Annotated in this window: 103 protein-coding genes, 1 tRNA gene and 1 riboswitch (1 of these 105 running past the window's edge); of the genes, 53 read left to right on the top strand and 51 right to left on the bottom strand. The window is 66.4% G+C overall.

Annotated features, from left to right (window positions below; translation table 11 throughout):
* Positions 1–71: 71 nt before the first annotated feature.
* The 4 genes from OHZ10_RS14900 to OHZ10_RS14915 are packed head-to-tail and all read left to right on the top strand — an operon-like array spanning position 72 to position 4787.
* On the top strand, positions 72–872 hold the full coding sequence (locus tag OHZ10_RS14900; RefSeq protein ID WP_174993193.1) for a (Fe-S)-binding protein: 801 nt from the start codon (positions 72–74) through the stop codon (positions 870–872).
* The gene (locus OHZ10_RS14905; protein ID WP_174993194.1) at positions 869–1594 is read left to right on the top strand and encodes a LutC/YkgG family protein; all 726 of its coding nucleotides are present in this window, start codon (positions 869–871) and stop codon (positions 1592–1594) included. The genes OHZ10_RS14900 and OHZ10_RS14905 overlap by 4 nt, the downstream gene beginning before the upstream one ends.
* Positions 1591–3036 carry a LutB/LldF family L-lactate oxidation iron-sulfur protein gene (locus tag OHZ10_RS14910; protein WP_342702890.1) on the top strand — a complete coding sequence of 482 codons (1446 nt, stop codon included), beginning with the start codon at positions 1591–1593 and terminating at the stop codon, positions 3034–3036. The genes OHZ10_RS14905 and OHZ10_RS14910 overlap by 4 nt, the downstream gene beginning before the upstream one ends.
* Before the next feature lie 50 nt (positions 3037–3086).
* Positions 3087–4787 (top strand): lactate permease LctP family transporter, encoded by a 1701-nt coding sequence (locus OHZ10_RS14915; protein WP_342702891.1) that lies wholly within the window; start codon positions 3087–3089, stop codon positions 4785–4787.
* Positions 4788–4902: 115 nt separating this feature from the next.
* Here the strand turns inward: OHZ10_RS14915 and OHZ10_RS14920 are convergent, their stop codons facing one another.
* The 5 genes from OHZ10_RS14920 to OHZ10_RS14940 form a co-directional block, all read right to left on the bottom strand.
* Positions 4903–5664, bottom strand: coding sequence for a M48 family metalloprotease (locus OHZ10_RS14920; RefSeq protein ID WP_059233202.1), 762 nt, complete (start codon positions 5662–5664; stop codon positions 4903–4905).
* A gap of 202 nt (positions 5665–5866) precedes the next feature.
* Entirely contained in the window at positions 5867–6649 is a 783-nt protein-coding gene (locus OHZ10_RS14925; protein WP_059233201.1) for a glycosyltransferase family 2 protein, read from the bottom strand.
* A gap of 125 nt (positions 6650–6774) precedes the next feature.
* On the bottom strand, positions 6775–7977 hold the full coding sequence (locus OHZ10_RS14930; RefSeq protein WP_342702892.1) for an endoribonuclease L-PSP: 1203 nt from the start codon (positions 7975–7977) through the stop codon (positions 6775–6777).
* A 64-nt stretch (positions 7978–8041) separates the two neighbouring features.
* Positions 8042–8758 carry a 3-oxoacyl-ACP reductase FabG gene (fabG, locus tag OHZ10_RS14935; protein ID WP_342702894.1) on the bottom strand — a complete coding sequence of 239 codons (717 nt, stop codon included), beginning with the start codon at positions 8756–8758 and terminating at the stop codon, positions 8042–8044.
* A gap of 94 nt (positions 8759–8852) precedes the next feature.
* Positions 8853–9137 (bottom strand): phosphopantetheine-binding protein, encoded by a 285-nt coding sequence (locus OHZ10_RS14940; protein ID WP_342702895.1) that lies wholly within the window; start codon positions 9135–9137, stop codon positions 8853–8855.
* Between the two features lie 547 nt (positions 9138–9684).
* On the opposite strand from OHZ10_RS14940, the gene OHZ10_RS14945 reads away from it, so the two are divergent.
* From OHZ10_RS14945 to OHZ10_RS14990, 10 genes are all read left to right on the top strand, one after another.
* Positions 9685–10326, top strand: a complete 642-nt coding sequence (locus tag OHZ10_RS14945) for a hypothetical protein (protein ID WP_174993197.1) — start codon at positions 9685–9687, stop codon at positions 10324–10326.
* Between the two features lie 59 nt (positions 10327–10385).
* Positions 10386–12128, top strand: coding sequence for an AMP-binding protein (locus OHZ10_RS14950; RefSeq protein ID WP_342702896.1), 1743 nt, complete (start codon positions 10386–10388; stop codon positions 12126–12128).
* Positions 12125–13102, top strand: coding sequence for an acyl-CoA synthetase (locus OHZ10_RS14955; protein ID WP_342702898.1), 978 nt, complete (start codon positions 12125–12127; stop codon positions 13100–13102). Before OHZ10_RS14950 ends, OHZ10_RS14955 begins: the two co-directional genes overlap by 4 nt.
* Positions 13099–13731 (top strand): outer membrane lipoprotein carrier protein LolA, encoded by a 633-nt coding sequence (locus OHZ10_RS14960; protein WP_059233197.1) that lies wholly within the window; start codon positions 13099–13101, stop codon positions 13729–13731. The genes OHZ10_RS14955 and OHZ10_RS14960 overlap by 4 nt, the downstream gene beginning before the upstream one ends.
* Positions 13731–16196 (top strand): MMPL family transporter, encoded by a 2466-nt coding sequence (locus tag OHZ10_RS14965; protein ID WP_342702899.1) that lies wholly within the window; start codon positions 13731–13733, stop codon positions 16194–16196. The genes OHZ10_RS14960 and OHZ10_RS14965 overlap by 1 nt, the downstream gene beginning before the upstream one ends.
* Positions 16193–17077, top strand: a complete 885-nt coding sequence (locus OHZ10_RS14970) for a polysaccharide deacetylase family protein (protein WP_342702900.1) — start codon at positions 16193–16195, stop codon at positions 17075–17077. The genes OHZ10_RS14965 and OHZ10_RS14970 overlap by 4 nt, the downstream gene beginning before the upstream one ends.
* A gap of 63 nt (positions 17078–17140) precedes the next feature.
* Positions 17141–18352, top strand: coding sequence for a beta-ketoacyl-[acyl-carrier-protein] synthase family protein (locus OHZ10_RS14975; RefSeq protein ID WP_342702901.1), 1212 nt, complete (start codon positions 17141–17143; stop codon positions 18350–18352).
* A gap of 8 nt (positions 18353–18360) precedes the next feature.
* A complete protein-coding gene (locus OHZ10_RS14980; RefSeq protein WP_059233193.1) occupies positions 18361–19176 on the top strand; it encodes a beta-ketoacyl synthase chain length factor in 816 nt (271 codons plus the stop codon).
* Positions 19176–19679, top strand: a complete 504-nt coding sequence (locus tag OHZ10_RS14985) for a hotdog family protein (RefSeq protein WP_059233192.1) — start codon at positions 19176–19178, stop codon at positions 19677–19679. Before OHZ10_RS14980 ends, OHZ10_RS14985 begins: the two co-directional genes overlap by 1 nt.
* Positions 19680–19706: 27 nt before the next feature.
* Complete coding sequence (locus tag OHZ10_RS14990) at positions 19707–19997, top strand: hypothetical protein (protein ID WP_124453500.1); 291 nt, start codon at positions 19707–19709, stop codon at positions 19995–19997.
* 79 nt (positions 19998–20076) lie between these two features.
* Here the strand turns inward: OHZ10_RS14990 and OHZ10_RS14995 are convergent, their stop codons facing one another.
* The 11 genes from OHZ10_RS14995 to OHZ10_RS15045 all read right to left on the bottom strand — a co-directional run bounded on the left by OHZ10_RS14995 (position 20077) and on the right by OHZ10_RS15045 (position 29367).
* Entirely contained in the window at positions 20077–20283 is a 207-nt protein-coding gene (locus tag OHZ10_RS14995) for a hypothetical protein (RefSeq protein WP_059233190.1), read from the bottom strand.
* 109 nt (positions 20284–20392) lie between these two features.
* The gene (phbB, locus tag OHZ10_RS15000; RefSeq protein WP_059233189.1) at positions 20393–21136 is read right to left on the bottom strand and encodes an acetoacetyl-CoA reductase; all 744 of its coding nucleotides are present in this window, start codon (positions 21134–21136) and stop codon (positions 20393–20395) included.
* A gap of 215 nt (positions 21137–21351) precedes the next feature.
* A complete protein-coding gene (locus tag OHZ10_RS15005; protein ID WP_059236605.1) occupies positions 21352–22533 on the bottom strand; it encodes an acetyl-CoA C-acetyltransferase in 1182 nt (393 codons plus the stop codon).
* Between the two features lie 298 nt (positions 22534–22831).
* Complete coding sequence (phaP, locus tag OHZ10_RS15010) at positions 22832–23416, bottom strand: TIGR01841 family phasin (RefSeq protein WP_059233188.1); 585 nt, start codon at positions 23414–23416, stop codon at positions 22832–22834.
* 503 nt (positions 23417–23919) lie between these two features.
* Entirely contained in the window at positions 23920–24684 is a 765-nt protein-coding gene (locus tag OHZ10_RS15015) for a ParA family protein (protein WP_059233187.1), read from the bottom strand.
* A gap of 101 nt (positions 24685–24785) precedes the next feature.
* A complete protein-coding gene (locus OHZ10_RS15020; protein WP_059233186.1) occupies positions 24786–25409 on the bottom strand; it encodes a DNA-3-methyladenine glycosylase in 624 nt (207 codons plus the stop codon).
* Positions 25396–25926, bottom strand: a complete 531-nt coding sequence (gene mug, locus OHZ10_RS15025) for a G/U mismatch-specific DNA glycosylase (RefSeq protein ID WP_342702902.1) — start codon at positions 25924–25926, stop codon at positions 25396–25398. The genes OHZ10_RS15020 and mug overlap by 14 nt, the downstream gene beginning before the upstream one ends.
* 466 nt (positions 25927–26392) lie before the next feature.
* On the bottom strand, positions 26393–26578 hold the full coding sequence (locus OHZ10_RS15030) for a DUF1289 domain-containing protein (protein WP_342702903.1): 186 nt from the start codon (positions 26576–26578) through the stop codon (positions 26393–26395).
* Between the two features lie 2 nt (positions 26579–26580).
* Positions 26581–27870 carry a CDF family Co(II)/Ni(II) efflux transporter DmeF gene (gene dmeF / locus OHZ10_RS15035; protein WP_342702905.1) on the bottom strand — a complete coding sequence of 430 codons (1290 nt, stop codon included), beginning with the start codon at positions 27868–27870 and terminating at the stop codon, positions 26581–26583.
* Between the two features lie 12 nt (positions 27871–27882).
* The gene (locus OHZ10_RS15040; RefSeq protein ID WP_342702907.1) at positions 27883–28155 is read right to left on the bottom strand and encodes a metal/formaldehyde-sensitive transcriptional repressor; all 273 of its coding nucleotides are present in this window, start codon (positions 28153–28155) and stop codon (positions 27883–27885) included.
* A 213-nt stretch (positions 28156–28368) separates the two neighbouring features.
* Entirely contained in the window at positions 28369–29367 is a 999-nt protein-coding gene (locus OHZ10_RS15045; RefSeq protein ID WP_342702908.1) for a sodium:calcium antiporter, read from the bottom strand.
* 57 nt (positions 29368–29424) lie between these two features.
* Positions 29425–29599, bottom strand: a riboswitch (yybP-ykoY riboswitch).
* A 237-nt stretch (positions 29600–29836) separates the two neighbouring features.
* Here OHZ10_RS15045 and OHZ10_RS15050 point away from each other — a divergent pair.
* The 4 genes from OHZ10_RS15050 (at position 29837) to mauJ (ending at position 34227) form a co-directional block, all read left to right on the top strand.
* A complete protein-coding gene (locus OHZ10_RS15050) occupies positions 29837–30253 on the top strand; it encodes a plastocyanin/azurin family copper-binding protein (protein ID WP_342702909.1) in 417 nt (138 codons plus the stop codon).
* Between the two features lie 310 nt (positions 30254–30563).
* The gene (locus tag OHZ10_RS15055) at positions 30564–31541 is read left to right on the top strand and encodes a chromate resistance protein ChrB domain-containing protein (RefSeq protein WP_342702910.1); all 978 of its coding nucleotides are present in this window, start codon (positions 30564–30566) and stop codon (positions 31539–31541) included.
* Positions 31538–32716 carry a chromate transporter gene (locus OHZ10_RS15060; protein ID WP_342702911.1) on the top strand — a complete coding sequence of 393 codons (1179 nt, stop codon included), beginning with the start codon at positions 31538–31540 and terminating at the stop codon, positions 32714–32716. The genes OHZ10_RS15055 and OHZ10_RS15060 overlap by 4 nt, the downstream gene beginning before the upstream one ends.
* Positions 32717–32904: 188 nt before the next feature.
* On the top strand, positions 32905–34227 hold the full coding sequence (mauJ, locus tag OHZ10_RS15065; RefSeq protein ID WP_342702912.1) for a methylamine utilization protein MauJ: 1323 nt from the start codon (positions 32905–32907) through the stop codon (positions 34225–34227).
* A gap of 41 nt (positions 34228–34268) precedes the next feature.
* Here mauJ and OHZ10_RS15070 read toward each other — a convergent pair whose 3' ends face one another.
* Both OHZ10_RS15070 and OHZ10_RS15075 read right to left on the bottom strand, forming a co-directional pair.
* Entirely contained in the window at positions 34269–35255 is a 987-nt protein-coding gene (locus tag OHZ10_RS15070) for a reverse transcriptase family protein (protein ID WP_342702914.1), read from the bottom strand.
* A complete protein-coding gene (locus OHZ10_RS15075; RefSeq protein WP_229275766.1) occupies positions 35236–35499 on the bottom strand; it encodes a helix-turn-helix domain-containing protein in 264 nt (87 codons plus the stop codon). Before OHZ10_RS15075 ends, OHZ10_RS15070 begins: the two co-directional genes overlap by 20 nt.
* A gap of 1369 nt (positions 35500–36868) precedes the next feature.
* Here OHZ10_RS15075 and OHZ10_RS15080 point away from each other — a divergent pair.
* The gene (locus OHZ10_RS15080; protein WP_342704410.1) at positions 36869–37123 is read left to right on the top strand and encodes a helix-turn-helix transcriptional regulator; all 255 of its coding nucleotides are present in this window, start codon (positions 36869–36871) and stop codon (positions 37121–37123) included.
* Positions 37124–37190: 67 nt separating this feature from the next.
* Here the strand turns inward: OHZ10_RS15080 and OHZ10_RS15085 are convergent, their stop codons facing one another.
* The 6 genes from OHZ10_RS15085 to OHZ10_RS15110 form a co-directional block, all read right to left on the bottom strand.
* Positions 37191–37631, bottom strand: a complete 441-nt coding sequence (locus tag OHZ10_RS15085) for a hypothetical protein (protein WP_342702916.1) — start codon at positions 37629–37631, stop codon at positions 37191–37193.
* A complete protein-coding gene (locus OHZ10_RS15090; RefSeq protein WP_342702917.1) occupies positions 37609–39600 on the bottom strand; it encodes an integrase in 1992 nt (663 codons plus the stop codon). The genes OHZ10_RS15085 and OHZ10_RS15090 overlap by 23 nt, the downstream gene beginning before the upstream one ends.
* Positions 39601–39604: 4 nt before the next feature.
* Complete coding sequence (locus tag OHZ10_RS15095) at positions 39605–41233, bottom strand: site-specific integrase (RefSeq protein ID WP_342702919.1); 1629 nt, start codon at positions 41231–41233, stop codon at positions 39605–39607.
* A complete protein-coding gene (locus tag OHZ10_RS15100) occupies positions 41230–42429 on the bottom strand; it encodes a site-specific integrase (RefSeq protein WP_342702920.1) in 1200 nt (399 codons plus the stop codon). The genes OHZ10_RS15095 and OHZ10_RS15100 overlap by 4 nt, the downstream gene beginning before the upstream one ends.
* A 257-nt stretch (positions 42430–42686) precedes the next feature.
* Positions 42687–43244, bottom strand: coding sequence for a single-stranded DNA-binding protein (locus OHZ10_RS15105; protein ID WP_059233184.1), 558 nt, complete (start codon positions 43242–43244; stop codon positions 42687–42689).
* Between the two features lie 100 nt (positions 43245–43344).
* A complete protein-coding gene (locus tag OHZ10_RS15110) occupies positions 43345–44532 on the bottom strand; it encodes an MFS transporter (RefSeq protein WP_174994106.1) in 1188 nt (395 codons plus the stop codon).
* Between the two features lie 265 nt (positions 44533–44797).
* On the opposite strand from OHZ10_RS15110, the gene uvrA reads away from it, so the two are divergent.
* Together uvrA and OHZ10_RS15120 are read left to right on the top strand one after the other, a co-directional pair.
* Positions 44798–47683, top strand: coding sequence for an excinuclease ABC subunit UvrA (gene uvrA / locus OHZ10_RS15115; protein WP_256085281.1), 2886 nt, complete (start codon positions 44798–44800; stop codon positions 47681–47683).
* Positions 47684–47927: 244 nt separating this feature from the next.
* Positions 47928–49013: an AI-2E family transporter gene (locus OHZ10_RS15120; RefSeq protein ID WP_059233181.1), complete on the top strand. Its 1086-nt coding sequence runs from the start codon at positions 47928–47930 to the stop codon at positions 49011–49013.
* Between the two features lie 99 nt (positions 49014–49112).
* Here the strand turns inward: OHZ10_RS15120 and purU are convergent, their stop codons facing one another.
* The 5 genes from purU to OHZ10_RS15145 all read right to left on the bottom strand — a co-directional run bounded on the left by purU (position 49113) and on the right by OHZ10_RS15145 (position 54276).
* Positions 49113–49997 carry a formyltetrahydrofolate deformylase gene (gene purU, locus OHZ10_RS15125; RefSeq protein WP_059233180.1) on the bottom strand — a complete coding sequence of 295 codons (885 nt, stop codon included), beginning with the start codon at positions 49995–49997 and terminating at the stop codon, positions 49113–49115.
* A gap of 74 nt (positions 49998–50071) precedes the next feature.
* On the bottom strand, positions 50072–50938 hold the full coding sequence (locus OHZ10_RS15130) for an NUDIX hydrolase (RefSeq protein ID WP_059233179.1): 867 nt from the start codon (positions 50936–50938) through the stop codon (positions 50072–50074).
* 5 nt (positions 50939–50943) lie between these two features.
* Positions 50944–51558: a LysE family translocator gene (locus tag OHZ10_RS15135; protein ID WP_059233178.1), complete on the bottom strand. Its 615-nt coding sequence runs from the start codon at positions 51556–51558 to the stop codon at positions 50944–50946.
* Between the two features lie 67 nt (positions 51559–51625).
* A complete protein-coding gene (locus OHZ10_RS15140; protein WP_059233177.1) occupies positions 51626–52192 on the bottom strand; it encodes an adenine phosphoribosyltransferase in 567 nt (188 codons plus the stop codon).
* Between the two features lie 77 nt (positions 52193–52269).
* The gene (locus OHZ10_RS15145) at positions 52270–54276 is read right to left on the bottom strand and encodes a cation:proton antiporter (RefSeq protein WP_342702922.1); all 2007 of its coding nucleotides are present in this window, start codon (positions 54274–54276) and stop codon (positions 52270–52272) included.
* Positions 54277–54401: 125 nt separating this feature from the next.
* Here OHZ10_RS15145 and kdsD point away from each other — a divergent pair, with 125 nt between their 5' ends.
* From kdsD to OHZ10_RS15200, 11 genes are all read left to right on the top strand, one after another.
* A complete protein-coding gene (gene kdsD, locus OHZ10_RS15150; RefSeq protein ID WP_059233175.1) occupies positions 54402–55385 on the top strand; it encodes an arabinose 5-phosphate isomerase KdsD in 984 nt (327 codons plus the stop codon).
* Positions 55385–55921, top strand: a complete 537-nt coding sequence (locus tag OHZ10_RS15155; RefSeq protein ID WP_174994104.1) for a KdsC family phosphatase — start codon at positions 55385–55387, stop codon at positions 55919–55921. Before kdsD ends, OHZ10_RS15155 begins: the two co-directional genes overlap by 1 nt.
* Before the next feature lie 3 nt (positions 55922–55924).
* Positions 55925–56539 carry an LPS export ABC transporter periplasmic protein LptC gene (gene lptC, locus OHZ10_RS15160; protein WP_059233174.1) on the top strand — a complete coding sequence of 205 codons (615 nt, stop codon included), beginning with the start codon at positions 55925–55927 and terminating at the stop codon, positions 56537–56539.
* A 20-nt stretch (positions 56540–56559) separates the two neighbouring features.
* A complete protein-coding gene (gene lptA / locus OHZ10_RS15165; protein ID WP_059233173.1) occupies positions 56560–57225 on the top strand; it encodes a lipopolysaccharide transport periplasmic protein LptA in 666 nt (221 codons plus the stop codon).
* Positions 57222–57998, top strand: a complete 777-nt coding sequence (lptB, locus tag OHZ10_RS15170) for an LPS export ABC transporter ATP-binding protein (protein ID WP_059233172.1) — start codon at positions 57222–57224, stop codon at positions 57996–57998. The genes lptA and lptB overlap by 4 nt, the downstream gene beginning before the upstream one ends.
* Before the next feature lie 159 nt (positions 57999–58157).
* A complete protein-coding gene (locus OHZ10_RS15175; protein ID WP_059233171.1) occupies positions 58158–59663 on the top strand; it encodes an RNA polymerase factor sigma-54 in 1506 nt (501 codons plus the stop codon).
* Positions 59664–59820: 157 nt separating this feature from the next.
* On the top strand, positions 59821–60180 hold the full coding sequence (gene hpf / locus OHZ10_RS15180; protein ID WP_006477786.1) for a ribosome hibernation-promoting factor, HPF/YfiA family: 360 nt from the start codon (positions 59821–59823) through the stop codon (positions 60178–60180).
* Positions 60181–60375: 195 nt separating this feature from the next.
* Positions 60376–60888, top strand: coding sequence for a PTS sugar transporter subunit IIA (locus tag OHZ10_RS15185; protein ID WP_034195643.1), 513 nt, complete (start codon positions 60376–60378; stop codon positions 60886–60888).
* 117 nt (positions 60889–61005) lie between these two features.
* Positions 61006–61974: an HPr(Ser) kinase/phosphatase gene (gene hprK / locus OHZ10_RS15190; protein ID WP_011353227.1), complete on the top strand. Its 969-nt coding sequence runs from the start codon at positions 61006–61008 to the stop codon at positions 61972–61974.
* 75 nt (positions 61975–62049) lie between these two features.
* Positions 62050–62958 (top strand): RNase adapter RapZ, encoded by a 909-nt coding sequence (gene rapZ / locus OHZ10_RS15195; protein WP_059233170.1) that lies wholly within the window; start codon positions 62050–62052, stop codon positions 62956–62958.
* Between the two features lie 27 nt (positions 62959–62985).
* On the top strand, positions 62986–63621 hold the full coding sequence (locus OHZ10_RS15200; protein ID WP_340624486.1) for an LON peptidase substrate-binding domain-containing protein: 636 nt from the start codon (positions 62986–62988) through the stop codon (positions 63619–63621).
* 118 nt (positions 63622–63739) lie between these two features.
* Here the strand turns inward: OHZ10_RS15200 and mutY are convergent, their stop codons facing one another.
* Together mutY and mutM are read right to left on the bottom strand one after the other, a co-directional pair.
* Positions 63740–64846 carry an A/G-specific adenine glycosylase gene (mutY, locus tag OHZ10_RS15205; protein ID WP_342702925.1) on the bottom strand — a complete coding sequence of 369 codons (1107 nt, stop codon included), beginning with the start codon at positions 64844–64846 and terminating at the stop codon, positions 63740–63742.
* A 24-nt stretch (positions 64847–64870) separates the two neighbouring features.
* A complete protein-coding gene (gene mutM / locus OHZ10_RS15210; RefSeq protein ID WP_048246970.1) occupies positions 64871–65698 on the bottom strand; it encodes a bifunctional DNA-formamidopyrimidine glycosylase/DNA-(apurinic or apyrimidinic site) lyase in 828 nt (275 codons plus the stop codon).
* A gap of 371 nt (positions 65699–66069) precedes the next feature.
* Between mutM and OHZ10_RS15215 the strand changes: the two genes are divergently transcribed.
* The 8 genes from OHZ10_RS15215 to hisC all read left to right on the top strand — a co-directional run bounded on the left by OHZ10_RS15215 (position 66070) and on the right by hisC (position 73235).
* On the top strand, positions 66070–67893 hold the full coding sequence (locus OHZ10_RS15215; RefSeq protein ID WP_342702926.1) for a tetratricopeptide repeat protein: 1824 nt from the start codon (positions 66070–66072) through the stop codon (positions 67891–67893).
* Positions 67893–68516, top strand: coding sequence for a lipoprotein insertase outer membrane protein LolB (lolB, locus tag OHZ10_RS15220; RefSeq protein WP_059233166.1), 624 nt, complete (start codon positions 67893–67895; stop codon positions 68514–68516). Before OHZ10_RS15215 ends, lolB begins: the two co-directional genes overlap by 1 nt.
* A gap of 25 nt (positions 68517–68541) precedes the next feature.
* Positions 68542–69423: a 4-(cytidine 5'-diphospho)-2-C-methyl-D-erythritol kinase gene (ispE, locus tag OHZ10_RS15225; protein ID WP_174994101.1), complete on the top strand. Its 882-nt coding sequence runs from the start codon at positions 68542–68544 to the stop codon at positions 69421–69423.
* A 55-nt stretch (positions 69424–69478) separates the two neighbouring features.
* Positions 69479–69555: transfer RNA gene (locus tag OHZ10_RS15230), tRNA-Gln, on the top strand.
* A 44-nt stretch (positions 69556–69599) separates the two neighbouring features.
* A complete protein-coding gene (locus OHZ10_RS15235) occupies positions 69600–70562 on the top strand; it encodes a ribose-phosphate pyrophosphokinase (protein ID WP_059233164.1) in 963 nt (320 codons plus the stop codon).
* A gap of 161 nt (positions 70563–70723) precedes the next feature.
* Positions 70724–71329: a 50S ribosomal protein L25/general stress protein Ctc gene (locus OHZ10_RS15240; protein WP_059233163.1), complete on the top strand. Its 606-nt coding sequence runs from the start codon at positions 70724–70726 to the stop codon at positions 71327–71329.
* Positions 71330–71449: 120 nt separating this feature from the next.
* Positions 71450–72049 (top strand): aminoacyl-tRNA hydrolase, encoded by a 600-nt coding sequence (pth, locus tag OHZ10_RS15245; RefSeq protein ID WP_021163050.1) that lies wholly within the window; start codon positions 71450–71452, stop codon positions 72047–72049.
* A 118-nt stretch (positions 72050–72167) separates the two neighbouring features.
* Positions 72168–73235, top strand: coding sequence for a histidinol-phosphate transaminase (gene hisC / locus OHZ10_RS15250; protein WP_342702930.1), 1068 nt, complete (start codon positions 72168–72170; stop codon positions 73233–73235).
* Between the two features lie 82 nt (positions 73236–73317).
* On the opposite strand, the gene OHZ10_RS15255 is transcribed toward hisC, so the two are convergent.
* The 3 genes from OHZ10_RS15255 to rsmD all read right to left on the bottom strand — a co-directional run bounded on the left by OHZ10_RS15255 (position 73318) and on the right by rsmD (position 74867).
* Positions 73318–73584, bottom strand: a complete 267-nt coding sequence (locus OHZ10_RS15255; RefSeq protein WP_006477774.1) for a YfhL family 4Fe-4S dicluster ferredoxin — start codon at positions 73582–73584, stop codon at positions 73318–73320.
* 59 nt (positions 73585–73643) lie between these two features.
* Positions 73644–74141, bottom strand: coding sequence for a pantetheine-phosphate adenylyltransferase (gene coaD / locus OHZ10_RS15260; RefSeq protein ID WP_021163047.1), 498 nt, complete (start codon positions 74139–74141; stop codon positions 73644–73646).
* Between the two features lie 111 nt (positions 74142–74252).
* Positions 74253–74867 carry a 16S rRNA (guanine(966)-N(2))-methyltransferase RsmD gene (gene rsmD, locus OHZ10_RS15265; protein WP_059233161.1) on the bottom strand — a complete coding sequence of 205 codons (615 nt, stop codon included), beginning with the start codon at positions 74865–74867 and terminating at the stop codon, positions 74253–74255.
* Between the two features lie 217 nt (positions 74868–75084).
* On the opposite strand from rsmD, the gene ftsY reads away from it, so the two are divergent.
* Positions 75085–76242 (top strand): signal recognition particle-docking protein FtsY, encoded by a 1158-nt coding sequence (ftsY, locus tag OHZ10_RS15270; protein ID WP_174994100.1) that lies wholly within the window; start codon positions 75085–75087, stop codon positions 76240–76242.
* Between the two features lie 85 nt (positions 76243–76327).
* Here ftsY and maiA read toward each other — a convergent pair whose 3' ends face one another.
* Positions 76328–76972, bottom strand: coding sequence for a maleylacetoacetate isomerase (gene maiA / locus OHZ10_RS15275; protein WP_059236603.1), 645 nt, complete (start codon positions 76970–76972; stop codon positions 76328–76330).
* 179 nt (positions 76973–77151) lie between these two features.
* Here maiA and ybiB point away from each other — a divergent pair, with 179 nt between their 5' ends.
* Entirely contained in the window at positions 77152–78126 is a 975-nt protein-coding gene (ybiB, locus tag OHZ10_RS15280) for a DNA-binding protein YbiB (protein ID WP_342702934.1), read from the top strand.
* 380 nt (positions 78127–78506) lie between these two features.
* Entirely contained in the window at positions 78507–80156 is a 1650-nt protein-coding gene (leuA, locus tag OHZ10_RS15285) for a 2-isopropylmalate synthase (protein WP_059233158.1), read from the top strand.
* A 143-nt stretch (positions 80157–80299) separates the two neighbouring features.
* Here the strand turns inward: leuA and OHZ10_RS15290 are convergent, their stop codons facing one another.
* Both OHZ10_RS15290 and OHZ10_RS15295 read right to left on the bottom strand, forming a co-directional pair.
* Positions 80300–80683: a nuclear transport factor 2 family protein gene (locus OHZ10_RS15290; protein WP_059233157.1), complete on the bottom strand. Its 384-nt coding sequence runs from the start codon at positions 80681–80683 to the stop codon at positions 80300–80302.
* Positions 80684–80728: 45 nt separating this feature from the next.
* Positions 80729–81298, bottom strand: a complete 570-nt coding sequence (locus OHZ10_RS15295; protein ID WP_342702937.1) for an acyloxyacyl hydrolase — start codon at positions 81296–81298, stop codon at positions 80729–80731.
* Between the two features lie 361 nt (positions 81299–81659).
* Between OHZ10_RS15295 and rpoH the strand changes: the two genes are divergently transcribed.
* The 6 genes from rpoH to OHZ10_RS15325 all read left to right on the top strand — a co-directional run bounded on the left by rpoH (position 81660) and on the right by OHZ10_RS15325 (position 89273).
* Positions 81660–82595: an RNA polymerase sigma factor RpoH gene (gene rpoH, locus OHZ10_RS15300; protein WP_059233155.1), complete on the top strand. Its 936-nt coding sequence runs from the start codon at positions 81660–81662 to the stop codon at positions 82593–82595.
* Between the two features lie 429 nt (positions 82596–83024).
* The gene (gene cydP, locus OHZ10_RS15305) at positions 83025–83306 is read left to right on the top strand and encodes a cytochrome oxidase putative small subunit CydP (protein WP_425394774.1); all 282 of its coding nucleotides are present in this window, start codon (positions 83025–83027) and stop codon (positions 83304–83306) included.
* Complete coding sequence (locus tag OHZ10_RS15310) at positions 83296–84876, top strand: cytochrome ubiquinol oxidase subunit I (protein WP_174994097.1); 1581 nt, start codon at positions 83296–83298, stop codon at positions 84874–84876. Before cydP ends, OHZ10_RS15310 begins: the two co-directional genes overlap by 11 nt.
* A gap of 31 nt (positions 84877–84907) precedes the next feature.
* Positions 84908–86044, top strand: coding sequence for a cytochrome d ubiquinol oxidase subunit II (gene cydB, locus OHZ10_RS15315; RefSeq protein ID WP_059233152.1), 1137 nt, complete (start codon positions 84908–84910; stop codon positions 86042–86044).
* Between the two features lie 60 nt (positions 86045–86104).
* The gene (cydX, locus tag OHZ10_RS15320) at positions 86105–86227 is read left to right on the top strand and encodes a cytochrome bd-I oxidase subunit CydX (protein WP_059233151.1); all 123 of its coding nucleotides are present in this window, start codon (positions 86105–86107) and stop codon (positions 86225–86227) included.
* Positions 86228–86789: 562 nt separating this feature from the next.
* Positions 86790–89273: a family 20 glycosylhydrolase gene (locus OHZ10_RS15325; RefSeq protein ID WP_174994096.1), complete on the top strand. Its 2484-nt coding sequence runs from the start codon at positions 86790–86792 to the stop codon at positions 89271–89273.
* Between the two features lie 149 nt (positions 89274–89422).
* Here OHZ10_RS15325 and nagE read toward each other — a convergent pair whose 3' ends face one another.
* From nagE to OHZ10_RS15355, 6 genes are all read right to left on the bottom strand, one after another.
* Positions 89423–91192 (bottom strand): N-acetylglucosamine-specific PTS transporter subunit IIBC, encoded by a 1770-nt coding sequence (gene nagE / locus OHZ10_RS15330; RefSeq protein WP_059233149.1) that lies wholly within the window; start codon positions 91190–91192, stop codon positions 89423–89425.
* 87 nt (positions 91193–91279) lie between these two features.
* Positions 91280–93862 (bottom strand): phosphoenolpyruvate--protein phosphotransferase, encoded by a 2583-nt coding sequence (gene ptsP / locus OHZ10_RS15335; protein ID WP_059233148.1) that lies wholly within the window; start codon positions 93860–93862, stop codon positions 91280–91282.
* Positions 93863–93877: 15 nt separating this feature from the next.
* Positions 93878–94885, bottom strand: a complete 1008-nt coding sequence (locus OHZ10_RS15340) for an SIS domain-containing protein (RefSeq protein WP_059233147.1) — start codon at positions 94883–94885, stop codon at positions 93878–93880.
* Positions 94878–95981: an N-acetylglucosamine-6-phosphate deacetylase gene (nagA, locus tag OHZ10_RS15345; RefSeq protein WP_059233146.1), complete on the bottom strand. Its 1104-nt coding sequence runs from the start codon at positions 95979–95981 to the stop codon at positions 94878–94880. The genes OHZ10_RS15340 and nagA overlap by 8 nt, the downstream gene beginning before the upstream one ends.
* Before the next feature lie 96 nt (positions 95982–96077).
* The gene (locus OHZ10_RS15350) at positions 96078–96812 is read right to left on the bottom strand and encodes a GntR family transcriptional regulator (RefSeq protein ID WP_059233145.1); all 735 of its coding nucleotides are present in this window, start codon (positions 96810–96812) and stop codon (positions 96078–96080) included.
* A 460-nt stretch (positions 96813–97272) separates the two neighbouring features.
* On the bottom strand, positions 97273–98184 hold the full coding sequence (locus OHZ10_RS15355) for a LysR family transcriptional regulator (protein WP_059233144.1): 912 nt from the start codon (positions 98182–98184) through the stop codon (positions 97273–97275).
* A 183-nt stretch (positions 98185–98367) separates the two neighbouring features.
* Here OHZ10_RS15355 and OHZ10_RS15360 point away from each other — a divergent pair, with 183 nt between their 5' ends.
* Genes OHZ10_RS15360 through OHZ10_RS15370 form a run of 3 tightly spaced genes read left to right on the top strand, consistent with a single transcriptional unit; the run spans position 98368 to position 104251 of the window.
* Positions 98368–101814 carry a molybdopterin-dependent oxidoreductase gene (locus OHZ10_RS15360; RefSeq protein WP_342702944.1) on the top strand — a complete coding sequence of 1149 codons (3447 nt, stop codon included), beginning with the start codon at positions 98368–98370 and terminating at the stop codon, positions 101812–101814.
* Positions 101815–101838: 24 nt separating this feature from the next.
* Positions 101839–102774 carry an ornithine cyclodeaminase family protein gene (locus OHZ10_RS15365; protein WP_174994092.1) on the top strand — a complete coding sequence of 312 codons (936 nt, stop codon included), beginning with the start codon at positions 101839–101841 and terminating at the stop codon, positions 102772–102774.
* Positions 102775–102799: 25 nt separating this feature from the next.
* Positions 102800–104251, top strand: coding sequence for a short-chain fatty acid transporter (locus OHZ10_RS15370; RefSeq protein WP_342702947.1), 1452 nt, complete (start codon positions 102800–102802; stop codon positions 104249–104251).
* An 86-nt stretch (positions 104252–104337) separates the two neighbouring features.
* On the opposite strand, the gene OHZ10_RS15375 is transcribed toward OHZ10_RS15370, so the two are convergent.
* The 6 genes from OHZ10_RS15375 to OHZ10_RS15400 form a co-directional block, all read right to left on the bottom strand.
* Positions 104338–107541: an error-prone DNA polymerase gene (locus tag OHZ10_RS15375; RefSeq protein ID WP_342702948.1), complete on the bottom strand. Its 3204-nt coding sequence runs from the start codon at positions 107539–107541 to the stop codon at positions 104338–104340.
* A gap of 6 nt (positions 107542–107547) precedes the next feature.
* Positions 107548–109035: a Y-family DNA polymerase gene (locus tag OHZ10_RS15380; RefSeq protein WP_174994089.1), complete on the bottom strand. Its 1488-nt coding sequence runs from the start codon at positions 109033–109035 to the stop codon at positions 107548–107550.
* Entirely contained in the window at positions 108968–109675 is a 708-nt protein-coding gene (gene imuA / locus OHZ10_RS15385; protein ID WP_059233139.1) for a translesion DNA synthesis-associated protein ImuA, read from the bottom strand. Before imuA ends, OHZ10_RS15380 begins: the two co-directional genes overlap by 68 nt.
* Positions 109676–109914: 239 nt before the next feature.
* Positions 109915–110709 carry an ABC transporter ATP-binding protein gene (locus OHZ10_RS15390; protein ID WP_059233138.1) on the bottom strand — a complete coding sequence of 265 codons (795 nt, stop codon included), beginning with the start codon at positions 110707–110709 and terminating at the stop codon, positions 109915–109917.
* Position 110710: 1 nt separating this feature from the next.
* Entirely contained in the window at positions 110711–111607 is an 897-nt protein-coding gene (locus tag OHZ10_RS15395) for an ABC transporter permease (protein WP_059233137.1), read from the bottom strand.
* A 136-nt stretch (positions 111608–111743) separates the two neighbouring features.
* Positions 111744–112709 carry an ABC transporter substrate-binding protein gene (locus tag OHZ10_RS15400; protein WP_059233136.1) on the bottom strand — a complete coding sequence of 322 codons (966 nt, stop codon included), beginning with the start codon at positions 112707–112709 and terminating at the stop codon, positions 111744–111746.
* A gap of 334 nt (positions 112710–113043) precedes the next feature.
* Here OHZ10_RS15400 and OHZ10_RS15405 point away from each other — a divergent pair, with 334 nt between their 5' ends.
* Positions 113044–113352, top strand: a complete 309-nt coding sequence (locus tag OHZ10_RS15405; RefSeq protein ID WP_059233135.1) for a VF_A0006 family four-cysteine protein — start codon at positions 113044–113046, stop codon at positions 113350–113352.
* 89 nt (positions 113353–113441) lie between these two features.
* Here OHZ10_RS15405 and OHZ10_RS15410 read toward each other — a convergent pair whose 3' ends face one another.
* Positions 113442–114257: a MetQ/NlpA family ABC transporter substrate-binding protein gene (locus OHZ10_RS15410; protein WP_059233134.1), complete on the bottom strand. Its 816-nt coding sequence runs from the start codon at positions 114255–114257 to the stop codon at positions 113442–113444.
* A 205-nt stretch (positions 114258–114462) separates the two neighbouring features.
* A protein-coding gene (locus OHZ10_RS15415) for a methyl-accepting chemotaxis protein (RefSeq protein ID WP_059233133.1) crosses the window boundary here: on the bottom strand, positions 114463–115343 show its 3' portion. It continues 757 nt past the right edge of the window; the window shows 881 of its 1638 coding nt (coding positions 758–1638); its start codon lies beyond the right edge, outside the window; it ends in the stop codon at positions 114463–114465.

Genomic DNA, 115343 nt, shown 5'->3' on the forward strand with positions numbered 1-115343 from the left:
CGGCGCCGTCGCGGGAATTATGCAGCGAAATCGTCGACCCGCACGCCGGGCCGTCGCCTCTGGAGCGAGACATGAACGAAAGGCAGTACCCCGCCGCCATCCCCGCACACGCCTACCTGTTCGCGACCTGCCTGGTCGACCTGTTCGTCCCCGAAGCGGGGCTCGACGCGGTCCGCCTGCTGGAGCGCGAAGGCCTGACCGTCCACTATCCGCGCGGCCAGAGCTGCTGCGGGCAGCCGGCCTACAGCAGCGGCAATCCCGACGAAGCGCGCCGCGTCGCGGCCGCGCAACTGGACCTGTTCGCACAACCGTGGCCCGTGATCGTGCCGTCCGGCTCGTGCGCAGGCATGATCCGGCACCATTGGCCGGCGCTGTTCGCCGACGATCCCGTCAACGGCCCGAAGGCGCGTGCGATCGCCGGCCGCACCTACGAACTCGCGGAATTCCTCGTCCATGTGCTCGACGTGCAGCTCGACGCGGCCACGGCCGGCGCCGCGCCCGACGAGCGCGTCGTGCTGCACACGTCGTGCGCGGCACGCCGCGAGATGGGCACGCGCGTGCATGGTGTCGCGCTCGTCGACGCACTGCCCGGCGTGACGCGCATCGAACACGAACGCGAATCCGAGTGCTGCGGCTTCGGCGGCACGTTCTCGCTGAAACATCCGGACATCTCCGGCGCGATGGTGCGCGACAAGGTCGCGTCGGCCTGCGCGACCGGCTGCGACCGGCTCGTGTCCGCGGACTGCGGCTGCCTGCTGAACATCGGCCACGCTGCGACCAAGGCCGATGCGCCGCTGCCGGTCGAGCATCTCGCGAGCTTCCTGTGGCGCCGGACGTCCGGCGCCGCATCGTTGCGCGGAGACCGGCAATGAGCGCGCGCGCCGCCATTCTCGCGCGCCTGCGCGCCGCCGCGCCGGGTGTCGCCGCGACGGCCGCCCCCGTACTCGATGCGCGCATCGACATGCATTACGACATGCGCCGCGCGTCGACGGAACGCGACCCGCACGCGCTCGCACCGGCAATGCAGGCCGCACTGGCCGCGTCGCACGCTGACGTCTGGTGCGCGAGCGCGGACGCATGGCCTGCGCAGCTTGCCGCGCGCCTCGCCGACGCCGGCGTGCGCCGCCTGCTGCTCGACCCGGCCCGCGCCGAATCCGCGGCGCTCGCCCGCGCATTGCCCGATACCGTCGCACCGGTACCGTTCGACCGGCCGATCGACGCATGGAAAGCCGAGCTGTTCGACACGATCGATGCAGGCTTCACTGTCGCGCGTTCGGGCATCGCGGCCACCGGCACCGTCGTGCTCGCCCCCGACGCCGGCTCGCCGCGCACGGTGTCGCTGGTGCCGCCGCTGCATGTCGCGCTCGTCCATGCGAACACGCTGCATGCCGACCTGCACGCGGCCGTGCATGCGGAGCGCTGGCAAGCCGGCACGCCCACCAACCTCGTGCTGGTATCGGGCCCGTCGAAGACCTCCGACATCCAGCAGACGCTCGCTTACGGCGCACACGGCCCGCGCCGCCTGTGGGTCGTGATCGTCACCGATTCCACCGCCCCGTCGGCCGCACCCGCTTGCGAGGATCTGCCGCAATGAGCGACCACACGCTGCAATTCGTCGCCCCCGGCGACTTCAAGGCCCGCGCGCGAGCCGCACTCGACGATCCCGCGTTGCGCCAGAGCTTTCGCGGCGCGATGGACTTCCTGCAGGGCAAGCGCGCGACGCAATTCCCCGACGACACCGAACTGCAGCAACTGCGCGATCTCGGCGAAGCCGTGCGCCAGCACGCGCTCGCGCAACTGCCCGCGCTGCTCGAACGGCTGGAGACGAAGCTCGCCGAAGCCGGCGTGCACGTGCATTGGGCCGAGACGGCCGCCGACGCGAATGCGATCGTGCTCGGCATCGCGCAGGCGAAGAAGGCGCGCCGCGTGATCAAGGGCAAGTCGATGGCGAGCGAGGAAATCGAGCTGAACCATTACCTCGCCGAACACGGCGTCGACTGCATCGAATCCGACATGGGCGAATTCATCGTGCAGCTCGCCGGCGAAAAGCCGTCGCACATCGTGATGCCGGCGATCCACAAGACGCGCGGCGACATCGCCGAGCTGTTCGAAGCACACATCCCCGGCACACGCTATACGGAAGACGTCGACGAACTGATCCAGACCGGCCGGCGCGCCCTGCGCCGCGCGTTCGCCGAAGCGGACGTCGGCCTGTCGGGCGTCAATTTCGCGGCGGCCGACACGGGTACGTTGTGGCTCGTCGAGAACGAAGGCAACGGCCGCCTGTCGACCACGGTGCCCGACACGCACATCGCGATCATGGGCATCGAGAAGGTCGTCGAGAAGCTCGAGCACATCGTGCCGCTGTCGAGCCTGCTCACGCGCTCGGCCACCGGCCAGGCGATCACGACCTATTTCAACCTGATCTCGGGCCCGCGCCGCGACGGCGAACGCGACGGCCCGCGCGAACTGCATCTCGTACTGCTCGACAACGGCCGCACGCAGGCATACGCGGACGAACAGCTGCGCGCGACGCTGCAGTGCATCCGCTGCGGCGCGTGCATGAACCACTGCCCCGTCTACACGCGCATCGGCGGCCACGCGTACGGCACGACCTACCCGGGCCCGATCGGCAAGATCATCTCGCCGCACCTGCTCGGCCTCGACGCGACGGCCGACCTGCCGACCGCGTCGACGCTGTGCGGCGCGTGCGGCGAGGTGTGCCCGGTGCGGATCCCGATCCCGCAGTTGCTCGTGCGGCTGCGCACCGAGGCGAACCGCAAGCCCGACGAACCCGTCGCCCATCCGCTGCGCGGCCAGGGCGCGAACTACACCCGCGCGGAAGACCTCGTGTGGCGCTTCTGGTCCGGCGCGTTCGCGCATCCGCGCGCGTACCGCGCATTCCGCTGGGCCGCCACGCGCCTGCATGCGCTGACGCCCGCGAAACAGATGGGCTGGACGCAGCACCGCACGCCGCTGGAACCGGCGCCGCGCAGCCTGTCCGACCTGCTGCGCGCACGCGGGCAGCCCGAATAGCGCATCCGCTTTCAAACCCGTACCCCTAAAAATCCATGGAGGAGACACCCATGCAGGTTTGGCATCAGATTTACTCGCCGCTCGGCAGCCTCGGGCTGTCGGCGTTCGTCGCCGCGATTCCGATCATCTTCTTTTTCATCGCGCTGGCCGCGCTGCGGATGAAAGGCCATGTCGCGGCCGCGATCACGCTGCTGCTGTCGCTCGGCGTCGCGATCCTCGCGTACGGGATGCCCGTGCCGCAGGCGCTTGCCGCAGCCGGCTTCGGCTTCGCCTACGGCCTGTGGCCGATCGCGTGGATCATCGTCGCGGCCGTGTTCCTGTACAAGATCGTCGTGAAGACCGGCCAGTTCGACATCATCCGCGCGTCCGTGCTGTCGATTACCGACGACCAGCGCCTGCAGATGCTGCTGATCGGTTTCTCGTTCGGCGCATTCCTCGAAGGCGCGGCCGGCTTCGGCGCCCCCGTCGCGATCACGGCCGCGCTGCTCGTCGGCCTCGGCTTCAAGCCGCTGCACGCGGCCGGGCTGTGCCTGATCGCGAACACCGCGCCGGTCGCGTTCGGCGCGATGGGCATTCCGATCATCGTCGCCGGGCAGGTGACGGGCATCGATCCGTTCCACATCGGCGCGATGGCCGGCCGCCAGTTGCCGCTGCTGTCGCTCGCGGTGCCGTTCTGGCTCGTGTTCATGATGGACGGGCTGCGCGGCGTACGGCAGACCTGGCCGGCTGCACTCGTCGCGGGCGGCAGCTTCGCGGTCACGCAATACTTCACGTCGAACCACATCGGGCCCGAGCTGCCTGACATCACGTCGTCGCTCGTCAGCCTCGTCGCGCTCGCGACGTTCCTGAAGGTGTGGCAGCCGCGCACCGCGAAGCAGCCGGCCGGCGGCCTCGTCGCCTCCGGCGGCGGCGCGGCGCTGGCCGGGTTCGGCGCTGGCGGCAACGGCTTCGGCGCGAGCCGCCACGCGTCGCCGTACACGCTCGTGCAAACGGTGCGCGCATGGTCGCCGTTCCTGATCCTGACGGCCGTCGTCACGGTCTGGAGCATCGCACCGTTCAAGGCGCTGTTCGCCGTGCACGGCGCACTCGCGTCGACCGTGCTGAAGTTCCATGTGGCCGGGCTCGACCAGCTCGTCGTGAAGACCGCGCCGATCGCCGCGACGCCGAAAGCGCTCGACGCGGTGCTGAAGATCGACCTGATTTCGGCGGTCGGCAGCGCGATCCTTGTGACCGCGCTGATCTCGATGGCGCTGCTGCGGATGAAGCCGCGCGACGCGCTCGTCACGTTCGGCGAAACGCTGAAGGAACTGACGCGCCCGATCCTGTCGATCGGCCTCGTGCTCGCGTTTGCGTTCGTCGCGAACTACTCGGGGATGTCGTCGACGCTCGCGCTGATGTTGGCCGCGACCGGCGCCGCCTTCCCGTTCTTCTCGCCGTTCCTCGGCTGGCTCGGCGTGTTCCTGACGGGCTCCGATACGTCGTCGAACGCGCTGTTCTGCTCGCTGCAGCAGGCCACCGCGCATCAGCTCGGCGTGCCCGAAACGCTCGCGGTCGCGGCGAACACGACGGGCGGCGTAACCGCGAAGATGATCTCGCCGCAGTCGATCGCGGTTGCGTGCGCGGCAACGGGTCTCGTCGGCAAGGAGTCCGAGCTGTTCCGCTTCACGGTGCGGCACAGCCTGCTGTTCGCGGTGATCGTCGGGCTGATCACGCTCGTGCAGGCGTACGTGCTGCCGGGGATGGTGCCGTAAGCGACCCGCCGGCAGGCCCCAAAAACAAAACCCCACGCCCGGACGGGCGTGGGGTTGTTCTTTTCGCGTACCGGTCGCCGGCGCGGGCCGGCGATTCGCGATGCGCGTGGCGCGATCAGCTGCCCTTCGCGATGCGATCCTGGATGTGCTGTGCACGGCTCGCCGACGACGGGTGCGAGCTCATCATCGAGCTCTGGCCGCCGTCCATCTGCGCGAGCTTCTGGAAGCCCGTGACGAGGCCCTTCTGGCTCATGCCCTTCTGCTTCATCAGGTCGAACGAGTAGTCGTCCGCTGCGCTTTCCTGCGTCTGCGAGAACTGCGCGTTGATGAACTTCTCGGTGATGTCGCCGAGCTGCGAGCTCGACAGTGCCGCCACGCCCGGCGATGCTGCGCCGGCCGCGCTGCGCGCCGCGCTCACCGCGTACGCGGTCTGCATCGCCTTCTTCGAGTGACCCAGTGCAACGTGGCCCATTTCATGACCGATCACGCCGCGCAGCTCGTCGTCGTTCATCATGTCCATCAGGCCGCTGTACACGCGCACGCAGCCGTTGCCCATCGCCCACGCGTTGACGTCCTTGGTCACGTACACCTTGTAGTTGATCTTCTGGCCGTTCAGCGTCATGTCGCCGAAGCCCTTCATGACCTTCGTCAGGCGCTTCGCGTACGCGCTGTTCGCCGGCGCGATCTTCGATTCGGCGTCGCTGGACTTGCACGATTCGTTCGACAGTGCGGCGATGTCGCTGTCCGACAGCGTTGCCGCCTTGTACAGGTTCGTCCCCGCCGACGTCAGGCTGTTCGCGTCAAGGCTCTGTACCCCGCCGCATGCGCTCAACAGAAACGCCACGCCACACGCCGCCACCGCTTTCTTGAGTTGCATCCCGGAATCCCTCGATAGTTGTATTTGGGAGCGGCGATTTTGCATAATCCGGCAGAAAATTACCAGATGTTTACATCCGATGACACGTTCATTACTCAGCAGATTGAAATGAAGCGGCGATCCGACGCCGGATTGTCGACGAAAAGCAGCGGAATCGCCGTGTCCGGACGAAGATCGGGAGGGAAACCGGGCCGGCCGCCGCTCAGGCGGTCTGGTCGCGGCGCCGCGTCAGCCGCCGCGCGACCAGCATCGGCAGCCGCACCGCGAAGCCGGTGAACAGGCGCAGGTGCATCCACGCGAGCAGCGCGTTGTCGCGACCGTAGTGGAAGTGCGAGACGCCGCCCTCGTGCCGGCCGAAATAGCGCACCGGCGCGTCGATGCGGATCGGGTGCACACCGGCCCAGCACAGCCGCACGGCCGCTTCGGGATCGAAGTCGAAACCGCGCATCCACGGCTGGCGCCGCATGATCGCCGCGAGCGGCGCGACCGGATACACGCGAAACCCGTACAGCGAATCGCCGATGCCGGCCCACAGCGTCTCGAGGTCGGCCCAGGCGTTCGACAGGCGGCGGCCCTGCACGCGCAACTGCGGCGCGCTCGCGTCGAACTTCGGCACGCCGAGCACCATCGCATCGGTGTCGGCCTGCGATGCGGCCATGAAGGCCGGAATCAGGTCGGCCGGATGCTGGCCGTCGGAATCCATCGTCAGCACGTGCGTGAAGCCGCTCGCGGCCGCCGCGTCGAGCCCCGCGAGCACCGCGGCGCCCTTGCCGCGATTCTCCGGCAGCACGATCACGCGCAATCCGGGATCGCGCTCGGCCATCGCCTGCAGCCGTTCGGTACTGCCGTCGGTGCTGCCATCGACGACGACCCACACCGGATTCCACTGCGCGCGCGCATTGCGCACGGTCGTGTCGACCTTGCCCCCCGGGTTGTAGCTCGGGATCAGCACGAGATGAGTGGACGAGGCGTGAAGCTTGGACATGGAAACAGCCGCTTGCGAAGACAGGGATCCTGACAAAAGTTTATGACTTGCCGGCGAACGCCGGCAGGCTTCGTCGACACCGGCCGCATGCGCGACCGGTTGCGGGATCGTGAGGCTCTCGCGCTTCATGACAGCCACTCCATTGCATGACCCGCGCTGGCCTCGATCTCGACCAGCAGGTCGTCGCGGCACACGTCCGCGTGGACGAACAACGGCCGCACGTGAGGGCCAGCCGCATCGCGCAGCACACGCCCGATCCCGGCAATCGCCGCGGCATCGCCGGCGTCGCGCACGTAGACGCGATAGCTCAGGTCGGCGAGCGAGAACGGGCCATGCCCCTGCCGCGCGGCCTGCTCGAGCACGGCCGCGAGGTTCGCGACCGTCTCGCGCGTCTGCGCGACGACGTCGCCGCGATGCACGGTGCGGTGCCCGACGATGCTCGCCGTGCCCGACACGAACAGCACCGGCGCGGCATCGTCATCGGCCCATGCGGCGGCGCGCGCGAACGTCGGCGCACGCGGGCCGTACTGCGCCGGATAGTGATACGCACTGACCTGCCGCGGATTCTCGACCGGATCGGCCGGCGTGCGGCTCGCGAGGAAATGGATCGCCAGCGGCGCGGCCGGCGGCGCATCGCCCGCGACCGGCACGACCGAGCCGAGCGCGCACGCGGCCGGCACGCCGCCCGTCAGCGCACGGCGGCACGCGTCGAACGCATGCTGACGGCCAATATTGAACTGACGATAGCGCTCGATCCCGAACTGCACCGCGTTGATCGCCGGCACGGTGTTCCAGATGCGCAGCGGATGCGGCATGCCGAGCGTATCGAGCAGGTCGAACAGCACGCGGTAGGCGTCGAACGTCGCACGCTCGAGCGGCGTGCTGCCATCGTGCTGCGCATCCGTTTCGTGCACGACGATGCTGCCGAACACGAGCCCCGCCGCTTCGCTGTAGCGATAGTGCAGCGCACCGTGCCGTTCGCTGCGCAGGTCGTGCGCATCGCATTGCCAGATTTCGCAGACGGCATCGTCGGGGGCGGCATCCGCGCCGAGCAGCGCCATCTGCACCGGCGCGACCGGCAGGTCGGGCGCGGTATCGGCGAGCATCCGCTCTGCCGCATCGGCATGCGAGCCGGCCGCGCCGATGCACACCGCCCCCAGCGCGCCCGGCAACACGTGGTCGATACGCGCATCGTGCAGCAACGCGACGAGCCGTGCATGGCTCATCTGGACGAGCCGCAATGCGTGGTCGCCGCCGTGCGCGAACGGCGCGGTGGCGGACGACAACGAATGCGGGCGCCGTTCGGCGTCGACTGGATGCACGGACACTTCGATTTCCTCACTATGCGGCGCAGGGCCGCGTTGCGTTACCCGGCGGACGCTGCGCGCTTCGTCACGCGAGCCCGCCGTTGACGGACAACACCTGCCCCGTCACATAGGCCGCGGCGTCGGACACCAGGTACGCGACCATCGCCGCGACTTCGTCGGGCCGGCCCGCGCGCTGCGCGGGCACGAGCTGCTTGATGCGTTCGGCGGGAAACGCCTGTTCGGCCATCGGCGATTCGATGATGCCGGGCGCCACCGCGTTCACGGTGATGCCGCGCGACGCAAGCTCCAGCGACAGCGACTTCGTCGCGCCGATCAGCCCAGCCTTCGCGGCCGCGTAATTGACCTGCCCGCGATTGCCGGTCACGCCGGCCACCGACGCGATGTTGACGATCCGTCCGCGCCGCGTGCGGATCATCGGCAACAGCAGCGGCTGCGTGACGTTGAAGAAACCGTTGAGCGTCACGTCGATCACGCTGTGCCACTGCCGGCGCGACATGCCGGCCATCGGCGCGTCGTCGTGAATGCCCGCGTTGTTGACGAGGATCTGCACCGGCGACGCGTCGATGAAGGGCTTCAGCGCCGCGAGCGTCGCCTCCGCGTCGGTCACGTCGAACGCGATCGCGTACGCGGTGCCGCCGGCGGCGACGATCTGCTGCGCGACCGCCTCCGCCTGCGCGAGATGGCGATTCGCATGCACCCATACTTCATGGCCGGCCTGCGCGAGCGCCGTGCAGATCGCCTGCCCGAGTGCGCCGCTGCCGCCCGTTACGAGCGCCCGCATCGAATTGCTCCGTTCATCGCGTTTCACCTCGACCGACGCGCGGCAAATCGTGTTCCGATCGCCGTCGCGCACCGTCATTCACTGCGCGCCACCGTCACTTCGTCCGATGCGTGGCGACGTATGCAGCCAGCGCGCCGAGCGTCGCAAAGATCTTCTGGTTGTCCGGATTGTCCGAGCGCAGTTCGAAACCGTACTTCTTCGAAATCAGCAGCGCGATTTCCAGGATGTCGATGGAGTCGAGCCCGAAACCTTCGCCGTACAGCGGGGTGTCGGCCGTCACTGTATCGAGCGGGACGTCTTCGAGATTCAGTTCGCCGATGATCAGCGTGGCGAGCTCTTGTTCCAGTGCGTTCATCATGCGTGCGGGCAGGCGGCCCATGGCAGCGGGAGGCGCCCGGAAACGGCAACTGTCACGCACGCCCGGCGCGTGCAAATCTCCGTCCCTCCGGCGTCTGCCGGCTTCCCCGCCTGCGTTATTTGGGGATCGTTTGTAAAAGTTACGCGGATTCTAGATGAAGGCCATCAGGGCGTATACCGTGAATGGTTACAGACTGGCGAGCCTGCGCCGCGGCCCGTTTCGGCACGCGAATGCACGAGACGCTTGAGCCGCTTTGGATGGAAATGGACCGACCCCGCGAAACCGTTCGTCCGGTGCCATACAATCGGTTACAAAACCCGGTCGCGCCCACCCCGAACAGTCGGTGCCGCGGCCCTAAAATGAGCGTGCCCGACCACCGGCCCGGACCCGCGTCCCGGCCGCCATTCATATGATGTTTGACGGCCCGACCACCGCGTCCGGCCACGATCCGCCCGATGTCTCCAGTCATGCCGCATCCGCCCTTGCGCTCCGTTCCGGTTCGCCCGCCTGTCCGCTGTTGCCGCACGGCCGCCGTCAGGTGCGCGCGCCGCGCGCCCGGAGGCCGCCGATGAGCAGGCTGCTGCCTGTCGCGCGTGGCGTCGTGGCGGTCGGCGCCGTGGCGGCCTACCAGGCCGGCGCGCATTACGCGACCGCGACGCCGGGCGCACACGGCTTCGGCCTCGCGATGGCGCTCGTGCCGCCGCTGCTGCTCGCGCTGGGCGCGGCGCTACGCTCGCCGCATCGCGCATGGTTCGTACCGGCATGGCTGCTCGCCGCCGCCGCGCTGTGGGTGGCACGCACGCCGCTCGCGCAGCACTTCGAATGGGGCCTGTATCTGGAACACGCGAGCTTCAACCTCGCGATGGCGCTGCTGTTCGGCCGCACGCTCGTGGCCGGCGAAGTGCCGTTGTGCACGCGCTTCGCGGCGATGATCCACGGCACGGTCACGCCGGCCGTCGCGCGCTACACGCGGCAGATCACGCTCGCGTGGACGCTGTTCTTCGTCGCGACCGCCGCCGTGTCGACGCTGCTGTTCGCCACCGCGCCGATCGTCACGTGGTCGACGTTCGCGAACTACCTGTCGCTGCCGCTCGTCGCCGTGATGTTCGCCGCCGAGCATGCGTGCCGGCGCTTCGCACTGCCGCACGAACCGCGGCCGCGGATGGTCGACGCGGTGCGCGCGTATCGCGCGTCGCAGGCGTCACGATGAATTCATGACCGGCGCGGCGCCGCAGCCGCGCCGGCCTTCGCTCCCGTTTTGACCGATTTATGCCGACTCACCCGCTGGTATTCCATTCCTCGCCGGACCAGACGATCGCCTGGCGCGACGGTGCGCCCGTCACCGTGCGCGCATTCGTCGCCGACGTCGCGCGCGTGGCCGCCGCGCTGCCGGCCGGCGGCCACGTGTTCAACGTGTGCCGCGACCGCTACCGCTTCGCGGTCAGCCTGTGCGCGGCGCTCGTCGCCGGCAAGATCAGCCTGCTGCCGTCGACGCACACGCCGGAAATGGTCCGCCAGCTCGCGACGTTCGCGCCCGACGCGTTCTGCCTGCACGATGCGCCCGACTGCGCGATCGACCTGCCGCGCTTCGCGTATCCCGATGCCGCGCCCGGCGAGCGGGCAGACGATAGGCCGTTCGCCGTCCCGCAGATCGATGCGGCGCGGATCATGGCCTACGTGTTCACGTCCGGCTCGACCGGCGCGCCGGTACCGCACCGCAAGACGTGGGGCTTCCTGGTCGGCTGCGTGCGTGCGGCGGCCGATCGCCTCGGGCTGCTCGACGGCCGCGCGGCCACGCTGATCGGCACGGTGCCCGCGCAGCACATGTACGGCTTCGAGTCGACGGTGCTGCTCGCGCTGATCGGCGGCCTCGCATTCAGCAACCGTCAGCCGTTCTACCCGGTCGACATCCGCGACGAACTCGACGCGATCCCGCAGCCGCGCGTGCTCGTCACGTCGCCGATCCACCTGCGTGCGCTGCTGTCCGCCGGCCATGCGCTGCCGCAAGCGGCGCTCGTGCTGTCGGCCACCGCGCCGCTGTCGGAGAAGCTCGCATGCGAAGCCGAGGTCGCGCTCGACGCGCCGCTCGTCGAAATCTACGGCAGCACCGAGACCGGCCAGATCGCGACCCGGCGCACGTCGCAAGGCGCGACATGGGAACTGTTCCCGGACATCCGCCTCGACGCGCGCGACGAACCGGACCGCGACGACAGCGGGCCGACCGTGTGGGTGTCGGGCGGGCATGTGGAGGTGCCCGTGCCGATGGGCGATGCGCTCGAGCTGCTCGGCGACGGCCGGTTCCTGCTGCACGGCCGCAAGGCCGATCTCGTCAACATCGCCGGCAAGCGCACGTCGCTCGCGTACCTGAACCATCAACTCAACGCGATTCCGCAGGTGGTCGACGGCGTGTTCTTCATGCCCGACGAAGCCGCACCGGCCCATGACGACACCAGCCTCGAACCGGTCACGCGCCTTGTCGCGCTCGTCGTCGCGCCGGCGCTCGCAGCCACCGATCTGCAGCGCGCGCTGCGCGAGCGGATCGATCCCGCGTTCATGCCGCGCCCGCTCGTGTTCGTCGACGCGCTGCCGCGCAACGAAACGGGCAAGCTGCCGCGCGACGTGCTGGCCGCGCTCGTCGCCCAGCACGCGCGCGCCACGGCCACGGCCGCGCCTGAACGCGACACGGCCGCCGCACCTGCACTCGCCTTCACGATTCCCGTCGACCATCCGGCGCTGCCCGGCCATTTCCCCGGCCATCCGGTCGTACCGGGCGTCGTGCTGCTCGATCACGCGATCCACACGATCGGCGCGGCGCTCAACCGTCCGCTGGATACGTGGCGGCTCGGCTCCGCGAAGTTCCTGAGCCCGGTCGCACCGGGTGAACCGCTCGATCTCGCGTACGACGCCGCGGCCAGCGGCGCGATCCGCTTCACGCTGCGCGCCGGGTCGCGCGAGGTCGCGACCGGCGTGCTGTCCGCGCCGCCGGCCGTGCAGGATGGCGCGCAGCCATGAAGCGCACCGCGTGGGCCGAACGCCAGGAGCGCAGCAACGCCGGCTTGCTGCGCACGATGACGTGGATCTCGCTGCACTTCGGCCGGCAGCGCGCGCGCCTCGTGCTGCACCTGATCGCGACGTACTTCGTGCTGTTCTCGCCGGTCGCGTGCGCCGCGTCGCGCGACTACCTGCGCCGCGCGCTCGGCCGGCCCGCGCGCTGGCGCGACGTGTACCGGCACGTGTTCACGTTCGCGGCGACGATCCACGACCGCGTCTACCTGATGAACGGGCGCTTCGACCTGTTCGACATCCGGCTGCACGGCGAGACGCTCGTCGACGATGCGCTCGCGGGCGGGCGCGGCGCGTTCCTGATGGGCGCGCACCTCGGCAGCTTCGAGGTCGTGCGCGCGATCGGCCGCACGCATCCGGACCTGCGCGTCGTCGTCACGATGTACGAGAAGAATGCGCGCAAGATCAACGCGACACTCGCCGCGGTGAACCCGGCCGCGAAACCGGAAGTGATTCCGCTCGGGCAGGTCGACTCGATGCTGAAGGTGCGCGAGCGCCTCGACGCGAACTGCATGGTCGGCATGCTCGCCGACCGCACGCTGCTCGACGACGCGGCCGCATCGTTGCGGCGGCTGCCGCTGCTCGGCACGCCGGCCGCGTTCCCGCTCGGGCCGCTGTACATGGCCGCGATGCTGAAGCGCCCGGTGATCTTCATGACGGGCCTCTATCGCGACGGCAACCGCTACGATGTGCACTTCGAGACGCTCGCCGATTTCTCCGACGTGCGGCGCGATGCACGTGCGGCGGCGGTCGACGCGGCACTCGCGCGCTATGTCGCGCTGCTCGACAAGTACTGCCGCGCGGCGCCGTACAACTGGTTCAATTACTTCGATTTCTGGCAAGGCGGCGATGCCGCGGCTACGCGCCGCGACGCGACGCACGCCGGTGCCGACCTGCCCGCCACAAGGGATTCCGACGCATGACCGCCGTTCACCGCCTGTTCCCGCTCTCGCTGCACCGCGCCGCCCGCCTGCTCGCCGCCACCGCCGCCGCGCTCGCGCTGGCCGTGCCCGCGCATGCAGCCGACACGGCGCCGGCATGGAGCCTCGACCGGCTGATGTCGACGCTTGCGCAGCACAAGTCGGGACACGCCACCTTCACCGAGACGAAGTACCTGTCGATCGCCACCCAGCCGGTCGAATCGTCGGGCGAACTCGTGTTCGTCGCGCCCGATCATCTGGAAAAGCACACGCTGAGCCCGAAGCCGGAACACCTCGTCGTCGACGGCGACATGCTCACGGTCGAACGCAACAACCGCAAGTTCACACTCGCGCTGGCGCGCTATCCGGAACTCGGCGCGTTCATCGACAGCATCCGCGCGACGCTCGCCGGCAACCGCTTCGCGCTCGAACAGGTGTACAAGGTCGCCCTTTCCGGGCGCGGCGACGACTGGACGCTGACGCTCACGCCGCTCGACTCGCGGATGCTGAAGGTCGTCAGCACGATCACGCTCGACGGCACGCGCGACGTATTGCGCAGCGTCGCGATCCGGCAGGCCGACGGCGATCATTCGGTGATGCGCCTGCAACCCGTTGCGGCGACCGCGAACTGATGGACGAGCGCGCGCGCCCCTCCCCCGTCGCCCGCCGCCTGCACGCGTGGCGGCAGCGCGCGGTGCTCGTGTGGCTGCTCGCGCTCGCCGCCTGTGGCGTCGCGATCGGGCGCGCGCACTTCACGGCCGACCTGTCCGCGTTCCTGCCGAGCTCGCCGAGCGCCGGGCAGCGCGTGCTCGTCGACCAGTTGCGCGACGGCATCGTGTCGCGGCTGATCCTCGTCGCGATCGACGGCGGCGATGCCGTCACGCGCGCCGCACTGTCACGGCGCGTCGCCGGCGCACTGCGCACCGACCCGCAATTTGCGGCCGTGCACAACGGCGAAGCCGCGAACGACGCACGCGACCGGCAGTTCGTCTTCGATCACCGCTACCTGCTGAGCCCGGCCGTCACGCCGCAGCGCTTCAGCGCCGACGGCCTGCACCAGGCGCTCGGCGACAGCCTCGACCTGCTGAGCTCGTCAGCCGGCCTCGTCGCCAAGGCGATGCTGCCGCGCGACCCGACCGGCGAAGTCACCGCGCTCGTCGACCAGCTCGACAGCGCGGCCGAACCCGCGAGCCGCGACGGCGTGTGGGCGTCGCGCGACGGCACGCGCGCGGTGCTCGTCGTGCAGACGGCCGCCGCCGGCTCCGATACCGACGCGCAGGCGCGCGCGATCGACACGGTGCGCCGCGCATTCGCCACGGCGAAGCAGGCCGTGCCGAATGCGGCCGCGACCACGCTCGCGATGACGGGCCCCGGCGTGTTCTCGGTCGACACGCGAGACACGATCCGGCATGACGTCGAGCGCCTGTCGACGGCGAGCGTCGTGCTGATCGTCGCGCTGCTGCTCACGCTGTACCGTTCGCCGCGCACGCTCGCGCTCGGGCTGTTGCCGGTGCTGACGGGCGTCGCAGCCGGGATCGCGGCGGTCAGCGTCGCGTTCGGCACGGTCCACGGGCTGACGCTCGGTTTCGGCACGACGCTGATCGGTGAAGCCGTCGACTATTCGATCTACCTGTTCGTGCAATCGGCGCAGGCCGGCACGCGCGTCGCCGCGCGCCCGGGCGACGCGACACGCGCGTGGGTCGCCGCTTACTGGCCGACGATCCGGCTCGGCGTGCTGACGTCCGTGTGCGGTTTCGCGTCGATGCTGTTCTCCGGGTTCCCGGGCCTCGTGCAGCTCGGGCTGTATTCGATCGTCGGACTGACGGCCGCCGCACTCGTCACGCGCTTCGTGCTGCCGCACCTGCGCGGCGAGCATGTCGCGATCCGCGACGTGTCGCGCGTCGGCGCGGTGCTCGCGCGGGCGGCCGACGCCGCGCCGCGGCTGCGCTGGCCGCTCGCGGCGCTCGTGGTCGCCGCGAGCGCGACGCTCGTGCTGCATCGCGACGGGCTGTGGAGCCGCGAGCTCGCCGCGCTCAGCCCCGTACCGGCGCAGGCGCAGGCGCTTGACGCGCGGCTGCGCGCCGATGTCGGCGCACCCGACGTGCGCTACCTCGTGGTGATTTCCGCATCGACCGAACAGGCCGCGCTCGAAGGCGCCGAAAAAGTGGCCGCGCAATTGCAGCCGCTCATCGACCGGGGCGTGCTCGCCGGCTTCGAAAGCCCCGCCCGCTACCTGCCGAGCGATGCTGCGCAGCGCGCGCGCCAGGCGAGCCTGCCGGATGCGCACGCGCTCGCCGCCCGGATGCGCGACGCCGTCGCGAACCAGCCGATCGCGGTGAAGCCCGACCTGTTCGCGCCGTTCCTCGCCGACGTCGACGCCGCGCGCCATGCGCCGCTGCTGACGCGCGCGGACCTGCGCGGCACGTCGCTGGCGCTCGCCGTCGACGCGCTGCTGACCGAACGCGACGGGCGTTGGAGCGCGATGCTGCCGCTGCGCGCACCGGACGCCGCGCGCGCCACGCTTCCGGCGTCGGGACTCGATGCAACGCCGATTCGCGCGGCCGTCGCCCGTGCGGGCGTGCCCGATGCGTTGTTCGTCGACATGAAGGCCGAAGCCGATCGCCTGTACGTGAGCTACGTGCACGAGGACATCCGGCTGTCGCTCGCGGGTTTTGCCGCGATCGCCATGCTGCTGCTGATCGCGCTGCGCTCGCCTCGTCGCGTCGTGCGCGCACTGGCACCGCTCGTCGCGGCCGTGCTGGTCGTAACGGCCGGCTTCGCGCTGGCCGGCGTGCAACTGACGATCCTGCACCTCGTCGGGATGCTGCTGATCGTCGCGGTCGGCTCGAATTACGCGCTGTTCTTCTGCAAGCGCGACGACGCGCAGCCCGTGACGCCCAACACGCTCGTGTCGCTGCTGATCGCAAACCTCGCGACCGTCGCCGGCTTCGGGCTGCTCGCGCTGTCGCGCGTCCCGCTGCTCGAAACCTTCGGGCTGACCGTCGGCCCCGGCGCAATGCTCGCGCTCGCGTTCGCGGCGATTCTCGCGCCGCGCGCCACGGCAGCCGGCGATCGTCAGCGACGGAGTCCCGCATGACCGCGCCGTCGTCCATTCCATCGCATCAGGCCGGCGAAACGCGCCGCTGGAAGCCGACGCCGCTGATCGCGGGGACGGCCGCACTGCACGTGGGTGCCGCCGCCGCCGTCATCGCGCAACCGGCCACGTGGCCGTGGGCCGCCGGTGGCGTGGTCGCGTCGCATCTCGCGCTGACGGCAGCCGGCCTGTGGCCGCGCAGTGCGCTGCTCGGCCCGAACTGGACGCGCCTGCCGGCCACCGCGGGCCGCCGCATCGCACTGACGATCGACGACGGCCCGGACCCGGACGTCACGCCGCGCGTACTCGACCTGCTCGACGGTTACGACGCGCACGCGACGTTCTTCTGCATCGGCGATCTCGCGCGCCGCCATCCTCGATGGATCGAGGCTATCGTCGCGCGCGGCCACGCAGTCGAGAACCACAGCCAGCGGCACCGGCATACGTTCTCGCTGTCGGGGCCCGCCGCGCTGCGGCGCGAGATCGCGGCCGCGCAGCAGACGCTGACCGAGATCGCCGGCACACGCCCGCTGTTCTTCCGCGCGCCGGCCGGCCTGCGCAATCCGTTTCTCGAACCGGTGCTGTGCGAATTCGGCCTGCAGCTCGCCAGCTGGACGCGGCGCGGCTTCGACACGCGTGCGCGCGATGCGGCGACCGTCACGCGCCGCCTGTTGCATGGCCTCGATGCGCGCGACATCCTGCTGGTACACGACGGCCACGCGGCGCGCGATGCGCGCGGCGAACCGGTCGTGCTCGACGTGCTGCAGGCGGTGCTGCGTGCGGCCGCCGATGCGCAGTTGCACTGGACGACGCTGCGCGCGGCGCTCGCGCCCGAACCGCCCGGCCAGCCGGGCATTCCGGCCCCCCCGTTTGATAAAATCTGACCTCGAACGGCGCGCCTGCCAGCCCTGCTGCGGCGCCCGTTCCGGCCACCGGATGCGACCCTCGTGAAACCTCTCCTGCTCTCGCACTTCACCGCCACCAGCTGCATCGGCCGCGGCCTCGACGCGACCCTCGATGCGCTGCGCGACGCACGCGGCGGGCTCGTGCCGTGCAACTTCGAACGCGCGGCGCTCGATACGTGGATCGGCGCGGTGGACGGCGTCGATGCGCACCCCGTGCGCGCCGACCTCGCCGACTTCGAATGCCGCAACAACCGCCTCGCGCAACTCGGCCTCACGCAGGACGGCTTCGACGCAAGCGTCGCGGCGGCCGTCGCACGCTACGGCGCCGCACGCGTCGGCGTGTTCGTCGGCACCAGCACGGCCGGCATCCTCGCAACCGAACGCGCGTACCAGCAGCGCGATCCGGCGAACGGCGCGCTGCCGGCCGACTTCCACTATGCGCACACGCACAACCCGTATTCGCCGGCTGCGTTCGTCCGTGCGTACTTCGCGCTGCGCGGGCCGGCGACGGCGATCTCGTCTGCGTGTTCGTCGGGCGCGAAAGTGTTCGGTTCCGCGCGCCGCATGATCGAGGCCGGTCTGATCGACGCGGCCGTCGTCGGCGGCGTCGATTCGCTGTGCCTGACGACGCTGTACGGCTTCAATTCGCTCGAACTGTTGTCGCGCCAGCCGTGCCGGCCGTTCGACGTCGCGCGCGACGGCATCTCGATCGGCGAGGCCGCCGCGTTCGCGCTCGTCGAGCGCGTGCCCGATCCGCCCGCGGCACTCGACGGCAACGCGATCCTGCTGCTCGGCCTCGGCGAATCGAGCGACGCGCATCACATGTCGTCGCCGCATCCGGAAGGTCTCGGTGCGCGCGCCGCGATCGAGCAGGCGCTCGCGTCCGCCGGCCTCGGTGCGCACGACATCGACTACGTGAACCTGCACGGCACCGCGACGCCGAGCAACGACGCGGCCGAAAGCCGCGCGGTCGGCGCGCTGTTCGCCGGCACGCCGTGCAGCTCGACGAAGGGCGCAACCGGCCACACGCTCGGCGCGGCCGGCGCGCTCGAAGCAGTCGTCGCCGCGCTCGCGCTGCGCGAGCAGTTCGTGCCGGCCGGCGTCAACACGACGCAGCCCGACCCGGCGCTCGTCGCCGACTACGTGCTCGCGAGCCGCGACACGCGCGTGCGCGCCGTCCTGTCCAATTCGTTCGGCTTCGGCGGCACGAATTGCAGCCTGATCCTCGGCCGCGCCGACCACGCACGCCGTTGAGGCCCGTCATGACACTCACCGCCTTCATCGAAAGCATCGGCCTCGTCGGGCCCGGATTGAACGACTGGCCGCACGCGGCCGACGTGCTCGCGGGCCGTATGCCCTATACCCCTGCCCGCACCGAACTGCCGCCGCCGGCCGGACTGCCGTCGGCCGAGCGGCGCCGCACGGGCCCCGTCGTGCGCGTCGCGCTCGCGGTCGGCCACGAGGCCGTGGCCGCGAGTGGCCGCGACGCCACGACGCTCGCGACCGTGTTCAGCGCATCCGGCGGCGACGGCCAGAATTGCCACGCAATCTGCGAAACCCTGGCGGGCGACGATCGCCAGCTGTCGCCGACGCGTTTCCACAATTCCGTGCACAACGCACCGGCCGGGTACTGGAGCATCGCGACCCGCGCGATGGCGACGTCGAACGTACTGTGCGCGCACGACGGCAGCTTTGCCGCGGGCCTGCTCGAAAGCCTGTGCCAGGTCGTCGTCGATCGCGTGCCGAGCCTGCTGATCGCGTACGACACCGACTATCCGGAACCGCTGCGCACGGTGCGGCCGATCGGTGACGCGTTCGGCGTTGCACTTTTGCTCGCGCCGGAGGCAAGCGAACACGCGCTCGCCCGCCTCGACGTGCAGCTCACCGAAGCGCCCGCCACGACGCTCGCGAATGCCGAACTCGACGCGTTGCGTACCGGCAATCCGGCCGCACGCGTGCTGCCGCTGCTCGATGCCCTCGCCGCGCGGCGTTCGACGCGTGTCGTGCTCGATTACCTGGACGATACGCGCGTGCAGATCGACGTCGCGATGCCCGAATCCTTCGCGGAGCGTGCGTGATGACCGCGACGCCCCCGCTTGCACCACCGCTCGGCCACGCGTGGATCGCCGCGCACATTCCGCACGACGGCGCGATGTGCGTGCTCGATACGGTCGATGCATGGGACGCCGAACGGATTCGCTGCACCGCGACGAGTCACCGCGATCCGCGCAACCCGCTGCGTTCGCACGGCCGGCTCGCGTCGGTCTGCGGCGTCGAATACGCAGCGCAGGCGATGGCCGTGCACGGCGCGCTGCTCGGTGCGCACGAAGCGCGCCCGCGCGTCGGTTATCTCGCGAGCGTGCGCAACGTCGACGCGTTCGTCGACCGGCTCGACACGTTCGAGCAGCCGCTCACCATCGAAGCGGAACGCATGAGCGGCGACGCCCGCTCGGTGCTGTACGGATTCGCGCTGCGCTGCGGCGATCGCGTGCTGCTGTCCGGCCGCGCCGCGGTGATGCTCGACGCCCCGGTAGCCGGCACGTTTCAACCGGCGCCTGCCGGCAACACGAATCCTCGCTGAAGAGGTCAACCCCAAGGAAACCAGGTCGTGAAAGTTCGTCAGTTCATTGGCACCGCGCTCGTTCTCGCGCTGATCAGCCCGATCGCGCACGCGGACATGTCGGAAGTGAAGCAGGACATCAAGCGCGATTCGAAGGAAGCCGCGCACAAGACCGGCGAGGCGGCCCGCAGCTTCGGCCACGCGACCGCGAGCGCCGCGAAGGCGGTCGGGCACGGTGTCGCGCATGCGTCGCGCGAAGGCTGGGATGCCACCAAGCGCACGACGAAGCGGATCTTCCACAAGAACGACTCGGGCGAGTCGGCCGGCAAGAGCGATTGATCACGCATCCCGTGCGAATTGCCGGCGGCATGCGCACGGGGCGTGACCGTTCATCGATCGTGACGCGCCGGGGCTGCCGTCAACGCGCCCCGCGCATGCGGCGTGCCGGCTTTGTCGGCCTGCGCGCGAAGCACTTGCCGTACGCAACGAGCCAGCAATCGCGATGATCGAAGTTCCGCAGCAGCCGCGCGCGGCGCCGCTCGAGCCAGTAGAGCGAGATCGCCATCGTCAGCGCGACGGCCAGTGCCGAACCGCCGATCACGAGTCCCATCCAGGTGTCGCCCATGCGTTCTCCGGAATGCGAGGCCGAAGCGGCGCGCGTGCCGCCGCTCCGGGTCTGGATAGTGCGGAATGCGGCCCGGCACGTGCGCGAACGCCGTGCGGGCCGCCGCGCATCAGTGCATGTGCTGGCCGCCGTTGATCGCGATGTTGGAGCCCGTCACGAAACCGGCCTCCTCCGAGCACAGGTAGGCCACCAGCGCCGCGACTTCCTCAGGCTTGCCGAGCCGGCCCGCCGGAATCTGCGGGAGGATCTTCGAGTCGAGGATGTCCTGCGGGATCGCCGTCACCATCTTCGTCGCGAGGTAGCCCGGCGACACCGTGTTCACCGTCACGCCCTTGCGCGCAATCTCGAGCGCGAGCGATTTCGTGAAGCCGTGCATGCCAGCCTTTGCGGCCGCATAGTTGGTCTGGCCGACCGAACCCTTCGAGCCGTTCACCGACGAGATGTTGACGATACGGCCCCAGCCGCGTTCGACCATGCTTTCGCAGACGGGCTTCGTCATGTTGAACACGGAGTCGAGGTTCGTGCGAATCACCGCATCCCAGTTGACCTTGTCGAGCTTGCGCAGCGTCATGTCGCGCGTGATGCCGGCGTTGTTCACGAGAATGTCGACCGGGCCGACGTCCCGCACGATCTTCTCGATGCATTGCTGGCACGAATCGTGATCGGCCACGTCCACCGGGTACGCATGGAACTCGCGGCCGGCCGCATGCATCTCGGTCAGCCAGCGGTCCGCGCCGGCGTTGTTCGGCGAATACGTGACGACTACCCGGTGGCCCGCGTCGTTCAACCTGATGCTGACCGCTTCGCCAAGACCGCCCATTCCACCTGTCACAACTGCAATTCGCTTAGTCATCCTATAAATTACCGACAAAAAAGTAATCGATGAATGCGGGGCGGCGGCGTCGCTTCTGCTGCCGCCCCACCGCTTCGATGCGCAACCGCCCACGTCGCGGGCGCGGCACGCACCGGAACTTCGCGCGTGTTGTTGACTGCTTGTCGTGCGCGAAACCCGCCTGGTTCGCTGCGGCGCCGGCCGGCGCCGCAGCGAACCGAGTCGTCAGACCCGCTTCAGACGCGCTCGACCGCGAGCGCGACCCCCATCCCGCCGCCGATGCACAGCGACGCCAGCCCGCGCTTCGCATCGCGCTTGACCATCTCGTGCAGCAACGTCACCAGGATCCGGCAGCCCGACGCGCCGATCGGGTGACCGATCGCGATCGCGCCGCCGTTCACGTTCACCTTCGACGTGTCCCAGCCCATCTGCTTGTGCACCGCCAGCGCCTGCGCAGCAAACGCTTCGTTGATCTCCATCAGGTCCAGGTCGCCCGGCGTCCAGCCCGCGCGCTCCAGGCACCGGCGCGACGCCGGCACCGGGCCCATGCCCATCACGCTCGGATCGACGCCCGCGTTCGCGTACGCCTTGATCCGCGCGAGCGGCGTCAGGCCGAGCGCCGCCGCCTTCTGCGCCGACATCACCAGCACCGCCGCCGCGCCGTCGTTCAGCCCCGACGCGTTCGCCGCCGTCACCGAGCCGTCCTTCGAGAACGCCGGCTTCAGCCCGGACAGCGATTCCGCCGTCACGCCGTGGCGCACGAATTCGTCGGTGGCGAACTGCAGCGGCTCGCCCTTGCGTTGCGGGATCGACACCGGCACGATCTCGTCGTCGAAGCGGCCGGCCTTCTGCGCGGCTTCCGCCTTGTTCTGCGACAGCGCCGCGAATGCGTCCTGCTCTTCGCGCGTGATCCCGTATTCCTTCGCGACGTTCTCCGCCGTGATGCCCATGTGGTACTGGTTGTACACGTCCCACAGGCCGTCGACGATCATCGTGTCGACCAGCTTCGCGTCGCCCATCCGGAACCCGTCGCGCGAGCCCGGCAGCACGTGCGGCGACGCGCTCATGTTCTCCTGGCCGCCCGCGATCACGATGTCCGCGTCGCCCGCGACGATCGCGTTCGCCGCCAGCATCACGGCCTTCAGGCCCGAGCCGCACACCTTGTTGATCGTCATCCCCGGCACTGCCGTCGGCAGCCCGGCCTTGATCAGCGACTGCCGCGCCGGGTTCTGCCCCGAACCGGCCGTCAGCACCTGGCCCATGATCACTTCGCTGACCTGATCGGGCTTCACGCCCGCACGCTCCAGCACCGCGCGGATCACCGTCGCGCCCAGCTCGGGCGCCGCAATCTTCGCAAGCGAGCCGCCGAATTTGCCGACCGCGGTCCGCGCGGCCGATACGATCACTACGTCCGTCATGTTCAATTCCTGCATCGAAATCAGTTCGTCGTTCTGACGCCGGCGCGAGCGGGCTGCAACGGTCGGCGGCGCGCGCCGGACCGACCGGCGCGATCGCGGCCGCGCGCCGCCAGACGGCAGGCAGCGCCGGTCGCACCCACGGCACGTCGCACCGGTACGCACATCCGTGCACCGGCGTCGTGCGGCGAACCGGACATGCGCCGGACCCCGCGTGGCACACACGGCGTCCAGCGCCATCCGGCGCCGATCAATTGTGTCGCGCTTGCACGCGACACGCGGTCATGCCCGCGGTCAGCCGTTACGCAGCCGATTCGCGCGTAGCCGCTGCGTCCTTGCGTGCGGCGGCAGCCGTCTGCTTGGCGCCGCGCGTGGCCGTTTCGCTGACCGCATCGAAACCGCTCTGCGCGGCTTCGATCGCCTGACCCGTCGCTGCACGCACCGAATCGGCCGCAGCCGTCGCCGCGGACAGCGCCGAATTCAGCGCAGCCACCACCGGTGCCGAGCCGGCCGGCGCATGCTTCGACAGTTCGCCGAGCGCGTCCTTCAGGCGCTTGTCGTTCTGTTCGTACTGCGACTGCGCGACCTTCGCCCATTCGGATTGCGTCGACACCGCGATATCGAACAGATGGCGGCCGTACGACACGACCTTGCCGGCCGCTTCCTGCGGTGCGGCGATCTGCTGCGCGAAGCCCGCGGCCGGATTGTTGCTGTTGAACGCGTTCTTCAGCTTGTCTTCGTATTCCTCGAGCGCCGTCCGGGCCGCCTGCAGGTTGAGTTCGACGACAGCCTCGAAACCGTGGATCGCCGGACGGGCAATTGCAAACCACGCGGCGATACCGGATTGATAATCGGCGGCGAGTTTTTCGGGGGCAAATACGGACATCGGGCACGCTCCTGTTAGCAATACGAGAGACGACGTAAAGAAAAATGGAAGCTGGATCGACAGCCACTTCCTTATTGGCTACCCGTCACTTATTAGAACACGGGAAGATGAAGGAGGCCATTCTAGATCGATTAATTGTCAATTAAATGGCATTAATGATAGGTGTAAACCCTTATTATCGTTCCGGGCAGCCGCTGAAACCCGCGACACGCCGACATCGCAGAGAGGCAAATTGCAGGGTTCCGGCCCGCAATGCCTTTTTACCTTTTTACAGGATAGCGCATCATGAGGATGCGCAACATTTACCAATTCATTATTCCGTTTATTAGAAAACCGACGCTCATTGAAAATGGAGCGATCGCTTATGTAATCGTTTTTTCTGGATTTATTATGAAATCGTTTCCGGGATTATTAATGCCGAAATCAATGATCTGACGAATTGCGGGTCGCAATGAAAATACGGCCGCATGAAGCGGCCGCGATCGACACGGGAAAGCGCGGAATCAGCCGGCCAGTTCGCGATGCAATGCGCGGAATTCCTGCGCGAGCTTGTGCCCCGGCTCGAGATGGATCACCGGCGTCGACTGCTGATGCGATTCGCGGATCTTCACCGACGCCGACAGCCTCGACGCGAGCACCGGCAGCCCTTCGTCGACGAGCTCGTCGACCAGCCGTTGCGGCAGGCTCGCGCGCGGCTGGAACTGGTTGATGACGATCCCTTCCACCTCGAGCGCCGCGTTGTGGTCCTGCTGGATTTCCTTCACGTTCTCGAGCAGCGTATACAGCGCGCGGCGCGAGAAGTCGTCGCAGTCGAACGGGATCAGGCAACGCTCGACCGCGATCAGCGCCGAGCGCGTATAGAAATTCAGCGCGGGCGGCGTGTCGATGTACACGGCGTCGTAGGTGCCGAGCTCGTTCAGTGCGTCGCGCAGCTTGTAGATCTTGTAGCGCGATTCGAGCTTGCCGTGCAGCGTGTCGAGATCCGGATGCGCGGGCATCACGTCGAGCCCTTCGAACGGGGTCGGATGGATGAACGACGCGACGTCGACCGGGCGGAAGTTGAAGGTCAGCGCGGTTTCGAAGAAACCGGCGACGCCCGGTTGCGCGTCGGCCGCGGCGTCGCCCAGCAGGTAGCGCGTGGAGTTCGCCTGCGCATCGAGGTCGATGACGAGCGTGCGCAGCCCTTCGCTTGCGCTGATCGCCGCCAGGTTGCAGACGATCGTCGATTTGCCCACGCCGCCCTTCTGGTTGAATACGACCCGCCGCATGGTGTCCCCTCGATCGAACGTCGAAAGGATCAGCTTAGCCGGTCAATCATGGCGGCCGCGTGACGCAGGTCGAATTGCGTGCGACATGTGTACGACGCGCATCAGGTGCGCGGCAGCCCCCCCGACACGTACCGGTTGCCGGGCACGCACCACCGCCACGGGAGATCCCGGCCGGCACGAATGCCGATGCGCGGGCCGCCCGCCAGATTCGAAGGCGGCGCCCTACCGTCGTCGACGATCGCGAACCCTTCGCGTGCATCGACCAAATCGATGCCGTCCTGCGCGCCGCCGATCCCCATCGACTGGGTCAGCCGCGCCGGCCCGCGGCACAGATCGCGATCGCGCGTCTGCGGCGGCCGTGCCGCACGCATCTGCTCGAGCCCGTGCAGCGGTTCCAGCGCACGGATCAGCACACCGGTGCCCGTGCCATCCGGCCCGCACACGCAGTTGCAGCACCAGTGCATGCCGTACGTGAAGTAGACGTACAGATGCCCGGGCGGCCCGAACATCGTCGCGTTGCGCGGCGTCCTGCCGCGATAGGTGTGCGCGGCCGGGTCGATCGCGCCCGCATAGGCTTCCACTTCGACGATGCGGCCGGCCCGGCCGTCCGCCGCCGCGAGGATCTTGTTGAGCAGCTGCGGTGCGACGTCGGTGGCCGTGCGGTCGAAGAACGCGCGCGGCAGCACGGTGCCGGGCCAGAGGGACGCGGTCTTATTGCGCCGCATGCCGCCTCGCCGTCGTCGCGGCCAGATGAAGCTGGCGGTACGCCTCGACCAGATCGCCGAGACCGAATGCCAGATTTCGTCCGCTCGGATTGGGGAGCACCCAGACACTCGCCCCCTGCATGCGGGCCGGTTGCAACCCCCATGCGACTTCGCGTTGCCCCGACAGCGCCGAGTACGCGGCCTTGCCGAGAAAGGCGACGAAGCGCGGCCCGTAACGCAGGATCTTCTGCTCGAACGCCGCGGCCGCGGCGGCGAATTCGGCGCGCGACAGCTGATCGGCGCTCGCAGTCGGCCGCTTCACGACCGCCGTCAGGCCGCAACCGTAGCGGAGGATCGCGCGATCGTCCTGCGGCAAGATTTCCGCCGGCGTGAAGCCCGCGAGATGGATCACGCGCCAGAAGCGGTTGTTTCTCCCCGCGAAGTGATGCCCGGTCGCGGCCGCGGTCAGGCCGGGATTGATCCCGCAGAACAGCACGTCGAGATGGTCGGCGATGAGGTCGGGAAGTTCGTCAGCCACGCTTTGCCCGGGATGCGACGTACAGGAACAGGAACGACGTAAACGAAGAAAGGCCCGAAGACCCGTGCCAAGCAAGCAGCTTGACTCGGACATTCGGGCCCATCGTGATGCGGGATGCCGGCTTGTCGATCAGAACGGTTCTGTTCCGGAATTTCGTAAAGATTGGCGACCAGCCAGTGCTTAACGCGTTTGGGGAGAGACAGCTAGGCTGAATCGTCAAGATTGGCCTCGCTTTTATCGTCGATGCGCCGTCTGCGCGAAAGTTCGATCAATTGTGGCGTCAACTTCGGTGGTCAACTCTCGGGAATCGTGATCGATTGGGCATAGCTTTCTACTTTGGGAGGCTCTCGCCTCCGACATCCGACTATATGGCTCCGCCAACAGCACATCGGCCACACCCCGTGCAGCAGCATATCTCTGCACGACAACCGCCTCGAGTACTCAAGCGCATCGACAGCATCGGTGATCAGTCGGATGTCTCACGGACCAACTTTGTTTGCCGTCGCGCTCTGTCGTTCACGATCTGGTGGCGTCGATGATCAGTCATCTTCTTCCACGCACGCGCTTCATCGCGCGTGCGCAGACACGCCACGCAGTAGCCCGTCCTGCCATCGAACGAGCAGACTTCGGTGCACGGCGACTTGACCGCCATATTCAATGCCCCTTCACGGCGGGTACGACCTCGACGGTCACGTGCGACAGATCCTTGAAGCGTTGCAGCAGACCATGATAGAAGCGCGAATCCCGCGCCGTGTCGACGGTCGAGACGGACACGACCGCACTCATGTGACCCGGCCCAAGGCGCCAGACGTGCAAATCGTTGATTCGGTCGCCGCTGCCTTCGATCGCGGTGCGCACGTTGTCCGCCAGCCGGCGATCCGAGTTCATGTCGAGCAGAATGCCACCGGTGTCGCGCATCAGGCCGTACGACCAGTTCGCGATGACCAGTGCGCCAATAATGCCCGCCAGCGGATCCATCCAGACCCAGCCGAATGCACGCGCGAGCAACAAGCCGATGATCGTCAGCACCGAAACTGCCGCATCGGCAATCACGTGAATGTAGGCGGAGCGGATGTTGTGATCTCGCGTCGCCGCAGCGGATGCGCCGTGGTCGTGCTCCTCGAAAGCCAGTTCATGCTCGCGACCGTTCAATCGAACGATGGCCTTGAACTCGTGAGGTTCGGGGATATCGTCGACCGACTCCAGATAGCCGCCGCGACTTGCCATCGCGAACGCCTGCCGGGAACCATCCGGACGAATCGTCGTCAACGACACGTCGCTCGCGTCGACGAGTTTCGTATCGCTCGTAGCAGCCGCCACGCGAAAAACCGGCGGGACGCCATCTTCGAACACCGACACGAGGAATACGCCCCGCTGATCGAAGATCTGGTGCACTTCCTCTTCGTGCTCGTGATCGTCGTGACCACCGTGCGCGTGCCCGTGATGACGGCCGTGGCTGTGCCCATGGCTATGGCCGTGGTGATCGCCGCTCAGCAGCCAGACGCTCGCGATATTGACGAGCAAGCCGGCAACCGCAATCGGAATTGCTTCACCGAAATGGATTGGCACCGGGGCAAGCAGGCGGGCAATCGCTTCATACCCGATCAACAGCGCGATCATCGCAAGCACGATGGCGCTCGTGAAGCCGGCCAGGTCGCCGAGCTTCCCCGTGCCGAATACGAAACGCGGGTCGCTCGCGTGTTTGCGTGCGTAGGTATAGGCCAGCGCCGCAATCAACATAGCGCCGGCGTGCGTCGACATGTGCAGCCCGTCGGCGATGAGCGCTAGCGAGCCAAAAATCGAGCCGCCGACGATCTCGGCCACCATCATGGCCGCGCACAGCCCGATAACCATCCAGGTCCTGCGCTCGTTCTCTTCGTGCGCGGCGCCGAGAAAAATGTGGTCGTGACCCGCGCCGAACGCGGCATCCTTGAAATCGCTCATTCGGGCACCCGATTACTTGAAATAGCTGTGGACGACTTCGACCAGCTGCTCGGTCGCGCTGCCCTCGTCTTCATGCCCCTCGGCATCGACAAGATGGCTTCGGATGTGATCCTCGAGTACGACCGCGAGCAGCCCGTTCATCGCGCCGCGACTGCTCGTGATGAGCTGGAGAATTTCGTTGCAGCCGCGCTCTTGTTCCAGCGCACGCTCGATCGCTTCGACCTGCCCCTTGATGCGGCGGACGCGATTCAGCAGCTTCTGCTTTTCCTTGACGGTGTGACTCATGATGGCTCCCTGATATAGCGTGGGGGAGTATATTATAAATCCCCATTCCATATAGGGAGGAGGGGTATCGGTCGGCCTAATGCAAGGTTGGCTCGCGGAAGTTGTACTTGCGGATAACGGGACCAGATTTCCTGCAGTGCCAGGTCGACGCGAACGCTCGGATACTTACGCGACGGCATCGATCACCGGGTTGCGATGCCGTCGCAGATTTCGTCAGATGACAAACAGCAACGCCGCGAAGACTGCATAGAGCCAGCCAACTTGCGCGAGTTGTCGGCTGCGCACCTTCGCTGCGCTGAATGACCATTGCAGGAAGGCGATAGCCAGTGCCGTGATGCCGGCCGCGAGAATGGAAGGCGTCGCCAGATGCCACGGAGTAAAGAACAGACCAAACGCCGTCGGGATCGTCGCCTGGATCATCATCGCGCCGCTGATGTTGGCCAGCGCAAGCCGCTCCTTACCTTGTCGCACCCAGATCACCGCGTTCATGATTTCGGGCAGTTCGGTCGCAATTGGGCTGAACAGCAACGCGGTGAGCTGCGGGCTCAATCCGAGCCATGGGCCGACAGCTTCGATCTGACGGACAAACAGATGGGATGCCGCGAAGATCACCACCAGCGCTCCGATCACCTGCAACGCCACCCAGAACATGGCCGGATTTACATCGCGCGGGCGCAGCTTCAACGGTTCGAGTTCGCCGTGCTCATCGCCGTCGCCGGAAGCAGTCAACTCCTTCCAGCAGTAGACCGCGTAGGCTGCGAGAAAAGCGAGGCCGAGCAACGGCTTGAAGCTGAAAAGGACTAGGCCGAGCCCGATCTTCACGACGAAAATCGCAAGAAACCAGAGCTGGTCCCGCCGAAGACGCTTCGTGTCGGCATCGATCGCGCCGGCCCGCACTTTACCCACGCGACGGGCCGTGGCCAGCAATGCAACGCCGACGACCGCATATGCGACCGTGCTCAGCGCGAGTGGTCCGCCAATCGCGGCGCCAACGCCGATTTCCTTCTGCGCGGGTGAGCTGCCGAACGCCACTGCGACGAGCGTCACCACGCTTTCCGGAAGCGCGGTGCCGAATGCGGCGAGGATTGTGCCGGTCGCCGTCTGCGTCAGATTGAGCTTCTGGCCCAGCCACTCAACGCCGTTGACGAACGTTTCGCAGGAGAAGTAGATGATGCCGGCGGCGGCGATGAGCAGAGCGAAGGTCAGGATCATGACAGTCGCCCCTGGACGAGGGTGTGGGGTGCGAATAGCACTTCTAGTTCTCCACGAGCCGGGCCACTTAACCAATGACGCCGCCCTTCGCCCGGCTCGGGTGGAAGGAAGGCGTCAAAGGTCTCGTCAGGCCGTGGAACGGCTGCCGGCGCCATGGCATGGGATGCCAATTATGTTGACGACGGCGCTTTGCCGGGGATGGCAAAGCAGACTACTCCCCTAAGACGGGGGCGATTATATCCGGCTATTGCGTCGATAGGGTGACGCTACAGCGCGACAGCCGCAATGGCACGCGGAGCTCGGCTCCGGGAATAAGTGCCCCAAAGCGTACGTTTACAGTACGTATCGCTCGCCGCACAAAACGTTCATGCCGTCACACCGGCAGGGGCGTTTGTGTGCTCGAAGATTGGCGCACGGTAGTCGCTCGACTCGCGGCAGACGCGATGCTTCGATGCACTTGGAGGTAGCCATGCATGACATTTACAAGATCGTCATCGTCGCCGGTGCGACTGCGCTGGGGATTGCATCACATGCCAGTTGGGCGCAGCAGACAGTCAACGCGACATTGCTATCGAACTCGATCCAGCTCAAGACGCAAAGCGTGAAGTCTGGTCGCATCACGCTTGATGTCAAAAATGATGCGGGCAACAGCATGGAGCATGAGCTTGTCGTGCTCAAGACAGATCTCTCTGACGATGCGCTGCCTGTCAGCAAAGGACAGGTGCTGGAGCACAAGCTGAGAAAAATCGGGGAAGTGGAAGACATCGCGCCGGGCAAGAGCAAGCGCATGTCGCTCAAGCTCGCCCCCGGCCACTATGCGCTGATCTGCAACAAGCCGGGGCACTATGAGGCGGGCATGCATACGGCACTCGTCGTGACGCCGTAAAGCACTCCACCGGACCGAGAGCTGGCCCGCAGAACTCGAACGTCGTCTACTCTCGTTCCGCCTGAAGGGTCACCCGCCGCGCGACGGATGACCCTATCTCAATCCCGCCCGAGTGAGGCGCGGCACTTTCTTTGAACATCCAGCGGCTACCTGGCACGTTCCGGACCCCGGCGCTGAGCTGTCGGCGCGTCAGTCAATTGCTCCACCACCGCACATTTACCAACGCCCTGCGGAGAGGACGTGCGGCGCTACACGGCGATCCCACCAAGCAACCTTGTAGAATTGATAACACATGAGTAGCATAAGCTACATGGAAACAATTTCAACTTGGTCAATCCTCGTTCTGACCCTTCCGACGGAAAACGCAACGGCCCGCATGCGGTTCTGGCGCGCGCTCAAGGCGAAGGGCTGTGCGGTGTTGCGCGACGGCGTCTACCTGCTGCCCTACACCGAAGAGCACGAAGGGACGCTGCACGAGCTCGCGGACGCAATTGCCGAGAGTGGTGGCGCAGCTCACCTGTTGCGCGCACCGAGCCTGAACCCGTCACAGGAACAGGAATTCCGTGCGCTGTTCGACCGGGCCGACGACTACACCACATTCACGCGCGCGCTTGCAGATGCGCGCAAAACATTGGCCGGCCAGTCCGCCACTGAGCTCACCCGCCTGCTGCGTCGCTTGCGCAAGGATTTCGACGCGATCCAGGCGATCAACTACTTCCCGGGTGATTCGGCCACCCGCGCCGAGGTCGCGCTGCAGGATTTTGTTGCGCTGGTCGACACCGTGCTGTCGCCGGGAGAGCCGCATGCCGCGGACCGCGTCATTCGTCCACTGGCGATTGGCGAGTACCAACGCCGCGCCTGGGCGACGCGGCAGCGGATGTGGGTCGATCGCGTCGCCAGCGCGTGGCTGATCCGCCGCTTCATCGACGCGCAAGCAAGCTTCATCTGGCTCGCGTCGCCGGCCGATTGTCCGGCCGACGCACTCGGTTTCGATTTCGATGGCGCGACGTTCACACACGTCGGCGAGCGCGTGACGTTTGAAGTTCTGCTGGCAAGTTTCGGACTGGACAAGGACCCGGCACTGATGCGGCTCGGCGAGATCGTGCACGCGCTCGACGTGGGTGGTCCTGCCGCGCCTGAAGCGGTGGGCTTCGAGGCCGTGATGGCCGGCACGCGCCAACGAACAGAGAACGACGATCAGCTGCTCGAGCAGATGGGCGCCGTACTCGACTCCCTGTACGCGCACTTCACTTCGAACGGCAAAAACGAAACCATGGGCAAATCATGACCACTGCCATCGCCACGACCGAACCGACCTACTCGCTTGGCGAGCTCGTCGCCTACATGCTGCGTCTTGGCACGTTCGGTTTCGGCGGGCCGGTCGCGCTCGCAGGCTACATGCGTCGCGACCTGGTCGAGCGACGCGGCTGGATCACTGAGGCCGACTACAAGGAAGGTCTCACGCTGGCCCAGCTTGCACCGGGGCCAATGGCGGCTCAACTCGCGATCTATCTCGGCTTCGTCCACTATCGCCTTCTCGGCGCAACGCTGGTCGGTTTCGCGTTCGTGCTGCCGTCGTTCCTGATGGTGGTCGCGCTCGGATTCGCGTACGCGCATTTCGGCGGACTATCCTGGATGCAGGCCGTCTTCTACGGCGTCGGCGCCGCGGTGGTCGGCATCATCGCGACGAGCGCTTACAAGCTCACGACCAAGACTGTCGGCAACGACAAGCTCCTTTGGGCGATCTTCCTGACGCTGGCTGCCGTGACCTTCATCACGGAATCGGAAATCGCGTGGCTTTTCGTTGCGGCCGGCCTGATCGGATGGCTGTGGCGCGCCCCGCCGAAGTGGCTGCAGCGTGGCGGGATGAATGCGGTTGCCGCCGCCAATCTGCCGGTGGCCAGCGGGCTGCTGAGCGGCATCGACCTGCCGCAGCTCGTCCAGATCGGCGCGTTCTTCATGAAGGCTGGCGCGTTCGTGTTCGGCTCCGGACTCGCGATCGTGCCGTTCCTCTATGGCGGTGTCGTCACCGAACATCACTGGCTGAACGACAAGCAGTTCGTGGATGCCGTTGCGGTCGCGATGATCACGCCGGGACCGGTCGTGATCACGGTCGGCTTCATCGGGTATCTCGTCGCGGGCTTGCCTGGTGCATGCGTCGCCGCACTCGGCACGTTCCTGCCTTGCTATCTGTTCACCGTCATCCCTGCACCTTACGTGAAGAAGTATGGGCACCGGCCGGGCGTCAAGGCATTCGTCGATGGCATTACGGCTGCAGCAGTCGGCGCGATCACAGGCTCCGTCCTCGTCATTGCGAAGCGATCGATCGTCGACGTCCCGACCGCACTGCTCGCCGTCGCAACCGTGCTGCTGCTGTGGCGCTTCAAGAAGCTTCAGGAACCGGTGATCGTGACGGCCGCCGCCGTCATCGGACTTATGGCCTATCCTCTTCTCCATCACTGATTTGTGTTCAAGAATCTAAACAACATCGCCTCGATCAGAGCAGTGCGCTCCACAATTGCCACGACAGCCATTAGCACAGATTTTCCGCCCGAATACGCCCAAATCTGAACGCGTAGCCGCTCTTGCACACTCATCAACTCGACTCTCAATATACTTTCCGAACTATCGAAAAGTAGTTCGAGGTGACCATGGCTGGACCTTATATCCCCCATTACTTTGGTGATGTAGTCGAACGCAAGCTCCGAGGTCGAATCGGTTGGCTCACCGCCGGCGTGGCATCGTCTATCCCGTGGCCAGAAGGCGATGTGTGGGTGGTCTATGACGGCGACGACTATATCCTGCGAGGATCCAAGAGGAACGGCGAACCATCGCCTCCCGGGATTACGGTGCCCTGCGATAGAAGCGATGTCGACGAGTCACTCGCCAAGATATATCGGTTCACCTCAATCCTGGGTTGGTTCGCAGGGGGGTTTGTCGATGTCGGCGGATATATATCCGGGACGCATCCGATGCTCTACGGCGATCCCCAGAACGTCTACTCGAGCGTCGGGGTAGCAGGCAGCAAGGGATTCAGTTGCAACTTCATGCCGCTGATACGCGACGAGGCAGCTCGCAAAGCGTTGGCGTTCTTCCGAGAAGGAAAGCGGCTCAAGCGAGTTCACGACAGTTATGCGTTTCTCAGCTTTTACAAGGTCGTCGAATCGCAGTTCGCTGACGGCAAAGCAAAGGGACGATGGATCGATGCAAATCTCGATGCGTTGACGGGTGATAGAGCAGTTTCAAGGATCGCCGACTTGCGCGCGGCCGGAACCGACGTAGGCCGGCACTTGTTCGAAAGTGGACGATGTGCGGTCGCGCATGCCAGCCTGGATGGCGCAATAGTCGACCCTGATATTCCGGCGGATCGACGCCGGCTGTCGGACGATCTCGTAATCATGGAAGCGCTGGCGTACCACTTCATAAGCCACGAACTCAAGATTGAAACGGATCACGAAACGTACCGCAATCGCAATCGACTTGAGCCGTGGCACAAACTGATCAATGACGACACATTGGGTCAGTTGTTGCGAGGCGAAATACCGCCGAACGTCGACGACCTCGAACACCGACGGACATCCATCGCAATTTGGCCGGATGGGCCTGTCCACGGGCTGGACGAAATGACTATGCGCGTCGATGCGATCGGGGAAGGAGCAATCCGGATCGTGCTACTCAATCCCAAAAAGACAATCATCCTGCCATTCGTCCTGGATTTTCGTCATGGCAGAGCCCACACCCAACTGGACGATGGCGGACTTTGCGGCACGCCCTCGGTTCAGCCAGATGAGGCAGATGTCCGAGCGTACGCGACTTTTTTTTATCGCGTATTCGGCAATGGAATCGCTGAGCTGAGGATCGACGGATTCGATCCAGTGGACTGCGACGTGGTGATCCCCGTCAACATCATTCCACCACTTCCTGCCAAGGCGATCGAGGAGGCCGTCGAGCGTTTTCGACAACAAGGTGCATAGTCCGCTGCCTCCGTCGCTCGATATTTCTACACAACGATTTCCTATTCGTTCGATGCGTTCTGGGGCCTGTTTCCCAGCAAGCGCTTCAATCGCTCCTCGAGGCGAGCCGCGGCGGACGGCTCCACTGCTCGCGCCGCTGCCACTTTGCCCTTCAACACGTTGTTCGTGATCTCGCCAGTTGCCGCAATGGAATCCTGAATTGTGACAATCGCATCGTGATGTTTGTTGCGCAGCCGCACGCCACCGTCGCTTCGCACCGCTCCAGTGATGATGGCGGCCTTTCCGGGTCGGACGACAGCGTCCTTTGCATCCTTCGTTCGCAGGCCACATCGCTTAATCATCGACTTTGTCGCGAACAGCAGACTTTTTGTCGCATGAGGACCCGAGAGGGTCAAATCATCAACGTAAAGGGTCATCGTGACACCGCGCTCAGCGCAGAGTCGCTCGATGTCTGCGAAAAGATGACGATGCGTAAAATACGAGAGCAACGGACTGATGCAACTGCCAGTCGGCAGATGCCCATCCGCAGTACAGATGTTTGCCAAGAACCTAGCAATGTCGTGCGAGCAGCCGAGATCTTTGTGGAAGAAATTCTTGACGTGCTGATACGTTGTGCTCTCGAAGAATTTTCGTATATCCATCGCTACAACGGCCCCACTGCTCTCGGCATGCGCTCGAGCATTCGTGATGTGTGAGCGCTTCTTCGTGGCGGAATGCAGGAAGTCCGGCCGTTGAATGCTATCCAGATGCCTGACAAGGCGATAGTGAGCACGCAGCGTGGCTCCAGTCGGCTCTTGGATGTGCCGCGGCTCCTTACCCTCCTTCGCTGCCTCATCGAATCGATGGTACGTCGGGGCTATGCACGTGGCCTCAAGCTCATCGACCGGAATGCCGATCAGTACCGCGAGTTGATGAATGCTCGTCAATTTCCAGAGCGGAGACGATTCGATCGGATAGCGCGCCGACTTGTTCTTTCGCAGTCGTGCGCGCCCCGCAGATTTATCTCGCTTATGCGCGTCTCTCGTCATCGGCGGCTACCCAGTCCAGAACCTTCAGCACGTTTGCCGCCATCGCAACACGAATCTTCTCGCTGCGCTTGTCGGATTCCAACTCCTCGGAGAACAGCATCAGGCTCGACACGGGTACGCTAAACACGCTCGCATATCTGTTCAGCAAATCGACCGTGATTGCATGCGCCTTCTTGCCCGATTCGATCTCCGACAAGTAGTTGTTGGAAATCTCGAGGCGGCTCGCCAACTCTTCCTGGGTCATTCGATGATATCGGCGAAGGTGGCGTAAAGCCTTGTGCAACATTTGATCGCCTCCTTTCAAAACAAGGACTAGGCAGGGGCGTCGGCGCTCACCGCGTCCAGTGATCGAACAGCCGCGCAATCGCAACAGCAACGCGAAGCCATCCCATCAACACTGACACGGTCTTGGGGTTGACCAGGGCCCGCCGAAGCTTGGCCCACGAACAGCCCCGAAATTGATGCACCGACTGTCGTCCCTGGTTGGGTATGGTTTTTTTGACCATGATGTTCCCTCGTTACCCCTCGGCACAATTGCCTCGGGACCAGTACGTAACGAGAAATCGAAGCGGGACGACGTTTCCCCTGCCTATCCGTCTCCGCCCGCCGTACCAGGCGGCGGGCGGGGCCCCGAGCACACGTGCCGGGGTAAGGTTTGGAGAGTCGCCTCTCCGCGGACCGATGAAAACGGCCCAGGTACCACGCTGGCTTTATCTTCAACACCAACCAGATTTCAGCATAGCATAAACTTCGCTGACAGCGAAATTTATTTCGCCGACAGCGAAGCCGAAGATGGCGCGACAGTCCGTCGTTGATCTGGACAGGGAGTGACTGTCGGTATTGTTGTGAATGAGGGCGGGAACTGAGCTGTTCCGCGGTAACTATCGAGAATGATGAGAAGCACGTCGAAAAGGTAAGCGTCGTAGCCTCGAGTCACACGCCAGACGGACATGTCTACGATGCCACGCGACGCCAACCCATGGCCCCAGTTGATCGGACGTCACAAAGTCCCTGCGCTCGCTTTCGTTGTGAGCGATCGACGATAAACTCGCTGGCCCTTGCTAGGGTATGTCGGAGCATCGACTGCCATCGGGACGTAGTGCCGGGAACCGTCCTCGGCAATCAACGCCATGGCTGGACGTTGGCGTACGTTGCGACTCTTCTGCACCGTCGGTGGAATCACACCGACACGAATCTCTCGCAACGCTTCAAGCTTCCACATCCGCGACGAACACGCGGCACTCAATCGCAGGATTGCAGCACCGCGAACCACGAGTCCATCGCTAACGCACTGCTGGATTACAGCTGGGCAATCCTTCAAATCGACAAGGGTGACTTTTCTTGGACTTCCTCGCTGAGCGCTCTCTGACAGCTGGAGAACAAGTGCGTCATTGCCTCCCCAGATGTCGACGATCGACCATACAGAAAATTGATCCCCCGCGACGGCGGAATAAAACGGCAATGCATTGGCTTTGTGTGTTGCAAACATGGCGCCGATGATACCAAATGAACACTATAGATTGTAGTTCTTTAGTGTTCGAAATGAGTACATCAAGTCCTTTATCGAGGGGGCTTGCATGCACTCATCGGCGCGAATCGGCGCAGCGTTGCGGATGCTTCGCCAAGCGAAAGGAGTATCTCAAGAGGACTTCGGCGTTGTCTCCAGCCGCACCTATGTCAGCACCGTCGAGCGCGGCCTCAAGTCTCCTACTCTCGGAAAGATCGAGCAGTTGGCAGAGGTACTAGGCGTCCACCCTCTCACGCTCATAGCCACTGCATACTTGGACGAATACAACGACAAAGGGGTGGAGTCGGCCCTGTCCGACCTGAGAAGTGAATTACTGACTATCCTTGAAGAAGCGCAATAGAACTCGCGGCAGTGACCGAGGTTCGACCGTGCAGCGTCGACGATCGAGAACTCCGATTGAGCTGCGATCACACTCTTCTTCCTGCATCGAAGCTTCGTCCTGGATCATCCAGCGGTTGATCAAGTTCACCGATGCTCAGCCCGCGTCTGGAGCAATGGAATGCGATGCGTTGCCAACGCCGAAGCCACTCCTGTTCCAATGCTTCGTACCGCCTCACCTCCGCTCGTAGCGAAGCAAGAGTTTCGTCAAAGTACGCGCGCTCGTCGTCTTGCGAACGTGACCGGGAACGACGACTAGGCATTGACAGGGACTGTTTGGCTTCCTGATATGCACTTGCAATCTTCGGGTGACGACTCAGTGCTTGCCGCGTAAATCCTGAAAACGCTTCAATCCTCTCCCATGTCAGTTTGACGCCGAGCTCCTTGTCTCGCCACCGCTCAAGCTCGGCGATGATGCTCGTCAACTTTGCAGTACTGATTTTTGAATTAGCTCGGATCGCCTTCGGCATGGCAGCCCCCTTGGTCGATATAGCGTACAAGATCTACTTCCCCGAAGTTGAGCGGTGCCAGTTGCGTCATCAGCTGCTCGTACCGGATATGCTGGTGCCTCATCCACTCCGGCTCAACCAACGCCTGTCCGTCGATCTGCTTCTGGACACTTTGCAAGCTGATATAGGCAACGGCCGCCTGTCTCTTGAGTTCGTCTGACCGTGACGCGTCGCGCTTCAACCAGATGTACTCGTCGCAATTCACCGTGCACTGCAGATGTCGCGGGCACGGTGCCATCTGGAAGTCGTGAATGCACATTCCCGGTCCGACGTCGTGGACGGCATGGATGCGTGCAGTCAGGAATGTCTGTGCGAGCTCGACTGGCAGAACCTTCGCAATTTCCGTCACCGCACCGCTGACTTGGCCGTCCATGATGTCCGCCACTACTTGCGCGGCCTTTTGGGCGTGCGTCAGGTGCTGATAGGCCTTTGTGTCGCCGGCATGCTTGCGCCCGAACCATTTGGTCTGCACGAGATCCGGCGCACCACCTTCGTCCAGGACGTGGTTTAGAAAGTGACGGAATCCATGCGAGCGAACGTTTATTTGACCGCCACTACTGTCGGCGATCGCGTAACGCTCGAAGACGGAACCGACAACTCCACGCCCGGTCAAGAAATCCCGCACGTTCTGGTCAGTGATAGGACGCGCCGCGTAGGTAAGCGTCGTCCGAGTGCCACGGTGCATCTGATTTGTGTAAACAACGCAGAGCGCTTCATGGAGCGCAAGGCCGCGACCGGGTGTGCCGGGTATGGTGGGCGATGTCCAGTGATCACCACGAAGGCCCCGACGTAGCGCGTCGCGGCTGATTCGTATCCTCTTCGCGACGACCGTGTACGCAATGTGCCGAGCTTTCAGGAACTGCGCAATATTCATGCTACGCAAGCCGAGCACCGACAGCAAAACGCCTCCATCCATTTCTACCTGTAACGGGACAGCTGCGAGTAGTTCACCAGTTTGATGGAAGGAACAGGCCACCTGCCGCGCCCCATCTGTCGCTTCACGCAGCTCGGTCAGCGCCTCCTCAACAACCTGCTCCGTTTCCGTCAGCAGCGGCTTACTCTCCCACTCGACGGTCACATCGTCGGCACGCCCCTTCAGGCGCGCATAGCGCAAATTCTTGCTGCCGTCTTCAGCTGCGGAGATGGGATTCTCCGGTAGGGTCAGCATTTCGCCGATGCGCAGCCCGGTGCAGACCATTACCGTTGCAATCAGAATCATGATGCGATCGGCACTAACCGGATCATGCGGCGACGCACCCCGCGGAATTTGCTGATAGAGGTAGCCGATCGCACGAATGGCCTCCTCATCTGGTAGCGAATTCCGCTTCCCGATCTCTGACTTCGAGTCGTCGATACGATCAGGCGTCATCGATTTCGGACGAACCTTGCGGCGACAGCGCCAGTCGAGGCGTATCCGGCACAAGCCGTTGCGGTCCAGCGTGTCGGCAAACTCTTCCATGTGACCGACGACCTTGTATGCCGACGATTCATTCTCACGTTTGAACAGTATTGCGGCCGCAGCATCGAGATGATCAGCCGTCAGTTCACCAATGTCGTGATCGCGAACAGCGAGCGCATCGAATACGTAACGCGTGGCCCGAACGAACACCATGTGACTATTTGCCGACTGGCCTCGCTGACGGTGCCGTATGCATACGAGCGACTTCACGACATCCCCGAACGCACCTGCAAGCGGTGCCCCAGGAACTCGAGGCGCGTTACTGTGCTGCGTGAACAGCAGGCGCTGCGCTGGTCGGTCCGCCTTGTAACCACGGGTACGGTGCTGGTAGGCCGCCGACACGTCCCAAATCGCTTCGCCCCACACTACATCCGGAAATGGAACTGCCGCCCTGGCGTTGGACACAAGCGCCGCACAATTGACAATCCAGTTATCCGACAGCACGCCCATCGGACTGGCAGGCGCTGCCATCGATTTACGTTTTCTTGCGACTCCCGCGGACATATTCGTCGACCTCTCGGATCACTTGTGCAACCGCATAAATGACATCATCCAACTGGATCGACAGGCGCGAACCGTATTTCGTTTGGCGTTCCTGCCGACTCGCGAGCAGTTCATCCAACACTGCCCGGTGGTCCGCTTCCACATAGGGCTGGAATTTTGGGCAGAGGTAGCACGAGAACGGGGGATCGAGAGTGCAAAGCCGATTCTGGCCACACGCGCCAATTTCCACTGGCGTAACCGACGACGTGTCCCCAACGAAGCAGATATTTTTCGCCGAATCAGAACCGCTCACGGCATTCGAAGGCGACGGCACCAGCGTTCCACGGAACAGCCTCATCAGCGGTCCCAGCTTCAGCGCTGCAGCACGATCCAGGATCGTCGTTAACCTCCTTCCCTTTAACGAGTAATAAACCTGTACGTGCTGTGTATCAGAGTGGTCGAGCATGGAGGCCAACACTCGTCTCGACACGCCGAGTTCCACCATCGTCGTCGCAAAGGTGTAGCGCAATCGGCGTGGCGTAATTTGCATGGGACGCATTGTCCGAGGAGATTTCAATCTCATCCGGCTTGCAAATCTCTCCAAAAGACCACGGAATGTATCGACTGTAATGTGGTACCCAAATTCATTGACCCCCGTCTCCTTTAGCCATCTGTCGACCGTGTCACGCATGAACATCGGGCGAGGGTAGTCGCCACAGTCGACCATCTTGTTGGCCTCAACAAGGGTTCGAATCAGTCCAGCAAGGTCGTCGCTAACGTGTTCTTCAATAAAGGCTCTACGAGCACCGATACCTGGCTTCTTTATCCTCGGAATTGCCAGTACCCACTGCTCCGGCACGTTATATCCGGCCAGCATATTCTTGAAATCGACCTCTCGCAGCAAACAGAAGTTAGCTGGATTCCGCCCATACGCAAGGCAAAGTGCCACCGCTACGCGCTGCATCACGTGAGCCCGATCAGTTGATTCGTCTGAGAGGATCGCTTGACGCAACGCAGTTACCTCGATGTCCCACAGCGGGCCACATTCGTCATCACAAATTTCGACGGCAAGACGTGACGAACGCCCCGGAACGCTAACTTGGTCTAACTCTAGTGCAAACTCTTGGTCAAATCCCAAGCACGCAAGTACATCGCTCGACCACTCGTACCATTGACGAATTCGATAAAACGACTCCATTGCCCTGCTTGCCCGTAGAGCCTGAATGATTTTCTCGATCAACGACCGCAGCAACGTCAAATCTTCGGCGACTCCCATCAACCGCCATACTCGCGCTACTTCCGCAGACGCGGCTCCAAAACTCCGAATTCTCCCGCATAAGGCATTAGCAACGAGATCCAGCGACAGTGCTGCAGCACGCGGCGATTGCTGCGTAAGTAGCAGCAAGACCCAGCGTCGCAGTGCATAGTTCACGATCAGGTTGCCACCTTCGAGTTTTGACCAGTTGAAAGAAACGTGCGTGGTCGCAACATTGAACTTCCACACTGCGCCGTTGAGATCCATCTGTCGTCCGTCACGGTCGACGATATGATCCGGAAGACGGGGAAGTTCATACAATCGTAGATCCTCTGCCATGGCCCGGTTCACATCACCGTTGGTCATACACTCCTCTCGATAGCCACCGTGCCAAAGAGCGACGCCTGATAGCTCAGGCTGATCTCGCCGGATTCGCGGCGAATAGCGGCATTTATGTACGGCATCACCGAGTCAGCCGAACGCCAGCCGAAGAAGTACATCATGTCCTTGTCGACACGCTCCTCATCCAAACCGTTGCGTAGTCCCGCTGCCCGGAAGTTGGTAGCGCATGTGCTACGTAGACTGTGCGGATGCAGATCATCGAATTCGGGATGAACGACGGCAACCTGAGCAAGCAGACCGTTCACGCGCATGAGGCTCATCGGCTGCCCGCCACGACTTAGAAATAGGAACGGACTTCGGTCAGCTCCTGAAATTCTCCGACGAGCCCTGCAAATGTAGTCATTGAGGTATCTGGCGAACGACTTGTCGCATGGCAGAAGCCTGGACTCAGTCTTGACCTGTGGCTCGTTGATCCGAGGGTCCGCGGGATCGTCCGGTGAACGCTGTACACGAATCTCAGGAATGGTGCGAGCCAGGCGGCAGTCCGAAACCCGGAGCTTGAGTAGCTCCCCCCGTCGAACACCGAGCGTTGCCATCATCAGCACGATCAGGTAGTTGCGCTGCCGGTACGGCCTTTTCCACGGATTCTCGCAAGAGTCGGGATGGCAGATCTGCAATAGCCGTTGCAGCCGGTTGTCGGATAGCGGCGCTGCATGGGTTGAAGATTCCATGCGCACGCGCCCGGCGGTAGCGAAGCTGCGCTCAATGAGCACCAACCTCTCTCGCAGATTGCGAATTTCCGGACTGCCCACGGGCATCGCGGACATCGCGCACTCGAGATGCCACCTGACGCACTGCGAAACGACGTTCAGCCGGAACGCCACAGTGGTTGTTGAGACAACCAACCTGCGAACCTTCCCAGCGTTCTGAAAGCTGCGCCGCAACCAGGGATAAAGCTGACTGACAATTTCGTCCTGAGTCAGACCTTCACCGGAGACAAGGCGAGCCTCAAGCGGGAACTCAGCTTCAGACGCCCAAGCCCACAGATGACCCAGAGCGCGCAACGTCTTGACGAGACTGTTGACGGACAACCTTGGACGCAGGCGTTTAATGAGATAAACGTTAATCCACGGTATTGGCTGCCGCTCGGCATCTAGCAGGATGGGAAGACGCTCCCCACCTGGATGCATGACCGTGACCACGTGAAATCGCACTTGCATGAGCCACTCTCCGCGACGGTACCAACTCAAGGTACGTAATGTTTACGACCTTTTCATGGCAACACTCGGGGAAGCCCATCTCGTCAAATGGCGAGCATCGAAAGTTGACGATTAGCGTTATGAGCGAAAAATCACCGGCAGCCGAGGTACCGCTCCGGTGAATGTTGCGAGTCAGGGAGCGCCCTGAATCCCAGATAAATAAAGAAAAACCCCGCACAAAGGCGGGGTTGATGTTTACGATTTCTGATTACGAGAAGTTAGAACGGGATATCGTCGTCCATCTCGTCGAAGCCGCCGCCGGCCGGTGCGCTCGGACGGCTTTGCGCGCCGCCGCCTGCACCGCCACGCGCCGCGCCGCCGGCACGACCGCCGCCGCCACCGCCGCGCTCCATCTGCTCGCCGCGACCGCCGCCACCGCCACCACCGTAGCCGCCGCCGTAACCGCCTTCGTCACCGCCACCACCGCCGCCGCCGCCCGCACCGCGGCCGCCGAGCATCTGCATCTGATCTGCAACGATTTCGGTCGAGTAACGGTCCTGGCCGTCCTGGCCCTGCCACTTGCGCGTGCGGATGCGGCCTTCGATATAGACCGACGAACCCTTCTTCAGGTATTCGCTGACGATTTCCGCCAGACGGCCGAAGAACGCGACGCGATGCCACTCGGTCATTTCCTTGAAATCGCCGCTTGCCTTGTCCTTGTAGCGGTCGGTCGTCGCGAGACGAATGTTCGCAACCGCGTCGCCGCTCGGCAGGTAACGGACTTCAGGATCGGCGCCGAGATTGCCGACGAGGATGACCTTGTTGACGGATGCCATGTGTTTCTCCAGTAAATTCGATGCCGGGCCGCCCGCGCATGTTGCCGGGACGGCCCGCCGGGCAAGCCGGCGCGCGGCCGGGGCCTGCCCGAAATAAGGTTCAGGCCTTGCGCGGCGGCGCTTTCATGTTGGCCGCGATTATAAGCCACGCGGCCACGAGCCCCGAACACGTGTAGAACACCGTGTTCGCGCCGCCGTGCTTCAGCAGCCAGCCGCCCACGATGCCGCCGAGCGCGAGCCCGATCGACTGCGTGGTGTTGTAAACCCCCGTGGCCGCGCCCTTGCGCGAACCCGGCGCGAGCTTCGACACGAGCGACGGCTGCGACGCTTCCAGGATGTTGAACCCGAGAAAGTAGACGAACAGAATCGCGGCCACAATCAGGATGGTATGCGGTGCGCTGCCGAGCAACAATTGACCGATCAGGATAGCCAGAATGCCGCCGAGCAGCACCGGCTTCATCTTGCCCCGTTTTTCCGCGACGATGATCGCCGGGACCATCATCACGAACGCGAGCCCCATCACCGGCAGGTAGACCTTCCAGTGCGAGGCGACCGGCAGCCCGCCGTCGACCAGCAGGCGCGGCACGACGAGGAACAGCGCCGTCTGCGTCGCGTGCAGCACCAGCACGCCGAAGTTCAGGCGCAGCAGCTCGACGTTGTGCAGCACCTCGGCGAACGGCGCCGGCACATGCACGGGCTTCGCCGCATCGGGCACGATCCACAGCACGACGCCGATCGCGAGGATCGACAGCACGCCGACGATCGCGAACAGCCCGCTCATCCCGACCCAGTGGAACACGATCGGCGCGCCGACGATCGCGACCGCGAACGACACGCCGATCGATCCGCCGACCATCGCCATCGCCTTCGTGCGGTTCTGCTCGGAGGTCAGGTCGGCGATGAACGCGAGCACCGCGGACGACACCGCGCCCATCCCCTGGATCACGCGGCCGACGATGATCCACGTGATGTCGTGCGCGGATGCGGCGACGAAGCTGCCGATCGCGAAGATCACGAGGCCCGTGGCGATCACCGGCTTGCGGCCGAACTTGTCGGACGCCCAGCCGTAGAAGATGTAGAACAGCGACTGCGTGACGCCGTAGGCCCCGAGCGCGAGACCGACGAGCAGCACGTTGTCGCCGCCCGGGATGGTTTTCGCGTAGACCGAGAACACCGGCATGATCATGAACAGGCCGAGCATGCGCAGCGCGAAGATCGCCGCGAGCGACGTGGTCGCGCGCAGTTCGGGCGCAGTCATGCGGGAAGACGTGGCAGACGGATTGGACATCGGGAATGAATTTCGAATGATCGGAGTGTCCGCCCGGTGGCGGGCGGCGGAAGATCAGGACCGGCGGCCCGGGAGGCCTGGCGGGCGACACGCCGGGGCAGGATGCTGGCGGCCTGCGGGCCGCCCGGAACCATGCGGCGCGGCCGCTTTCCCCGGTGCGGGTGTCGCCTTGCTGCCACCTGCTGCAAAGGCTGGGGGCCGTAAACGACGGTCTCGAAAAGCCGTTATAGTAGCAGGTTTGGTTCCCTCCATTTTCGCCAGGTTCATGGAACAGATCCGTATCCGTGGGGCACGCACCCACAACCTGAAAAACGTCAATCTCGACCTGCCGCGCCACAAGCTGGTCGTGATTACCGGGTTGTCCGGGTCGGGCAAGTCGTCGCTCGCGTTCGACACCCTTTATGCCGAAGGCCAGCGCCGCTACGTCGAAAGCCTGTCCGCGTATGCCCGCCAGTTCCTGCAACTGATGGAGAAACCCGACGTCGACCTGATCGAGGGCCTGTCGCCCGCGATCTCGATCGAGCAGAAGGCGACGTCCCACAACCCGCGTTCGACCGTCGGCACGGTCACCGAAATCCACGACTACCTGCGACTTTTGTACGCACGTGTCGGCACGCCGTACTGTCCCGACCACGACATCCCGCTCGAGGCGCAGAGCGTGTCGCAGATGGTCGACGCGGCGCTCGCGCTGCCCGAGGAAACCAAGCTGATGATCCTCGCGCCCGTCGTCGCGGACCGCAAGGGCGAGCACGCCGAGCTGTTCGAGGACATGCAGGCGCAGGGCTTCGTGCGCTTTCGCGTACGCTCGGGCGGCGGCGCCGCGAACGAAGGCGTCGCGAAGATCTACGAGGTCGAGTCGCTGCCGAAGCTGAAAAAGAACGACAAGCACACGATCGACGTCGTCGTCGACCGCCTGAAGGTGCGCCCGGACATGAAGCAGCGGCTCGCCGAATCGTTCGAGACGGCGCTGCGCCTCGCCGACGGCCGCGCGATCGCGCTCGAGATGGATACCGACAAGGAGTACCTGTTCAGCTCGAAGTTCGCGTGCCCGATCTGCTCGTACTCGCTGCAGGAGCTCGAGCCGCGGCTGTTCTCGTTCAACAACCCGATGGGCGCGTGCCCGGAATGCGACGGCCTCGGCCAGATCACGTTCTTCGACCCGAAGCGGGTCGTCGCGCACCCGTCGCTGTCGCTCGCCGCGGGCGCCGTGAAAGGCTGGGACCGCCGCAACCAGTTCTACTTCCAGATGCTGCAGAGTCTCGCGGCGTTCTACGAATTCGACATCGACGCCGCATTCGAGGACCTGCCGGAAAAGATCCGGAAGGTGCTGCTGTTCGGCTCGGGCAAGCAGACGATCCCGTTCTCGTACATCAACGAGCGCGGCCGCACGACGATCCGCGAACACGTGTTCGAGGGGATCATCCCGAACCTCGAGCGCCGCTACCGCGAGACCGATTCGGTCGCGGTACGCGAAGAACTGTCGAAGTACCAGAACAACCAGCCGTGCCCGTCCTGCGACGGCACGCGCCTGCGCCGCGAGGCGCGCCACGTGCGGATCGGCACCGGCGACTACGCGCGCGGCATCTATGAAATCAGCGGCTGGCCGCTGCGCGACGCGCTCGGCTATTTCGACGGCCTGACGCTCGAAGGCGCGAAGCGCGAGATCGCCGACAAGGTGATCAAGGAAATCGTCGCGCGCCTGACGTTCCTGAACAACGTCGGCCTCGACTACCTGTCGCTCGAGCGCAGCGCCGAGACCCTGTCGGGCGGCGAGGCGCAGCGCATCCGGCTCGCGTCGCAGATCGGCTCCGGCCTGACGGGCGTGATGTACGTGCTCGACGAGCCGTCGATCGGCCTGCACCAGCGCGACAACGACCGCCTGATCTCGACGCTCAAGCACCTGCGCGACCTCGGCAACTCGGTGATCGTCGTCGAGCACGACGAGGACATGATCCGCACGGCCGACTACGTCGTCGACATGGGCCCCGGCGCGGGCGAGCACGGCGGCGTGATCGTGGCCGAAGGCACGCCGAAGCAGGTGCAGTCGAACCCGCAGTCGCTGACGGGCCAGTACCTGGTCGGCAAACGCACGATCGAATACCCGGACGAGCGGCTCGCGCCCGATCCCGAGCGGATGCTGCGCATCGTCGACGCGCACGGCAACAACCTGAAGCACGTCGATCTCGAACTGCCGGTCGGCCTGCTGACCTGCATCACCGGCGTGTCGGGCTCCGGCAAGTCGACGCTGATCAACGACACGCTGTATCACGCGGTCGCGCGCCACCTGTACGGCTCGTCGGCCGAGCCGGCACCGCACGAGGCGATCGAGGGCCTCGAGCACTTCGACAAGGTGATCAACGTCGACCAGTCGCCGATCGGCCGCACGCCGCGCTCGAACCCGGCCACGTACACGGGCCTGTTCACGCCGATCCGCGAGCTGTTCTCGGGCGTGCCGACCTCGAAGGAGCGCGGCTACGATCCAGGCCGCTTCTCGTTCAACGTGAAGGGCGGCCGCTGCGAATCGTGCCAGGGCGACGGCGTGCTGAAGGTCGAGATGCACTTCCTGCCGGACGTCTACGTGCCGTGCGACGTGTGCCACGGCAAGCGCTACAACCGCGAAACGCTCGAAGTGCATTACAAGGGCAAGAACATCAGCGAAGTGCTCGAGATGACGGTCGAGCACGCGTACGAGTTCTTCAGCGCGGTGCCGGTCATCGCGCGCAAGCTGAAGACGCTGCTCGACGTCGGCCTCGGCTATATCCGCCTCGGCCAGTCGGCCACGACGCTGTCGGGCGGCGAGGCGCAGCGCGTGAAGCTGTCGCTGGAGCTGTCGAAGCGCGACACCGGCCGCACGCTGTACATCCTCGACGAGCCGACCACGGGCCTGCACTTCCACGACATCGCGCTGCTGCTGGAAGTGATCCACCGGCTGCGCGACCAGGGCAACACGGTCGTGATCATCGAGCACAACCTCGACGTGATCAAGACGGCCGACTGGGTGATCGACCTCGGCCCCGAAGGCGGTGCCGGCGGCGGCCAGATCATCGCGCAGGGCACGCCCGAGCAGGTCGCGAAGACGAAGGCGAGCTTCACCGGCAAGTACCTCGCGCCGCTGCTCAAGCGCACGACCCGCAAGGTCGCGGCCGGCTGACGGCCACTGCCTTCCCGCGCGCGGCCGCCCGGCCGCGCGCGTCCCTCCGCGGCGTACCGCCCGCCTCCCCGCGTTTTCCCTTCTGCGTTTACACCACACGCCAAACGGCCCCGTTGCGGACCATAATGACAGCTATACTTTACGGTCGTAAGGTTCGCCGTACGCACCAATCCGGTGCGACGCCGGGCGAACACGGCTCTGCCGCGCATTCCGCGGCATGACACACGAACGACAGGAATCCACGATGGAGAAGCAACCAGACTCGTCGCGCGATGCGCAGAATCGCGAACCGCACCTGCGCAGCGTGCGGCTGACGAGCGACTTCAGCCTGCCGAAGCTGTCCGCGCTCGAGATCGGCAGCTACGTGTTCGCGATCCTCGCCATGTGGCTCGTGATCGAGCTCAAGCTGCTCGGCGGGCTGCTGGCCGGCCTGCTCGTCTACCAGCTGATCCACACGATCGCGCCCGTGATCGAACGCCACACCACGAGCATGCGCGCACGCTGGGTCGCCGTCGTGCTGCTGTCGATCGTGATCGTCGGCGCGCTGACGAGCCTGACGATCGGCATCATCGAACACTTCGAGCGCACGGTGCCGAACCTGCAGAGCCTGCTCGACCAGCTGATGCAGATCGTCGAGCAGACCCGCGCGCGCACGCCGGCCTGGATCGCCAACCTGCTGCCCGTCGACGTCGAGCAGATGAAGACCAAGGCCGCCGTGCTGATGCACTCGCACATGGACCAGCTCCAGCAGAGCGGCAAGAGCGTCGCCCGCGGCTTCGGCCACGTGCTGTTCGGGATGATCATCGGCGCGATGATCGCGATCGGTGTCGAGCACGGCAAGGCGCGCCGGCCGCTGTCGACCGCGCTCGTCACGCGCGTGTCGCGCTTCGCCGATGCATTCCGCCGGATCGTGTTCGCGCAGATCAAGATCTCGGCGATCAACGCGGTGTTCACCGGCATCTACCTGCTCGTCGCGCTGCCGATCTTCCACCAGCGGCTGCCGCTGTCGAAAACCCTCGTGCTCGTCACGTTCATCGTCGGCCTGCTGCCGGTGATCGGCAACCTGATCTCGAACACGCTGATCGTCGCCGTGTCGCTGTCGGTCAGCATGGGCACCGCGATCGCATCGCTCGCGTTCCTCGTCGTCATCCACAAGCTCGAATACTTCCTGAACGCGAAGATCATCGGCGGCCAGATCGAGTCGCGTGCGTGGGAGCTGCTGCTCGCGATGCTGATCATGGAAGCCGCGTTCGGGCTGCCGGGCGTGATCGCCGCACCGATCTTCTATGCGTACCTGAAGCGCGAGCTGTACCTGCTGCGGCTGATCTGAAGCAGCCTGCTGCGCCCACGCGATAAAAAAAACGCCGCACCCCGTAAAGGGTGCGGCGTTTTTGTCGGTCCGGGCCGAGCGTCCGGCCCCGCCGACGGATCAGCGGAACACGACCGTCTTCGTCCCGTTCAGCACGATCCGGTGCTCGACGTGCCACTTCACTGCGCGCGCGAGCGTCACGCACTCGACGTCGCGGCCGATCGCGGTCAGCTGGTCGGGCGTCATGCTGTGGTCGACACGCTCGACTTCCTGCTCGATGATCGGGCCCTCGTCGAGATCGGTCGTCACGTAATGCGCGGTCGCGCCGATCAGCTTCACGCCGCGGTCGAACGCCTGGTAGTACGGCTTCGCGCCCTTGAAGCTCGGCAGGAACGAATGGTGGATGTTGATCGCGCGCCCGGCGAGCTGCTGGCACATGTTCGGCGACAGGATCTGCATGTAGCGCGCGAGCACGACGAGATCGGCCTGGTGCTCGTCGATCACTTCCAGCACGCGCGCTTCCTGCGCGGCCTTTGCGGCATCGGACGAACCGCCGATCAGCGGGAAGTGATGGAACGGAATGTTGTAGCTCGCGGCGAGCTGGTAGAACTCCTTGTGGTTCGACACGATCGCCGGGATCTCGATCGGCAGCTGGCCGGTGCGATAGCGGAACAGCAGGTCGTTCAGGCAATGGCCGATCTTCGACACCATGATCACGACGCGCGGCTTCACGGCCGCGTCGTGCAGCTCCCAGCGCATCGAGAACTGCTCGGCGAGCGGAGCGAACTCCTTGCGCAGCGTGTCGAGCGCCGTCGCGGCATCCGCGCCGTTGCCGTCCTGCTCGAAGTGCACGCGCATGAAGAACTCGCTGGTGCGGCTGTCGCCGAACTGCGCCGAATCGAGGATGTTGTTGCTGCGCTCGAACAGGAAGCCCGAGACCGCATGGACGATGCCGTGCCGGTCGGGGCACGACAGTTTCAAGATAAAGCTGTGATCGGTCGGCATGACCGCGACTCCCTTTGTTTCCGTATTCGTCAAATTGCCCGTTCGCCGCGCCTGACCGCGCGCTGCGGCGTGTGTCACGCGGCCGGCGCGAACAGCGCGTCGATGCCGGCCGCGTCGGCCGCCGGAATCCAGCGGTGACGCAGCAGCGTGTCGAGCGTCGCGAGGCTCGCGTCCATCGTCGCACGGCCTTCGCGCAGCCAGCCGATCACCTCGGGCACGCCGGCCAGCAGGTGCTCGGCCACTTCGCCGTCCTGGTTGCGCGGCGCGAAGTCGTGCGGCAGCGGCAGGTCGTACACGAAGATCAGCTCGGACTGCGTGCCTTCCGGCAGCGAGTTCAGCACCTGCACCGCGCGGCCCGCGATCGCGCGCGCGGCCAGTTCGGGCGGAATGCCGGCTTCTTCCCAGCATTCCTTCGCGAGCGTCTCGTGAACACCCAGGCCCCAGCCGATGCCGCCCGCAACCACGTTGTCGAGCATACCGGGGTCGGTGGCCTTGGTCTCGCTGCGGCGGCCGAGCCACATCTGCGGCACGGCCGCGGCAAGCGGCTCGCCCGGCGTAACCGCATATTCTACGATGCCGTTCAGATGCACTGCATAGGTCTGCGTGCCGAAGAAGCGCGACGCGGCGCGCTCGATGAACGCGAGCGGCGGATCGTCGAAGCGGTTGCGGATCGCGTAGATCTCGTCGCGCCAGCCGGGAATCGCGCCTTCGGCCGCCAGTGCGCCGATCGCGCTCGCGAGCGCCATGCTGCGCGCGTCGACCGAGTCATAGCGCGCCGACAACACGACGCGCTCGCCGGTCAGCTCGAACACGTCGGGCCAGCGCGCGAGCTTCGCGACGTCCTGGCGGCGCACCCAGCCGACCGCCTGCCCGGCGATCTCGAAACGCAGGTGCGCGGCCGGATCGAAGCGGCGGGCGGCCGCGATGCACGGAAACGTCATCGCGGTCAGTCCTTCAGCGCGACGCGGATGCCGATCGCGATGAACGTCGCACCGGCGATCCGGTCGAGCCACACGCCGGCCTTCGGACGGCGCTTCAGCCATGCGCCGATCATGCCCGCGCCGACGCCGAACAGCGAGAAGACCGCGGCCGTCTGCAGCATGAACAACGCGCCGAGCTCGAACATCTGCAGCGTCACGCTTTGCGCGCCGTGCGGATCGACGAACTGCGGCAGGAACACGACGAAGAACAGCGTGACCTTCGGGTTCATCAGGTTGCCGATCACGCTCTGCCGGAAGATCGTGCCGAGCGGCTGCGGCGGGCGCGCATGCGCATTCGAGAGCCCCTGGCTGCGCAGCGCCTTGATGCCGATCCACACGAGGTACGCCGCGCCCGCGAGCTTCAGGATCTGGAACGCGACCGGCGACGAACGCAGCACGGCCGCGACGCCGAGCGCCGCGAGCGTCGTGTGGAACAGGATCCCCGCCGTGAAGCCGAGCGCGGCGACGAAGCCCGCCGCACGGCCCTGCGAGATGCCGCGTGCGAGCACCTGCAGGTTGTCGGGACCGGGCGCGAACGTAATCGCGATCGACGTGGCGAGAAACAGCATGAAGTTGGGCATCGTGACCTCGCTGCAGAACGTGAACCAATACGGTGAACCCGGGCGGCAAGCCCGGGCGGGCCGGCGCTCAGTGGCCGCCGAATTCGGTAACGGTATAGACGGGCAGTCCGGCATTGCGCAACAGCGCCGAGCCGCCGAGATCGGGCAGGTCGATGATCGCCGCGCCTTCGACGACCACCGCGCCGAGCCGCTGCAGCAGGTTGCGCCCCGCCATCATCGTGCCGCCGGTCGCGATCAGGTCGTCCATGATGATCACGCGGTCGCCGGGGCGGCACGCGTCTTCGTGGATCTCGACCGTCGCGCTGCCGTATTCGAGGTCGTACGATTCCGAGCACGTCTTGTACGGCAGCTTGCCGACCTTGCGGATCGGCACGAAGCCGACGCTCAGCTCGTACGCGACGATCGGCGCGATGATGAAGCCGCGCGCGTCGAGACCCGCGACGTAGTCGAGCTTCGCATCGACATAGCGTTCGACGAACAGGTCGACGAGGATGCGCAGCGCCTTCGGGCTCTGCAGCAGCGTCGTAATGTCGCGGAACTGCACGCCCGGCTGCGGCCAGTCGGGCACCGTGCGGATCTGGCTGTGGATGAAAGCGACCGGATCGAGCGGTGCGCCCGACGACGAATGCGGCATGAAACTCTCCGAAAAAAACGGTGCGCGAAGATCGGGCACCGTTTCTGAAAAATACGGGTCAGGTTGTGAGTCGCAACTCAAGCGGCCGCGGCCGGCGGATCGCGCCGATGGCGCGACAACCGCTCCTCCGCGAGCGCGAGCGCCTCGGGCAGCCCGCGCAGCACGACGATGTCGCTCGCGCGCAGCTTGGTCTGCGGGTCCGGTTCGACGCCGCGGATGCCGTGCCGGCGGATCGCCGTGACTTCCAGCCCGAGCGCATACAGCCCGAGTTCTTCCAGCGAACGCCCGACCGCGTCCGCGCGCGCATCGACCGGCACCGATTGTAGCCGCACCTGCTCGTGGTCGTCGTCGTCCGCGTCGTCCGCGCCGCGGAAATAGCCGCGCAGCAGGCTGTAGCGCTCGTCGCGCATTTCCTCGACGCGCCGCACGACCTTGCGCATCGGCACGCCGACCAGCACCAGCGTATGCGACGCGAGCATCAAGCTGCCCTCGACGATCTCCGGAATCACTTCGGTCGCACCGGCCGCGAGCAGTTTCTCGAGATCGGCGTCGTCGACGGTGCGCACGATCGCCGGCAGCGTCGGCTCGAGCTCGTGCACGTGGTGCAGCACGCGCAGCGCCGACGGCGTGTTCGCATAGGTGATCGCGACGGCCGCCGCGCGGTGGATACCGGCCGCGAGCAGCGATTCGCGGCGCGCCGCGTCGCCGAATACCACCGACTCGCCGGCCGCGGCGGCCGCGCTCACGCGATCGGGGTCGAGGTCGAGCGCGACGTACGAAATGCCTTCCTGCTCGAGCATCCGCGCCAGGTTCTGCCCGGCGCGGCCGTAGCCGCAGATGATCACGTGGCCGCGCTGCTTCAGGCTTTGCGTCGCGATCCGCGTCATCTGCAGCGACTGCTGCATCCATTCGGTCGACGACAGCCGCATCACGATCCGGTCGGCGTTCTGGATCAGGAACGGCGCGGCGAGCATCGACAGCAGCATCGACGCGAGGATCGCCTGCAGCAGCGTCGAATCGACGAGATGCCGGTCGAGGATCAGGTTCAGCAGCACGAAGCCGAATTCGCCGGCCTGCGCGAGGCCGATGCCGGTGCGCATCGCGACGCCCGGCGTCGCGCCGAACAGCCGCGCAAGCCCTGCGATCATCGTCCCCTTGAACAGGATCTGGCCGAAGAAGAAACCGAGCACGAGGAACGGGTGCTCCCAGATCACGCGCGGATCGAGCAGCATCCCCGTCGTCACGAAGAACAGGCCGAGCAGCACGTCGCGGAACGGCTTGATGTCCTCTTCCACCTGATGGCGGAACGGCGTCTCGGAGATGAGCATCCCCGCGATGAACGCGCCGAGCGCGAGCGACAGGCCGAAGCGGTCGGTGATGAACGCGGCGCCGAGCGTGACGAGCAGCAGGTTCAGCACGAACAGTTCCTGCGAGCGGCGCCGCGCGACGACGTTGAGCCAGCGCGTCATGAAGCGCTGGCCGACGATCAGCAGCAGCGCGAGCGCGATCACGATCTTGACCGCCGCGAAGCCGAGCGTGATCGCGAGGTCCTTCGACGATTCGGCGCCGAACGCGGCGATCACGATCAGCAGCGGCACGACCGCGAGATCCTGGAACAGCAGCACGCCGAAGATGTTGCGGCCATGCTCGGTCTCGATCTCGAGCCGCTCGGCGAGCATCTTCGACACGATCGCCGTCGACGACATCGCGAGCGCGCCGCCGAGCGCGATGCTGCCCTGCCACGTGATGTGCACCCAGTGCTCGAACAGCGCGCCGAGCACGAGCGCGAGCGCGAGGGTCGCGACGACCTGCAGCAACCCGAGCCCGAACACGAGCCGCTGCATCGCCCTCAGCTTCGCGAGCGAGAATTCGAGGCCGATCGAAAACATCAGGAACACCACGCCGAATTCCGCGAGGTGCTCGGCCCGTTCGAGATCCGCGGCAATGCCGAACGAATGCGGGCCGACCAGGATGCCGACGGTCAGATAGCCGAGCATCGGCGGCAGGTTCAACGAACGGAATACGACGACGCCCACCACCGAGGCCAGCAGCAGCAGCAGGGTCATTTCGAGCGGGGAAATCACAGGCGAAGCGTCCTCGTTCGTCGGGGCCACGGCAATGCGGGCGCGGGTGGTGGCGATGGACAGGCGACCTCGGACGAGTCCGAAGGCCCGGCGCGGCGAACAAACGCCTTTGCTATACTCCGCGCATGATAGCGAAAATCAATGATGATCGGGCGCTCGCGCTCGCCCGCGACGTGCTCGACATCGAGGCGGACGCCGTGCGCGCGCTGCGCGACCAGCTCGACGGCGGCTTCGTCCAGGCCGTCGCGCTGCTGCTCGGCTGCCGCGGCCGCGTGGTGGTGTCCGGGATCGGCAAATCGGGGCATATCGCCCGCAAAATTGCAGCCACGCTGGCCAGCACCGGCACGCCGGCCTTCTTCGTCCACCCCGCCGAGGCCAGCCACGGCGACCTCGGGATGGTCACCTCCGACGACGTCTTCATCGGCATCTCCTATTCCGGCGAATCGGAAGAGCTCGTCGCCATCCTGCCGCTCGTGAAGCGGATCGGCGCGAAGCTGATCGCGATCACGGGCCGCGCGGAGTCGAGCCTCGGCACGCTCGCCGACGTGAACCTGAACGCCGCGGTGTCGAAGGAAGCCTGCCCGCTGAACCTCGCGCCCACCGCAAGCACGACCGCCGCGCTCGCGCTCGGCGACGCGCTCGCCGTTGCCGTGCTCGACGCGCGCGGCTTCGGTTCGGAAGATTTCGCGCGCTCGCACCCGGGCGGCGCACTCGGCCGGCGCCTGCTCACCTATGTGCGCGACGTGATGCGCTCGGGCGACGACGTCCCGTCCATCGGGCTCGACGCGACGCTGTCGGACGCACTGTTCCAGATCACCGCGAAGCGCCTCGGCATGACGGCCGTGGTCGACGCCGACGGCAAGGTCGCCGGCATCTTCACGGACGGCGACTTGCGCCGCGTGCTCGCGCGCGACGGCGATTTCCGCGCGCTGCCGATCACCGAAGTGATGACGCGCGATCCGCGCACGATCGCGCCGGATCACCTCGCGGTCGAAGCCGTGGAACTGATGGAGCGCCACCGGATCAACCAGATGCTGGTAGTCGATGCCGACGGCGCGCTGATCGGCGCGCTGAACATGCACGACCTGTTTTCGAAGAAGGTGATCTGATGAGCGCAGCGCTGACTGCAGCCGAACGCGCAAGCCGCGTGAAGCTGATGATTTTCGACGTCGACGGCGTGCTGACCGACGGCGGCCTGCTGTTTACCGCGGCCGGCGACACGATGAAGTCGTTCAATTCGCTCGACGGCCACGGCGTGAAGCTGCTCGGCGAAGCCGGCATCGCGACCGCGATCATCACGGGCCGCCGCTCGGACATCGTCGCGGCGCGCGCGAAGGAAATGAAGATCGCGCACCTGTTCCAGGGCGTCGAGAACAAGCTCACCGTGTTCGCCGACCTGATCGCGTCGCTCGGCCTGACCGCCGACGCGTGCGGCTACATGGGCGACGACTGGCCCGACCTGCCCGTGATGCTGCGTTGCGGCTTCGCGACGGCCCCCGCGAACGCGCACCCCGAAGTGATCGCCCGCGCGCACTGGGTCGCCGAGGCCCGCGGCGGCCACGGCGCCGTGCGCGAAGTCTGCGATGCGATCCTGCGCGCGCAGCGCCGCTATGATGCGCTGCTCGCGGCCGCCTGCGGAGCCTGACGGATGAGCACGCATTTCCGCTGGACCCAGCTGCTGCCGCTCGCCGCGGTCGCCGCGCTCGCGGGCATCACCTGGTGGCTGCTGCAGGCCACGCTGCCGCCGCCCGGCGAAGGCACCGTGCAGCCCAAGCGCCACACGCCCGACTATTTCGCGGACAACTTCTCGGTCACTGAGCTCGACCAGTCGGGCTCGACCCAGTACCGGCTGACGGCCGCGAAGCTGATTCACTACGAAGACACCGAAAGCAGCGACCTGACCGATCCGGCCATGCGCGCGTTCCAGCCCGGCAAGCCGGTCGTGACGACCACCGCGAAGCGCGGCACCGTCAACGGCGACGTGTCGATCGTCGATTTGTACGACAATGCGCGCATCCTGCGCGCCGCCGGCGGCGGCGATCCGCAGATGCAGGCCGATTCCCAGCATTTCCGGATCTTCGTCAATGACGATGTGATCCAGACCGAAAAGCCGGTTAAACTTCAGCGCGGCCTGTCGCTCGTCAACGCGACCGACGGCATGAAGTACAACAACGTCACCCGGGTCATCGAGCTTTACGGCAACGTGCGCGGCACGATCGCCGCGGCGGACACGTCCGGCGGCTCGAAAGGTCAACCCAAGTGACGCATCCCTCACGTGACTGCATGAACGAACCGTTCCCTCGACAGATTTCCGGCGGCGCTGCGCGCGCCGTCCGCGCCGCGCTTGCCGCGACGCTCGTGGCGCTCCCGCTGGTCGGGCTGGCGCCGCTCGCCCATGCCGAGAAGGCCGACCAGGGCAAGCCGATCAACGTCGAGTCCGACAACCTGACCTATGACGATCTGAAGCAGGTCACGGTCGCGACCGGCAACGTCGTGATCACGAAGGGCACGATCATCATCAAGGGCGATCGCGTCGAAGTGCGCCAGGACCCGGAAGGCTATCAGTACGCGACCTCGTACGGCAGCGGCAAGAAGCACGCGACGTTCCGCCAGAAGCGCGAAGGCCTCGACGAATACATCGACGGCGACGCCGAGCGCATCGACTACGACGGCAAGCAGGACCTGACCACGCTGACGACCGCCGCGACCGTACGCCGCCTGCAGGGCACGTCGACCGTCGCCGATACCGTGCACGGCAGCGTGATCACGTACGACGGCCAGCGCGACTTCTACACCGCGAAGGGCGGCAAGGACGTCGCCGCGCCGGGCAACCCGAACGGCCGCGTGCGCGCGATGCTGTCGCCGAAGAACGGCGGCCCCGCGCCGCTGAACGGTGCGCCGGCGAAGCTGTCGCCGTCGACCACGATCCAGGGAGCGCCGGGCCAATGAACGCGCTACCGAACCGCCAGCCGGCCGGCACCACGAGCTCGCTCGTCGTCCGCAACCTGAAGAAGCGCTACGGCTCGCGCACGGTCGTCAAGGACGTGTCGCTCGACGTGAAGAGCGGCGAAGTCGTCGGCCTGCTCGGCCCGAACGGCGCCGGCAAGACCACGTCGTTCTACATGATCGTCGGCCTCGTGCCGCTCGACGCGGGCGAGATCTCGCTGAACGGCAGCTCGATCAGCCTGCTGCCGATCCACAAGCGCGCGTCGCTCGGCCTGTCGTACCTGCCGCAGGAAGCGTCCGTGTTCCGCAAGCTGACCGTCGAGGAAAACATCCGCGCGGTGCTCGAGCTGCAGTACGGCGAAGACGGCAAGCGGCTGTCGAAGGACGCGATCTCGTCGCGCACCGAAGCGCTGCTCGACGAACTGCAGATCGGCCACCTGCGCGAGAACCCCGCGCTGTCGCTGTCGGGCGGTGAACGGCGCCGCGTCGAAATCGCGCGCGCGCTCGCCACCAACCCGAACTTCATCCTGCTCGACGAACCGTTCGCCGGCGTCGATCCGATCGCGGTGCTCGAGATCCAGAAGATCGTCAAGTTCCTGAAGCAGCGCAACATCGGCGTGCTGATCACCGATCACAACGTCCGCGAAACGCTCGGCATCTGCGACCACGCGTATATCATCAGCGACGGTTCGGTGCTCGCCGCCGGCGCCCCCAGCGAAATCATCGAAAACGAAAGCGTGCGCCGCGTGTACCTCGGCGAACACTTCCGGATGTAACTCTCCCTCGTGGCTGGCTGCACCCCGCCCGGCATCGCCGCGCGGGGCCGCGCCCTGCTTCGCGGCCATGCCCGCGGCCGGGCGGCGCGCCGCGCGTAATCGCGGATGGCTCAACGCGCCTGGGTCGTGGCACACTGCCGGTATGACTCCCTCCTTGCCATGAAAGCCAGCCTTCAACTCCGCCTGTCGCAACATCTGGCGCTGACGCCGCAGCTGCAGCAGTCGATCCGGCTCCTGCAGTTGTCGACGCTCGAATTGCAGCAGGAAGTCGCGATGGCCGTCGCGCAAAACCCGTTGCTCGAGAACGACGACGAATGGATCGCGAGCCCGCTGCGCGTCGCGGCGGACGGATCGTTGATCGCGCAGACGCCCCCCGGGCAGCATAACGAGCCGGCCTCGACGAACGGCAGCAGCACGTCCGGCGATCGCGCGGAGCGCGACGAGCCGGCTGGCGCCGACGAATACGACAGTTACGGGTCCGGCGACGGCAACGACGGCCCGCAATGGAATCTCGATGAATTCGGCCGCGCGAGCGGCGCGTCCGACGACGACGACCTCCCGCCGCTGCAGGTGCAGGAAGCCGCGACGTCGCTGCGCGACCACCTGTCCGCGCAATTGCGCGTCACGCAGGCCAGCCCGCGCGATCGCGCGCTCGTGATGTTCCTGATCGAGTCGCTCGACGACGACGGCTACCTGACCGCGACGCTCGACGAAGTGCTCGCCGACCTGCCGCCCGAGCTGGAGATCGACTGCGACGAGCTGAACGCGGCGCTCGCGCTGCTGCACAGCTTCGACCCGCCCGGCGTCGGCGCACGCTCGGCGTCGGAATGCCTGAAGCTGCAGTTGCTGCGCCTCGATCCGTCCCCGACGCGCACGCTCGCGCTCGAGATCGTGTCGCAGCACCTCGAACTGCTCGCGGCCCGCGATTTCACGCGGTTGCGCAAGCACCTGAAGGCAAGCGACGACGCGCTGCGCGACGCGCATGCGCTGATCCGCTCGCTGGAGCCGTTCCCCGGCGCCGCGTACGGCAAGGCCGAGGCCGACTACGTCGTGCCCGACATCATCGTGAAGAAGGCCGGCCAGGGATGGCTCGCGGAGCTCAATCCGGAGGTCATGCCGCGCCTGCGGATCAACAACCTGTACGCAAACATCCTGCGCAACAGCCGCGGCGATCCGTCGGCCGGTTCGCTGAAGCAGCAGCTCCAGGAAGCACGGTGGCTGATCAAGAATATCCAGCAGCGTTTCGACACGATCCTGCGTGTCGCGCAGGCTATTGTCGAGCGTCAGAAGAATTTCTTTGCGCACGGTGAAATTGCCATGCGCCCCTTGGTTTTGCGGGAAATAGCTGATACGCTGGGCCTACACGAGTCGACTGTCAGCCGTGTGACAACCGGGAAGTACATGCTGACCCCGTTCGGGACGCTTGAATTTAAGTACTTCTTCGGATCTCACGTTTCGACCGACACCGGTGGCGCCGCCTCGTCGACCGCCATCCGAGCCCTCATCAAGCAACTGATAGGAGCTGAAGACCCAAAATCGCCACTTTCGGACAGCCGCATTGCCGAGCTGCTGGCAGAACAGGGTTTCGTGGTCGCACGCCGCACGGTTGCGAAATATCGCGAAGCCCTCAAAATCCCGGCAGTGAATCTGCGCAAGTCTCTTTAGCCTGCTGCCTGCCCGGCGGCAGGCGTGTTCCGGCCACCGCGCACACGGGGAACAGGCCGGGCGACCTGTCCGCGATACGCCGCCTCGTGCGGCAGGGGCAAGTCGACCGGAGCGCCGCCTCGATGCGGCCGGGTGGTCACTCGCTTGGAGAAGCACTATGAACCTGAAGATCAGTGGACATCATCTCGAAGTCACGCCTGCAATTCGCGAATACGTGATCACCAAGCTGGACCGGGTGCTACGGCATAGCGATCAGGTGATCGATGGCACTGTGATCCTCTCGGTCGACAACCACAAGGAAAAGGACAAGCAGCAGCGCGCGGAAATCAATCTGCACCTGAAGGGCAAGGACATCTTCGTTGAAAGCGCGAACGGCAACCTGTACGCCGCGATCGATTTGCTGATCGACAAGCTGGATCGCCAGGTCGTCAAGCACATGGAGCGCCTGCAAACGCACGCGCACGACCCGATCAAGCTTCAACCGTCGATCGACCAGATCGAACTGCCGCCGCAATAACCTTTACCGCAACACGCACGCCGCCCGGTTCGCCGGGCGTTTTTTTTGCGACTCCGCGCAGCGGTGCAACCGGTCAGTCCGGGCCGCGCCACGCACGCGGCTGTGCTCTATAATGTTTCGGTTATCGCCGGGGGGCGTTGGGTGCGGTAGCTGCGTTGCAGGTTGCCGATGCCACATGCCTTGATATCGCCGAACATGGAAAATCAGTCTGCCGCAGCAAGGAGACCCCAGGCCGCCCAATCGCCTGCCAACATGAATCGCCTAGCCAAAATCCTGCCCATAGAGAACGTCGTCATCGACCTCTCAGTCACCAGCAAGAAACGCGTCTTCGAACAAGCCGGGCTGATGTTCGAGAATCAGAACGGCATCGCCCGCAGCACCGTCACGGACAACCTGTTCGCGCGCGAGCGCCTCGGTTCGACCGGGCTCGGCGAAGGTGTCGCGATTCCGCACGGCCGCATCAAGGGGCTCAAGCACCCGCTCGCCGCGTTCGTCCGCCTCGCCGATGCGATCCCGTTCGAAGCGCCCGACGGCCAGCCGGTCGGCCTTCTGATCTTCCTGCTCGTTCCCGAGCAAGCCACCCAGCAACACCTCGAGATCCTGTCGGAAATCGCGCAACTGCTGTCCGATCGCGACGCGCGCGAGCGTCTGCACAACGAAACGGATATCGCCGAGTTGCATCGCCTGCTTACTCAGTGGCAACCTTGAGTTGATCCGGGCGGAATTTTTCCGGTACGAGGCGGCCTGTGCCGCCGTCCAGGGCCGCCCGGCATGGCGACGTCCGTCGCCGCGCGCCTGCACCGGCCCATTGGAGTGACGAGAGTCATGGATACGTCCAGCATCAACGCCCAGAGCATCTTCGACGACAACGCAGCCACGCTGAAACTGAGCTGGCTGACGGGGCATGAAGGCTGGGAACGCGGCTTTTCCGCCGACACGGTCGGCAATGCAACGTCGAGCGCCGACCTCGTCGGCCACCTGAACCTGATCCACCCGAACCGGATCCAGGTGCTCGGCGAAGCCGAAATCGACTACTACCAGCGCCAGACCGACGAAGACCGCTCGCGCCACATGGCCGAGCTGATCGCACTCGAACCGCCGTTCCTCGTCGTCGCCGGCGGCGCCGCGGCCCCGCCCGAACTCGTGCTGCGCTGCACCCGCTCGTCCACACCGCTGTTCACGACGCCGATGTCGGCCGCCGCGGTGATCGACAGCCTGCGGCTCTACATGTCGCGCATCCTCGCGCCGCGCGCGACGCTGCACGGCGTATTCATCGACATTCTCGGGATGGGCGTGCTGCTGACCGGCGATTCGGGCCTCGGCAAGAGCGAGCTCGGTCTCGAGCTGATCAGCCGCGGCCACGGCCTCGTCGCCGACGACGCAGTCGATTTCGTCCGACTTGGCCCCGATTTCGTCGAAGGGCGCTGCCCGCCGCTGCTGCAGAACCTGCTCGAAGTGCGCGGCCTCGGCCTGCTCGACATCAAGACGATCTTCGGCGAAACCGCCGTGCGGCGGAAGATGAAGCTGAAACTGATCGTCCAGCTCGTGCGGCGCCCCGACGGCGAATTCCAGCGCCTGCCGCTCGAAAGCCAGACCGTCGACGTGCTCGGCTTGCCGATCAGCAAGGTCACCATCCAGGTTGCGGCTGGCCGCAACCTCGCGGTGCTGGTCGAGGCGGCCGTCCGGAACACGATCCTGCAGTTGCGCGGAATCGACACGTTGCGCGATTTCATGGATCGGCAACGACTCGCGATGCAAGATCCCGACAGTCAGTTCCCCGGCAAACTGGTGTAACCCGCACGCGCCGGCCGCGCAACGCCGACGCGTCGAGCCGGTGCTATGATGAAACGTCAGGATTCTCTGCTTCCCATGCGCATCGTCCTTATCACCGGCATCTCCGGCTCAGGCAAGTCCGTCGCGTTGAACGCGCTCGAAGACGCAGGCTATTACTGCGTCGACAACCTGCCGCCGCACGTGCTCCCCGAACTCGCCCGCTACCTCGCCCAGGACGGCCAGCGCCGGCTCGCGGTCGCGATCGACGCGCGCTCGAGCGCGTCGCTCGACGAAATGCCCGGCCTGATCCGCGAGCTGTCCCGCGAGCACGACGTACGCGTGCTGTTCCTGAACGCGAGCACCCAGTCGCTGATCCAGCGCTTCTCGGAAACGCGCCGCCGCCATCCGCTGTCCGGCTCGCTGTCGCACGATGCGGACGTCGGCCTGCTGTCGTCGCTCGAGGAAGCGATCGAGCGCGAGCGCGACCTCGTCGCGCCGCTCGCCGAATTCGGCCACCAGATCGATACCAGCACGCTGCGCGCGAACGCGCTGCGCACCTGGGTCAAGCGCTTCATCGAGCAGAAGAACAACGACCTGATGGTGATGTTCGAGTCGTTCGGCTTCAAGCGCGGCGTGCCGCTCGACGCCGACCTGATGTTCGACGTGCGCGCGCTGCCGAATCCGTACTACGACCACGAGTTGCGCCCGCTCACCGGGCTCGACCAGCCGGTCATCGCCTTTCTCGACGCACTGCCGATCGTCCACCAGATGATCGACGACATCCATGCGTTCCTGATGAAATGGCTGCCGCACTTCCGCGATGACAACCGCAGCTACCTGACCGTCGCCATCGGCTGCACGGGCGGCCAGCATCGCTCGGTGTTCATCGCGGAAACGCTCGCCGCGCGCCTGGCGCGCGAAGCGAACGTGATCGTGCGGCATCGTGACGCGCCAGTGGATGTCGACGCGTCGTCGCGGCTCGTCTCCGCGGTCGACCGACCCTAGCGACGCCCGCTCCTTCATCAGCGCGCCATGTCCTCCCTATCGACCACCCTGATCGACCTGCCGCTGTTTCCGCTGCACACGGTGCTGTTTCCGGGAGGGCTGCTCCCGCTCAAGGTGTTCGAGGCGCGCTATCTCGACATGTCCCGCGCGTGCCTGCGCGACAACGCGCCGTTCGGCGTGTGCCTGCTGAAGAGCGGGCCCGAAGTCGCGCAGGACGGCGCCGTATCGGTACCCGAAACCATCGGCTGCATGGCGCGCATCACCGAGTGCGATACCGGCGAATTCGGGATGCTGTATCTGCAGGCGGTCGGCACGCAGCGTTTCGAGCTGCTGTCGTATCGCGTCGAAGGCAACGGGCTCCTGGTCGGCATCGCGGAGCCGCTGCCCGACGACATCCCGCTCGACGGCGAGCAGACGCTCGCGCAGTTCGGCTCGTGCGCCGAAGTGCTCGAGCGCATCATCAACGCGCTGAAGAAGTCCGATCCGGAGAAAATGCCGTTCGGCGAACCGTTCCGCCTCGACGATCCGAGCTGGGTGTCGAACCGCCTCGCGGAACTGCTGCCGCTCGACCTGCGCGCACGGCAGAAGCTGATGGAGTTTCCGGACGTCGGCGCACGCATCGACGCCGTCCATCACGTGCTCGACCGGCACGGCTGGCTTTAAGCCGCGCCGGCTCGTCGCGTCGCGCTTGCCCGACCGAAGGGCCCGCCCGCGCGACGGAAGCCCTGTAGCCATCCGCAGTTTCCGAGCGCACGACCGGCGCCGCGCCCTTCCCCGTTCGTTACAGCAGCGGCCCGCTCAGCGCATCGAGCAGCTTGCGCACCGGCGCCGGCATGCCGTACGCGTCGAGCCGGCTCAGCGGCACCCAGGCGGTGTCCGCGTCCCGCGCATGTGAAGGCAATCCGCCGCCGTCCGCCATGTCGCTCAGCCGCGGCTCGATCTCCAGCCGGAAATGCGTGAAAGTGTGCGTGAGCGGCGCGAGCGGCACCGTGCCGCCACCGCCGAAGCCGCGCGCGAGTTCCGCGAGTGCGGCATCACCGTCCGCTTGCGGCAGGCTCCACAGCCCGCCCCAGATGCCGGTCGGCGGCCGCCGCTCCAGTAGCACCGCGTCGCCGTCGCGCAGCACGAGCATCCAGGTCTTGCGCGTCGGCACGGCCTTCTTCGGCCGCGCGGCCGGCAGTTCGCGCTGGCGGCCCGTCGATTGCGCGACGCAGTCGCCCGCGAACGGGCAGCGCACGCAATCGGGCTTGCCGCGCATGCACAGCGTCGCGCCGAGATCCATCAGCCCCTGCGTATAGGCGCTCACGTCGGCCGCGTTCGCGGCATCGGGCAGCAGCGATTCGGCAAGCGCCCACATGTCGTTCTCGACGCGCTTCTCGCCCGGAAACCCCTCGACGCCGAACACGCGCGCAAGCACGCGCTTCACGTTGCCGTCGAGGATCGTCGCGCGCGCGCCATAGGCAAACGATGCGATCGCCGCGGCCGTCGAGCGGCCGATGCCCGGCAGTTCGGCCAGCGCGTCGGGCGTCGCCGGAAACGCGCCGCCATGCTCGGCGACGACAACCTGCGCGCAGCGGTGCAGGTTACGGGCGCGCGAGTAATAGCCGAGCCCGGCCCACAGCGCCATTACGTCGTCGGTCGGCGCGGCCGCGAGCGCGGCGACGTCGGGGTAGCGTTCGAGAAAGCGCGTGTAGTACGGAATGACGGTCGACACCTGCGTCTGCTGCAGCATGATTTCCGACAGCCAGATCCGGTACGGATCGCGGGTGTTCTGCCACGGCAAGTCGTGGCGGCCGTGCTCGCGCTGCCACGCGACCAGGCGCGTGGCGAACGTGCCATGCAACGGCGTGACGCGGAACGGAGCGGGGGCGATGCGGGGCGGCTTCAAGTTGTCTAATTGTGGAAAAGGGTTTTAACGCTGGCAGGTCGGACAGAAATAGGTCGACCGCTGGCCCTGCACGATCTGGCGGATCGGCGTGCCGCACACGCGGCACGGCTGGCCCGCCCGGTCGTAGACGAAGCAGTCGAGCTGGAAATAGCCGCTTTCGCCGTTGCTGCCGACAAAATCGCGCAACGTGCTGCCGCCGCGCTCGATCGCGTCGGCAAGTGTCGCGCGCACCGCGTCGGCCAGCCGCTCGTAGCGCGGCAGCGAGACCTTGCCGGCGGCCGTCGTCGGCCGGATGCCGGCGCGAAACAGGCTCTCCGACGCATAGATGTTGCCGACGCCGACGACCATGTCGCCCGCGAGCAGTGCTTGCTTGACGGACACCGTGCGACCGCGCGTGCGCGCGTGCAGCAGCGCGCCGGTAAAGGCCGGCGAGAACGGCTCGACGCCGAGGCTCGCGAGGAGCGGGTGCGCATGCACGTCGCCCGCTTCGCGCGGGTGCCACAGCACCGCGCCGAAACGGCGCGGATCGCGGAACCGCAGCACGAATTCGTCGAAGATCCAGTCGATGTGGTCGTGCTTCGCGGCGACCGGCACGCCGGCCGCGGGCAACACGCGCAGCGTGCCCGTCATGCCGAGATGGACGATGAACCAGCCCGCGTCGACCTCGAACAACAGATACTTGCCGCGACGCTCGACGGCGAGCACCTCGCGCGCGCGCAACTGCTCGGCGAGCCCCGCCGGCACGGGCCAGCGCAGCATCGCGGTACGGACGTCGACACGCTCGACGCGGCGGCCTGCGACAAAGGGCTCGATGCCCCGGCGCGTGACTTCGACTTCTGGCAACTCTGGCATGTTTTACGGGTCTGAGGCGAGGGTCTGCTTACATGTGGAACGCGCATGCGTTGCCATGAGAACGGCCGCTCGCCGCGGGGCGCGAAACGCCGCGAATGCCGACGTATTCGCAAGGAGCGCAACGCGGCGAGCGGCCGTTCTCGTGGCAACCCCCAATTAAAAAAGACATTCCACGGGAATGCCCGAAATCGCCCGCCTTGCGGCGTCGCTCGCCGCTAGATCGGCTCGGCCGAACGGCGCTCGTCGCTTCTTGCCAGGCGGGCGATTTCGGGCATTCGCAAGCGCGTTCCACATGTAAACGGACCCTATCACGATCGTGCGTGTATTGTAGCGAGCGCGTTACAATCGGTTGAAACATCGAACGGATTTCCATGACTCTGCCCTCGAAGCTGCTTCAGAAGCGCCCCGCCGCCGTGCGCGGCGTGCGCGCCTTCCCGGTCCGCCGTGCACTCGGCGCCGCGCTGTTTGCCGCCTGGACCCTCACCGCCTTCCCGGCCCACGCGCAGGATCCGGCATCGGACGACGCGGAGCCGCAGGGTGCGTTCGAGCATGTGATGCCGGACGAGCAGAAGAATCTCCCCGGTGTGCCGCTGACGAGCCAGATCGTCTACCAGGTGCTCGCCGCCGAGGTCGCGCTCCAGCGCAACCAGCCGGCGCCGGCCTACCAGACCTACCTCGCGCTTGCCCGCGACACGCGCGATCCGCGCATGGCGCAGCGCGCGACCGAGATCGCGCTCGGCGCGCAGAGCCCGGCCGACGCGCTGTCCGCCGCGAACCTGTGGCGCCAGTACGCGCCGGATTCGAACCGGGCGTCGCAGGTCGACGCCGCGCTGCTGGTGCTCGCCGGCAAGCCGGCCGACGCACAGCCGATGCTCGCGCGCGAGCTGGCCCGCGCGACCGGCGAGACGCGCGGCCCGGCGATCCTCGCGCTGCAGGCGCTGCTCGTACGCGGCCCCGACCGCGTCGGCGGCCTCGCGGTGCTGAAGGACATGCTGAAAAGCGACATGAACCGGCCCGAAGCCCAGCTCGCGATCGCGCGGCAACAGCTCGCGGTCGACGACAAGGACGGCGCCGCGCAGTCGCTGAAGCAGGCGCTGGCGCTGCGTCCCGACTACCTGCCGGCGGCGTTGATGCTGTCGCAGATGGGTCCGGCGGAACGCGCGGCCGGCATCGCGTCGTTCGAGAAGTATGTTCAGCAGAATCCGAAGTCGCGCGATGCGCGGCTGGCGCTGTCGCAGCTGTATCTCGCCGACGACCGCCTCGGCGACGCGCAGAAGCAGTTCGAGACGATGCGCAAGCTCGACTCGAAGGATCCGACGCCATTGATGGCGCTCGCGCTGATCAAGATCCAGCAGAAGAAGCTCGACGAAGCGACCACCTACCTGAAGCAGTACGTACAGCTCGGCGACAAGCAGCCGAACCTCGACGTCGGCCAGGGCTACATCTACCTCGCGCAGATCGCGATCGACCAGAACAACGACGCGCAGGCGTCGCAATGGCTCGACAAGGTCGACCAGACGAGCCAGCACTACCTGCCCGCGCAGATCACGCGCGCGCAGTTGCTGCAGAAACAGGGCAGGACCGACGAGGCGCGCAAGGTGCTCGACGACCTGCCGATCACCGATCCGCGCGACGCGGCCGTGGTCGCACGCACCGACGCGTCGATCCTGTTCACCGCGAAACGCTATCCGGAAGCCGAGGCACGGCTCGGGCAGGCGGTCCAGGACTTCCCGGACGATCCCGACCTGCGCTACGACTACGCGATGGCGGCCGAGAAGACCGGCCACTACACGACGATGGAAAAGCAGTTGCGCGAGCTGATCCGCACGCAGCCCGACAACCCGCAGGCCTACAACGCGCTCGGCTATTCGCTGGCCGACCGCAACCAGCGCCTGCCCGAAGCCAGCAAGCTGATCGACAAGGCGATGACGCTCGCGCCGAACGACGCGTACATCATGGATAGCCTCGGCTGGGTGAAGTACCGGATGGGCGACACGGCCGGCGCAACGAAGGTGCTGCGGCGTGCGTACGAACTGCAGCCGAACGCCGAGATCGGCGCGCACCTCGGCGAAGTGCTGTGGAAGAGCGGCGCGCAGGACGACGCGCGCACCGCGTGGCGTGACGCGCAGAAGCTCGAACCCGACAACGACACGCTCGTGCAGACGCTGAAGCGCCTCCAGGTCAACGGTCTCTGATGCGGATGTTCCCGACGCTTTCCCTGTCCTCCCGCGCGCAGCGCACGCTGGCCGCGGCCGGCGCGGCGCTCGCGCTCGCCGGCTGCGCGAGCACGCCGCCGTCGGCCAGTGCGCCGACGCCGGGCGCGGCACTGCAAACGGCCGCGACGCACGCTTACCATGGCCGCTTCGCGGTGCAGTACGACGACCGTCTCGGCAAGCAGCAGCACGTGTACGGCAACTTCGACTGGCAGGAGCACGGCGACGACGTGTCGCTCGAGCTGCGCAGCCCGCTCGGCCAGACGCTCGCGATCGTGAAATCGACGCCGCAGGCGGCCTCGCTCGAACTGCCGAACCGCCCGACGCAATATGCACCGGACGTCGGCGACCTGATGCAGAAGACGCTCGGCTTCGAACTGCCGCTCGCCGGCCTGCGCTACTGGCTGTTGCCGACGGCCGCGCCCGCGACGCATGCGGAAACCGTGCGCGACCCGGCCGACGGCACGCGCGTCAAGCAGATCCGCCAGGACGGCTGGACCATCGACTACCTTGCCTACGCGGATGCCCCGGCCACGGGCGTCAAACGCGTCAACCTCGTGCGTGCGACACCGCCGCTCGACATCAAGCTCGTGCTCGACCAGTGAGCACCAGCCCAGCCCAGACCTACGCATGACCGATTCGACCCGCTCGCTGCGCAACTGCCTTGCGCCCGCGAAACTCAACCTGTTCCTGCACATCACCGGCCGTCGTCCGAACGGCTATCACGATCTGCAGAGCGTGTTCCAGCTGCTGAACTGGGGCGATACGCTGCACTTCACGCTGCGCGACGACGGCCGTGTCGCGCGCGTCACCGACGTGCCAGGCGTGCCCGAGGAAAGCGATCTCGTCGTGCGCGCGGCCAACCTGCTGAAAGCGCATACGGGCACCGCGCACGGCGTCGACATCGAGATCGACAAGCGCCTGCCGATGGGCGCCGGTCTCGGCGGCGGCAGCTCCGACGCGGCGACGACGCTGCTCGCGCTGAACCGCCTGTGGCAACTCGACCTGCCGCGTGCCGAGCTCCAGTCGCTCGCGGTCAAACTCGGCGCGGACGTTCCGTTTTTTATTTTTGGAAAAAATGCGTTCGCAGAGGGTATCGGAGAGGAATTAGCTGAGGTACAATTGCCGACTCGCTGGTTCTTGGTTGTGACGCCAAGCGTTCATGTCCCCACCGCTGAAATATTTTCAGATGAGTTGTTGACAAGAGATACGAAGCCCGTCACAATTGCTGACTTTCTTGCACAGCAAACCAGCGATGCGGGATGGCCAGATAGCTTCGGCCGGAACGACATGCAGGAAGTTGTAACAAGGAAGTACGCGGAAGTTGCGCTGGCGGTTAAATGGTTGTATGATTTGACCCCCGCGAGGATGACCGGCTCCGGAGCAAGCGTGTTTGCAGCGTTTCACAGCAAGCACGAGGCAGAAGCGGCGAAAGCCAAGCTGCCCGCCAGTTGGAATGGCGCAGTTGCCGAGAGTCTGAACGAGCATCCGCTCTTCGCTTTCGCGTCATGAAGTTTTACTTTGCCGAACGGCCTACACGAGTTCGGTGAAGCAGTCAGTTAAGTGTAGGGGAGTCGCCAAGTTGGTCAAGGCACCGGATTTTGATTCCGGCATGCGAGGGTTCGAGTCCTTCCTCCCCTGCCAAAAATTTTCCCGCATTTCCCGCCCAAGCCTGAAGCAGGTGCACGATGAGCAGCCACAGCCATGATGGCCTGATGGTCTTTACTGGCAACGCGAATCCCGCGCTCGCCCAGGAAGTCGTCAATATCCTTGGTATCCCCCTCGGCAAAGCAATGGTCAGCCGTTTCTCCGACGGCGAGATCCAGGTCGAGATCCAGGAAAACGTGCGCGGCAAGGACGTCTTCGTCCTGCAATCCACGTGCGCACCGACGAACGACAACCTGATGGAACTGATGATCATGGTCGATGCGCTCAAGCGCGCATCCGCCGGCCGGATCACTGCAGCCATCCCCTACTTCGGCTATGCCCGTCAGGATCGACGCCCGCGTTCGGCGCGCGTCGCGATCTCGGCGAAGGTCATCGCGAACATGCTGGAAATCGCCGGCGTCGAGCGGATCATCACGATGGATCTGCACGCCGACCAGATTCAGGGCTTCTTCGACATCCCGGTCGACAACATCTACGCAACGCCGATCCTGCTGGGTGACCTGCGCAAGCAGAACTACTCGGATCTGCTCGTCGTGTCGCCGGACGTCGGCGGCGTGGTGCGTGCCCGGGCACTCGCGAAGCAGCTCAACTGCGATCTCGCGATCATCGACAAGCGTCGTCCGAAGGCGAACATCGCCGAAGTGATGAACATCATCGGTGAAGTCGAAGGCCGCACCTGCGTGATCATGGACGACATGGTCGATACGGCCGGCACGCTCTGCAAGGCCGCACAAGTGCTGAAGGACCGCGGTGCGAAGCAGGTGTTCGCGTACGCGACGCACCCCGTGCTGTCGGGCGGCGCCGCAGATCGCATCGCCGCATCGGCACTCGACGAGCTCGTCGTCACCGATACGATCCCGCTGTCGGCCGAATCGCTGGCCTGCTCGAAGATCCGCTCGCTGACGAGCGCGAGCCTGCTGGCCGAGACGTTCTCGCGGATCCGCCGCGGCGATTCGGTGATGTCGCTGTTCGCGGAATCCTGATCGCGAATCGACTGAACAAAGTATGCGCAGAAAGCGAAGCGGCAACGCTTCGCTTTTTGCACAATCGGACGGGATAGACGAAACCCCGACCGTTTCATCAGGGGCCGCCGTTTGACGGCCCCGTTTTACTGCCTGGTCGCGGGCAGCTAATGGAGAATCATATGAAAGTCGTCGCTTTCGAGCGCCAAGAGCAAGGTACGGGTGCGAGCCGCCGCCTGCGCAACGCTGGTAAGACCACGGGTATCGTTTACGGTGGCGAAGTGGCCCCGCAAAAGATCGAGCTCGATCACAACGCCCTGTGGCACGCCCTGAAGAAGGAAGCTTTCCACTCGTCGATCCTCGACCTCGAAGTGGCTGGCCAGTCGCAACAGGTTCTGCTGCGCGACGTGCAATACCACCCGTTCAAGCAACTGGTGCTGCACGTGGACTTCCAGCGCGTTGACGCGAAGAAGAAGCTGCACACGAAGGCACCGCTGCACTTCCTGAACGCGGAAGTCAGCCCGGCCGTGAAGCTGTCGAGCGCGATCGTTTCGCACGTCGCGACGGAAATCGAAATCGAGTGCCTGCCGGCTGACCTGCCGGAGTTCCTCGAAGTCGACCTGTCGAAGATCGAAGCCGGTCAATCGCTGCACGCGAAGGACATCACGCTGCCGAAGGGCGTCGCGCTGGTCGCGCACGTCGACGCGGAAAACCCGGTTGTCGCATCGGCGACGATCCCGGCTGGTGCCGTGTCGGACGCAGCTGAAGGCGAAACGCCGGCTGCCTAAGCGGCTGCCTACGCGCCCCATCGATCCGTTTCACGAAACGGTCGACGCAACCCGCCGCGGCTTGCCCGGCGGGTTTTTCTTTTTCTGCGCCCAGGCGGCCGTTGCCGCCTTCGAAACGTCATGATCAAACTGATCGTCGGCCTCGGCAATCCCGGGGCGGAATACACCGCGACGCGCCACAACGCCGGCTTCTGGCTGATCGACCAGCTCGCCCGCGAAGCCGGCGCGACGCTGCGCGACGAACGCCGCTTCCACGGCTTCTACGCGAAAGCGCGCCTGCACGGCGAGGAAGTCCACCTGCTCGAGCCGCAAACCTACATGAACCGCTCCGGCCAGTCGGTCGTCGCGCTCGCGCAATTCTTCAAGATCCTGCCCGACCAGATCCTCGTCGCGCATGACGAGCTCGACCTGCCGCCCGGCACCGTGAAGCTGAAGCTCGGCGGCGGCAGCGGCGGCCACAACGGCCTGAAGGACATCACCGCGCACCTGTCGTCGCAGCAATACTGGCGGCTGCGGATCGGCATCGGCCATCCGCGCGACCTGATTCCGGAAAGCGCGCGCGCCGGCGCGAAGCCCGACGTCGCGAACTTCGTGCTGAAGCCGCCGCGCCGCGAGGAGCAGGACGTGATCGACGCGTCGATCGAACGCGCGCTCGCCGTGATGCCGATGGTCGTCAAGGGCGAACTCGACCGCGCGACGATGCAGCTGCATCGCAATTGACCGAGCGTCGCACCGGCCCGGTGCATCGGGCCGTCCGGCGCCGCCGGGCGGCTCCGCCCGCCCCACCGCGACGCACACATGCGGTAATCTCGACGTTTTGCCCGACAGGAGCCAAGCGGTGAGCCGTTACTGGAGCGACGTCGTTCAGCAACTCGTGCCTTACGTGCCGGGCGAGCAGCCCGCGCTCGCGCACCCCGTCAAGCTGAACACCAACGAGAATCCCTATCCGCCGTCGCCGCGCGTCGTCGCGGCGATCGCACGCGAACTCGGCACGACCGGCGACACGCTGCGCCGCTATCCGGACCCGGTCGCGCGTGCGCTGCGCGAGACGGTCGCGGCCCATCACCGCATCGAGCCCGAGCAGGTGTTCGTCGGCAACGGCTCCGACGAGGTGCTCGCGCACACGTTCCAGGCGCTGCTGAAGCACGACCGCCCGCTGCGCTTTCCGGACATCACGTACAGCTTCTATCCGACCTACGCGCGCCTGTACGGCGTCGACACCACGGTCGTGCCGCTCGCGGACGACTTCTCGATCCGCGTCGACGACTATCTCGACGACGCCGGCGGCGTGCTGTTTCCGAACCCGAATGCGCCGACCGGGCGCGCGCTGCCGCTCGCGGACGTCGAGCGGATCGCGGCCGCGAATCCGTCATCGGTCGTCGTGATCGACGAGGCGTACGTCGATTTCGGCGCGCAGTCGGCGATTACGCTGATCGACCGTCATCCGAACCTGCTCGTCGTGCACACGACGTCGAAGGCGCGCTCGCTCGCGGGCATGCGCGTCGGCTTCGCGTTCGGCGATGCGGCGCTGATCGACGCGCTGAACCGCGTGAAGGACAGCTTCAACTCCTATCCGCTCGACCGGCTCGCGCAGGTCGCCGCGCAGGCCGCGTATGACGACACCGACTATTTCGACGCGACCTGCCGGCGCGTGATCGACAGCCGGACGCGGCTCACGCACGCGCTCGACGCGCTCGGCTTCGACATCGTGCCGTCGGCGGCGAATTTCGTGTTCGCACGCCATCCTGCGCACGATGCGGGCACGATCGCGGCGAAACTGAAGGAACGGGAAATTTTCGTGCGGCACTTCCGGCTGCCGAGGATCGACCAGCACCTGCGCATCACGGTCGGCACCGATGCCGAATGCGACGCACTCGTCGCGGCGTTGCGCAAACTGCTGGCCTGATACGGAAGAACCGGCGCCGGGCGGCGCCGATCTGAAAGCGGAACGTGCGCTCGCCAGTCAACGGGCGCGCGTCACCGCCGGGTCACGACGCGTCGTCGCCCTTCACGGCGATCAGCGCGTGATACTTCTCCATCAATTGCGCGTGCGACTCGTCATGCTGCGGATCGCGCGGAATGCATTCGACCGGACACACCTGCTGGCACTGCGGTTCGTCGAAATGGCCGACGCACTCGGTGCACTTGTTCGGGTCGATCACGTAGATGTCCGGGCCCATCGAAATCGCGCCGTTCGGGCACTCGGGCTCGCACACGTCGCAATTGATGCACTCGTCGGTAATCATCAAAGCCATACTGATCTCACTTCTTCAGGCCAGTGGCCGGCTTCGCAACGAAACCGGCCGGCGCCGCATTACGCGGCAGGGCCTCCCATCGCCGTCACTTTCTCGGTCAGCCACTTCTCGACGGACGGAAACACGAACTTGCTGACATCGCCGCCCAACTGCGCGATTTCGCGCACGATCGTCCCCGAGATGAACTGGTACTGATCGGACGGCGTCATGAACATCGTCTCGACGTCGGGCAACAGGTAGCGGTTCATCCCCGCCATCTGGAACTCATATTCGAAATCGGACACGGCGCGCAGGCCGCGCACGATCACGCGCGCGTTGTTGGTCCGGACGAAATCCTTCAGGAGGCCGGTGAAACTCATCACCTTCACGTTCGGATAATGGCCGAGCACCTCGTTCGCAATCGTCAGACGTTCTTCGAGCGAGAAGAACGGCTTTTTCGCGCGGCTGTCGGCAACGCCCACAACCAGCGTATCAAAAATGCTCGACGCACGCCGCACGAGGTCTTCGTGCCCGCGCGTCAGCGGATCGAACGTACCGGGATACACGGCGACTACCATGTCGCTCCTCCTGTCATCACGCAAACGGGATGGCAGCCGCGCGATGCGCACGCCGCTGCCGGGATGGGCATGCGTCGCCTTTGCGGCGCGCCGCCTCGTATGGAACGCGCATTATTCATCATTTTCGCGCCGCAGCAAATGATAGTGAACCGCACCCGCCTTGCCGTGCTTCTCCACTTGCCAGCCGGCGAGCGCCTCGTGCGCGGCCGGGTCGAGTTCCGCCCCCGTTTCGACGTACAGCGCGCCGCCCGCCGCGACGAGCGGCGCCGCCAGCGCGACCGCGCGATCGAGCACGGCCGGTTCGCCGAACGGCGGATCGAGAAACACGACGTCGAACGCACCGGGCGTGAGCCCGGCCGCGAGCCGCAGCGCATCGGCTTCGGCGACTTCGACCGAGCGGGCGCCGAGCTTGTCCTTGATCGCCCGCAGCTGCTGTGCGGCGCGCGGGTGGCGCTCGACCATCACGACGCTCGCCGCGCCGCGCGACGCGGCCTCGAAACCGAGCGCGCCGGTGCCCGCGAACAGGTCGAGGCAGCGGCGGCCTTCGAGATCCTGGCCGAGCCAGTTGAACAGCGTCTCGCGCACGCGATCGGGCGTTGGCCGCAGGCCGTCGAGATCGAGCACCGCGAGCGGCGTGCGCTTCCAGTCACCGCCGATGATGCGGATCGTGTGCGGCTTGCCGCGGGCAGGAGGGGCCGCCGGGCGGCCGGAAGAGGAACGGGACATACGGAATATCGACGACGGAGGGACCGGGTACGCACAGGGGCGCACCGCCAAACAGGCGCACGTTACCACAGCGGCAACGCGCACTGACGCGAGCGCCACGCCGCACTGATAAAATGCACGGTTTCGGCCGCCGTGCGCCGCGCCCGCGCGAACGCAGAACGGCCCGTCCGGCGCCCCGCCCCTCCCGGCGGGCCTGCCCTCTTCCCGACGTCAGACCATGTTCAGTTTCTTCAAACGATTCAAGAAATCGCAGGAGCCCGATCCGGCGGAATCGCAATCGGCCGACGCGCAGCAAGCGGACGAGCCGTCCGATGCCGCGCCTGCGCGCGATGCGGCGCCCGCGGCCGATGTGCCGCAAGCGCCCGTGCAACCGGCCGCGCCGGCCGTCGTCGTGACGGTCACGCCGACCAACGACGGCCGCGACGAAGTCGTCGAGACGGTCGAGATCGTCCCGCCGCCGCTGCAGGACGCGTCGGCGAAGAAGTCCTGGCTCGCGCGCCTGAAAACGGGGCTCGCGAAGACGGGCTCGAGCATCACCGGCGTGTTCGTCAACACGAAGATCGACGAGGATCTGTACGAGGAGCTCGAAACCGCGCTGCTGATGTCCGACGCGGGCGTCGATGCGACCGAGTACCTGCTCGGCGCGCTGCGCGAAAAGGTGCGCACGGCCCGGCTGACCGACCCGCAGCAGGTGAAGGACGCGCTGCATGACCTGCTCGTCGAGCTGCTGACGCCGCTCGAGAAATCGCTGATGCTCGGCCGCGCGCAGCCGCTCGTGATGATGATCACCGGCGTGAACGGCGCGGGCAAGACGACCAGCATCGGCAAGCTCGCGAAGCATCTGCAGAGCTTCGACCAGTCGGTGCTGCTGGCCGCGGGCGACACGTTCCGCGCGGCCGCACGCGAGCAGCTCTCGGTCTGGGGCGAGCGCAACAACGTGACGGTCGTGCAGCAGGAAAGCGGCGATCCGGCCGCGGTGATCTTCGACGCGGTCAGCGCCGCGCGCGCGCGCAAGATCGACGTGATGATGGCCGACACGGCCGGCCGCCTGCCGACGCAGATTCACCTGATGGAAGAGCTGAAGAAGGTGAAGCGCGTGATCTCGAAGGCGCACGACGGCGCGCCGCACGAAGTGCTGCTGGTGATCGACGCGAACACCGGCCAGAACGCACTCACGCAGGTGAAGGCATTCGACGACGCGCTCGGCCTCACCGGCCTGATCGTCACGAAGCTCGACGGCACCGCGAAGGGCGGGATCCTCGCCGCGATCGCGCGGCAACGACCGGTGCCCGTCTACTTCATCGGCGTCGGCGAAAAGGTCGAGGATCTGCAGCCGTTCAGCGCGGTGGAATTCGCGGACGCGTTGCTCGGCTGAACCTCGTCGGCACGCATCGCACGGGGCGCCTTCGGGCGCCCTTTTTCATGCGTGCGCGCTCATGCTCGCAGCGGGTGCGCCGCGCTCACTCCGCGTCGGGCTGCACGCCCGGCTCGGCGGCCTTGAACGCGTCGAGCGTCGCGGCATGATCGACGATCCGCTGGATCGTCGGAAAGCGCGTGGTATCGATCGAGAAGCGGTTCGCGTTGAACACCTGCGGCACGAGGCACACGTCGGCGAGCGTCGGCGTGTCGCCGAAAACCAGCTTGCCGGTGCGCGGATCGTTCGCGAGACGCGACTCGAGCGTTTCGAAGCCGGCCTCGATCCAGTGCCGGTACCACGCGTTCTTCGCCTCCTCGGGCACCTTCAGCGTGTGCTTCAGGTACTTCAGCACGCGCAGGTTGTTGAGCGGATGGATTTCGCACGCGATCTGCAGGGCGACCGCGCGCACGTACGCGCGATCGACCGGCTCCTTCGGCAGCAGCGCGGGCTCGGGATGGGTTTCCTCGAGATACTCGATGATCGCGAGCGACTGCTGCAGCGTCGCGTCGTCGTCGATCAGCGTCGGCACGACCGCATCCGGGTTCAGTGCGCGGTACGCGTCCTTCAGCTGCTCGCCGCCGTCGCGCAGCATGTGCACGGGGACATAGTCGAACGGCAGCCGCTTCAGGTTCAGGGCAATCCGCACGCGGTACGACGCGGAACTGCGGAAATAGCTGTAGAGCTTCATGGGATGTCTCTCGTAGTCGTATTCGGCCGGCAACGGCACGGGCGCGGCGCAGCCGGCGCGCGCACCGCCGGGACCCAGAGTGTAGCGCGGCACGATGCGCGCCTGCGCCCGTGCGATACTCGGGGCATTCCTCACCGCTCACCGCGCGGCCCGATGCCGGCCGCCCGCCCCACGCCCCGATGACCGCTTCCCACGATCCCGCCACCGCTCCGTTCCCGTGCGCCCGCTTCATCAAGGAAATCGGCCGCGGCCCGCACGGCGCGCGCGCGCTGTCCGCCGAGGACACGTTCGAGCTCTATCGCGCAATGCTCGACGCACGCGTGTCGGACGTCGAACTGGGCGCGATCCTGATCGCCTATCGGCTGAAGGGCGAATCCGCCGACGAACTGGCCGCGATGCTCGCCGCCGCGCAGGCATCGTTCGAGCCCGTGCATGTGCAGGACGCGGCATTCCGCCCGGTGGCGATCCCGAGCTACAACGGTGCGCGCAAGCAGCCGAACCTCGTGCCGCTGCTCGCGCTGCTGCTCGCGCGTGAAGGCGTGCCGGTGCTCGTGCACGGTGTGGAGCGCGATCCGGGCCGCGTGACGAGCGCGGAAATTTTCTCGGCACTGTCGCTCGCGCCGTCGACGTCGCACGATGCGATCGAAGACATGCTCGCCGAGCGCCGCGTCGCGTTCGCACCGATCGAAGTCCTGGCGCCGCGCCTTGCACACCTGCTGTCGATGCGCAGCGTACTCGGCGTACGCAATTCGACGCACACGCTCGTGAAGATCCTGCAGCCGTTCGCGCCGGCCGGGCTGCGGCTCGTCAACTACACGCATCCGCCGTACCGTGACAGCCTCGCGCAGCTGTTCCGCGATCATCCGGACGCCGCGCTCGGCGGCGCGCTGCTCGCGCGCGGCACCGAGGGCGAAGCCGTCGCCGACACGCGGCGCCAGGTGCAGGTCGACTGGCTGCACGACGGCGTGTGCGACACGCTGATCGAGGCCGAACGTTCGTCGACCGATGCGCCGCCCGTCGCGCTGCCCGAATCGCGCGATGCGGCGACCACGGCCGCGTGGACGGACGCCGTGCTGCGCGGCGAGGTGCCGGTGCCGGACACGGTTTCGCGGCAGGTCGCGACGATCGTGCAGATCGCCCGTATCGCGCGCTGACGGCACGGCCGGCGACCCGCCCCTTTATCCCGACCATTTGACACACTGCCGCATCCTGGCATAGAGTGGTCGCCATGCGTTCCTTTCCGAACACCCTCCGAATTACCTCCGGCCGCCTAGCGCGGCCGCTATCGCTACGACTAGCCTAAGGCTGTCGTAGCGCCGTGTGCTGTCCGCACGGTCCCTCCCAGCAGTTCCTCGCAGTACCCCTCTCGCAGTTTTTACAACCGAAGTCGTCAGCATTCGTCCGTCTATCCGTCGGCCGATTCGCGAAGATCATCCGCATCTGCGGCGCCATTGTGCGCGGCGGTGCGAGGCAGCGCCAACCGTCGCCCATGCCGCCCGTCTTCGCTCGCGACTTGAGACCCGAGGTCCAGAAGATGCAGCGCAATCCGCAAGACAAATACCGTCCGTTCGAGCCCGTCCGCCTCAATGGCCGCCGCTGGCCGTCCCGCACCATCGAGCGTGCGCCCGTGTGGATGAGCACCGACCTGCGCGACGGCAACCAGTCGCTGATCGAGCCGATGAGCATCGAGCAGAAGCTGGAGTTCTTCGAGATGCTGGTTGCGATCGGGTTCAAGGAGATCGAAGTCGGTTTTCCGTCGGCGTCGCAAACCGACTTCGATTTCGTCCGCAAGCTGATCGACGACAAGCGGATTCCGGACGACGTGACGATCGAGGTGCTCGTGCAGTCGCGCGAAGACCTGATCGCCCGCACGTTCGACGCGCTCGAAGGCGTGCCGCGCGCGATCGTGCACCTGTACAACGCGGTCTGCCCGTCGTTCCGCCGCATCGTGTTCGGGATGTCGAAGAACGACGTGAAGGCGCTCGCGATCGACGGCACGCGCATCGTCAAGGAACACGCGGCCGCGCGCCCCGATACGCAGTGGACCTTCCAGTACTCGCCGGAAACCTTCAGCATGACCGAGCTGACGTTCGCACGCGAGATCTGCGACGCGGTCGCGCAGACGTGGCGCCCGACCCGCGACCACAAGATGATCGTCAACCTGCCGGCCACCGTCGAAGCCGCGAGCCCGAACGTGTTCGCCGACCAGATCGAATGGATGGACCGTAACCTCGCGTATCGCGACAGCATCGTGCTGTCCGTGCATCCGCACAACGACCGCGGCACCGCGGTCGCGGCAGCCGAACTCGCGCTGCTCGCGGGCGCCGACCGCATCGAGGGCTGCCTGTTCGGCAACGGCGAGCGCACCGGCAACGTCGATCTCGTCACGCTCGCGCTGAACCTCTACACGCAGGGCATCGACCCGGGCCTCGACTTCTCCGACATCGACGCGGTGCGCCGCGTCGTCGAGCGCTGCAATCAGATTCCCGTGCATCCGCGCCACCCGTACGCGGGCGACCTCGTGTTCACCGCGTTCTCGGGCTCGCACCAGGATGCGATCCGCAAGGGCTTCGCGCAGCAGCGCCCCGACGCGGCCTGGGAAGTGCCGTACCTGCCGATCGACCCGGCCGACCTCGGCCGCAGCTACGACGCGGTGATCCGCGTGAACAGCCAGTCCGGCAAGGGCGGCGCAACGTTCCTGCTCGAACGCGGAATGGGCTTCACGCCGACGCGCCGCGTGCAGATCGAATTCAGCCATGCAGTGCAGACGCTCGCCGACGCATCGGGCGAGGAAGTGACGGGCGACGCGATCTGCGCGCTGTTCGCACGCGAATTCTTCGAGACCGACGGCCCGGCCGCACGGCACGGCAGCAGCGCACGCTGGCAGAACCGCGAGATCGCGGCAGCGGCGCCCGCCGCCGATGCGACGCCCGAGGACGCGGTGCGACGTTTCGCCGCGGCATTTGCAGCGGCCGCCGGCGCCGCGATCGACGTCGCGTCGTGCGAACACGCCCGCACGACGGACGGCCGGATCGCGGTATCGGTCGGCTGCCGGGTCGGCGATGCGCCGCTGCGGCACGGTGTCGGCCTGCATGCCGATGCGGCGAGCGCCGCGCTCGACGCGGTCGTCAGCGCGATCAACCGTTCGGCCTGGCACTGCACGGACCGCCGCGTGGCGGCGTGACCGCCGGGCTTCGACTCAGGGTGACATGCCAGCGAGCGGTGCGTGACCGCCCGTGCGCCGCGCAATCCGCGCCGCACGGGCCAGCAAAAAGCGGCCCACAAGGCCGCTCGATTCGGGAACATGAAAAGGAGCGCGATGCGCGCTCATGTCTCGGTCGCGCACCGCGTCGCCTGCCACGCGAACAGGCTCCAGCGGCCCTGCTCGTGCGTGTGGACGGAGGTATAGGCAATCGGGAAGACCAGACCGCCGTTGTTCGTTTCCATCTCGATCAACGCGCGCCCCGTGACGACGCAGGTTTCGTCGCCGACGGGCAACACGTCCTGAGACTGGATTTCGATCTGGCGATAGCGGCGGCGGCCGGCGACGATGGCGTCGATGAACTGCTGCTTGGTTTCGCGTTTGCCATTGGTGTGGACGAAGAACACCTTGTCCGACAATAGCGCGTCGAGCGCCTCGCCGTCCCCGTCCACCATCGCCCGGAACCGATCGCGCTCGAGCGCGCGGATCGCATCGATCACCTTCGCCATCGCCTGACTCCTCGGCAACGCGCCCGCCGTGCGCGGGCGTACGGATCAGAAGTTGTACTGCACGTAGAACTGGTGGAAATTTATACCAGGATTCGGCTCTTTGATACCCGCGTTAGACACATGTTCAAAACGGTAGCCGACCTGATACTGTTGCCGTTGGCCGAACTGCACGCCGACGCCCGCAGTCGGTGCGAACTGGAACGCGGTCGACAGCGAAAAATTGTTCGAGATCGTCGGGTGTGTCAGAAGCCGCACACCACCGCCGGCCTCGATGAACGGGCGAATCTCCCCCGCGCTCCTGATGAAGCGGAACATCGGCGTCACGCCGAATTCGCCGATGCTGCTGTGGACGTTGCCGCCCGTGTGCCAGTACCCGACGTGCCCTTCGACGACAAACGCGAAGTGCCAGCCGCCGACCTGCCACCAGTTCCAGCCCGGATCCCACACGACGCCGAGATCGCCCTTGTCGATCCCGCGACGATCCGAAAACCCGCCGCCCGCCTGGATCCCCCATCGATCCGCAAACGTCGCACCCGATCCGCCCAGAAGTGACGCTGCCAACAATGCATGCAGCGCAAGCCGGCTGCGGGGCCGGCGATTCTTCTTATTGTTCATCTGACACTCCAACTTTTTGGGTTGAATGGAGCCTGCCGCAACGGCTTGGCCCGAGCGAACTGAATGTTATGGTAAAGGACTTTTCGGATCGGCATCACGAAGCGAAATGGCTTCCTTCCAAAACGACAAAAATCGAAATCGTCTACTGATTGTCATCAGAAACAACGGCTTACGGAACTTCGCGTCGCGCCTCCTGTCGCAGATTAGACTATCGACTCCACTTGATCGATAGAAAAACCGGGAACTCGGATGCCCCCGCCCGCTCTAAGGAATTAGCACTCGTCTTGCGGGAGTGCTAAGATGGCCCACGGAATCTCATTCGAGACCGGGGGTTTGTCCCTGATTCCAAAGGAGTTTTTTAGTGAGCAACGCCCTGACCCTCCCGAATACCCTGAGCCCGACGCCGGCCAAGGCCGAATCGGCAGGCTCGCTGGCGCTCGCAGCCCAATCGATGTTGCCCGGCCAGCTCGGCAACATCGACGCGTATATCCAGGCCGTCAACCGCATCCCGCTGCTGACCGCCGAAGAGGAACGCCAGTACGCAACCGAATTCCGCGAAGGCAACAACCTCGACTCGGCGCGCCGCCTCGTGCTGTCGCACCTGCGTCTGGTCGTGTCGATCGCGCGCAACTATCTCGGCTACGGCCTGCCGCACGGCGACCTGATCCAGGAAGGCAACATCGGCCTGATGAAGGCCGTGAAGCGCTTCGATCCGGCGCAGAACGTGCGTCTCGTGTCGTATGCGATCCACTGGATCAAGGCCGAGATCCACGAGTACATCCTGCGCAACTGGCGCATGGTGAAGGTCGCGACGACGAAGGCGCAGCGCAAGCTGTTCTTCAACCTGCGCAGCCACAAGAAGTCCATGCAGGCGATGACGCCCGAGGAAATCGACGGCCTCGCGCAGGAACTCAACGTCAAGCGCGAAGACGTGACCGAGATGGAAACGCGCCTGTCGGGCGGCGACATCGCGCTCGAAGGGCAGGTGGAAGACGGCGAGGAGTCGTACGCGCCGATCGCCTACCTGGCCGACTCGCACAACGAGCCGACCGCCGTGCTCGCCGCGCGTCAGCGCGACTCGCTGCAGACGGACGGCATCGCGCAGGCACTCGAGGCGCTCGACGCCCGCAGCCGCCGCATCATCGAGGCACGCTGGCTGCACGTCGACGACGACGGCTCGGGCGGCTCGACGCTGCACGATCTCGCGGCCGAATTCGGCGTGTCCGCGGAACGTATCCGCCAGATCGAAGCGAGCGCAATGAAAAAGATGCGCACTGCCCTCGCCGAATACGCGTAAATCCACGGCGATTTAGAGCGCCTCATCGAAAACCGCTGCCCGACCGGCAGCGGTTTTTTTTCGCCCGTCTTTTTCGCGTGCTTGCACACGCTTCTGCGTGCGCTTCAGCGCGCATTTCTCCGCCCGTTTCTTCGTCCGTTTCTTCGTCCGTTTCTTCGTCCGTTTCTTCGTCCGTTTCACTGCCGATTAATTTGACCTGATTCGTCGGGTATCAGGCCGTTTCCGGGCCCCTTCCGCATAACCTTGATCTGCCTCAACTTTTGCCCCGCGTTTCGCGACGGTCTGCCGCAGCGCAGCACTCGGCATCGGAAAGCCGTCCTTTTAAAATTGGCATGTCCGGCGCAAAAGGATTAAAACAGCTTCACGGCCGTCATAAATCCGACGTAAAGTCGCCCCAAATCCGACCTAAATCGATTCAGGATAATCGCCTTGATCTCGATCAATAAAGAGCCTGCGCCGCCGTCTCCCCCGCGGCCGGCCCGCACGATCGGCTGGCGCGCGCGCATCGCCGCGTGGGCACACGGACCGACCCTCGCCCGCGACATCACCCTGGTGCTGATCGTCAAGCTGATCCTCCTGATGTCGCTCAAATACGCATTCTTCAATCATCCGCAGGCCGAGCACATGTCGCTTCCGCCTGCCGCCGTCGCCGAGAAGCTGCTCTCGGTGCCGGCGCCTGCATCCACCGAGGGAGACCACCATGATAAGTAGCGAAGTCGTCGATCTGTCACGTCTGCAGTTCGGCATCACGGCGCTCTACCATTTCCTGTTTGTGCCGTTGACGCTCGGCCTGTCCTGGCTGCTCGTCATCATGGAAGCCGTCTACGTGATGACCGGCAAACAGGTCTACAAGGACATGACCCAGTTCTGGGGCAAGCTGTTCGGCATCAACTTCGCGATGGGCGTGACCACCGGCATCACGCTCGAATTCCAGTTCGGTACGAACTGGTCGTACTACTCGCACTATGTCGGCGACATCTTCGGCGTGCCGCTCGCGGTCGAAGGCCTGATGGCGTTCTTCCTCGAATCGACATTCGTCGGCCTGTTCTTCTTCGGCTGGAACCGCCTGTCGAAGGTCAAGCACCTGATGGTCACGTTCCTCGTCGCGCTGGGCTCGAACCTGTCCGCGCTGTGGATCCTCGTCGCGAACGGCTGGATGAACAACCCGGTCGGCGCCGAGTTCAACTACCAGACGATGCGCATGGAGATGACGAGCCTGTTCGACGTGCTGTTCAACCCGGTCGCGCAGGTGAAGTTCGTGCACACGGTGTCGGCCGGCTACGTGTCGGCGGCGATGTTCGTGCTCGGCGTGTCGTCGTGGTACCTGCTGAAGAAGCGCGACGTCGACTTCGCGCTGCGCTCGTTCGCGGTCGCGGCCGGCTTCGGCCTCGCAGCGACGCTGTGCGTGATCGTGCTCGGCGACGAATCGGGCTATACGACCGGCGAAGTGCAGAAGATGAAGCTCGCCGCGATCGAATCCGAATGGGAAACGCAGCCGGCGCCAGCATCGTTCACGCTGATCGGCATTCCGAACCAGGAAGCACAGCGCACCGACTACGCGATCAAGATCCCGTACGCGCTCGGCCTGATCGCGACGCGCTCGATCGACGAACCGGTGATCGGCCTGCGCGAGCTCGCGAAGCACAGCGAGGAGCACATCCAGAGCGGGATGGTCGCGTACGGCGCGCTGCAGAAGATCAAGCAGGGCGACACGAGCGACGCGACCCGCGCGCTGTTCGACCAGCACAAGCAGTATCTCGGCTACGGGCTGATGCTCAAGCAGTTCACGCCGAACGTGGTCGATGCGACGCCCGAGCAGATCAAGGCCGCCGCGAAGAAGACGATCCCGCCGGTCGCGCCCGTGTTCTTCTCGTTCCGGATCATGGTGGCCCTCGGCTTCCTGTTCGTCGCGACGTTCATCGCCGCGTTCTGGTTCTGCGCGCGCCGCGAACTGCTGCAGGACAACCGCCGCTGGTTCCTGCGCTATGCGGTGTGGGCGATCCCGCTGCCGTGGATCGCGATCGAATTCGGCTGGATCGTCGCCGAGCTCGGCCGCCAGCCGTGGACGATCGCCGGCGTGCTGCCGACGCACCTGTCCGCGTCGAGCCTGCAGCCGAGCGACCTGTACCTGAGCCTCGCGGGCTTCATCCTGTTCTATACGGCGCTGTTCGTCATCGAGATCAAGCTGATGTTCAAGTACGCGCGCCTCGGCCCGTCGTCGCTGCATACCGGCCGCTATCACCACGAAATCGCAGCCGCCAGCGAGCACGCCCCGGCGTGAGCACGCACCTGAAACGGAACAAGGAATCGCTATGGACTATGCAACTCTCAAGCTGATCTGGTGGCTGCTCGTCGGCGTGCTGCTGATCGGCTTCGCCGTCACCGACGGCTTCGACATGGGCGCGACCGCGCTGCTGCCGTTCCTCGGCAAGACCGACGAAGAGCGCCGCATCATCGTCAACACCGTCGGCGCAACGTGGGAAGGCAACCAGGTGTGGCTGATCACGGCCGGCGGCGCGATGTTCGCCGCCTGGCCGCTCGTCTACGCGGCGTCGTTCTCCGGCTTCTACTTCGCGATGCTGCTCGTGCTGTTCGCGCTGTTCTTCCGGCCCGTGGGCTTCGACTACCGCAGCAAGCGGCCGGACCCGCGCTGGCGCGCGGGCTGGGACTGGGGCCTGTTCATCGGCGGCTTCGTGCCGGCGCTCGTGTTCGGCGTCGCGTTCGGCAACCTGCTGCAGGGCGTGCCGTTCAAGTTCGACAGCGACCTGCGCGTGACCTACTACGGCAGCTTCTGGGCGCTGCTGAACCCGTTCGCGCTGCTGTGCGGGCTCGTCAGCCTCACGATGCTCGTCGCGCACGGCGCCGCGTTCATCAAGATGAAGACCGACGGCGTGATCGCGCGCCGCGCCTCGATCGCACTGCGCGCGGCGTCGTTCCTCGCGGTCGTGCTGTTCGTGCTGGCCGGCGTGCTGGTGGCGTCTTATATCGGCGGCTTCCACATCACCCACGCCGCACCGACCGACACCGTCGCGAACCCGCTGCTCAAGGACGTCGCCGCCGGCTCGGGCCTGTGGCTCGCGAACTACAGCGAATTCCCGTGGATGATCGCGGCGCCTGTCGTCGGGATCGCAGGCGGCGTGCTCGCGCTGCTGCTCGCCGGCTCGAAGCAGGAGAAGACGGCGTTCTTCTGTACGGGCCTGATGATCGTCGGCGTGATCCTGACCGCGGGCTTCTCGATGTTCCCGTTCATCATGCCGTCGTCGCTCGACCCGCGCAGCAGCCTGACCGTGTGGGATTCGACGTCGAGCCACATGACGCTGCAGGTGATGCTGTTCGCGGTGATCGTGTTCCTGCCGCTCATCCTGATCTACACGAGCTGGGTGTATCGCGTGATGCGCGGCAAGGTCACGCACCAGACGCTCGAAGAGAACAAGCACTCGATGTATTGATGCATTGAACCGGGCCGGGGCGCACGCTCCCTCGCCCACCGTTTCGCAAGGAGTCGGACCATGTGGTATTTCAGCTGGATTCTCGGTATCGGCGTCGCGCTGTCGTTCGGCATCGTCAACGCGATGTGGCTCGAAGCGCGGCAGAAGGCGCAGGAGGCGCCCGTGCGCGCACGCCGCGACTGACGCCCGGCGCGCGCGGCCGATCGCGCGGCCGCCGTCCGGAACGAACCTCGCCTCGCGCGAGGTTTTTTTTCGTCCGGCCCCGCCGGACAGGTGCCGGGAGCCGATGCCAATTTAGCGCCAGATTGATACCACTTGAATACCAATAAAAGGTTTCATAAGATCTTTGGACACGGCCGCTGACAGGCCGATTCCTTCTGGGTGGGGGAGACATGCGAATCCCGTGTGTGGCGCGCGCCGGCGCGCCATGTCGACGTCCGCGTACGGCGGTGTCCGCCGTCGCGCTCGCGCTCGTGCGCGGCCGGCCGAACCGGGCCGACTGCGGTCGGCTTGCCGCCGCGGCAATTGCGGCGCGGCACCGATGATCATGCGCACATCACCGCGCCGATCCGATCGGCACGCGTGCCCGCCTCCCGTTCCGTAACGCACGCCTCCGCGTGCAGATGGCGCGCGGTGCAGTCGCATCGCCCCGCGTGCCGGTATCTCCCGCAGCTCCATTGAAAGACCCGAACGCCGCGACGTCGCCCCACGACGCCGCCAGGCCCCCTTTTTTTCAGGAGTTCGAATGAAGCGTACCTTGCCATCCCTTCTTGCAAGTCTGCTGATCGCGGTGCTGTCGCCAGCCGCGAATGCGGCCCAACCGGCGCCGGCCGCCTCCGGCGCGACCGCCGGCACCGCGCTGGCCACCGCGCAAGCCGCCAGCCTCGCGGCGGCGCTGTCGAACGGCCTCGCGTTGCGCGTCGCCGTCGACAACAACCACGCGGGCACGGCCGGCGTGCCGTGCGCCGATCTCGGCGCCGACGGCGCGGCCTGCGCGACGGGCCGCCTGATCCTGCAGAACCGCGGCCACCAGGCGATCGCCGACGGTGGCTGGAAGCTCTACCTGCACAGCATCCGCCGGCTGCTGCGGATCGACCGTCCGGGCTTCGCGCTGCGGCGGCTCACCGGCGACCTGTACGAACTGACGCCGCAGCCGGGCTCGGTGCGGCTCGCACCCGGCGAGCGCCTCGAGCTGCCGTTCGTCGCCGAATACTGGCTGCTGCGCTACAGCGACGTGATTCCGCGCCCGTATGTCGTCGTCGACGGCGCACCGCCTGCCGTGCTCCGCTACAACGACACCGACAACGAGCTGCGCTACGTCGAATCGCTGCCGGCCGACGCGCAGAACAACTCGACCGGCAATGCGCCGCCCGTGGCCGCGCGGCCGGATGCGAGCCGCGCGCTGCCGAGCGTGAAGCGCGAACAGCCGCTGCCCGGCACGCTCGACCTGCGCGGCGTCGAGCTCGCGCTGCCGGACCTGCCGGACGCGCAGGTCGCGGCGCTGCGCGAACGCGCGACGACTCTCGGGCTCGACGGCGCACGCATACCGGTTCGCGGCGCCGTCGCGCCGCGCCGGCTGCCGGCCGACATCGCGACGCCGGGCGGCTACCGCCTCGCGATCGGGCCGCGCGGCGTGCTGATCGAAGGCTACGATCGCGCGGGCCTCTACTACGGCGTGCAGACGCTCTACTCGCTCGCGCCGGCCGGCGGCGGCCCGATCCCGGCGATGCTCGTCGAGGATGCGCCGCGCTTTACCCATCGCGGGATGCACGTCGATCTCGCGCGCAACTTCAAGCACCCGGCGACGCTGCGCCGCCTGATCGACCAGATGAGCGCGTACAAGCTCAACCGCCTGCACCTGCACCTGTCCGACGACGAAGGCTGGCGCATCGAGATTCCCGGCCTGCCCGAGCTGACCGAGATCGGCGGGCGCCGCTGCCACGACCCGAGCGAGACGCGCTGCCTGCTGCCACAGCTCGGCTCGGGCCCCGACAACCGTTCGGGCGGCGGCTACCTGACGCGCGACGACTACGTGTCGCTCGTGCGCTACGCGGCCGCGCACTTCGTGCAGATCATCCCCGAGATCGACATGCCCGCGCATGCGCGCGCGGCCGTCGTGACGATGGAAGCGCGCTACCGGCGGCTGCATGCGGCCGGCCGCGAGCAGGAAGCGAACGCATACCGGCTGCTCGATCCGCAGGACACGACGAACCTGACGACGGTGCAGTTCTACGACCGGCGCAGCGACCTGAACCCGTGCGTGCCGGGCGCGCTCAATTTCGCGTCGAAGGTGATCCGCGAGATCGCGGCGATGCACGCGGACGCGCAGGCGCCGCTGCAGACGTGGCACTACGGCGGCGACGAAGCGAAGAACATCTTCCTCGGCGCGGGCTTCCAGCCGCTGAACGGCACCGACCCGAACAAGGGGCGCATCGATCTCGCCGCGCAGGACAAGCCGTGGGCGCGTTCGCCCGCGTGTACGACGCTGCTCCAGCGCGGCGAGATCAAGTCGATCGACGAGCTGCCGACGCGTTTCGCGAAACAGGTGAGCGCGGCCGTCAACGCGAACGGGATCGACACGATGGCCGCGTGGCAGGACGGCATCAAGCATGCGAACGGGCCGCAGGACTTCAGCACGCGCCACGTGATGGTGTCGCTGTGGGACACGATCTTCTGGGGGGCGTCGGACAGCGCACGCGACCTGAGCGGCAAGGGCTACCTGACGGTGCTCGCGCTGCCCGACTACCTGTACTTCGACTTCCCGTACACGCTGAACCCGCGCGAGCGCGGCTACTACTGGGGCTCGCACGCGACGGACGAGTACAAGGTGTTCTCGCTCGCGCCGGAGAACCTGCCGCAGAACGCCGAAGTGATGGGCGACCGCGACGGCAACCCGTTCGAAGTGACCGGCACGGGGCCCGCGCCGCGCATCGAAGGCATGCAGGGGCAAGCGTGGGGCGAGGTGATGCGCAACGACACCTTCCTCGAATACATGGCCTATCCGCGGCTGCTCGCGCTCGCCGAGCGCGCGTGGCACCGCGCCGACTGGGAGCTGCCGTATGCGGCCGGCGTGCGCTTCAAGCGCGGCGACACGCATCACGTCGACACGGCTGCGCTGCAGCGCGACTGGGCCGGCTTCGCGACACTGCTCACGCAACGCGAGCTGCCGAAGCTCGACCGGGCCGGTGTCGGTTACCGGAAGCCGACCTTCACGCTGACGAATCCGTGACCGGCTGAACGCTCGCGCGATGCGCGATGCGGGCGAACGCATCGCCCCCTCGCCCGCCCCAAAGAAAAACGGCTTGCGACGCATCGCAAGCCGTTTTCGTTTTACCGCCTGGCCGAATCCGCCACGCGGATCCGGCCGGCTTCATCGCATCATGCCGGTTGCACGGCGGCGCCGCCGCCCGACGGCGGCAGGCGCGCGCCAAGCTGTTCGGCATAGCGTGCGGCCGCGTTGCCGCAGACGATGTGGAACGTGTCGAGCGACACCCAGGCGACGTCGAGCGCACCGAGGCGATCGCGATCGACCGCCGACGGATCGCGCACGACAACGCGCAGGCGCGTGGTCGCCACTGCATCGAGCGATGCGACGTTGGTCGCGCCGCCGAACACCGCGAGCCAGCGCGCCGGCTCCGGATCGAGCGGGCCGGCGGCCGCGCCCGTGACGGGCTGCGCAGCAGCCGCCGTCGCGGTCGACGCGGCACCCGTCGCGCCGCTGCCGATCGCGGCACGCATTTCGTCGGCGATGATGTCGGCCTCCGGCCCGATGATCACCTGCACGCTGTTGCCGCCGCGCTTGAGCACGCCGCGCGCACCGATCGACTTCAGTTCCGGCTCCGAGACCTTCTCCGGATCGACGACGGTCAGGCGCAGGCGCGTCGTGCAGGCGTCGACGACCGACAGGTTGCCCGCGCCGCCGAGTGCGGCGATGTAGCGCTGCGCGCGCGGTGCGGCGGCCGTCGCAGCGGCGCCCGCAGCCGGTGCGACGAAGCCGCCCGATGCGTACGATTCGGCAGCCGCATCGGCCGATGCCGGCTCGCGGCCCGGCGTCGCCATGTTGAACTTGCGGATGAAGAAGCGGAACAGCCCGTAGTACGCGACGCCATACGCGATGCCGAGCGGGATCGCGATCCAGCCCTTCGTCGACAGCCCGTAGTTCAGCACGTAGTCGATCGCGCCGGCCGAGAACGTGAAGCCGAGCTTCACGCCGAGGATCTGGCAGACTGCGAGCGACAGCCCCGTCAGCACCGCGTGGATCACGTACAGCACCGGCGCGAGGAACATGAAGCTGAATTCGATCGGCTCGGTCACGCCGGTCAGGAACGACGTGAGCGCCATCGAGAACAGCAGGCCGCCGACCATCGCGCGGCGCTCCTTCGGTGCCTCGTGCAACATCGCGAGACACGCGGCCGGCAGGCCGAACATCATGATCGGGAAGAAACCGGCCATGAAGGTGCCGGCGGTCGGGTCGCCCGCGAAGAAGCGGTGCAAGTCGCCGTGCACGATCTCGCCGCCGGCGGGCGGCGTGAAGTTGCCGAACACGAACCACGCGAGCGAGTTGATGATGTGGTGCAGGCCCGTGACGAGCAGCAGGCGGTTCAGGAAGCCGAACACGAACGCCCCGATCGCGCCCGCCGTCGTCAGCCATTGGCCGGCCGCGTCGATCAGATGCTGGACCGGCTGCCACACGTACCCGAACACGATGCCGAGTATCACGCAGACCAGCCCCGTTATGATCGGCACGAACCGTTTGCCGCCGAAGAACGCGAGGTAGTCCGGCAGCTTGATGTCCTTGTAGCGGTTGTACAGCAGGCCCGCGACGACACCCGCGATGATCCCGGACAGCACGCCCATGTTCAGCTTGGGATCGATGTCCTTCATGATCGCGGTTTCGATCAGGTAGCCGATCGCGCCCGCGAGCGCTGCCACGCCGTTGTTGTCCTTCGCGAAGCCGACCGCCACGCCGATCGCGAACAGCAGCGGCAGGTTGTCGAAGATCGCACCGCCGGCATCGGCGATCATCTTGATGTTGAACACGTCCGGCTGGCCGAGTCGCAGCAGGATGCCGGCGACCGGCAGTACCGCGATCGGCAGCATCAGTGCCCGGCCCAGGCCCTGTATTTTCAGAAACGGATTCCCGTTCATTCAGTCCTCCAATCCTTGTCTCGTCATTAATCGTCGTTGAGCTGATGGCTTTCGTCGTAATACGGGTCGCGAACCTGCCGCCGACGGTCAGTCGAGCGGCCAGACCTCGCGACTTGCTGCCCTTACCGCCTGTGCCGAATCGAGCGCGAGCAGATCCTGCGCGCGCTGACGGCACAACTGGTAATCGAGACGGCGCACACGCGCCTTGATGCCCGGCACCGACACGGGGTCGACCGACAGTTCGGTCACGCCGAGGCCCACCAGGACCGGCACCGCGAGCGGATCGCCGCCGAGCGCGCCGCACACGCCGACCCACTTGCCGTGCTTCGCGGCGCCGCGCACCGCGATGTCGATCAGGCGCAGCACGGCCGGATGCAGGCCGTCGGATTGCGCGGCCAGATCGGCCTGGCAGCGGTCCATCGCGAGCGTGTATTGGGTCAGGTCGTTGGTGCCGATCGACAGGAAATCCGCGTGCTGCGCGAGCTGGTCGGCCAGCAGCGCGGCCGACGGCACCTCGATCATCACGCCGACTTCGATCGGCTCGGTGCGGCCCTGCGCACGCGCGAATTCGTCGATGCGCTTGCGCAGCCGCACGAGCTCGCCCGCGTCGGTCACCATCGGCAGCAGGATGCGCACCGCGCCGAGCGGCTTCACCGCGAGCAGGCCCTGCAATTGATCGTCGAGCAGATCGGGGCGCACCTGCGCGAGGCGGATGCCGCGCAGGCCGAGCGCCGGGTTCGGTTCGGGCGGCAGCGTCAGGTAGTCGACTTCCTTGTCTGCGCCGACGTCGAGCGTGCGGATGATCGCGGTGCGGCCCTGCAGCGCGTCGACGATCGACTGGTAGCTCTGCTGGTGTTCGACGACCGTCGGCGCAGCCTGGCGATGGATGAACATCAGTTCGGTGCGCAGCAGGCCGACCGCGTCCGCGCCGTTGTCGACCGCGGTGTTCGCATCGTCGAGCGTCGCGATGTTCGCGGCGACCTCGATCGCGCGGCCGTCGACCGTTGCTGCGGCTTCACCGGCGAGTTGCCGGTTCGCCTCGCGCACGCCGTCCAGGCGCTGGCGCTCGTGCCGCGCGCGTTCGACGTCGAGCGCGGTCGGTGCATGTTCGAGCCGGCCGGCGCTCGCATCGACGACGACCTGCGTGCCGTCGGGAATCGCGTACAGCGCATCGCCGACCGCGACCAGCGCCGGAATGCCGAGCTGTCGCGCAATGATCGCCGCGTGCGACGTCGCGCCGCCGCGCGCCATCACGAGCGCGGTCACGCGCTGGCGATCGAGCGACGACAGGTCGGACGGCGTGAATTCCTCGGCCGCGAGCACGGCCTCGTCGGGCAGCGCACGCGCGGCGCCGTTCGTGTGGCCGAGCGCACGCAGCACGCGCTTCTCGATGTCGCGCAGGTCGGCTGCGCGTTCGGCGAGCAGCGCGTCGTCGAGCTTCGACAGCGTGTCGATCTGCGTGCGGATCGTCGCGCGCCACGCGAAACCCGCGCTCTTGCCGAGGCTGATCAGGTCGCGCGCTGCGTCGATCAGCGTCGGGTCCTCGAGCAGCACGCGATGCACCGCGAAGATGCCCGCTTCGCCGACCGCCCCGCGCGCCGATGCGTTGCGCACCGTTTCGTCGAGTTCGGCGTCGACCGCCTTCAGTGCCTGGTCGAGCTGGCGGCTTTCCGTCGCCGGCGTGCCGGCAGCCTGCTCGGGCGGCACGATTTCCGCGTCGTCGAGACGCACCAGCGTGCCGACTGCGATGCCGGGCGCCGCGCACACGCCGGCGAGCGTGTTCGGGTCGATCTGCGCGCCGGTGTTGCGCGCGATCGTCTGCGGCACGGGCGACGTCATCCGCGCCGGCTTTTCCTCGACTTCGCCGTGCGCTTCGCGCAGCAGCTCGTGCTCGACTGCGTCGACCGCCTGTTGCGCATGCGCGCCGCGGCCAACCAGTTCGACCGTCGCACCTTCGCCGGCGCCCAGGCCGAGCAAGCCGACGACGCTCGCGATCGATGCCTTGCGGCCGTCGAACAGCACGTCGACGGTCGCGTCGAACCCGCGCACGGCTTCGCGCGCACGCGCGGCCGGCCGCGCATGCAGGCCGCCCGGCTGCGCGAGCACGATCTCGCGGCGCACTTCGTTCATGGCCGCCGCGCCGGTCTGTGCCGCCTGCGCAGCGGCTGCGCCCTTGCCGCGCAACGCGAGCAGCGGCGTCTCGCCAGCGGTCGCGAAACCGCTCGCACGGTCGACGACCTCGAACGCGTCGGAGTTCGCGATCGCGATCACCGACACGAGCGAATGCGCGCTGCGCGCCACCGCGTCCTGATCGAATTCGATCAGCAGCGTGCCCGCGTCGACACGCGCGCCGGCTTCGACGTGTGCGATGAAGCCCTGCCCGTTCAGCTCGACGGTATCGATGCCGATGTGCAGCAGCACTTCCGCGCCTTGCGGCGTCGTGATCGTCACCGCGTGGCCCGTGCGCGCGAGATGCGACACGACGCCCGCGCACGGTGCGACGAGTTTGCCCGCGAGCGGGTCGATGCCGATGCCGTCGCCGAACATCCCGCCGGAGAACACCGGATCGGGCACGTCGGCCAGCGCGACGATCGGCCCCGTCAAGGGGCTAAGCAGGACGATCTGATCGTGGGTGGGACTCTTCAACTGGGACTCCTCGGCGCGTCTCATCGGCTTTCTCGGCTATCAGTGCGTTTCGGTGACTTTGTTCAGGTGGCGCGGCGTGTCGGGATTGCGGCCGCGCGCGACGGCGAGATCCGCCGCCATCACGTAGAACGAAAGAATGGCGGCGATCGGGTCGAGCGCCGAATGGGCGGACTGCGCAAGCGGCAGCGTCGCGCCGGGGGTGCCGGCGGGCGCCGCGAGCAGCACGGCCGCGCCGCGGGCGCGCATGTCGGCGGCGAGCTGCAGCAGGCCGGCCTGCTCGGGCCCGGGCGGTGCAAACACGAGCAGCGGATAGTCGCGGTCGATCAGCTCCATCGGGCCGTGACGGACTTCGGCGCTCGAGAACGCTTCAGCCTGGATGCCGGACGTTTCCTTCAGCTTCAGCGCGGCTTCCTGCGCGATCGCGAGGCCGAGACCGCGGCCGATGACGATCATCCGCTCGACGCCCGCGAGCGCGGCAACCGCCTGCGACCAGTCGAGCCGGCCGGCCTGCGCGAGCACGTCGGGCAGCCCGCGCAACGCGGTCATCAGCGCGGCGTCGCGCTGCCAGTAGGCGACGATCTGCGCGGACAGCGACAGCATCGCGATATAGCTCTTCGTCGCGGCGACCGACAGTTCGGGGCCGGCGAGCAGCGGCAGCTGGTGCTCGCACGCGTCGGCGAGCGGCGACGGCAGCACGTTCACGGCGGCAACGGTGCGTGCGCCGGCTTCGCGCAGCGCGGCCATCGTGTTGACGAGATCGGGGCTCTTGCCCGACTGGGAAAAGGCGATTGCAAGCTGGTCCTGCACCTTCAGCGGCGCCTGCTGCAGCGTCGCGACCGACATCGGCAGCGATGCGACCGGCACGCCGAGGCGGCTCATCGTCAGGCTCGCGAAATAGCTCGCGGCGTGATCCGAGCTGCCGCGTGCGACCGTCAGCGCGACGGCCGGCGGGTGATCGAGCAATTGACCGGCAAGCGCTTCGACGCGCGAGGTGTCGGCGATCTGCGCGGCGACGACCTGGGCGGACTCGCGCGCTTCCTTAAGCATATTCGACAATCGATTCTCCTTCGACGTAGGTCGCGGTGAGGTTCAGGTCGCGGTCGAACACCGCGAGGTCGGCCCATGCGCCGCGCTCGAGGCGGCCGCGATCGGTGACGCCGAGGTAGTCGGCCGCGTAGCGCGACATCCGGTTCGACACGTCGGCAATCGGCAGGCCGAGCGATACGAGGTTGCGCAACGCCTGGTCCATCGTCAGCGTGCTGCCGGCAAGCGTGCCGTCGGCCAGCCGCACGCCGCCGAGGCACTTCGTCACGTGCTGGCTGCCGAGCCGGTATTCGCCGTCGGGCATGCCCGTTGCGGACGTGCTGTCGGTCACGACGTACAGGCGCGGGATCGCGCGCAGCGCGGCACGAATCGCACCCGGATGCACGTGCAGCAGGTCGGGGATGATTTCCGCGTATTCGGCGTGAGCAAGCGCCGCGCCCACGAGGCCCGGGTTGCGGTGGTGCAGCGGCGACATCGCGTTGAACAGGTGCGTGAAACCGCATGCGCCGTGCTTGAGCGCGGCGACCGCGTCGTCGTAGGTCGCGAGCGAGTGGCCGAGCTGCACGCGTACGCCGCGCGCGGCCATCTCGCCGATGATCTCGATGTGGCCCGCGATTTCCGGTGCGAGCGTGACGACGCGGATCGGCGCGATCGACAGGTACTTCAGCACTTCGTCGAGCACGGCCGACACGGCCGCGTCGGGCTGCGCGCCGAGCTTGCCGGGGTTGATGTACGGCCCTTCGAGGTGCACGCCGAGCACGCGCGAGCCGCCCGGCGTGCGCGTACGCGCAACGCTGCCGAGGTTCGCGACAACCTGCATCAGTTCGTCGCGCGGCGCGGTCATCGTCGTCGCGAGCAGGCTCGTCGTGCCGAACTGCGCGTGCGTGCGGACGATCGTCTCGATCGCGTCGCCGCCTTCCATCACGTCGGCGCCGCCGCCGCCGTGCACGTGCAGGTCGATGAAGCCGGGCAGGATGTACGGCGCGTCGTTCTTCGCGGGATCGACGGGCTTGCCGTCGAGCGTGGTGATGCGGCCGTTCTCGCTATCGAGCGATCCGTAGATCCAGCCGTCGGGGGTGAGGATGTTTCCAGTCAGCATGACGTTCTCTTGATGATCTGGTGACGCGTGCATCCGCGTCGTGATTTGCAAATTCGTGTCGTTGCTTCGCGTGCCGCGCGCGGGCAGTCTCGCGCGTCAGCGTTTCAGTTCGGCGACGAAGTCGTAGTAGTCGTCGCGGCAATACGTTTCGCTCACTTCGATCGCGCGCTGGTCGGCGCCGTAGCCGATTCGCGTGATCACCAGCAGTGCCGAGCCCGGCTTCACCGCCATCCATTTCGCGATCGCGTGCGTCGCGTTCGCCGCGCGAAAGTGCTGCAACGCACGCACGACGGTCATGCCGCGCGCGTCGAGGTATTCGTACAGCGACGCGCCGAGCACCTGTGGATCGGGCACCACCGCAGCCGGCAGCGTCGAGTGCTCGACCGCCATCACGATGCCGTCCGCGCGGCGCAGCCGTTCGAGCCGAGCAACCGTCGCACCCGGCGCGAGGCCGAGACGCGTGATCTCGTCGCGGCTCGCGGCGCGCAGCGTGCGCGACAGCCACACCGAATCGGGCACGAAGCCGCGCTGCTGCATCTTCGCGGTGAAGCCGACGAGACGCGACAGCGGATCGGCCACGCGCGGCGTGATGAAACTGCCCGCCCCGCGCGCCCGCTTGATCAATCCCTGCTCGACCAGCAGCGCCAGTGCACGGCGGGCCGTGATCCGCGATACGCCGACCGACACCGACAGCAGCCGCTCCGACGGCAGCGCCTCGCCGGCCCGCCACGCGCCGCCGTGGATCGCGCTCGCCAGGTTGCGGGCGAGCTGCAGATAGAGCGGCGTATCGTTGAGCGGATCGGGCGCCAGTTCGGACCAGCCGGTTTCCATGTGCCTCCGGGTGTCGGACGACGACCTCGGGCCGTCGAAAGTGAACGCATTATATAACCACCATAATACCAGTCAACGAACTGGTATTAGCGTCGCGAAAATCCCCGCCAGCCTTGCCCGGCAAGCGTTTTAGCACCAGCAAAGCCTTTGTTTACAACGTGATGCAGGATAGGGATTTACCCGGATTGGTATGCAAGGGGACAGTTCCGGTGCGTGGCCGGGCCGGGTTTCGGGTGCAAATATGAGACCGGAATAGAACCAGTTTGACGGACTGGTATGCATCGGCGGCGGGGGTGCCGGTGCGACGGGGACAGGCGGACCGGCCGGCGCCGGAAGGGCCGCGGGCAAACTCCGTGCAATCGTGGCGTAGGACGAACGTTCACCTCGGCCGAATCTCGCGCTGCCGTCGGCCGGCCCGATCCGCATCCGGCACGACGCGGACGCCCGCGCGCATCGCCTCCTACTCGGCCGTCCTTCTCCACGACCGGAACAGATCCAGCAGCGCACGGCATGGCGCCGACGTCGCTCCGCCCCGCCGCCACACCGCACCGACGTCCATCGTCGGCACGGTCACGCTGAGATTGCGGCGGCTGATCCGGTTTCCTTCCAGGGACCAGGGCCGGTACACGAGGTCCGAGAGTATCGTCACCCCTTGCCCGAGCGCGACGAGGCTTCTCACGGCCTCGATCGATTTGCTCTGCATCCAGACGTTCGGCGTGATCCCGTAGCTCCCCCAGTACTTGCCGACGGTTCGCAGGTGTTCGTCCATGTCCAGCAGCAGATAGTTCTCGCGCGCGACGTCTTCGAGCGTGACGCGATGGGCGTCCTGCAGCGGATGATCCGGATGGGTCCACAGCCGGCGCGGCGAACGAAGCATCGTCTCGTATTTCAGGTCGCCGACTTCCGCGGTGTTCGACACCAGCAGCAGCGCAATATCGAGGCGATCGTCGACCAGCATCTCCTCGATTGCTTCGCGTTCGCTTTCGACGATGCTCACGCTCAGGTTGCCGAACCGCCGCGAAATGGCGGACATCAGCGACGGCATCAGATACGCCGAGATGGTTTCGGTCATCCCGATACGGACATGCCCCGAGATTTGCTCGGGGTCCTCCTGCGCGGCTGAAACGGCGCGGTCGATGGACATCGTCGCGTGCTGCACATGACGCAGAAACCGCTCGCCGGCCGGTGTCAGACGGACGCCTTTCGCATGACGCAGAAGCAGCGTGACGCCGACCGCATCCTCGAGTTTCCGCAATGCGATCGTCATCGACGATTGAGACACCGAACAAAGATTGGCCGACTTCGAAATTTGCCCCGTATCGGCAACGGAGACGAAGTATTCGATCTGGCGCAGGGTGATGTGCGTGTTCACGGGAAAGGATCCGGGAGGTCCGGGCAACGCAGGATCAGCGTTGCCCCGAAGGCGCGGACAGTACACCAGATCGACGGTCGCGATATTGATTCAATATATATCGGACCATCGAAAGGATGAATTTGTCATGGCTGCCTTCGCTTCCTAGCATAGTCGGAAACATGACGTGGACGATGCGAACCGATGGAGACGCAGGAAAAGAAGGGCTATTGCACGCTGTGCCGGTCGCGCTGCGGCACGATCAACGTCGTGCGCGGCGACACGATGATCAAGGTCCGCCCCGACGACACGCATCCGACCGGCCATGCGATGTGCATGAAGGGGAAGGCCGCGCCCGAACTCGTGCACAACCCGAATCGCGTGTTGTATCCGATGCGACGCACGCGCCCGAAGGATGCCGCCGACCCCGGCTGGCAACGCATCGGCTGGGATGAAGCGCTGTCCGAGATCGCGGAACGCCTCGCCCATTTCAAACGGGAAAACGGTGCCGAGTCGGTCGCGTTTGGCGTCACCACGCCAAGCGGAACGCCGATGAGCGACAGCATCGACTGGGTCGAGCGATTCGTCTGGTCATTCGGGAGCCCGAACATTTGCTATGCAACCGAGATCTGCAACTGGCACAAGGACAGCGCGCATGTCTTTACGTTCGGCTGCGGCATTCCCGTTGCGGATTACCGGCATGCGGAGCTCATCGTGCTGTGGGGAAACAATCCCGCCAACACCTGGCTCGCCCAGGCCGACGCCATCGCAAAAGGCCGCCGCAACGGCGCCAGGCTGATCGTCGTCGATCCGCGGCCAACCGCGCTCGCACGCGAGGCCGATCTGTGGCTGCGCGTCAATCCCGGGACGGATGGCGCGCTCGCGATGGCGATCGCGCGGCAGATGATCGCGACCGGCAACGTCGACGATGCGTTCGTCCGGGAATGGACGAACGGCCCATTGCTCGTGCGCGCCGACACCGGGCGGTTTCTGCGCGAGCGCGACATCGACAGGGACGCGTCGAGCAACCGGTACGTGCACTGGAACGCGACGCTCGATCGGCTGGAGCTGGCCGGAGAGGAACCCGCGACCCGACCTTCCGATCTGTTGATGGCCGGCGTCCGCCACGTGGCGGTCCGCGATTCGGCCGGGCACGGCATGCACGTGGCATGCACGCCGGCTTTCGACCTCTATTCGACAGCGCTCGACGCCTATACGCCGGAACATGCGGCGACGATCACGGGGGTCGATGCGGCCGACATCGTCGAAGCCGCCCGCCTGCTGCGGCCGCATCAGGCCATTGCCTATCACGCATGGTCGGGCGTCGGCATGCACACCAATGCCACTCAGACCGAGCGTTCGATTGCGACGTTGTATGCGTTGACGGGTGCGTTCGATACGCACGGCTCGAATCGGGAATGGACGAAGCAACCGGCCAACGCGGTCAGCAGCTACGCGATGCTGAACCCGCAGCAACGTGCAAAAGCGCTCGGCCTCGCGGAGCGACCGCTCGGCCCGCCATCGCAAGGCTGGGTCACGGCGCGCGACGTCTATCGCGCCATTCTCGACGGCGAACCCTACCGCGTACGCGCGCTGATCGCGTTCGGTACGAACATGGTGCTGTCCCAGGCGGATGGCGGCGTTGCGCACGACGCGCTCTGCGCGCTCGACTTTCATGTTCACTGCGATCTCTTCGAGACGCCGTCGTCACGCTATGCGGACATCCTGCTTCCCGTGAACACGCCGTGGGAACGGGAAGGCCTGCGCCTCGGCTTCGAGATCGACGAGCGCGCGGTCGAACTCGTGCAGCTCAGGCAGCGCATGGTGCCGCCGAGAGGAGAGAGTCGTGCGGACTACGACATCGTCTTCGACCTCGCCACGCGGCTCGGCATGCAGGACGCGTTCTTCGGCGGCAGCATCGAGGCGGGATGGAATCACGTGCTCGAACCGCTCGGGCTGGACGTCGCGTCGCTGCGCGCCCATCCCGAAGGCATCGTCAGGCCGCTGCCCCAAAGCGAGCGGCAGTACGCGGCGGCGACGCCCGACGGCATTCGTGGTTTCAACACGGAGACGCTGCGGGTCGAACTGTATTCCGAGAAACTGCATCGTCACGGCTACCCGCCCGTTCCGCAGTACGTACCGCCGCAGCACGGCGAGGATGCACGGTCGAACAACCGCCGTCGCTTCCCCTGTACGTTGACCTCGATGAAGAACGGGTACTACTGCCACAGCCAGCATCGCGGCCTGCCGAGCCTGCGTCGCCGTGCGCCGTACCCGGTAGCGGAACTCAATGACGAACTGGCGGCGGAACACGGCATCGTCGACGGCGACTGGTGCCTGATCGAAACGACGAACGGCTCGGCACGCTTCAAGGCACGCGTCGTACCGGAACTGGCACGCGACGTGATCGTGGCCGAATACGGCTGGTGGCAAGCCTGCGACGAAATCGGCCTGGATGCGCTCCCCGCGGACGGGCCCGGCAACAGCAATTTCAACCGGCTCGCCTCGGCAACGCAACTCGATCCGGTCAGCGGATCGTCGCCGCTGCGTTCCATGCGTTGCCGCATCAGGCTCGACCGGTCGGTCGATCCGTCGCGACGAGCGTGGAAAGGCCTGCGGGATTTTGTCGTATCCGCGATGCGGGACGAAGCGAGCGGCGTGCGAACCGTCACGTTTCGCGCCGCGGACGGCGGCGCGCTGCCGGACTATTTGCCCGGCCAGCACGTGACCGTGCATATCCCGTCGCTCGGCGACGGCGGGACGACGCGCGCCTATTCGCTGACGGGCGCCGCCCGCGAAGACGATCGCCGCACTTACTCCATCTCGGTACGCCACCAGAAAGGCCAGACTCGCGACGGCACGGCGTTCGAAGGCGCGATGTCATCCCACATCCACGGCGCGCTCAAGGTCGGGGATCCCGTGTTGCTCGGTGCGCCCGGCGGCACGTTCGTCGTGCCGCCGGCATCGCGGCGGCCGGTCGTGATGTTCGCGGGCGGCATCGGCATCACGCCCTTCATCTCGTACCTGGAGTCGATCCGGGATCAGGCGGATCGCGCGCCGGAGTCGAGACTCTTCTATGCCAACCTGAACAGCACGACTCACGCGTTCCGCGAACGCATCGAGACATTGAGGCGGCGCCTGCCGAAGCTCGAGGTAGTCAACTGCTACAACCAGCCGCACGACGAGACGCTGGGGCACGACTATCAGATGCGGGGCTATCTGTCGGCCGACGTGGTCGACGACGACCTGATCCGGCGGCGCGCGCGATTTTATCTGTGCGGCCCTGAACCGATGATGCAGGCGATCACGTCGGGACTGATCGAACGCGGCGTACCGCCGTTCGACATCTTCAAGGAAGCATTCAGATCGCCGTCCAGGCCGGCGCTCGATCCGTCAAAGCAATACGCGGTGCAGTTCACGCGATCGCGTCGCACGGCCACCTGGACACCCCGCGACGGAAGCTTGCTGTCGTTCGCGGAGCGTCTCGGCATCGCATTGCCGAGCGGTTGCCGGGTCGGGCAATGCGAGAGCTGCGCGGTCAAGGTCGTATCGGGCGAAGTCACGCATTTGAGCGGGCATGGACCGGATGAATCCGACATGTGCCTCGCCTGCCAGGCCATTCCGGCAACCGACGTCAGCATCGACGCCTAACCCCCGTTTGAGGAAAGATTCACCATGAAATTTTTCGACGCCGCCGCGACACGCGACGCACTGGATTTCGAATCGCTGGTCGCACGCCTGCGACAGGCGTTCATCGACGGCTGCCATGTACCGCTGCGTCATTCGCACACACTCCATGCGGACAGCGAAAACGAAGGCACGGTGCTCATCATGCCCGCGTGGGAAGACGACGGCTACCTGGGCATCAAGACGGTCAACATCTTCCCGGGCAATGCGGGACACGGCATGCCCGGACTGCACTCGACCTACGTGCTCTATGACGGGCGGACCGGCAATCCGCTCGCACAGCTGGACGGCAACGAAATCACGTCGCGCCGCACCGCGGCTGCGTCTGCGCTGGCCGCGACCTATCTGGCCCGCGCGGATGCGTCGCGCCTCGTGCTGATGGGGGCCGGCCGGGTCGGCAGCCTGGTTCCGCTCGCCTATCGCAGCCAGTTGCCGATCTCGGCCGTCGAGGTGTGGGACAGGGATCACGACGCGGTGGCACGACTGGTCGAGCGGCTGACCGGGCTCGGCTTCGATGCGACACCCGTCACGAACCTCGAGGAGAGCATCCGTCGCGCGGACGTCGTCACCTGCGCGACGCTGGCGACGGAACCGATTGTCCGCGGCGAGTGGCTCGCAGCGGGGTCGCACCTGGACCTGATCGGCAGCTTTACGCCGCGCATGCGCGAAGCGGACGACGACTGCTTCCGGCAGGCGGAGATTTATGTCGATACGGACGAGGCGCCGCAGAAATCCGGCGACCTTCTGGGCCCGCTGGCGCGCAACGTCATTGCGCGCGACAGCCTGAACCGGACGCTGACGGCGCTGTGCCGGGGCGAAGCACGGGGGCGGACGAACGACAGCCAGCGCACCGTGTTCAAGGCGGTCGGCACCGCGCTGGAGGATCTGGCCGCGGCTGTTCAAATATATGAAAAAACAAACTGACGCCGTGACGGGCAAGGAGATCGACATGAAAGAGCTGATGGACGTGCAGCGCGGCGACGCGCCGGCGGTTGACCGCGAACGCATGCTGGAGCGGATGGCCGCGGGCATGGCACGCTGGTCGGAGAAGTGGTTCCCGGACGCCTATATCTTCGCCGCGCTCGCGGTGGTGATCGTGGCGGCGGGCGCACTGGCGGTCGGTGCGCCGGTCACGCGGGTCGGCGTTGCGTTCGGCGACGGCTTCTGGAGTTTGATCCCGTTCACGATGCAGATGGCGATCGTCGCCATCTCGGGTTATGTCGTCGCGGTATCGCCGCCCGCATCGAGGCTGATCGATGCGCTCGCGCGCCTGCCGTCGTCCGGGCGCGCAGCGGTGACGTTCGTTGCGCTCGTCAGTATCGTCGCATCGCTGTTCAACTGGGCGATCAGCCTGATCTTCAGCGGCCTGCTGGTCCGTGCGCTGGCGCGCCGCACCGATCTGCGCATGGATTACCGGGCAGCGGGCGCGGCCGCCTATCTCGGGATGGGTGCGACGTGGGCGCTGGGATTGAGTTCATCCGCATCGCAATTGCAGGCGAATCCGGACAGCCTGCCCAAGGCGCTGCTGGCCATCTCCGGCGTCATCCCCTTCACCGAGACGATCTTTCTCCCGCAGTCGATGCTGATGGCTGTCGTGTTGACCGGCGTGTCGCTGCTGATCGCCTATCTGTCCGCGCCCAACGACACGCGGGCGAAAACCGCGGCGGAGCTGGGCATTGATCTCGACGAAAGCCACGCCGCGCTCGCACGTCCGACCCGCCCGGGGGACTGGCTCGAGTACAGTCCGCTCATCACCATCGCCATCGTCGCGATCGGCGCGATCTGGGCCTGGCACGAGTTCACGACGAAGAACCCGCTGATCGCGATCTCGAATCTGAACACGTACAACTTTCTGTTCCTGCTGCTCGGCATGCTGCTGAACTGGCGGCCGAGGCGATTCCTCAACGCCGTCGCGCGTTCGGTGCCGTCTGTTGCGGGTGTGCTGATCCAGTTTCCGCTGTACGGCGGAATCGCCTACATCCTGACGAAAGCGGCGGCGCCCGCCGGACTGCCGCTCTCCGATCACCTCGCCCATTTCTTCGTTGCGATGTCGTCGCATTCGTCGTTTCCCGCGTTGATGGGCGTGTATTCGGCCGTGCTCGGGTTCTTCGTGCCGTCCGGCGGCGGCAAGTGGATCATCGAGGCGCCGTACGTCATCGAGGCGGCGAAACTGCTGCAGGTTCATCTGGGCTGGGCCGTGACCGTCTACAACGCAGCCGAGGCGTTGCCGAACCTGATCAACCCGTTCTGGATGCTGCCGCTACTCGGTGTGCTCGGGCTGCGTGCCCGCGACATTGTCGGTTTCACGTTCACGCAGCTGGTGGTTCACCTGCCGCTCGTGATCTTCATGCTCTGGGCGCTCGCGAGCACACTCGCCTACCATCCGCCCGTCATGCCGTAACGCGCAACGGGTTCATCGCATCGCGACGATCGACCGGCTTCACGCCCGTCGTGCCGCGCGCGGTGCGCCCCGGTATCAGTGGAACATCAGTGGAACTCGCGGCTCGACGTGCGCAGGCCACCGAGCAGCGGCGTCAGATCCTCGAAATGCTGTACGACGAGGTGCCTCACGTCGCTCGCGACCTGCCACACGCCGGACGCCGCGAGCAGCCGCGAATCGAGGGTCTCGCGGCGCTGCCGCGCGAGCAGTTCGGGCCGGACGATCAGGTTCACGCAGCCCGTTTCGTCCTCGAGCGTCATGAACATCACGCCTTTCGCGGTGCCCGGCATCTGCCGCGCGGTCACGAGCCCGCACGCACGCGCGAGCCGGCCGTCGGGCCGGTCGTGCAGTTCGGCTGCGGACGACAGCCGCCGCGCGCGCAGCGCGGGCCGCAGCAGCGCGACCGGGTGACGGTTCAGCGTGAGGCCGGTGGTGTGATAGTCGGCGAGGATGTCGTCGGCTTCCGACGGCGCGTCAAGCGCGGGCTGCTCCGCTTCGTCGATCGGCGCGGCGGCGAGCAGGTCGCGCTCCGGTGCCGCCGCGACGGCCTGCCACAACGCGTCGCGGCGATGACCGGCGAGCGTCGCGAGCGCGTTCGCGGCGGCGAGTGCTTCGAGGTCGCGGCGTTCGAGCTGCGCGCGGCGCGCGAGCGTGTCGACGTTGCCGAACGGGCCGGTTGCGCGTGCGGCTTCGATGCGGCGCGCGGCGGCTTCGCCGAGGCCGCGCACGAGCGACAGGCCGAGCCGCACGGCCGGCTGGCCGTGCGGCGGCAGCTGGCCGGGCAGCGCTTCGAGTGATGCCTCCCAGTTGCTTTGCGTCACGTCGATCGGCATGACCTGTACGCCGTGGCGCTTCGCGTCCTGCACGAGTTGCGACGGCGGGTAGAAACCCATCGGCTGACTGTTCAGCAGCGCGGCAAGAAAGATCGCGGGTTCGTGGCATTTGAGCCAGCTGCTCGCGTACGCGAGTTTCGCGAAGCTGGCCGCGTGGCTTTCGGGGAAACCGTAATCGCCGAAGCCCTTGATCTGCTCGAAGATCTGTTCGGCGAATTCGGGCGGATAGTCGCGCTCCCGCATCCCGTCGACGATCCTGCGGTGGTACTGCTCGAGATTGCCCTTGCGCTTCCATGCGGCCATCGCGCGACGCAGCTGGTCGGCTTCGCCGGGCGTGAAGCCGGCTGCGATCATCGCCACCTGCATCACCTGCTCCTGGAAGATCGGCACCCCTTGCGTACGTTCGAGCGCCGGCTTCAGATCTTCCTTTGGATAACTGACCTTTTCGATGCCCTGGCGCCGTTTCAGATAGGGATGCACGGCCCCGCCCTGGATCGGCCCCGGCCGCACGATCGCGACCTCGATCACCAGGTCGTAATACGTGCGCGGCTGCAGGCGCGGCAGCATCGACATCTGCGCGCGCGATTCGATCTGGAACACGCCGACCGTATCGGCGCGGCAGATCATGTCGTAGGTCGCTTCATCGTCCTGCGGAATGTGTTTCAGCGTGAACGGCTCGCCGTCCGGCTCCGGCGGCCCGCGCCACGCGGTGCGCATGTCGAACGCGCGATGCAGCGCCGACAGCATGCCAAGTGCAAGCACGTCGACCTTCATCAGCCCGAGCGCCTCGAGATCGTCCTTGTCCCACTGGATCACGCGCCGCCCGTCCATCGCGGCGTTCTCGACCGGCACGAGCCGCGTGAGCTTGCCGCGACTGATCACGAAACCGCCCGAGTGCTGCGACAGGTGGCGCGGAAAGTTGAGCAGCCGCGCGGCGAGTTGGGCCCACGCCTGGATGAGCGGCGTCTGCGGATCGAGCCCGATCGTCGAGAATTGCTGCAGCAGGTCGCGGCTGCCGTCGAACCAGCGATGCCCTTTCGCAACGCGGTCGATCAGCATCGGATCGACACCGAGCGCCTTGCCGGTTTCGCGCAGCACGCCGCGCGGGCGATAGGTCGACACGGCTGCCGCAAGCGCCGCGCGGGTGTGCCCGTATTTTTTGTAGATATGCTGGATCACCTCTTCCCGGCGCTGATGCTCGAAATCGACGTCGATATCGGGCGGCTCGCCGCGCTCCGCGCTGATGAAGCGTTCGAACAGCATGGTGCTCTGCTCGGGATTCACCTCGGTGATGCCGAGGCAGTAGCAGACGACCGAGTTCGCGGCCGAGCCTCGGCCCTGGCACAGAATGTTCTGGCTGCGCGCGTATTTGACGATGTCGTAGACGGTCAGGAAGAACGGCTCGTAGCGCAGCTTCTCGATCAACGCCAACTCGTAGTCGATCCGCTCCTGCACGTGCCCGGGTATCTTTCCGGCGTAACGTTGAAGTGCGCCGTCCCGAGTCTCCTGTTTGAGATAGCTCGTCGGCGTATGCCCCTTCGGCACGATCTCGTCGGGATACTCGTAGCGAAGCGAGCTGAGTTCGAAATCGCACGCATCGAGAATCGCGCACGTCTCCGCGATCTCTTCCGCCGAGTACAACTGCCCGATGCGCTGTCGCAAACGCAGATGCTGTTCCGCATTCGGCGCAAGCGCATACCCGCACTCTGAAACCGGCATGCCGACGCGGATCGCCGTCATCACGTCCTGCAGCTCCTTGCACGAGCGCCGGTGCATCGTCACGTCGCCAAGCGCAACGACACGCACCCCACGCCGTTCGCCGGCCGCACGAATCTCCTCGCGCTGCGCACCGTCCAGCGCGCGCTGCAACTGCACGAGCCCGAGCCGCGCACGTTCGCCGAACGTCGTGCGAAACCACGCGACCTGGGCCTCGAGCACGTCCGCACGCACCGGGTACGCGGGCACGAGAATCGCGAAGCAATCGGGCATGCCGCGCAAGTGGGCAAACTCCGCAGGCGGCGCCGACAACATCCGCGACGTCAGCGTGTAGGTACCCTTCGGCGCTTCCATCCTCCGCCACGAAATCAGTTCGGAAAGATTGCCGTACCCCTCGCGATTCTGCGCAAGCAACACGAGCCCGAACGCACCGGGGCCCGGGTCGTGGCCGGGCGCGACGTCATCCGGCGTGACGTCGAAATACGAACCGATGATGAGCGGCAGCCCTTTCGCCTGCGCTGCGACGTGCATGCGCGGCGCGCCGGCGAGCGAGCATTCGTCGGTGATCGCGATTCCGCGATAGCCGAGATCGAATGCGCGCTCGACCAGTTCTTCCGCATGCGACGCACCATGCAGAAACGAAAAGTTCGAACGGCAGAACAACTCCGCGTAATCGGGCAACCAGCTGAATTCCGCAACCATCTCCGTTCACCCGAACAAGCCGTGCAGGAACCAGTGCGGCTCGGACTCGCTCCCCGCCCGCTCCCTGAACACCCAATAGCACGCACCGGCTTCGTCCTGCGCGACGTGATAATCGCGTGCGGCGAGCTGGCCATCGAACCAACCGGCCTCGATCCGCTCCGCCGACGACATCATCCTGAGCGGCGTATGAAATACCGGCCGCTCCCCGCGCATCAGCAGCGGCAGCGGCTCGGCCAGCAACCATACGGGCCTCGGCGGCACCGCGGGCGGCCCGCCGGCCGGCTTGCCGGCCTGCGCATCGAGCGGCAGCCAGCGGTTCGCGGCCTCGGGCCGGTGATCGGCAACCGGCACCGCACGCAATACGTTCTCCGCGCCGAGTCGCGCGACCAGCAATTCGAACAGCCGCGCACGCGTCTCGCGCGTGCCGCCCGGCTCGGGGAAAAGATCGTCGGCTGGTGGCGCGACCGATTCGACGCGCGTCGCCTTCAGGCGCACCGCGATCACCGCCGCCGGCAACTCGACGCGTGCGAGCCGCTCGCCGAGCAGCCGCATGAAGTGCACCTCGTCGCGCACCGGCGCGGCGAATGCGAGCTCGAGCGGCGTCGGCGGCACGGCCTGGCGGCCGCGCTCGTGCTCGAGATCGAACGTCATCGCGGCCAGCGACAGCTGCCGCGCAGCCAGCCAGCCGCAGAGCTGAACGACGAGCCGGCGCGCGGCGAACAGCACGGCTTCCGCGTATTCGACGCGCTCCGGCAATTCGAGCCGCACGTCGAACACGGGCGGCACCGCCATCCACGCCAGCGGCTCGACCGCGTCGCCGTACGCGCGATCGAGCGCGGCCAGCAGCGCGGGGCCGCAACGGCGCTGCAGCCCCGCGCGCGGCAGGCCGCGCAGATCGGCGAGCGTGCGGCAGCCGAGGCCGTCGAACCAGCCCGCATACGGACGCGCATCGGGCAGCAGCACGCAGGGCAGCCGGTCGAGCGAGCGGACGAGCGAAGCCGTGCGCGCGACGCGGCGCCGGATGCGCGCCCGCGCCGACGTGCGCGCGAGCAGCCACGCGCCGCCTCCGGTCGGCGCGGCGGACAGACGCGCCGCATAGCCGAGCGCCGCGAGCGTCGCGCGCACCTGGCGGCACAGCGACGGCAGGCCGCCGAACAGGCGCAGGCTCGGACCGACGTCGACGAGCAGCGTGGCTTCGTCGTCGAGGGCGACGCACGGCGAGAATCGCAGCAACGCGAGCGCGACCGCGCGCAGCGCATCGGCCTCGCGCGCGGGATCGCGTTCGACGAGCTGCGTCTCGGGCGCAAGTGTGAGCACGCCGCCGCGCTTCATGCCCGCGCGCACGCCCTGCCGCTGCGCGGCCGCATCGGCGATCAGCACGACACCCTGCTCGAGCACCGCGCAGCCCGCGCCGCCGGCCGCTGCGTCAGACGGCGGCGGGGCGCACACGTCGAGCGGCAGGCGCGGCAGATGGATGCCGAGCAAGACGCGCATAGCGGCTCTCCACGATGGGCGACGGCAGGTCGAGCACGAGCGGCTCGCTGCGCGCGGGCCCGCGACGCTTGACGATGTCGAGCGACACGCCGCCCGGCACGGGATACAGCGCGACGCGCAACACCGCGGGCGACGGCTGCCGCGCGGCCGACAGCGGGCGCAGCATCACGAACAGCGTGTCGCCCGTGCGCGCGGCCGCGAGATGCAGGCGCCGCAGCGCATCGGGCCGCGCGTCCTGCCAGAGCAGCAGCGCGCCGCAACAGCCGGTTCTGAGCGCCTGCTCGGCGGCCCACAGCGCATCCGTACGGCTGCCGGCGCGCAACCACAGCAGCGCGTCGGCCGGCACCCCGAGGCTGGCGAGCGCGGTTGCATGCGGCGATTGCGGCGGCGCGACGAGCGCGAGCGGACGCCGGGCGCTGACGGTGCGGGCAAGCGCGGGCGCGAGCAGCCGCATCTCGCCGCAGCCCGGCTGCGCGGCCAGCAGTTCGACGAGCCCGCCGACCGGCCAGCCGCCGCCCGGCAGCTCGGCCGACAGCGGCGCGAAGCCGGTCTCGATCGTGCGCGGGCCGCCGCGCGCGAGCTGCGAGCCGCGCCAGAGCGACGGATGAAGGGATTCGGGAGAAATGGAGGATGCGAGCATGACGCCACCCACAACTGTATGGATATACAGTATATGGCAATGCGCCCGCGTCGCACAGCACCGGTGCGTAACCGGTTTTCATCAGAGGAAAAACGACGGGATAGCCGGCGCGGCCGTCATGTTACGCCGCGCCGGAGCGGGCGTGGCCGGATCGTGTCGCCCGGCGGGCCGGCACACCACCCCACCGGCAAACCGGCACGATGCGGCACCCCGCACCGCACCGGCCCGCCTGCCGCCCGTCAGCCGAGCAGCAGCGCGTCGTCGTCGAGCTGCTCGTGACGCACCTTCTCGAACATCTGCAGCAGGTCCGGCACGTCGAGGCCCTTGCGCGCGTCGCCCGACACGTCGAGCACGACCTGCCCCTGGTGCAGCATTACCGTACGGTCGCCGTAGTCGAGCGCCTGCCGCATGCTGTGCGTGACCATCATCGTCGTCAGCTTGCTCTCGGCGACGATGCGCGCGGTCAGCTCCAGCACGAACGCGGCCGTCTTCGGGTCGAGCGCGGCCGTGTGCTCGTCGAGCAGCAGGATCCGCGACGGCCGCAGCGACGCCATCAACAGGCTCACGGCCTGCCGCTGGCCGCCGGACAGCAGCCCGATCCGGTCGGTCAGCCGGTTCTCGAGGCCAAGGTTCAGCAGCCGCAACTTGTCGCGGAACAGCTCGCGCGACGGCCGGTCGAGCGCGGCACGGAAACCGCGCCGCACGCCGCGCGCCATCGCGAGCGCCATGTTCTCCTCGATCGTCAGCGCCTCGCAGGTGCCTGCCATCGGATCCTGGAACACGCGCGCGACGAGGTGCGCGCGGTCCCACGCGGCCTTGCGCGTCACATCCGTGCCGTCGATCGCGATACGTCCCGAATCGACGCGCTGATCGCCGCTGACCGCATTGAGGAAGGTCGACTTGCCGGCGCCGTTCGAGCCGATCACCGCGACGAACTGGCCGTCGGGAATCTCGAGCGACAGCCCGCGCAGCGCGCGCGTCTCGATCGGCGTGCCGGGATTGAACGTGAGTTTGAGATCTTGTGCGGACAGCATGTCATGCCCCTCCGTTCTTGCGCGCGAACAGCTTCTTGCGCGTCGCCGGCAGCACCAGCGCGATCGTGACGAGCGCGGCCGTCACGAGGTTCAGGTCCTGCGCCTTCAGGCCGATGAATTCGCTGTTCAGCGCGAGCGCGATGAAGAAGCGGTAGACGATCGCGCCGAGCACGACCGCGAGCGTCGTCAGCACCAGCCGGCGCGCGGGCAGCAGCGTCTCGCCGATGATCACGGCGGCCAGCCCGATCACGATCGTGCCGATCCCCATCGAGATGTCCGAGCCGCCCTGCGTCTGCGCGAACAGCGCGCCCGCGAGCGCGACGAGCGCGTTCGACAGCGCCATCCCGGCGAGCGTCGCGCGGCCGGTCGCGATGCCTTGCGCACGCGCCATCCGCGGGTTCGCGCCGGTCGCGCGCATCGCGAGGCCGAGCTGCGACGAGAAGAACCAGTCGAGGCCGAGCTTCGCGATCACGACGACGATCGCGAGCAGCGCCGGACGCAGCACGTAGTCGGGCATCCAGTCGGGCTGCAGCACGGTGAACAGCGTCGGCTCGGTGATCAGCGGCACGTTCGGCCGGCCCATGATCCGCAGGTTCACCGAGTAGAGCGCGATCATCATCAGGATACTGGCGAGCAGATCCATGATCTTCAGGCGCACGTTCAGCCAGCCGGTGATGAAGCCGGCCACCGCGCCCGCGACGATCGCGATCAGCGTCGACGTGAACGGGTCGTAGCCGGCCGAGATCAGCGTCGCCGCAACGGCGCCGCCGAGCGGAAAGCTGCCGTCGACGGTGAGGTCGGGGAAGTTGAGGATGCGAAACGAGATCAGCACCCCGAGGGCGACGAGACTGAAGATCAGGCCGATCTCCAGTGCGCCCAGAAACGAGAACAGAGACATGATGGGGAAATCCTGTTGCTTCCCGGCCGGACGTGTACGGCCGGGCGAAGCGAACGGGCGGCTCCGGGTGGGAACCGCCCGTCCGGCGATGTCGTCCAGGCCCGGATCGGGCCTGCAAGCGCGGCGGTCGCGCCGCTTACTTGATGACCGTCTTCGCTTCCTTCACGAGATCCGGTGCCAGCGTGACGCCCTGCTTCGCGGCCGCGCCCGTGTTCACGAACAGTTCGAGGTTGCTGCTCGTCTCCGACGCGATCGCGCCCGGCTTCTCGCCCTTCAGGATGCGCGCGACGACCTTGCCCGTCTGGCGGCCGAGGTCGCCGTAGTTGATGCCGAGCGCCGCGATGCCGCCGCGCTTCACGCTGTCGGTGTCGCCGGCGACGAGCGGGATCTTCGCTTCGTTCGCGACCTTCACGAGCGCTTCGTACGCGGACACGACGTTGTTGTCGGTGTTCGTGTAGATCACGTCGACCTTGCCGATCAGGCTCTTCGCGGCCGGGCCGATGTCGACGGTACGCGGTGCGGCCGCTTCCTTCAGCGTCATGCCCTGCTTCGCGAGGATCTCCTTGAGCTCCTTCACGACGACGACCGAATTCGCTTCGCCCGGGTTGTAGACCATGCCGACCGTCTTCGCATTCGGCACGACGCGCTTGATCAGCGCGACCTGGCGATCGAGCGGCAGCTTGTCGGACACGCCCGTCACGTTGGAACCCGACGGGGCCCAGCCCTTCACGAGCTGCGCGGCAACCGGATCGGTGACGCCCGAATAGACGACCGGCACGCTCTTCGTCGCGGCGACGACCGACTGCGCGGCCGGCGTCGCGATTGCGACGATCACATCGGGCTTGTCGCCGACGAACTTGCGTGCGATCTGCGCGGCCGTGCCCGTGTTGCCCTGCGCGCTCTGGTATTCCCACTTGAGCTTGTCGTCGCCGTAACCTTCCGCCTTCAGTTCGGCGCGCACGCCGTCGCGGATCGCATCGAGCGCCGGATGATCGACGATCGACAGCACCTTGACGGTCTGTGCCTGCGCGGCGCCTGCCAGCGCGAGTGCGGCCACGCCGGCCGTGATCGAACGGATCGCGAAAGTCTTGAATCGCTTCATGGGTGAGTCTCCCCCGTATTGTGTCGGTTCTGGATAATGGATTCCCGCCGCCGTCGGGCGGGCGCCGCCGCGCGTGCGACACGCCGGCGATCGGCCCGCGCACGCTCCGGGAAAGCGTGCAGCGGCGAACGCACGAGGATACCATTTCCGCAGACCACCGCCTGACTCCGCGCTTTCGCCCGGCACGCCGGATCGCGGCACGCGCCGCCCCCCGGCGACCGCGTGCAAGGCCCGTCCGGCGGCGGCTTCGGCACGCATCGTGCCAACGCGTCAGCCGAGCTCGTGGCTTTACGTTATGCTGTCGGCCGACCCAATCCACTCCATCGGAGGGCAGATGAAACGGGGGATCCGAGCCGTCGCATTCGCCACTGTCGCGCTGGCGCTGCCGGGTGCGGCATTCGCGCTGACCGACGGCAGCGAGCAATACGACAACTGCATGCTCAATGCGCTGCGCGAAAGCCGCAACGGCGCGGCGGCGCAGCTGATCCAGCGCTCGTGCGACGCGCTGTACCGCAACAACGCGATGCTCCTGCCGCGCGAACGGCGCTTTCACGAGTGCGTCGTGCAATCGCTGCCGGGCGTGCGCGACAACTACGCGATCCAGCAGATCATGTCGATCTGCTCGCGGCGCGGCGAGATGTGAACGGGCGCTGATCGATACCGCGCGCCAAAGAAAAAGGGCCTGCGCGATGCAGGCCCTTTTCGTTCAGCGGTCCGGCCGGTAGGCGGCGTTCAGAACGACGCGACCATCGAGCCCTTGAACTGCTTCTTGATGAACTCCTTCACTTCCGGCGACTGGTACGCCTTGACCAGCTTCTTCACCCACGGCTGATCCTTGTCCTTCGCGCGCACGGCGATCAGGTTCGCATACGGGCTCGTCAGCGCTTCGAGCGCGATCGCGTCCTTGGTCGGCTGCAGATTCGCGGCCAGCGCGTAGTTCGTGTTGATCACGGCGGCGTCGACGTCCGACAGCACGCGCGGCAGTTGCGCGGCGTCGAGTTCGGAGATCTTCAGCTTCTTCGGGTTCTCGGCGATGTCGAGCACCGTCGCGTTGTTGCCGCCCGTGCCCGCGCCCGCCTTCAGCTTGATCACGCCTTGCGTCTGCAGCAGCAGCAGCGCGCGGTTCTCGTTCGACGGATCGTTCGGCACCGCGAGCTTCGCGCCTTGCGGCAGGTCCTTCAGCGCCTTGATCTTCTTCGAGTACACGCCGATCGGCGAGATGTAGGTCAGCCCCGCGCTGACGATCTTGTAGCCGCGCTGCTTCACCTGGCTGTCGAGGTAGGGCTGGTGCTGGAAGCTGTTCGCGTCGAGGTCGCCCGAGTCGAGCGCCGCGTTCGGCTGCACGTAGTCGTTGAACTCGATGACCTTCACGTTCAGGCCTTCCTTCTCCTTCGCGACCTTCTGCACGAGCTGCCACACTTCCGAATCCGGGCCGGCGACCGTGCCGACCTTGATCACCTTGTCTTCGGCGTGCGCGCCTGCCGACAGCGTCAGCGCTGCGCCGGTGGCCAGCACGGAAAATACCTTCAGGAGACTGCGACGCTTCATCTGTTTCTCGCTTTCTTGCTTACTGGAAATGGGGCGCGATACGGGTAAGCCCCGACTCGCAGGAAGGGGCAAATGGTGTCACAGGATCGGCGGGAAGTGAAATACATCCCGCTCATATGGGTATGCACCGCAGCGGTGCTGGCGGCCGTGACGCGACTTGGCCGTTAGTTGCATTTCAAACGAGTCGCGCCCCGGCCGGCGCGCGTCACATCGCCACCGCCTCATCAGCCGCCTTCGCGCCGAACGCGGGTTCGGCCACCCGCGCGCCGGCCCGGCGCGACGCCAGTCCGCCGGTGTCGTTGACCCGGAACGCGCCGATCGCATCGCGCAGCCGCGCGGCCTGTTCCTGCAACGACGCGGCCGCCGCCGCGGCTTCCTCGACGAGCGCCGCGTTCTGCTGCGTCACCTGGTCCATCTGCGTGACCGCGCGCCCGACCTGCGTGATGCCGCTCGCCTGCTCCTCGGACGCGGCCGCGATCTCGCCCATGATGTCGGTCACGCGCGCGACGGCCTGCAGGATCTCGCCCATCGTCGTGCCGGCCTGGCCGACCAGCGTCGAGCCGTTGCGCACGCGCTCGACCGAGGCGACGATCAGCTCGCGGATCTCCTTCGCGGCCGTCGCGCTGCGCTGCGCGAGCGAGCGCACCTCGCCCGCGACCACCGCGAAGCCGCGGCCCTGCTCGCCCGCGCGCGCGGCCTCGACCGCCGCGTTCAGCGCGAGGATGTTGGTCTGGAATGCGATGCCCTCGATCACGCCGATGATGTCGGCGATCTTGCGCGAACTGTCGTCGATCTCGCCCATCGTGCCGATCACGCGGTTCACGACGTCGCTCCCGGTGCGCGCGATGTCCGACGCGTTGTTCGCGAGCCCGCTCGCCTGCCGCGCGTTGTCCGCGTTCTGCTTCACCGTTGCGGTCAGCTGCTCCATGCTCGCGGCCGTTTCCTCGAGCGACGCGGCCTGCTCCTCGGTGCGCTGCGACAGGTCGTCGTTGCCGGCCGAGATCTGGCGGCTCGCCGACGCGATCGATTCGGCCGACTGGCGGATCCCGCCGATCGTCGCCTGCAACCGCGCCTGCATGTCGTGCA

It is taken from the genome of Burkholderia arboris (genome assembly GCF_038723655.1).
Taxonomy (GTDB): domain Bacteria; phylum Pseudomonadota; class Gammaproteobacteria; order Burkholderiales; family Burkholderiaceae; genus Burkholderia; species Burkholderia arboris.

What these genes read in the sequence shown, in the direction of transcription:
- OHZ10_RS14900 (WP_174993193.1), top strand. Translation starts at nt 72, where the DNA reads ATGAACGAAAGGCAGTACCCCGCCGCCATCCCCGCACACGCCTACCTG.
- OHZ10_RS14905 (WP_174993194.1), top strand. Translation starts at nt 869, where the DNA reads ATGAGCGCGCGCGCCGCCATTCTCGCGCGCCTGCGCGCCGCCGCGCCG.
- OHZ10_RS14910 (WP_342702890.1), top strand. Translation starts at nt 1,591, where the DNA reads ATGAGCGACCACACGCTGCAATTCGTCGCCCCCGGCGACTTCAAGGCC.
- OHZ10_RS14915 (WP_342702891.1), top strand. Translation starts at nt 3,087, where the DNA reads ATGCAGGTTTGGCATCAGATTTACTCGCCGCTCGGCAGCCTCGGGCTG.
- OHZ10_RS14920 (WP_059233202.1), bottom strand. Translation starts at nt 5,664, where the DNA reads ATGCAACTCAAGAAAGCGGTGGCGGCGTGTGGCGTGGCGTTTCTGTTG.
- OHZ10_RS14925 (WP_059233201.1), bottom strand. Translation starts at nt 6,649, where the DNA reads ATGTCCAAGCTTCACGCCTCGTCCACTCATCTCGTGCTGATCCCGAGC.
- fabG (WP_342702894.1), bottom strand. Translation starts at nt 8,758, where the DNA reads ATGCGGGCGCTCGTAACGGGCGGCAGCGGCGCACTCGGGCAGGCGATC.
- OHZ10_RS14940 (WP_342702895.1), bottom strand. Translation starts at nt 9,137, where the DNA reads ATGGGCCGCCTGCCCGCACGCATGATGAACGCACTGGAACAAGAGCTC.
- OHZ10_RS14945 (WP_174993197.1), top strand. Translation starts at nt 9,685, where the DNA reads ATGAGCAGGCTGCTGCCTGTCGCGCGTGGCGTCGTGGCGGTCGGCGCC.
- OHZ10_RS14950 (WP_342702896.1), top strand. Translation starts at nt 10,386, where the DNA reads ATGCCGACTCACCCGCTGGTATTCCATTCCTCGCCGGACCAGACGATC.
- OHZ10_RS14955 (WP_342702898.1), top strand. Translation starts at nt 12,125, where the DNA reads ATGAAGCGCACCGCGTGGGCCGAACGCCAGGAGCGCAGCAACGCCGGC.
- OHZ10_RS14960 (WP_059233197.1), top strand. Translation starts at nt 13,099, where the DNA reads ATGACCGCCGTTCACCGCCTGTTCCCGCTCTCGCTGCACCGCGCCGCC.
- OHZ10_RS14965 (WP_342702899.1), top strand. Translation starts at nt 13,731, where the DNA reads ATGGACGAGCGCGCGCGCCCCTCCCCCGTCGCCCGCCGCCTGCACGCG.
- OHZ10_RS14970 (WP_342702900.1), top strand. Translation starts at nt 16,193, where the DNA reads ATGACCGCGCCGTCGTCCATTCCATCGCATCAGGCCGGCGAAACGCGC.
- OHZ10_RS14980 (WP_059233193.1), top strand. Translation starts at nt 18,361, where the DNA reads ATGACACTCACCGCCTTCATCGAAAGCATCGGCCTCGTCGGGCCCGGA.
- OHZ10_RS14985 (WP_059233192.1), top strand. Translation starts at nt 19,176, where the DNA reads ATGACCGCGACGCCCCCGCTTGCACCACCGCTCGGCCACGCGTGGATC.
- OHZ10_RS14995 (WP_059233190.1), bottom strand. Translation starts at nt 20,283, where the DNA reads ATGGGCGACACCTGGATGGGACTCGTGATCGGCGGTTCGGCACTGGCC.
- phbB (WP_059233189.1), bottom strand. Translation starts at nt 21,136, where the DNA reads ATGACTAAGCGAATTGCAGTTGTGACAGGTGGAATGGGCGGTCTTGGC.
- OHZ10_RS15005 (WP_059236605.1), bottom strand. Translation starts at nt 22,533, where the DNA reads ATGACGGACGTAGTGATCGTATCGGCCGCGCGGACCGCGGTCGGCAAA.
- phaP (WP_059233188.1), bottom strand. Translation starts at nt 23,416, where the DNA reads ATGTCCGTATTTGCCCCCGAAAAACTCGCCGCCGATTATCAATCCGGT.
- OHZ10_RS15015 (WP_059233187.1), bottom strand. Translation starts at nt 24,684, where the DNA reads ATGCGGCGGGTCGTATTCAACCAGAAGGGCGGCGTGGGCAAATCGACG.
- OHZ10_RS15020 (WP_059233186.1), bottom strand. Translation starts at nt 25,409, where the DNA reads ATGCGGCGCAATAAGACCGCGTCCCTCTGGCCCGGCACCGTGCTGCCG.
- OHZ10_RS15030 (WP_342702903.1), bottom strand. Translation starts at nt 26,578, where the DNA reads ATGGCGGTCAAGTCGCCGTGCACCGAAGTCTGCTCGTTCGATGGCAGG.
- dmeF (WP_342702905.1), bottom strand. Translation starts at nt 27,870, where the DNA reads ATGAGCGATTTCAAGGATGCCGCGTTCGGCGCGGGTCACGACCACATT.
- OHZ10_RS15040 (WP_342702907.1), bottom strand. Translation starts at nt 28,155, where the DNA reads ATGAGTCACACCGTCAAGGAAAAGCAGAAGCTGCTGAATCGCGTCCGC.
- OHZ10_RS15045 (WP_342702908.1), bottom strand. Translation starts at nt 29,367, where the DNA reads ATGATCCTGACCTTCGCTCTGCTCATCGCCGCCGCCGGCATCATCTAC.
- OHZ10_RS15050 (WP_342702909.1), top strand. Translation starts at nt 29,837, where the DNA reads ATGCATGACATTTACAAGATCGTCATCGTCGCCGGTGCGACTGCGCTG.
- OHZ10_RS15055 (WP_342702910.1), top strand. Translation starts at nt 30,564, where the DNA reads ATGGAAACAATTTCAACTTGGTCAATCCTCGTTCTGACCCTTCCGACG.
- OHZ10_RS15060 (WP_342702911.1), top strand. Translation starts at nt 31,538, where the DNA reads ATGACCACTGCCATCGCCACGACCGAACCGACCTACTCGCTTGGCGAG.
- mauJ (WP_342702912.1), top strand. Translation starts at nt 32,905, where the DNA reads ATGGCTGGACCTTATATCCCCCATTACTTTGGTGATGTAGTCGAACGC.
- OHZ10_RS15070 (WP_342702914.1), bottom strand. Translation starts at nt 35,255, where the DNA reads ATGACGAGAGACGCGCATAAGCGAGATAAATCTGCGGGGCGCGCACGA.
- OHZ10_RS15075 (WP_229275766.1), bottom strand. Translation starts at nt 35,499, where the DNA reads ATGACCCAGGAAGAGTTGGCGAGCCGCCTCGAGATTTCCAACAACTAC.
- OHZ10_RS15080 (WP_342704410.1), top strand. Translation starts at nt 36,869, where the DNA reads ATGCTTCGCCAAGCGAAAGGAGTATCTCAAGAGGACTTCGGCGTTGTC.
- OHZ10_RS15085 (WP_342702916.1), bottom strand. Translation starts at nt 37,631, where the DNA reads ATGCCGAAGGCGATCCGAGCTAATTCAAAAATCAGTACTGCAAAGTTG.
- OHZ10_RS15090 (WP_342702917.1), bottom strand. Translation starts at nt 39,600, where the DNA reads ATGGCAGCGCCTGCCAGTCCGATGGGCGTGCTGTCGGATAACTGGATT.
- OHZ10_RS15095 (WP_342702919.1), bottom strand. Translation starts at nt 41,233, where the DNA reads ATGACCAACGGTGATGTGAACCGGGCCATGGCAGAGGATCTACGATTG.
- OHZ10_RS15100 (WP_342702920.1), bottom strand. Translation starts at nt 42,429, where the DNA reads ATGCAAGTGCGATTTCACGTGGTCACGGTCATGCATCCAGGTGGGGAG.
- OHZ10_RS15105 (WP_059233184.1), bottom strand. Translation starts at nt 43,244, where the DNA reads ATGGCATCCGTCAACAAGGTCATCCTCGTCGGCAATCTCGGCGCCGAT.
- OHZ10_RS15110 (WP_174994106.1), bottom strand. Translation starts at nt 44,532, where the DNA reads ATGTCCAATCCGTCTGCCACGTCTTCCCGCATGACTGCGCCCGAACTG.
- uvrA (WP_256085281.1), top strand. Translation starts at nt 44,798, where the DNA reads ATGGAACAGATCCGTATCCGTGGGGCACGCACCCACAACCTGAAAAAC.
- OHZ10_RS15120 (WP_059233181.1), top strand. Translation starts at nt 47,928, where the DNA reads ATGGAGAAGCAACCAGACTCGTCGCGCGATGCGCAGAATCGCGAACCG.
- purU (WP_059233180.1), bottom strand. Translation starts at nt 49,997, where the DNA reads ATGCCGACCGATCACAGCTTTATCTTGAAACTGTCGTGCCCCGACCGG.
- OHZ10_RS15130 (WP_059233179.1), bottom strand. Translation starts at nt 50,938, where the DNA reads ATGACGTTTCCGTGCATCGCGGCCGCCCGCCGCTTCGATCCGGCCGCG.
- OHZ10_RS15135 (WP_059233178.1), bottom strand. Translation starts at nt 51,558, where the DNA reads ATGCCCAACTTCATGCTGTTTCTCGCCACGTCGATCGCGATTACGTTC.
- OHZ10_RS15140 (WP_059233177.1), bottom strand. Translation starts at nt 52,192, where the DNA reads ATGCCGCATTCGTCGTCGGGCGCACCGCTCGATCCGGTCGCTTTCATC.
- kdsD (WP_059233175.1), top strand. Translation starts at nt 54,402, where the DNA reads ATGATAGCGAAAATCAATGATGATCGGGCGCTCGCGCTCGCCCGCGAC.
- OHZ10_RS15155 (WP_174994104.1), top strand. Translation starts at nt 55,385, where the DNA reads ATGAGCGCAGCGCTGACTGCAGCCGAACGCGCAAGCCGCGTGAAGCTG.
- lptC (WP_059233174.1), top strand. Translation starts at nt 55,925, where the DNA reads ATGAGCACGCATTTCCGCTGGACCCAGCTGCTGCCGCTCGCCGCGGTC.
- lptA (WP_059233173.1), top strand. Translation starts at nt 56,560, where the DNA reads ATGAACGAACCGTTCCCTCGACAGATTTCCGGCGGCGCTGCGCGCGCC.
- lptB (WP_059233172.1), top strand. Translation starts at nt 57,222, where the DNA reads ATGAACGCGCTACCGAACCGCCAGCCGGCCGGCACCACGAGCTCGCTC.
- OHZ10_RS15175 (WP_059233171.1), top strand. Translation starts at nt 58,158, where the DNA reads ATGAAAGCCAGCCTTCAACTCCGCCTGTCGCAACATCTGGCGCTGACG.
- hpf (WP_006477786.1), top strand. Translation starts at nt 59,821, where the DNA reads ATGAACCTGAAGATCAGTGGACATCATCTCGAAGTCACGCCTGCAATT.
- OHZ10_RS15185 (WP_034195643.1), top strand. Translation starts at nt 60,376, where the DNA reads ATGGAAAATCAGTCTGCCGCAGCAAGGAGACCCCAGGCCGCCCAATCG.
- hprK (WP_011353227.1), top strand. Translation starts at nt 61,006, where the DNA reads ATGGATACGTCCAGCATCAACGCCCAGAGCATCTTCGACGACAACGCA.
- rapZ (WP_059233170.1), top strand. Translation starts at nt 62,050, where the DNA reads ATGCGCATCGTCCTTATCACCGGCATCTCCGGCTCAGGCAAGTCCGTC.
- OHZ10_RS15200 (WP_340624486.1), top strand. Translation starts at nt 62,986, where the DNA reads ATGTCCTCCCTATCGACCACCCTGATCGACCTGCCGCTGTTTCCGCTG.
- mutM (WP_048246970.1), bottom strand. Translation starts at nt 65,698, where the DNA reads ATGCCAGAGTTGCCAGAAGTCGAAGTCACGCGCCGGGGCATCGAGCCC.
- OHZ10_RS15215 (WP_342702926.1), top strand. Translation starts at nt 66,070, where the DNA reads ATGACTCTGCCCTCGAAGCTGCTTCAGAAGCGCCCCGCCGCCGTGCGC.
- lolB (WP_059233166.1), top strand. Translation starts at nt 67,893, where the DNA reads ATGCGGATGTTCCCGACGCTTTCCCTGTCCTCCCGCGCGCAGCGCACG.
- ispE (WP_174994101.1), top strand. Translation starts at nt 68,542, where the DNA reads ATGACCGATTCGACCCGCTCGCTGCGCAACTGCCTTGCGCCCGCGAAA.
- OHZ10_RS15235 (WP_059233164.1), top strand. Translation starts at nt 69,600, where the DNA reads ATGAGCAGCCACAGCCATGATGGCCTGATGGTCTTTACTGGCAACGCG.
- OHZ10_RS15240 (WP_059233163.1), top strand. Translation starts at nt 70,724, where the DNA reads ATGAAAGTCGTCGCTTTCGAGCGCCAAGAGCAAGGTACGGGTGCGAGC.
- pth (WP_021163050.1), top strand. Translation starts at nt 71,450, where the DNA reads ATGATCAAACTGATCGTCGGCCTCGGCAATCCCGGGGCGGAATACACC.
- OHZ10_RS15255 (WP_006477774.1), bottom strand. Translation starts at nt 73,584, where the DNA reads ATGGCTTTGATGATTACCGACGAGTGCATCAATTGCGACGTGTGCGAG.
- coaD (WP_021163047.1), bottom strand. Translation starts at nt 74,141, where the DNA reads ATGGTAGTCGCCGTGTATCCCGGTACGTTCGATCCGCTGACGCGCGGG.
- rsmD (WP_059233161.1), bottom strand. Translation starts at nt 74,867, where the DNA reads ATGTCCCGTTCCTCTTCCGGCCGCCCGGCGGCCCCTCCTGCCCGCGGC.
- ftsY (WP_174994100.1), top strand. Translation starts at nt 75,085, where the DNA reads ATGTTCAGTTTCTTCAAACGATTCAAGAAATCGCAGGAGCCCGATCCG.
- maiA (WP_059236603.1), bottom strand. Translation starts at nt 76,972, where the DNA reads ATGAAGCTCTACAGCTATTTCCGCAGTTCCGCGTCGTACCGCGTGCGG.
- ybiB (WP_342702934.1), top strand. Translation starts at nt 77,152, where the DNA reads ATGACCGCTTCCCACGATCCCGCCACCGCTCCGTTCCCGTGCGCCCGC.
- leuA (WP_059233158.1), top strand. Translation starts at nt 78,507, where the DNA reads ATGCAGCGCAATCCGCAAGACAAATACCGTCCGTTCGAGCCCGTCCGC.
- OHZ10_RS15290 (WP_059233157.1), bottom strand. Translation starts at nt 80,683, where the DNA reads ATGGCGAAGGTGATCGATGCGATCCGCGCGCTCGAGCGCGATCGGTTC.
- OHZ10_RS15295 (WP_342702937.1), bottom strand. Translation starts at nt 81,298, where the DNA reads ATGAACAATAAGAAGAATCGCCGGCCCCGCAGCCGGCTTGCGCTGCAT.
- OHZ10_RS15310 (WP_174994097.1), top strand. Translation starts at nt 83,296, where the DNA reads ATGATAAGTAGCGAAGTCGTCGATCTGTCACGTCTGCAGTTCGGCATC.
- cydB (WP_059233152.1), top strand. Translation starts at nt 84,908, where the DNA reads ATGGACTATGCAACTCTCAAGCTGATCTGGTGGCTGCTCGTCGGCGTG.
- cydX (WP_059233151.1), top strand. Translation starts at nt 86,105, where the DNA reads ATGTGGTATTTCAGCTGGATTCTCGGTATCGGCGTCGCGCTGTCGTTC.
- OHZ10_RS15325 (WP_174994096.1), top strand. Translation starts at nt 86,790, where the DNA reads ATGAAGCGTACCTTGCCATCCCTTCTTGCAAGTCTGCTGATCGCGGTG.
- nagE (WP_059233149.1), bottom strand. Translation starts at nt 91,192, where the DNA reads ATGAACGGGAATCCGTTTCTGAAAATACAGGGCCTGGGCCGGGCACTG.
- ptsP (WP_059233148.1), bottom strand. Translation starts at nt 93,862, where the DNA reads ATGAGACGCGCCGAGGAGTCCCAGTTGAAGAGTCCCACCCACGATCAG.
- OHZ10_RS15340 (WP_059233147.1), bottom strand. Translation starts at nt 94,885, where the DNA reads ATGCTTAAGGAAGCGCGCGAGTCCGCCCAGGTCGTCGCCGCGCAGATC.
- nagA (WP_059233146.1), bottom strand. Translation starts at nt 95,981, where the DNA reads ATGCTGACTGGAAACATCCTCACCCCCGACGGCTGGATCTACGGATCG.
- OHZ10_RS15350 (WP_059233145.1), bottom strand. Translation starts at nt 96,812, where the DNA reads ATGGAAACCGGCTGGTCCGAACTGGCGCCCGATCCGCTCAACGATACG.
- OHZ10_RS15360 (WP_342702944.1), top strand. Translation starts at nt 98,368, where the DNA reads ATGGAGACGCAGGAAAAGAAGGGCTATTGCACGCTGTGCCGGTCGCGC.
- OHZ10_RS15365 (WP_174994092.1), top strand. Translation starts at nt 101,839, where the DNA reads ATGAAATTTTTCGACGCCGCCGCGACACGCGACGCACTGGATTTCGAA.
- OHZ10_RS15370 (WP_342702947.1), top strand. Translation starts at nt 102,800, where the DNA reads ATGAAAGAGCTGATGGACGTGCAGCGCGGCGACGCGCCGGCGGTTGAC.
- OHZ10_RS15375 (WP_342702948.1), bottom strand. Translation starts at nt 107,541, where the DNA reads ATGGTTGCGGAATTCAGCTGGTTGCCCGATTACGCGGAGTTGTTCTGC.
- OHZ10_RS15380 (WP_174994089.1), bottom strand. Translation starts at nt 109,035, where the DNA reads ATGCGCGTCTTGCTCGGCATCCATCTGCCGCGCCTGCCGCTCGACGTG.
- imuA (WP_059233139.1), bottom strand. Translation starts at nt 109,675, where the DNA reads ATGCTCGCATCCTCCATTTCTCCCGAATCCCTTCATCCGTCGCTCTGG.
- OHZ10_RS15390 (WP_059233138.1), bottom strand. Translation starts at nt 110,709, where the DNA reads ATGCTGTCCGCACAAGATCTCAAACTCACGTTCAATCCCGGCACGCCG.
- OHZ10_RS15395 (WP_059233137.1), bottom strand. Translation starts at nt 111,607, where the DNA reads ATGTCTCTGTTCTCGTTTCTGGGCGCACTGGAGATCGGCCTGATCTTC.
- OHZ10_RS15400 (WP_059233136.1), bottom strand. Translation starts at nt 112,709, where the DNA reads ATGAAGCGATTCAAGACTTTCGCGATCCGTTCGATCACGGCCGGCGTG.
- OHZ10_RS15405 (WP_059233135.1), top strand. Translation starts at nt 113,044, where the DNA reads ATGAAACGGGGGATCCGAGCCGTCGCATTCGCCACTGTCGCGCTGGCG.
- OHZ10_RS15410 (WP_059233134.1), bottom strand. Translation starts at nt 114,257, where the DNA reads ATGAAGCGTCGCAGTCTCCTGAAGGTATTTTCCGTGCTGGCCACCGGC.